This window comes from Burkholderia sp. SJZ089 (genome assembly GCF_007828315.1).
Taxonomy (GTDB): domain Bacteria; phylum Pseudomonadota; class Gammaproteobacteria; order Burkholderiales; family Burkholderiaceae; genus Burkholderia; species Burkholderia gladioli.
In genome coordinates, this window is sequence record NZ_VIUM01000010.1 from 1 (window position 1) to 113948 (window position 113948).

Annotated in this window: 101 protein-coding genes (1 of these 101 running past the window's edge); 61 read left to right on the forward strand and 40 right to left on the reverse strand. The window is 67.6% G+C overall.

Annotation, left to right across the window (positions count from 1 at the left end; translation table 11 throughout):
• Nucleotides 1–150: 150 nt before the first annotated feature.
• From FB600_RS19120 to FB600_RS19135, 4 genes are all read left to right on the forward strand, one after another.
• Nucleotides 151–636: a DUF3304 domain-containing protein gene (locus tag FB600_RS19120; RefSeq protein ID WP_145757284.1), complete on the forward strand. Its 486-nt coding sequence runs from the start codon at nt 151–153 to the stop codon at nt 634–636.
• 386 nt (nt 637–1022) lie between these two features.
• Nucleotides 1023–1499 (forward strand): DUF3304 domain-containing protein, encoded by a 477-nt coding sequence (locus tag FB600_RS19125; protein WP_145757283.1) that lies wholly within the window; start codon nt 1023–1025, stop codon nt 1497–1499.
• Between the two features lie 174 nt (nt 1500–1673).
• The gene (locus FB600_RS19130; protein ID WP_145757282.1) at nt 1674–2159 is read left to right on the forward strand and encodes a DUF3304 domain-containing protein; all 486 of its coding nucleotides are present in this window, start codon (nt 1674–1676) and stop codon (nt 2157–2159) included.
• 21 nt (nt 2160–2180) lie between these two features.
• Nucleotides 2181–3773 carry a T6SS phospholipase effector Tle1-like catalytic domain-containing protein gene (locus FB600_RS19135; protein WP_145757281.1) on the forward strand — a complete coding sequence of 531 codons (1593 nt, stop codon included), beginning with the start codon at nt 2181–2183 and terminating at the stop codon, nt 3771–3773.
• Nucleotides 3774–3830: 57 nt separating this feature from the next.
• On the opposite strand, the gene FB600_RS19140 is transcribed toward FB600_RS19135, so the two are convergent.
• Both FB600_RS19140 and FB600_RS19145 read right to left on the reverse strand, forming a co-directional pair.
• A complete protein-coding gene (locus FB600_RS19140; protein WP_227742903.1) occupies nt 3831–4493 on the reverse strand; it encodes a response regulator transcription factor in 663 nt (220 codons plus the stop codon).
• A 172-nt stretch (nt 4494–4665) separates the two neighbouring features.
• A complete protein-coding gene (locus FB600_RS19145; RefSeq protein WP_145757280.1) occupies nt 4666–5322 on the reverse strand; it encodes a response regulator transcription factor in 657 nt (218 codons plus the stop codon).
• 151 nt (nt 5323–5473) lie between these two features.
• Here FB600_RS19145 and FB600_RS19150 point away from each other — a divergent pair, with 151 nt between their 5' ends.
• Together FB600_RS19150 and FB600_RS19155 are read left to right on the forward strand one after the other, a co-directional pair.
• A complete protein-coding gene (locus tag FB600_RS19150; RefSeq protein WP_145757279.1) occupies nt 5474–8863 on the forward strand; it encodes an ATP-binding protein in 3390 nt (1129 codons plus the stop codon).
• A gap of 150 nt (nt 8864–9013) precedes the next feature.
• Entirely contained in the window at nt 9014–9289 is a 276-nt protein-coding gene (locus tag FB600_RS19155) for a hypothetical protein (RefSeq protein WP_145757278.1), read from the forward strand.
• A gap of 52 nt (nt 9290–9341) precedes the next feature.
• Here the strand turns inward: FB600_RS19155 and FB600_RS19160 are convergent, their stop codons facing one another.
• A complete protein-coding gene (locus tag FB600_RS19160) occupies nt 9342–9872 on the reverse strand; it encodes a cytochrome b (protein WP_013696103.1) in 531 nt (176 codons plus the stop codon).
• Nucleotides 9869–10957, reverse strand: a complete 1089-nt coding sequence (locus FB600_RS19165) for a catalase family peroxidase (protein WP_060004397.1) — start codon at nt 10955–10957, stop codon at nt 9869–9871. The genes FB600_RS19160 and FB600_RS19165 overlap by 4 nt, the downstream gene beginning before the upstream one ends.
• Before the next feature lie 192 nt (nt 10958–11149).
• Between FB600_RS19165 and FB600_RS19170 the strand changes: the two genes are divergently transcribed.
• Both FB600_RS19170 and FB600_RS19175 read left to right on the forward strand, forming a co-directional pair.
• Nucleotides 11150–11665, forward strand: a complete 516-nt coding sequence (locus tag FB600_RS19170) for a sigma-70 family RNA polymerase sigma factor (protein ID WP_036052922.1) — start codon at nt 11150–11152, stop codon at nt 11663–11665.
• Complete coding sequence (locus tag FB600_RS19175) at nt 11662–12453, forward strand: anti-sigma factor (RefSeq protein WP_096749984.1); 792 nt, start codon at nt 11662–11664, stop codon at nt 12451–12453. Before FB600_RS19170 ends, FB600_RS19175 begins: the two co-directional genes overlap by 4 nt.
• Before the next feature lie 398 nt (nt 12454–12851).
• Here the strand turns inward: FB600_RS19175 and FB600_RS19180 are convergent, their stop codons facing one another.
• The 12 genes from FB600_RS19180 to FB600_RS19235 form a co-directional block, all read right to left on the reverse strand.
• Complete coding sequence (locus FB600_RS19180; RefSeq protein WP_186467873.1) at nt 12852–13955, reverse strand: hypothetical protein; 1104 nt, start codon at nt 13953–13955, stop codon at nt 12852–12854.
• 202 nt (nt 13956–14157) lie between these two features.
• Nucleotides 14158–17202, reverse strand: coding sequence for a type III restriction-modification system endonuclease (locus FB600_RS19185; RefSeq protein WP_145757290.1), 3045 nt, complete (start codon nt 17200–17202; stop codon nt 14158–14160).
• A 44-nt stretch (nt 17203–17246) separates the two neighbouring features.
• Entirely contained in the window at nt 17247–19259 is a 2013-nt protein-coding gene (locus FB600_RS19190; protein WP_096750690.1) for a site-specific DNA-methyltransferase, read from the reverse strand.
• A 391-nt stretch (nt 19260–19650) separates the two neighbouring features.
• Nucleotides 19651–20430 carry a flagellar biosynthetic protein FliR gene (gene fliR / locus FB600_RS19195; RefSeq protein WP_013696109.1) on the reverse strand — a complete coding sequence of 260 codons (780 nt, stop codon included), beginning with the start codon at nt 20428–20430 and terminating at the stop codon, nt 19651–19653.
• Between the two features lie 55 nt (nt 20431–20485).
• Nucleotides 20486–20758 (reverse strand): flagellar biosynthesis protein FliQ, encoded by a 273-nt coding sequence (gene fliQ, locus FB600_RS19200; protein WP_013696110.1) that lies wholly within the window; start codon nt 20756–20758, stop codon nt 20486–20488.
• 10 nt (nt 20759–20768) lie between these two features.
• Nucleotides 20769–21608 carry a flagellar type III secretion system pore protein FliP gene (fliP, locus tag FB600_RS19205; RefSeq protein ID WP_096749982.1) on the reverse strand — a complete coding sequence of 280 codons (840 nt, stop codon included), beginning with the start codon at nt 21606–21608 and terminating at the stop codon, nt 20769–20771.
• 2 nt (nt 21609–21610) lie between these two features.
• The gene (gene fliO, locus FB600_RS19210) at nt 21611–22213 is read right to left on the reverse strand and encodes a flagellar biosynthetic protein FliO (protein WP_145757276.1); all 603 of its coding nucleotides are present in this window, start codon (nt 22211–22213) and stop codon (nt 21611–21613) included.
• Entirely contained in the window at nt 22210–22647 is a 438-nt protein-coding gene (gene fliN / locus FB600_RS19215; RefSeq protein ID WP_025097291.1) for a flagellar motor switch protein FliN, read from the reverse strand. The genes fliO and fliN overlap by 4 nt, the downstream gene beginning before the upstream one ends.
• A complete protein-coding gene (gene fliM / locus FB600_RS19220; protein WP_096749980.1) occupies nt 22640–23638 on the reverse strand; it encodes a flagellar motor switch protein FliM in 999 nt (332 codons plus the stop codon). The genes fliN and fliM overlap by 8 nt, the downstream gene beginning before the upstream one ends.
• A 17-nt stretch (nt 23639–23655) precedes the next feature.
• A complete protein-coding gene (gene fliL, locus FB600_RS19225) occupies nt 23656–24150 on the reverse strand; it encodes a flagellar basal body-associated protein FliL (RefSeq protein ID WP_017921530.1) in 495 nt (164 codons plus the stop codon).
• Between the two features lie 324 nt (nt 24151–24474).
• Nucleotides 24475–25194: an LrgB family protein gene (locus FB600_RS19230; protein WP_036048732.1), complete on the reverse strand. Its 720-nt coding sequence runs from the start codon at nt 25192–25194 to the stop codon at nt 24475–24477.
• A gap of 10 nt (nt 25195–25204) precedes the next feature.
• Nucleotides 25205–25720: a CidA/LrgA family protein gene (locus tag FB600_RS19235; protein ID WP_096750689.1), complete on the reverse strand. Its 516-nt coding sequence runs from the start codon at nt 25718–25720 to the stop codon at nt 25205–25207.
• Between the two features lie 140 nt (nt 25721–25860).
• Here FB600_RS19235 and FB600_RS19240 point away from each other — a divergent pair, with 140 nt between their 5' ends.
• Nucleotides 25861–26805, forward strand: a complete 945-nt coding sequence (locus FB600_RS19240) for a LysR family transcriptional regulator (RefSeq protein WP_036035194.1) — start codon at nt 25861–25863, stop codon at nt 26803–26805.
• Nucleotides 26806–26972: 167 nt separating this feature from the next.
• Here the strand turns inward: FB600_RS19240 and FB600_RS19245 are convergent, their stop codons facing one another.
• Complete coding sequence (locus FB600_RS19245) at nt 26973–27434, reverse strand: MarR family winged helix-turn-helix transcriptional regulator (protein ID WP_013696119.1); 462 nt, start codon at nt 27432–27434, stop codon at nt 26973–26975.
• Between the two features lie 160 nt (nt 27435–27594).
• Between FB600_RS19245 and FB600_RS19250 the strand changes: the two genes are divergently transcribed.
• From FB600_RS19250 to FB600_RS19260, 3 genes are all read left to right on the forward strand, one after another.
• Nucleotides 27595–27846, forward strand: coding sequence for a hypothetical protein (locus tag FB600_RS19250; protein ID WP_013696120.1), 252 nt, complete (start codon nt 27595–27597; stop codon nt 27844–27846).
• Between the two features lie 211 nt (nt 27847–28057).
• Nucleotides 28058–28315 (forward strand): hypothetical protein, encoded by a 258-nt coding sequence (locus FB600_RS19255; RefSeq protein ID WP_098153483.1) that lies wholly within the window; start codon nt 28058–28060, stop codon nt 28313–28315.
• Nucleotides 28316–28491: 176 nt separating this feature from the next.
• Nucleotides 28492–30027, forward strand: coding sequence for an efflux transporter outer membrane subunit (locus FB600_RS19260; protein WP_047836154.1), 1536 nt, complete (start codon nt 28492–28494; stop codon nt 30025–30027).
• An 89-nt stretch (nt 30028–30116) separates the two neighbouring features.
• On the opposite strand, the gene gspN is transcribed toward FB600_RS19260, so the two are convergent.
• From gspN to gspG, 8 genes are read right to left on the reverse strand one after another with little or no spacing between them, the layout of a single operon-like run.
• Nucleotides 30117–30887: a type II secretion system protein N gene (gene gspN / locus FB600_RS19265; RefSeq protein WP_013696123.1), complete on the reverse strand. Its 771-nt coding sequence runs from the start codon at nt 30885–30887 to the stop codon at nt 30117–30119.
• Between the two features lie 46 nt (nt 30888–30933).
• The gene (gene gspM, locus FB600_RS19270; RefSeq protein WP_013696124.1) at nt 30934–31443 is read right to left on the reverse strand and encodes a type II secretion system protein GspM; all 510 of its coding nucleotides are present in this window, start codon (nt 31441–31443) and stop codon (nt 30934–30936) included.
• Nucleotides 31440–32831, reverse strand: a complete 1392-nt coding sequence (gene gspL / locus FB600_RS19275; protein WP_105821067.1) for a type II secretion system protein GspL — start codon at nt 32829–32831, stop codon at nt 31440–31442. Before gspL ends, gspM begins: the two co-directional genes overlap by 4 nt.
• 24 nt (nt 32832–32855) lie before the next feature.
• Complete coding sequence (gene gspK, locus FB600_RS19280; RefSeq protein ID WP_036048722.1) at nt 32856–34013, reverse strand: type II secretion system minor pseudopilin GspK; 1158 nt, start codon at nt 34011–34013, stop codon at nt 32856–32858.
• A complete protein-coding gene (locus FB600_RS19285) occupies nt 34010–34705 on the reverse strand; it encodes a type II secretion system protein J (RefSeq protein WP_036035215.1) in 696 nt (231 codons plus the stop codon). Before FB600_RS19285 ends, gspK begins: the two co-directional genes overlap by 4 nt.
• Nucleotides 34683–35105, reverse strand: a complete 423-nt coding sequence (gspI, locus tag FB600_RS19290; RefSeq protein ID WP_013696128.1) for a type II secretion system minor pseudopilin GspI — start codon at nt 35103–35105, stop codon at nt 34683–34685. Before gspI ends, FB600_RS19285 begins: the two co-directional genes overlap by 23 nt.
• Before the next feature lie 2 nt (nt 35106–35107).
• Entirely contained in the window at nt 35108–35599 is a 492-nt protein-coding gene (locus tag FB600_RS19295; protein WP_013696129.1) for a GspH/FimT family pseudopilin, read from the reverse strand.
• Between the two features lie 57 nt (nt 35600–35656).
• Complete coding sequence (gene gspG / locus FB600_RS19300; RefSeq protein WP_013696130.1) at nt 35657–36109, reverse strand: type II secretion system major pseudopilin GspG; 453 nt, start codon at nt 36107–36109, stop codon at nt 35657–35659.
• A 149-nt stretch (nt 36110–36258) separates the two neighbouring features.
• Between gspG and FB600_RS19305 the strand changes: the two genes are divergently transcribed.
• Complete coding sequence (locus tag FB600_RS19305; protein WP_013696131.1) at nt 36259–36669, forward strand: general secretion pathway protein GspC; 411 nt, start codon at nt 36259–36261, stop codon at nt 36667–36669.
• An 81-nt stretch (nt 36670–36750) separates the two neighbouring features.
• Here FB600_RS19305 and gspF read toward each other — a convergent pair whose 3' ends face one another.
• The 3 genes from gspF to gspD are packed head-to-tail and all read right to left on the reverse strand — an operon-like array spanning nt 36751 to nt 41835.
• Complete coding sequence (gene gspF, locus FB600_RS19310) at nt 36751–37968, reverse strand: type II secretion system inner membrane protein GspF (protein WP_013696132.1); 1218 nt, start codon at nt 37966–37968, stop codon at nt 36751–36753.
• A gap of 4 nt (nt 37969–37972) precedes the next feature.
• Entirely contained in the window at nt 37973–39454 is a 1482-nt protein-coding gene (gene gspE / locus FB600_RS19315; protein WP_013696133.1) for a type II secretion system ATPase GspE, read from the reverse strand.
• A complete protein-coding gene (gene gspD / locus FB600_RS19320) occupies nt 39451–41835 on the reverse strand; it encodes a type II secretion system secretin GspD (RefSeq protein WP_233630336.1) in 2385 nt (794 codons plus the stop codon). The genes gspE and gspD overlap by 4 nt, the downstream gene beginning before the upstream one ends.
• 369 nt (nt 41836–42204) lie before the next feature.
• Between gspD and FB600_RS19325 the strand changes: the two genes are divergently transcribed.
• Together FB600_RS19325 and FB600_RS19330 are read left to right on the forward strand one after the other, a co-directional pair.
• Nucleotides 42205–42660: a lytic transglycosylase domain-containing protein gene (locus tag FB600_RS19325; protein WP_013696135.1), complete on the forward strand. Its 456-nt coding sequence runs from the start codon at nt 42205–42207 to the stop codon at nt 42658–42660.
• Nucleotides 42661–42956: 296 nt separating this feature from the next.
• The gene (locus FB600_RS19330; protein ID WP_145757275.1) at nt 42957–44255 is read left to right on the forward strand and encodes a GTP-binding protein; all 1299 of its coding nucleotides are present in this window, start codon (nt 42957–42959) and stop codon (nt 44253–44255) included.
• A gap of 156 nt (nt 44256–44411) precedes the next feature.
• Here the strand turns inward: FB600_RS19330 and FB600_RS19335 are convergent, their stop codons facing one another.
• On the reverse strand, nt 44412–44690 hold the full coding sequence (locus FB600_RS19335) for an HU family DNA-binding protein (RefSeq protein WP_006401505.1): 279 nt from the start codon (nt 44688–44690) through the stop codon (nt 44412–44414).
• A gap of 415 nt (nt 44691–45105) precedes the next feature.
• Between FB600_RS19335 and mnmC the strand changes: the two genes are divergently transcribed.
• The 7 genes from mnmC (at nt 45106) to FB600_RS19380 (ending at nt 54373) form a co-directional block, all read left to right on the forward strand.
• Nucleotides 45106–47082 carry a bifunctional tRNA (5-methylaminomethyl-2-thiouridine)(34)-methyltransferase MnmD/FAD-dependent 5-carboxymethylaminomethyl-2-thiouridine(34) oxidoreductase MnmC gene (gene mnmC, locus FB600_RS19340; RefSeq protein WP_145757274.1) on the forward strand — a complete coding sequence of 659 codons (1977 nt, stop codon included), beginning with the start codon at nt 45106–45108 and terminating at the stop codon, nt 47080–47082.
• A 773-nt stretch (nt 47083–47855) separates the two neighbouring features.
• The gene (locus FB600_RS19350) at nt 47856–49070 is read left to right on the forward strand and encodes a cation:proton antiporter (protein WP_096749974.1); all 1215 of its coding nucleotides are present in this window, start codon (nt 47856–47858) and stop codon (nt 49068–49070) included.
• A 67-nt stretch (nt 49071–49137) separates the two neighbouring features.
• The gene (locus FB600_RS19355) at nt 49138–50253 is read left to right on the forward strand and encodes a YbdK family carboxylate-amine ligase (RefSeq protein ID WP_017917940.1); all 1116 of its coding nucleotides are present in this window, start codon (nt 49138–49140) and stop codon (nt 50251–50253) included.
• 511 nt (nt 50254–50764) lie between these two features.
• On the forward strand, nt 50765–51406 hold the full coding sequence (locus FB600_RS19365) for a MarR family winged helix-turn-helix transcriptional regulator (protein ID WP_013696141.1): 642 nt from the start codon (nt 50765–50767) through the stop codon (nt 51404–51406).
• 40 nt (nt 51407–51446) lie between these two features.
• Nucleotides 51447–52157 (forward strand): glutamine amidotransferase, encoded by a 711-nt coding sequence (locus FB600_RS19370; RefSeq protein ID WP_013696142.1) that lies wholly within the window; start codon nt 51447–51449, stop codon nt 52155–52157.
• A 221-nt stretch (nt 52158–52378) separates the two neighbouring features.
• A complete protein-coding gene (locus FB600_RS19375; RefSeq protein ID WP_096749972.1) occupies nt 52379–53491 on the forward strand; it encodes an NADH:flavin oxidoreductase/NADH oxidase in 1113 nt (370 codons plus the stop codon).
• Between the two features lie 306 nt (nt 53492–53797).
• Nucleotides 53798–54373, forward strand: coding sequence for an SET domain-containing protein (locus FB600_RS19380; protein ID WP_013696144.1), 576 nt, complete (start codon nt 53798–53800; stop codon nt 54371–54373).
• A gap of 64 nt (nt 54374–54437) precedes the next feature.
• Here the strand turns inward: FB600_RS19380 and FB600_RS19385 are convergent, their stop codons facing one another.
• Both FB600_RS19385 and FB600_RS19390 read right to left on the reverse strand, forming a co-directional pair.
• Entirely contained in the window at nt 54438–55997 is a 1560-nt protein-coding gene (locus tag FB600_RS19385) for a sensor histidine kinase (RefSeq protein WP_025097700.1), read from the reverse strand.
• A gap of 158 nt (nt 55998–56155) precedes the next feature.
• A complete protein-coding gene (locus FB600_RS19390; RefSeq protein ID WP_012734156.1) occupies nt 56156–56848 on the reverse strand; it encodes a response regulator transcription factor in 693 nt (230 codons plus the stop codon).
• Nucleotides 56849–56958: 110 nt separating this feature from the next.
• Here FB600_RS19390 and FB600_RS19395 point away from each other — a divergent pair, with 110 nt between their 5' ends.
• Complete coding sequence (locus FB600_RS19395) at nt 56959–57189, forward strand: DUF3717 domain-containing protein (RefSeq protein ID WP_013696146.1); 231 nt, start codon at nt 56959–56961, stop codon at nt 57187–57189.
• Nucleotides 57190–57557: 368 nt separating this feature from the next.
• On the opposite strand, the gene FB600_RS19400 is transcribed toward FB600_RS19395, so the two are convergent.
• A complete protein-coding gene (locus FB600_RS19400) occupies nt 57558–57863 on the reverse strand; it encodes a 4a-hydroxytetrahydrobiopterin dehydratase (RefSeq protein ID WP_013696147.1) in 306 nt (101 codons plus the stop codon).
• 110 nt (nt 57864–57973) lie between these two features.
• Nucleotides 57974–58873: a phenylalanine 4-monooxygenase gene (gene phhA / locus FB600_RS19405; protein ID WP_145757272.1), complete on the reverse strand. Its 900-nt coding sequence runs from the start codon at nt 58871–58873 to the stop codon at nt 57974–57976.
• 138 nt (nt 58874–59011) lie between these two features.
• Here phhA and FB600_RS19410 point away from each other — a divergent pair, with 138 nt between their 5' ends.
• Nucleotides 59012–59503 carry an Lrp/AsnC family transcriptional regulator gene (locus FB600_RS19410; RefSeq protein ID WP_013696149.1) on the forward strand — a complete coding sequence of 164 codons (492 nt, stop codon included), beginning with the start codon at nt 59012–59014 and terminating at the stop codon, nt 59501–59503.
• A gap of 77 nt (nt 59504–59580) precedes the next feature.
• On the opposite strand, the gene FB600_RS19415 is transcribed toward FB600_RS19410, so the two are convergent.
• Entirely contained in the window at nt 59581–60111 is a 531-nt protein-coding gene (locus FB600_RS19415) for a class IV adenylate cyclase (RefSeq protein WP_013696150.1), read from the reverse strand.
• A 223-nt stretch (nt 60112–60334) separates the two neighbouring features.
• The gene (locus tag FB600_RS19420; RefSeq protein ID WP_098153477.1) at nt 60335–61231 is read right to left on the reverse strand and encodes a LysR family transcriptional regulator; all 897 of its coding nucleotides are present in this window, start codon (nt 61229–61231) and stop codon (nt 60335–60337) included.
• Between the two features lie 135 nt (nt 61232–61366).
• On the opposite strand from FB600_RS19420, the gene FB600_RS19425 reads away from it, so the two are divergent.
• From FB600_RS19425 to FB600_RS19550, 26 genes are all read left to right on the forward strand, one after another.
• A complete protein-coding gene (locus FB600_RS19425; RefSeq protein ID WP_145757271.1) occupies nt 61367–63064 on the forward strand; it encodes a GMC family oxidoreductase in 1698 nt (565 codons plus the stop codon).
• Nucleotides 63065–63548: 484 nt separating this feature from the next.
• Nucleotides 63549–64328, forward strand: a complete 780-nt coding sequence (locus FB600_RS19430; protein ID WP_013696153.1) for an ABC transporter ATP-binding protein — start codon at nt 63549–63551, stop codon at nt 64326–64328.
• Nucleotides 64325–65119 (forward strand): ABC transporter ATP-binding protein, encoded by a 795-nt coding sequence (locus FB600_RS19435; RefSeq protein WP_244117746.1) that lies wholly within the window; start codon nt 64325–64327, stop codon nt 65117–65119. The genes FB600_RS19430 and FB600_RS19435 overlap by 4 nt, the downstream gene beginning before the upstream one ends.
• Before the next feature lie 125 nt (nt 65120–65244).
• Entirely contained in the window at nt 65245–66450 is a 1206-nt protein-coding gene (locus FB600_RS19440; RefSeq protein WP_013696155.1) for an ABC transporter substrate-binding protein, read from the forward strand.
• Between the two features lie 90 nt (nt 66451–66540).
• Nucleotides 66541–67425: a branched-chain amino acid ABC transporter permease gene (locus FB600_RS19445; protein WP_013696156.1), complete on the forward strand. Its 885-nt coding sequence runs from the start codon at nt 66541–66543 to the stop codon at nt 67423–67425.
• Complete coding sequence (locus tag FB600_RS19450; RefSeq protein ID WP_164467568.1) at nt 67425–68399, forward strand: branched-chain amino acid ABC transporter permease; 975 nt, start codon at nt 67425–67427, stop codon at nt 68397–68399. The genes FB600_RS19445 and FB600_RS19450 overlap by 1 nt, the downstream gene beginning before the upstream one ends.
• A 546-nt stretch (nt 68400–68945) precedes the next feature.
• Entirely contained in the window at nt 68946–70118 is a 1173-nt protein-coding gene (locus tag FB600_RS19455; protein WP_096749968.1) for an ABC transporter substrate-binding protein, read from the forward strand.
• A gap of 186 nt (nt 70119–70304) precedes the next feature.
• Complete coding sequence (locus tag FB600_RS19460) at nt 70305–71462, forward strand: ABC transporter substrate-binding protein (RefSeq protein WP_036035247.1); 1158 nt, start codon at nt 70305–70307, stop codon at nt 71460–71462.
• Nucleotides 71463–71653: 191 nt separating this feature from the next.
• The gene (locus FB600_RS19465; protein ID WP_096749966.1) at nt 71654–72709 is read left to right on the forward strand and encodes a branched-chain amino acid ABC transporter permease; all 1056 of its coding nucleotides are present in this window, start codon (nt 71654–71656) and stop codon (nt 72707–72709) included.
• Nucleotides 72710–72713: 4 nt separating this feature from the next.
• Nucleotides 72714–74498 (forward strand): ABC transporter permease subunit, encoded by a 1785-nt coding sequence (locus FB600_RS19470; RefSeq protein ID WP_098153474.1) that lies wholly within the window; start codon nt 72714–72716, stop codon nt 74496–74498.
• The gene (locus tag FB600_RS19475) at nt 74498–75274 is read left to right on the forward strand and encodes an ABC transporter ATP-binding protein (protein ID WP_096749964.1); all 777 of its coding nucleotides are present in this window, start codon (nt 74498–74500) and stop codon (nt 75272–75274) included. Before FB600_RS19470 ends, FB600_RS19475 begins: the two co-directional genes overlap by 1 nt.
• Nucleotides 75275–75456: 182 nt before the next feature.
• Nucleotides 75457–77427, forward strand: a complete 1971-nt coding sequence (mnmG, locus tag FB600_RS19480) for a tRNA uridine-5-carboxymethylaminomethyl(34) synthesis enzyme MnmG (RefSeq protein ID WP_145757287.1) — start codon at nt 75457–75459, stop codon at nt 77425–77427.
• A complete protein-coding gene (rsmG, locus tag FB600_RS19485; protein ID WP_096749962.1) occupies nt 77424–78113 on the forward strand; it encodes a 16S rRNA (guanine(527)-N(7))-methyltransferase RsmG in 690 nt (229 codons plus the stop codon). Before mnmG ends, rsmG begins: the two co-directional genes overlap by 4 nt.
• A 56-nt stretch (nt 78114–78169) precedes the next feature.
• Nucleotides 78170–78940, forward strand: coding sequence for a ParA family protein (locus tag FB600_RS19490; RefSeq protein ID WP_013696165.1), 771 nt, complete (start codon nt 78170–78172; stop codon nt 78938–78940).
• 38 nt (nt 78941–78978) lie between these two features.
• On the forward strand, nt 78979–79866 hold the full coding sequence (locus FB600_RS19495; RefSeq protein ID WP_013696166.1) for a ParB/RepB/Spo0J family partition protein: 888 nt from the start codon (nt 78979–78981) through the stop codon (nt 79864–79866).
• A gap of 7 nt (nt 79867–79873) precedes the next feature.
• Entirely contained in the window at nt 79874–81007 is a 1134-nt protein-coding gene (locus tag FB600_RS19500; RefSeq protein WP_046580203.1) for an SLC13 family permease, read from the forward strand.
• Between the two features lie 264 nt (nt 81008–81271).
• Nucleotides 81272–81802 (forward strand): ATP synthase subunit I, encoded by a 531-nt coding sequence (locus tag FB600_RS19505; RefSeq protein ID WP_096749961.1) that lies wholly within the window; start codon nt 81272–81274, stop codon nt 81800–81802.
• A gap of 161 nt (nt 81803–81963) precedes the next feature.
• Entirely contained in the window at nt 81964–82815 is an 852-nt protein-coding gene (gene atpB, locus FB600_RS19510) for a F0F1 ATP synthase subunit A (RefSeq protein WP_096749960.1), read from the forward strand.
• Between the two features lie 76 nt (nt 82816–82891).
• Entirely contained in the window at nt 82892–83161 is a 270-nt protein-coding gene (gene atpE / locus FB600_RS19515; RefSeq protein ID WP_013696170.1) for a F0F1 ATP synthase subunit C, read from the forward strand.
• Between the two features lie 126 nt (nt 83162–83287).
• Complete coding sequence (locus FB600_RS19520) at nt 83288–83758, forward strand: F0F1 ATP synthase subunit B (protein WP_013696171.1); 471 nt, start codon at nt 83288–83290, stop codon at nt 83756–83758.
• 2 nt (nt 83759–83760) lie between these two features.
• Nucleotides 83761–84300 carry a F0F1 ATP synthase subunit delta gene (locus FB600_RS19525; RefSeq protein WP_046580205.1) on the forward strand — a complete coding sequence of 180 codons (540 nt, stop codon included), beginning with the start codon at nt 83761–83763 and terminating at the stop codon, nt 84298–84300.
• Nucleotides 84301–84344: 44 nt separating this feature from the next.
• The gene (atpA, locus tag FB600_RS19530; RefSeq protein WP_036048690.1) at nt 84345–85886 is read left to right on the forward strand and encodes a F0F1 ATP synthase subunit alpha; all 1542 of its coding nucleotides are present in this window, start codon (nt 84345–84347) and stop codon (nt 85884–85886) included.
• Between the two features lie 72 nt (nt 85887–85958).
• Nucleotides 85959–86837, forward strand: a complete 879-nt coding sequence (gene atpG / locus FB600_RS19535; protein WP_013696174.1) for a F0F1 ATP synthase subunit gamma — start codon at nt 85959–85961, stop codon at nt 86835–86837.
• Nucleotides 86838–86909: 72 nt separating this feature from the next.
• Entirely contained in the window at nt 86910–88304 is a 1395-nt protein-coding gene (gene atpD, locus FB600_RS19540) for a F0F1 ATP synthase subunit beta (RefSeq protein WP_017917924.1), read from the forward strand.
• Nucleotides 88305–88463: 159 nt separating this feature from the next.
• Nucleotides 88464–88889, forward strand: a complete 426-nt coding sequence (locus FB600_RS19545; protein WP_013696176.1) for a F0F1 ATP synthase subunit epsilon — start codon at nt 88464–88466, stop codon at nt 88887–88889.
• A 178-nt stretch (nt 88890–89067) separates the two neighbouring features.
• The gene (locus FB600_RS19550; protein WP_164467505.1) at nt 89068–90834 is read left to right on the forward strand and encodes an AMP-binding protein; all 1767 of its coding nucleotides are present in this window, start codon (nt 89068–89070) and stop codon (nt 90832–90834) included.
• 673 nt (nt 90835–91507) lie between these two features.
• On the opposite strand, the gene FB600_RS19560 is transcribed toward FB600_RS19550, so the two are convergent.
• Nucleotides 91508–92368, reverse strand: a complete 861-nt coding sequence (locus FB600_RS19560; RefSeq protein ID WP_098181437.1) for a transporter substrate-binding domain-containing protein — start codon at nt 92366–92368, stop codon at nt 91508–91510.
• 183 nt (nt 92369–92551) lie between these two features.
• On the opposite strand from FB600_RS19560, the gene hemE reads away from it, so the two are divergent.
• From hemE to FB600_RS19595, 6 genes are all read left to right on the forward strand, one after another.
• Nucleotides 92552–93646 carry a uroporphyrinogen decarboxylase gene (hemE, locus tag FB600_RS19565; RefSeq protein WP_025097722.1) on the forward strand — a complete coding sequence of 365 codons (1095 nt, stop codon included), beginning with the start codon at nt 92552–92554 and terminating at the stop codon, nt 93644–93646.
• Nucleotides 93647–94174: 528 nt separating this feature from the next.
• Complete coding sequence (locus FB600_RS19575; RefSeq protein WP_145757270.1) at nt 94175–96427, forward strand: primosomal protein N'; 2253 nt, start codon at nt 94175–94177, stop codon at nt 96425–96427.
• Nucleotides 96428–96919: 492 nt separating this feature from the next.
• Nucleotides 96920–100843 carry a trifunctional transcriptional regulator/proline dehydrogenase/L-glutamate gamma-semialdehyde dehydrogenase gene (gene putA / locus FB600_RS19580; RefSeq protein ID WP_145757269.1) on the forward strand — a complete coding sequence of 1308 codons (3924 nt, stop codon included), beginning with the start codon at nt 96920–96922 and terminating at the stop codon, nt 100841–100843.
• 86 nt (nt 100844–100929) lie between these two features.
• Nucleotides 100930–102069, forward strand: coding sequence for a branched-chain amino acid ABC transporter substrate-binding protein (locus FB600_RS19585; protein ID WP_013696183.1), 1140 nt, complete (start codon nt 100930–100932; stop codon nt 102067–102069).
• Nucleotides 102070–102347: 278 nt separating this feature from the next.
• A complete protein-coding gene (locus FB600_RS19590) occupies nt 102348–103502 on the forward strand; it encodes a pyridoxal phosphate-dependent aminotransferase (protein WP_098153469.1) in 1155 nt (384 codons plus the stop codon).
• A 31-nt stretch (nt 103503–103533) separates the two neighbouring features.
• On the forward strand, nt 103534–104343 hold the full coding sequence (locus tag FB600_RS19595; RefSeq protein ID WP_373421869.1) for an ABC transporter substrate-binding protein: 810 nt from the start codon (nt 103534–103536) through the stop codon (nt 104341–104343).
• A 58-nt stretch (nt 104344–104401) separates the two neighbouring features.
• Here the strand turns inward: FB600_RS19595 and FB600_RS19600 are convergent, their stop codons facing one another.
• Both FB600_RS19600 and cadR read right to left on the reverse strand, forming a co-directional pair.
• Nucleotides 104402–105013 carry a PadR family transcriptional regulator gene (locus tag FB600_RS19600; protein WP_013696186.1) on the reverse strand — a complete coding sequence of 204 codons (612 nt, stop codon included), beginning with the start codon at nt 105011–105013 and terminating at the stop codon, nt 104402–104404.
• 96 nt (nt 105014–105109) lie between these two features.
• Nucleotides 105110–105541: a Cd(II)/Pb(II)-responsive transcriptional regulator gene (cadR, locus tag FB600_RS19605; RefSeq protein WP_017919796.1), complete on the reverse strand. Its 432-nt coding sequence runs from the start codon at nt 105539–105541 to the stop codon at nt 105110–105112.
• Nucleotides 105542–105629: 88 nt separating this feature from the next.
• Here cadR and FB600_RS19610 point away from each other — a divergent pair, with 88 nt between their 5' ends.
• A complete protein-coding gene (locus FB600_RS19610; protein WP_145757268.1) occupies nt 105630–108287 on the forward strand; it encodes a heavy metal translocating P-type ATPase in 2658 nt (885 codons plus the stop codon).
• 35 nt (nt 108288–108322) lie between these two features.
• Nucleotides 108323–108511, forward strand: coding sequence for a hypothetical protein (locus FB600_RS19615; protein ID WP_046580218.1), 189 nt, complete (start codon nt 108323–108325; stop codon nt 108509–108511).
• A 90-nt stretch (nt 108512–108601) separates the two neighbouring features.
• On the opposite strand, the gene FB600_RS19620 is transcribed toward FB600_RS19615, so the two are convergent.
• Nucleotides 108602–109081, reverse strand: coding sequence for a GyrI-like domain-containing protein (locus FB600_RS19620; protein ID WP_103690853.1), 480 nt, complete (start codon nt 109079–109081; stop codon nt 108602–108604).
• Nucleotides 109082–109311: 230 nt separating this feature from the next.
• Between FB600_RS19620 and eat the strand changes: the two genes are divergently transcribed.
• From eat to eutC, 3 genes are read left to right on the forward strand one after another with little or no spacing between them, the layout of a single operon-like run.
• Nucleotides 109312–110721: an ethanolamine permease gene (eat, locus tag FB600_RS19625; RefSeq protein WP_013696190.1), complete on the forward strand. Its 1410-nt coding sequence runs from the start codon at nt 109312–109314 to the stop codon at nt 110719–110721.
• A 37-nt stretch (nt 110722–110758) separates the two neighbouring features.
• On the forward strand, nt 110759–112156 hold the full coding sequence (locus tag FB600_RS19630; protein WP_036048674.1) for an ethanolamine ammonia-lyase subunit EutB: 1398 nt from the start codon (nt 110759–110761) through the stop codon (nt 112154–112156).
• A complete protein-coding gene (gene eutC, locus FB600_RS19635) occupies nt 112153–112947 on the forward strand; it encodes an ethanolamine ammonia-lyase subunit EutC (protein WP_145757267.1) in 795 nt (264 codons plus the stop codon). Before FB600_RS19630 ends, eutC begins: the two co-directional genes overlap by 4 nt.
• A gap of 89 nt (nt 112948–113036) precedes the next feature.
• Here the strand turns inward: eutC and adh are convergent, their stop codons facing one another.
• Nucleotides 113037–113948 carry the 3' portion of an aldehyde dehydrogenase gene (adh, locus tag FB600_RS19640; protein ID WP_036035280.1) on the reverse strand. The gene runs 609 nt beyond the window's last position, so 912 of the gene's 1521 nt are visible here — the last part of the coding sequence; its start codon lies off the right edge, out of view — the gene reads right to left on this strand; it ends in the stop codon at nt 113037–113039.

Below are 113948 nucleotides of genomic sequence, written 5' to 3' on the forward strand. Positions count from 1 at the left end.
ATCTGCCGCTGAGCAAACTCGCCGCTCACGGCAAGTCGATCTTAACCGAGTGTGACGCAGATGGAGGAGAGAGGCGTCCTTTACCGACCGCTTACACTTAAACCATCATCATCAAACGCATCAAGCGCACTTATCGCCAGGAACGCAAAGATGAGCTTCTCGCCCCCTCGGGGTCTAGCGCTTACAGCAGTATTTTCCATCTTCGCCTTAGCTGCCTGTACCAAGCTTGACGTCGCGTCCGAGGGCCCGTTCGTTGATGGCGGCCCCGCGCTTGCCATGGTTCCCGTCAATCACACCGATCGTTATACGGTAGGCATCTACGTCGACAAATATTGGGCAGGAGGAGCGCACCGCCACGGAGGCGGCACTGGAGCGGCATGCTGCTTTCCGAGCGTGAAAGACTGGAGCAAGCCGGTTGTCGTGACGTGGGAGTGGGGCTATGAAGAAGACCCGGCAACCAAGGCGGTTACGGCACCGGACGAAAAGCACAGCGTCCAAGTGAACTTTCCCACAGGCGGCCCGCATCAAGGCCCGGACTGGCACAAATCGGATGCCTATCTATGTGTGATTTTGCGAGACCGCGACACGGCTGCATTGGCATTTTCTCAAACGCGCTCAGGTTGTATGAGCAAGTAGCCATCCAGATAAAGAACGTCTATACGATAAGCGGGTACGCTGGCGACAGATGACGAATTCAAGCAAGCCACTATTGACGGGTCCGATAGTCGGATCGGCTCAATATGCCCGCATACCTCTCGCATAGCGGCTTGGTCAACGATTTCGATACTCTGGCCACGCCAGCCTTTGCAGTTCGACAGCCCTGTCCACTGCCCAACGACTACGCGGCAAAAAGCATCAGCGGTGTTCGTTAGGAAACGAAATGCAGTAAGCTCCGTGCAGCATCCTGTGCATCGCCTGCCTTGAACGCTTGTCTCGAGAGCTCTGCATCACCACCATCGCTGTCGAGGACAAGCAAACAGCACTCAACCTAATCACGGCATCTTCCGCATAGAACGCACACGATGACCCTCGCGAAATTTCGGATCCCGATATTTGTCGCAGTGTTTTCAAGCTTCACTCTAACCGTATGCACCAGCGTCATGGCCGATCCACTTGCCGGAGGTGAACAAGCACTAGCGATGGTCCCGGCGAACCACACAGATCGCTATGCAGTGGATATTTTCGTCGACAAATATTGGGCTGGCGATGTATCCGCTCAAGCGGGAGGTACGAAAGCGGCGTGCTGTTTCCCCGGCAGGAAAGACTGGAGCAAGCCTATTTCCGTGACGTGGGAATGGGGACGAGAGGAAGACGCCGAAACCAAGGCCATCACAATGCCAGCCGAAAAGCACAGTGCCTTGGTGAACTTTCCTGCACACGGCCCACATCAAGACCCCAACTGGCGGAAGTCAGATGCTTACCTGTGTGTCATCTTTCGAGATCTAAACACCGTTGCTCTGGCATTCTCACCGAGCGGAACGGAATGCCTGAACAAGTGACGATCTCTGATCCTAGACGCCGAAGCATAGGCTCAATCCAGCAAGCTTACGCTCCCCGATGTATCGGAGCATCCGATGTTTTTCTCGCGAGGGAAAACCATCAACTCCCGTACCATCGGCAACAGGCAACAGGCAACCGAACGTAACCAAAGCATTGGCAGGTAAGAGCACACGATGACCTTCACTCAATTTCGACGTTTGGTGCTGACGACAGGATTTTCAGTCTTCGCGCTGGCCGCGTGTGCCAGCCCCGATTCTGCGTCCGACGATCCGTCGGTTGGAGGCAATCCCGCACTTTCTATGGTGCCAGCCAATCATACTGACCGCTACACGGTCGGTATCTACGTCGACAAATACTGGGCCGGTGGCGTGAACCCTCAAGCCGGCGGCACAAAATCGACATGCTGTTTCCCCGGCATGAAGGACTGGAGCAAGCCCGTTACCGTCACATGGGTATGGGGAACGGAGGAAGACCCAGCGACCAAGGCGATCACCATGCCTCGTGAAAGGCATAGCGTTCAAGTCAACTTCCCCGCTGGCGGCCCACACCGCGATCCCGACTGGCGCAAATCGGACGCTTATCTGTGCGTCATCCTACGAGATCTCAACACGGCCGAGTTGGCATTTTCTCCGACCGGATCGGGTTGTATGAGCAAGTAATAATCTCTGAGAGGAAAGATCATGTCGGTTCGACAAGCCGGGCCCCCCGCTACCGACGGCGAACTCAAGCGCGCCGCAATTGATGGCGCAACAAAGCGGATTCTGTGTCGTCAACCTGTTGATCAGGCAGATGCAATCGCGTGCCGACTTTACCCATCCTTATCGTTTTTCTTCGACGGCACGAATAACAACCTGGATCGTGATCAGCCTCTGAACAGACATTCAAACGTAGCCAAGCTGTTTCTGGTCGCCAAGGACTCGATGCGAGATGAGGCCAGGTCAATTTATCTTTCAGGTGTCGGAACGCCATTTAAATTCGACAAGGTCGTGGGCTACACCGATCACCTCGAAGACGACGAAGGTGGCGTGCTTGGGCTAGGACTCGGTGCGGGCGGTGAGCTACGGATAAAAGTCGCGCTCTCGCAATTTTCCCGACTCTTGGAGGTTGAATGGGGGCCAAGCTCGTGGCAGCACATGCGGGAAATTACAGTCGCAATTTTTGGATTTTCGCGCGGAGCCACCGAGGCACGTGCCTTTGCACGGCGATTTGTGGCTCAGAAATGCGTCAGAGACGGCGGCAAATTATTCTGGCCAGCCCCAAGCGGAACACACGTGCCACTGCGCATCAATTTCATGGGGATTTTCGATACGGTCGCCTCGGTCGGAGGTCCTGCATTACATCTCGATTGGGCATCTGAGCTGGCAATTCCAGCTGAGGTTGAGAGCTGCATGCATTTCGTTTCAGCACATGAGGTCCGAAGAGCATTTCCACTCGATTCGGTTCGCGTCGGTAAGACGTATCCTGATAACTGCAATGAAGTTGTATTTCCCGGCGTACATTCCGACGTCGGCGGCGGATACGGCCCAGACGAGCAAGGACGTAATCAAGATCTTGCACTCATTCCCCTACGGCACATGTTTGCCGAGGCGTTACGTGCTGGGGTGTCTCTAACACCTCTCGATCAGATGCACGTCGACTTCCGAGCGGATTTCGACCTACCCGAAGACGCACAAGTCGCGAAGCTCTACACCGACTACCTCTCCGCCCTCCCCTCTCCCTCCAGCGACGATCTCGAATCCCTGATCCACCCACACCGCCACCTGAATTTCCGCTGGCACAGCATCCTCTCTCGCCACAATGCAGACGAACGCGTCCTCGGCCATCTCTACGAAAAAGTCGGCGCAGCATTCTGCGCATCCGTCCCGGCAGGAACCAACGAAGACCACCCAACCTGCCAGCCCAACGAATGGGTCTACGACGTCCCCAAGGATCCCGAACAACAAGCCCGCCAGTTATTACGCGAGCAACGCCGCCTCGAGCGCCGCATTGAATTCCTCCGCAACCCGATCGAGCCGCACGCCGGCAATCGCTCGTATCCACCGCAGCCGCGCGAGCTAAGTCCTTACGAAAAAAAGATCCTCGCCGCATGGGATGAAGCAGGCACGATACCGCTTGCAGTCGATCAATTATTGGCGGAATACATTCACGAGTCGGTCGCGGCCTTCACCTCGTGGCCGTGTGCCTTGTGGGAGCAACGTGGGATTTACTGCGATGGCACGCGCTATCTTGCGCAAAACGATCCAGTCGGCCCGAGCGACGCTGCTGTCGCATAAACCGAATCTGGTTTCCTACCGCCCCGCCGATAACGGCATCGATTGTCTATCAACCCCTCAAATCCCAAACAACTCCGAATCCCCCCGCTTCGACTGATAGATGTAGAGATAAAGATCCGCATCCCTCTCCACTCCCAGCTTATGCATGGCCTTGATCTTCTGCGCGCTGATGGTCTGCTTCGTCCTCCTGAGCTTATCGGCGATCTGCGTGATCGACAGCCCCGACACATACAGCCTAAGCACCTCCAGCTCACTCCGCGTCAACCCACCCCGCCTGGCCGTCCCCCGGAGCCTGGGATTCGCCCGACTCACACTAGGCGACAGATACTCACTCCCCGCATGCACCGCATAGATCGCCGAGATCAGATGTCCCACGTCATCCGCCTTGTTGACGATCGCCTTCACCCCCAGCCGCGTCAGCTCCCCCGTCAACGCAATCCCATCCACCGCCGTAAACACAATCACCGGCAGATCCGGAAAATGCGAGCGGATATAAGTCAGCATCGTGAGCCCATCGTTATACCTCCCATCCGGCATCACGAAATCCGTGATCAGCAGATCACAAGCCTCCCGCCCCAGCCGCTCGACGATCTGCGTGGAATTCCCCGCCGTCCCGACGATCCTCATCGAACGCAAATCGCGCAGCGCCGATTCCACACCGGTCACCACGAGCGGATGATCATCCGCGATCAGTACATTGAAGGTGGTATTGGCAAACATGACGAGGTCCCTCCGCGCAGGCGTGTCGATAGGCAATCGACTGTAGCGGCGGCCCATCGGCGCAGGCATCTGACTCGTCAGATTTTCTCTTGCGAGGTATGAGAAAAGTCCTATTTTGGCGAGCAATAACGGGGAAACATCGAATCCATCCGTCTGACGCGCAACGAACTCGTCAGCCTGCGTCCTTCGGTCCCGTAGCCACCAGGCCTGTCTCGTAGGCGTACTGGAACAGGTCCGCGTCGCGCTCGATACCGAGCTTGCGCATCGCGCTGCCCTTCTGCGCGCTCACCGTCTGTTTCGCGCGATTGAGCTGCGCGGCAATCTCGCTGATCGACAGGCCCGACACGTAAAGCCGAATCACCTCGGCCTCCTTGGTCGTCATCGCCTCCACCGTCCTCGCCGAGGACGCCTGCACCGCCAGCTTCTCGCGCACGCTCGGCGACTGGTAATTCGCGCCGGCATACACCGCATGCGTGGCGGCGATCAGATGGTCCACCTCGTCGATCTTGCTGAGCAGCCCCTGCACGCCCGTCTTGGCGATTTCCTTGAGCAGCGCCGGATTATCGATGGTGGTCAGCACCACCACCTTCATCGCCGGCCAGCCACGGCGCAGTTGCCGCAGCAGCGGCAAGCCGTCGACCGCCGCGCCGCCCGGCATCGCGTAGTCGGTGATCAGCACGTCGCAATGGCTGCGCTCGAGCAGCGCAAGCAGCTCGTCGGCGCCCAGCGCCGAACCCACGATCTCGACGGTCGGCACGCGCGCCAGCTCATGCCGCACGCCGGACAGCACGGTCGGGTGATCGTCCGACAGGATCACGCGGATCTTCATCTTGGATGACGGCCTTCAAGCCGGCGGCTCGTAATTTGTTTGGAGTGCGATAGTGTAACCGGCCCACCATGTCGCCAAGCTGGTGTACCGTCGCGACTGTCGGCACCTCACCCGGCCCCGAATCCGTACCGCAACGCACCACGAACCCGCCATGCCCATCCTCCGCAAGACCCTCGACGATCTGCGCCGCTACCACCGCCTGCTGGTAGTCGGCGGGCGCTGCGCTGCGGCCGTGGTGATGGTATTCGCGCTGGTCTCGGAGCTCGTCTACCTGGTCGACGCGCACCTGGCGGACCAGCGCCAGGCCTTCACCGGCGCCTATCGCCTGGTGCTCGGCCGCTTCGGCGCGGTCGAGCAGGCCTTCCTGGGCGGCCTCGCGCGCGCCGAGATGGCCGCCAACGACGCCCCCGAGGTGCCACCCGAGCAGGTCGCCCGGTTCCGCGCCAACGGCAACCTGCTGCGCTGGCGGCCCTTCCCGTCCGAGCCCACCGAGATGCTGATCGCCGGCGCGCCGCAGGCCACGCTCAGCGACGCCACGCTGCAGCGCGCCTTCTCGTTCTCCACGCAGATCGGCCGCGCCAGCGCCGCCACCGCCAGGGTGCTGGCGCGCCCGCCCACGCAGATCATCTTCAACGTGAGCCGCACCGTGGTGGCGATCGTGCCGGCCACCAGCGTCGAGCATCCCGAACAGCTCGCCACCGACGCCGGCCGCGCGACCTTCGTGCGCGAGCTGACCGAGGGCGCCGGCAGCCTCGCCTTCGACGCGCCCAGCCACCTGCTGGCGCTCGCGCCCAAGGCCTGGTGGGTGCCGCGCCTCTATCCGCTGCCGAACGGCCGCAAGGTGCTGCAGCTGGCCTCGCCGGTGCTGTTCCACGGGCAGGTCAAGGCCGTGCTGGTCAACGAGGTCGATCCGGGCGACCTGCTCTGGCCGATCGCCGACGGCGCCCACGACGGCAGCTTCGCGATCGTCGGCAGCGACGGCCGTATCGTCGCGCTCTCGGCGGGCAAGCATGCCGAACCGCAAACAGCCGACGCCATCTCTCGATGGAGCCACACCCGGCACACGAGCGGCGAACGTCTCGCCGAATATCGCGGCGACGGCCGCTTCGTGCTCGGCACGCCGCTCGGCGACACCGGCTTCTCGCTCGTCTACACCTATTCCTGGCGCGACGTCGTCAGGGCGATCGCGAGCAAGGCGCTCACGGCCACGGCGATCGCCCTGGCCAGCTTTGCGTTCGTCTGGCTGCTGCTGTCCCAGCTCAACCGCCGCGTGTTCCAGCCGATGTACGCGCGCTCGGAACAGGTGTTCGACAGCGAGCGCCTGAGCCGCACCATGATCGAGACGGTGCCGGTCGGCATCGGCCTGGTCTCCACCGGCAGCGGCGAGCTGCTCTATGGCGGCTCCTCGCTGGTCGCGCTGGCCGAACTGGTGGAAGGCGGCATGCCGCGCCTGATCGACGAGCTGAAGCGGCTTCATGCGCGCTTCGCTTCCGCACGGCACGATTCGCATGACGAAGTATTCCAGGAAGACGTCTTGCTGCGCACGCGCGACGGCAAGGACCTCGCCCTGCAGGCGCGTTTCGCGCTGGGCCGCTACCTGGGCAAGGACGTACTGGTCATGGCCTTCGTCGACATGACGGCCAGCCAGGCGCTGCAACACCAGCTTCGTCACGCCAAGCTCGCCGCCGACCAGGCGAATGCCGCGAAGTCCGCCTTCCTGGCCGCGATGAGCCACGAGATCCGCACGCCGCTCAATGCCATCCTCGGCAACCTGGAGCTGCTCGGCCATTCCGCGCTGAATCCCCTGCAGCGCGACCGGCTCGACACCATCCGCGCCTCCTCGAACGGCCTGCTCGCGATCATCCAGGACGTGCTCGACTTCTCCAAGATCGAGGCCGGCGAGATGCGGCTCGAGCACATGCATTTCCGCCTCGTCGACACCATCACGCGCTCGCTCGCGATGTTCGCGCCGGCCGCGCATCTCAAGCGCATCGCCCTGGTCGGCCAGTTCCGCGCCGCGATCGACCAGCCCATGCGCGGCGATCCGGGCCGGCTCGCGCAGGTGGTCAACAACCTGCTGTCGAACGCGATCAAGTTCACCGAGGAGGGCAGGGTCACGCTCTCGCTGGATGTCGAGCGGCTGCCGTGCGCGCGCGGCGGCATGCTGGTGATCGAGGTGGCCGATACCGGCATCGGCATCGAGGCGGCCCATCTCTCGACGTTGTTCAATGCCTTCATGCAGGCTGATTCCTCGATCTCGCGACGCTTCGGCGGCACCGGCCTGGGCCTCGCGCTCTGCCAGCGGCTGGTCACGCAGATGGGCGGCACGATCGACGTGCAAAGCGAACCGGGGCAGGGCAGCCGCTTCACCGTGCGCATGCCGCTCGATCGCGAGGATCCGGCCGGCATGCCGCTGGTTGAGGACGCCGCCACGCTGGATGGCGCGCCCGTGATCCTGCTCGCGGCCGAGGACGACTGGCACGAGGGCACCGCGAACCTGATCACCTCCTGGGGCGCCGCGCTCCAGACAGCTCGCCATCCCGACCGGATCGACGACGCGAGCGGCCGCGTGCTGGTGATCTGCGGCGAGCGCGACAACTGGTCGGCGGCCAGCGAGAACCGCCTGGTCGAGGATTGCGAGGCGGTGATCAACTGCAGCGCGGACGGCCCCCTGCAGCCGATGCGGATCGGCCGCGTGCTGACGGTGTCCTGCCATTCGCCGCTCGGCCTGCGCGCGGCGCTCGAACATGTCGTGAAGGGCACGCCGCTGATCACGCCGGATCTCATGCAGGCAACCGGCGCCGCGCCCGCGGCGGCGGCCGCGGCGGCAAGCACGCCCGCCCGGCAACTCGGCCTGCAGGTGCTGGTCGCCGAGGACAACGAGGTCAACCAGAAGCTGTTCGCCGAGCAGCTCGCCTTGCTGGGCTGCCAGGCGCGCCTCGTGGCCGACGGCATCGAGGCGCTGGCAGCGCTCTCGGACACGCGCTTCGACGCGATAGTGACCGACCTGAACATGCCGCGCATGGACGGTTACGTGCTGGCCAGCATCGTGCGCGAGCGCTGGCCCGGCACGCCGATCGTGGCGGTGACGGCCGACGCGACGCTCGACGAGCGCCGCCGCTGCGCCGCGCTGGGTATTCGCGAGGTGGCCATCAAGCCGCTGTCGCTGAGCGGGCTGGCGCGCGTCCTGGGCGAAATCAGCGGGCAGGGCGCGTCGAATCCGAAGGACGGCCCGCACGACGATGCGCCGCTCGGCGCGCAGCCGATGTCGCCCGAGCTCGTCGAGGCGTTCGGCCATGCCTGCGCGAGGTCGATCGAGGTGCTGCGCGATGCCGCCTCGCGCAACGACGCGCCGGCGCTGCTCGCCGAGCTGCATTCGCTCAAGGGCGCGCTGGGCGTGTTCCGCCGGCGCGAACTGGCCAGGCAATGCACCGACCTCGAACATCGGATCCAGGACGAAGGTGTGGAAGGCGCGCATCAGGCGCTCACCGAGCTGCTTGACGCCTTGCTCGCATTGCCAAATAACGGCGATCAATCGTGAATGAATCGCGTGGTTTTTTCTCTCCAGGAATCAACCACGCATCCACGAACCAATCCGGCACAAATCGAGCCGATTCGAACGGAACGCGGCGCGGAACCTCCCTGTCAGACCGACTAGCCATTCCGCCCATGTCCAATCGCAGGCTCGCCCATGAAGCGCTTGCTGACCTCTCTCGCGCAGGTTCTCTCGACGCTCGCGCTGTCGCTCGCGGCCAGCCGCTGGCTCTACAACTCGCCGCGGCTCGCGCCGGTTTACGACGACGCCTCGGTGCGTCGCTTCTTCGACTGGCTGTTTCGCCTGACCGGCGCCACCCGTTGCGAATCGCAGGACAACGTATTGATCCTGTTCCTGCTCACGATTTCATTGATCGTTTCAGCGATGATCGTCATCGTGATTTCGCGGCTGGTCGCGACGCCGACCAAATAACTACGCCCGCAAAAGCGGGCGTGATTTCACTTGCACCATCGAGCGGTTGAACTCAACGCCCGCGCGCCATGCTCCCGAACACGCCGTCGCGGCGAATCAAGCCATGGAACAGCGCAGCCGCCAGGTGCAGCACCACCGTCGCGAACAGCACGAAGGCCAGCAGCTCATGCGCGTTGCGCAGCCAGGCGAAGGCGATCGGATCGGCGCCCATCAGCGCCGGTAATTGCACGCCGCCGCCGAGCATCACGGGATAACCGCCCGCCGACAGCATCGCCCAGCCGATCAGCGGCATCGCGATCATCAGCGCATACAGCACCCAATGCGACAGATGCGCGGCCGCGCGCTGCCAGCCCGGCAGGTCCTCCGGCAACGCCGGCGGACGCTTGCTGAAGCGCACCACCAGCCGCACGATCACCAGCACCAGGATGGCGATGCCGAGCGGCTTGTGGATCGCGATCAGCACCGCGTGACGCGCCGAAACCGAGCTGACCATTCCCACCCCGATGAACAGCATGGCGAGGATCATCGCGGCCATCAGCCAATGCAGCAGCCTCGCAAGCGGATTGAATCCGGTCTTCATCATCGGGCCTCCGGGGCAGGTTGATTGGGCGCGCCGCCCCGGGCATAACCGGGCACCTCGGCTTCCTCGCTGGTGCGCCGGCGATAGGAATCGGCATAGGCGGCCGAGCGCGCCGCCAGCAGCGGATCGGCGGAGGCCTCGATGCCGGTCGGCAGCACCGTCGGATCATAGTTGATGTCGCGGCACGGGCCGCTGTCCTGCTGCTCGGCGCGGTCCAGCACCAGGGTGCCGATGTCGATCGTCTTGCGATCGGCCGGCCATTGCCGGGTGGCGTCGTCGACGGGATCGTCGGGGTTGGCGAAGGTCACCAGCCAGTGCCAGCGCTGCGGGCCCTTGCCGAGCCGTTCCTCGAGATCCGGGTCCAGCACGTTCGGGCCGCTCGCCACGCCGCCGTCGGTCTGCTCGGGCACCACCCGCCAGCGCACCGCGTGCTTCATGCCCTGCGGATCGACGAAGTAGAAGGCGTTGATGCTGTAGTAGCTCTCGGTGGCGAAGCTGGCGCTGGGCTTGGCCGTCTTCACCCAGGCACGGAACGCGGCCGTCTCAGGATGCGCCGCGAAGAAGGCCGCGACCTTCTTCGGATCGGGCTTGCCGGTGGCGGGATCGGGGCGGGTGGCCACGGTCTGCGCGTAGAAGGCGGCGGGCGTGGCCACCGGGAACACCGGCATCGCGTTCATGCCGGTGCGCCATTGCGCGCCGTCGGGCGCGGTCAGGCGCAGCGCGAGGCTGCGGATCGGCACGCTGGTATCGGGCGCGTAGGGGTTGCCGCCCGGCACCGCGAAGCGGCCCACCACCGGCGTGCGCGTCGCAGCGCCGAAGAAGGGCGCGCTGGACCAGGCCGCGCCGTCGCCGTTGCTCTCGAAGTAGCCGGTCACGCAGATACCCTTCGCGTGATTGCGGCGGAAGCCCGCGTGCAGGCCGCCGTTGGCCTGCAGGGCGTCGACGATGCGCGCCGACGTAAGCCGGTGCGGCGCGAGCCAGCCACCGGTGTAGCCGAACGCGGCGACGGCCACCACCACGGTGCCGCCGATCAACGCCCAGCGCCAGGCGCCGCCGCCGCGCGGGGAATTGGGGGGAGGATGCGTCATGGACTGCTCCTGACCTTGAAATCGTTTGGGGACGGGTATGAGACGAACGGCGCCCGATTTTATTCCATCGCCCTCGCGGATTTCCTCCTGCCGGATCCCGCTGACGCCAGCCACCTTCGAGCTGGAAATGGAATAAAGTCGAGCGGCCGGCGTCTCACGTCGGTATCCATGCGCGCCACCCGGCGGCCCACCATGCCATCTGCCGATCTCGACGACTCCTTGCGTGAACTGCTGCCGCGATTGCGGCGCTTCGCGCTATGGCTGACCCGCGACGTCCACGCGGCCGACGACCTGGTGCAGACCACGCTGGAGCGCGCGCTGATCCACTGGGCGGACCGCCGCGACGAACACGCGCTGCGCAGCTGGCTGTTCACGATCCTGTACCGCCAGTTCCTCGACTCGCGCCGCAGCGCCAAGCGCTATGCCTGGCTGCTAGGGCGCCTGGGCGAGGACGACGAGCCGCAATGGCCGTCGGCCGAGGACCAGGTGGAGGCGCGCTCGATGCTCGACGCCTTCGCCAAGCTGACGGCCGAGCAGCGCAGCCTGCTGCTGCTGGTGGCCGTGGAGGGCTTCAGCTACCGCGAGGTGGCCGAGCTGCTCGACGTGCCGATCGGCACCGTGATGTCGCGCCTGTCGCGCGCCCGCGCCGCCCTGCGCGCGCTCGGCGACGGCGAAACCTCCGCCCCCAAGCTGCGATTGATGAAATGAACATTCCGCCCGACGACCACGATCTCCATGCCTATGTCGACGGCCGGCTCGACGCGAACGAGCGCGCGGCGGTCGAACGCTGGCTGGCGAGCCACCCCGAGCGCGCCGAACAGGTGCGTCAGTGGCGCCGCGACGCGCAGGCGCTGCGCGCCGCCATCGACGGCCTGGCACTGCCGCCGGCCAGCCGCGAGCTCGATCCCGCGCTGCTTCGCGATCGACGCCAGGCGCGGCTGCGTGGGCGCCTGGCGGTCGCCGCCGGGCTGGTGCTGAGCGTGGCGCTCGGCGGCGGCGGCGGCTGGATGGCGCGCGGCTGGCAGCTCGAGGGCGGCCCGGACGCGACGCTGGCCGCGGTCGCCGCGCCGATCCGGCCGATGGGCGATGCGCTGGCCGCCTACCGGATGGTGGTGGCGAACCGTGGCGCCACCTTCGATCTGGCCACGCACCGGCCGGAGGAACTGCAGGCCTGGCTGGAGCGCTCGGTCGGCTCGACGATCCGGCTGCCCGACCTGGCCCGCGCCGGCTTCACGCCGGTGGGCGGGCGCCTGTTCGCGACGGAGGACGGGCCTTCGGCGATGGTGCTCTACCAGGACGGCCAGGGTCACGCGGTCAGCTTCTACGTGCGCCCGCCCGGCGGCCAGCGCCAGTTGCTGAAGAACGGCACGCGCCGCGACGGCGCGCTGCTCGCGCAATACGGCTCGCAGCAGGGCTACAACTACGCGCTGGTGGCGCCCACCGACGGCGTGAATGGCGCGGCGCTCACCACGGCGCTCGAAACGGTGCGCGGCTGATTCTTCCCAGCCTCACCTCAAACCGACTTTCCTCACCTTTGAAACCGGCCGTCAGCCTTGGCTGACGCGGCTTCGCTCGTCTTCGCGGCACAGCGGACCACAGCGGATAGCCTGTGGACAGATTGGGCAAAACACGGATACGCACAGGCCGTGCGGAAAGTTGTTCTGTGTTGCCGGGAGCTGTGCACATCGCACCGGCACGGTTATGCGGACGGCACAGCGCTGATCGAAAAGGCGTAAACGCGGTTATCCACAGCGATGGACGCCTTTTGTTAACTACTACTATTTACGTATACGACCCGGACAAAAGCTGTGGGGATACGCGGGGGCGTGGATAACTGCGTGGACAACGGGTCCGGAATACTGTGCAGGCCCGCAAACCCCGGATCAGCCCCGGCTCACAGCTCGTCATGCTTCACCGAAGCCTTGCCAGCCGCCAGCCTCGAAAAATCGATCTCCCCATGCGCGTCCTTGAGCCCCGGCGCGGCCTGCCTGGCCTCATCCAGCGATAGGCTACCGGCCTGATGCAAGGCGATGGTCTGTGCCACGTCATACGCGTCATGCGCGGACGCCTCGCTCCACATCGCCTTGTAGTCGCCCGCGGCCCCCCCTTCCAGCGCCGCTTTCGGCGGAATCACGTAACGGTTCATGGTGCCGTCCTTCGGCGGGAAGCTCCACACGGTCCCATCGCCGTTGTGCTTTTGCGCCAATTCGCCAATCCTGTCCTCGAAGCTCTCGTCCACGGCCAGCATCATCCAGCCCTTTTTCGAGGTCACACGCGACATCTCGTTGACGTGATAGCCGAATACGGGCGCGCCCTCGGTCATCGTCACGCTGGAAAAACCATCCGCGAAGGGCAACAAGCCTTCGGCCTTCTCGCCGGGCCCGGGCCAGGATTTCGCCGGCCGCACCAGGTTCGGAATCTCGAAATGACTGGTCTTTTGCGGCTGTCCGCCCGGCTCGGCCTGCAGGTAGAACTCGCCGGGCGAACCTACCGTCTGCGCGTTGACGTTGATCGCATGCGCATTGCCGCTGCGCATCAGTTCCTCGCCATCCTCGGTCTTCTGGCCCTCGCCACCGATATCGATCATCGTCAGCCGGTGCTCGGACAGCCCCAGGTCGTGACGGCTGGCGCGCACGCTGCCCGGCGCATCGAGTGCCGCCTGCTGGAATTTCTGCTGAAACTGCCTGGCGGCGGTGCGCGAGGGCGGCTCGGCCACGGGCGCGGCGAAGTTCAGCATCACGTGCGAATCGCTGGGATGCGCAGCGTAAGGGTTCACCGAAGGATCGAGGACGTGCTGGAGGATGGGCGAGAGCTTGGCCTCGTCGGCTTGCGCCCGTGCATGCCGGCGTGATTGCAGGCCCGAGAGCGCGGCGTTGCCGCCCTGGCTGCTGGCCTGCCCGGGATGCGGCGCCGGCGGCGTATGGGCCGTGTGCGTAGCCGGCGTGGTCGGGGCCGACCAGGGGGAGACGGAGGTGGTGGGCAGGTCGAATCGGCTCATGGCGGTGCGGCTCGCATCGAAAACAAAATGACGATGTTTTCGAGTGTGAACCGAATGGTGAACGCCTGAGCCCGATGAATCGGAAGCGGAAAACGGGCATGCGAATCTGCCCGAATCCTTGAATATAGGGGCTGTATCCCTGAGATGACGGACGATAGAGGGAAGGCGCGGCGCCGGCCATCCCGCCAGCCGCCGCGCCCCCCTAAAACGCGAACGACCGCTGCCCCGTCACACCCAGCAGATCATCCACCGTGCGCGCCCGCACGAAGTGCACCGGCCCCTCGGCCCCCGCGATCGCCTTGAAATGCGCATCCCCGCAGCGGACCTTGCGCCGTTCGCGGCCGCGCGGCTCGGTGTCGTCGGCCTGGCTGTCCATCTCCACCACATAACACTGGTCCGGCGCCCCAGCCCGCTCCACCAGCACCAGCCAATCGGGCCGGTAGTCGCCCAGCGGCGTGGGAATCCGGAACCAGGCCGGCAGCTTCGCGTACAAGGTCACCGCCGGGCTGGCCTCCAGCGCATCCACGAAGGCACGCTCGGCCGCCGACTCGACCACGATCGCGGTGGTAATCGACTTGCCCGCGTCCTCGCGCAGATCCTTGCGATACCCCGTCACCGGCTCGTCGACGAAGCGCGCCAGCGGCCATACCACGCCGTCGCCGATCCGCTTGTAGGCGATGCCGTCCACCAGCGCCTCGCGCTTGCAGCGGTTCACCGCATCGGCCACCAGCGCGATGAAGGCTTGCGGGTTGATGCGGAATTCGTCGAGCCGCCCGCTGCCGGTCAGTACCGCGGCCAGCGTGCGCCGCGTCAGCTGGGTGCGGTCCTGCAGCTCGGTGAGCAGGTCGGGCAGGGCGATCTCACCCTCGTCGAGCACCACCGTGCCGGCCGAGGCCGTCTCGGTGGCTTCCACGCCGGCCTTGCCGATCGAGATGTCGGCCTTGCGCCATTGCAGGCGCGCGCGCGGCACCTCGGGCGCGGCCCGCAGCGCGGCCACGCAGGCCTCCACCAGCGCGGCGTCGTCGAAGCTGACGCGATAGGTGGTGCGCGCCTGCACGCGGGCCCAGAGCGCGCGGAACGCCTCGCCGAACACGACGGGCTGGCCCTTCGCGTCCAGGCGCGGCACCAGCAGCCGGCGGTCGTCGGCATTGCGCACGTCCAGGCGCCCGGACAGCTTGCGCAGCAACTCGACGATCCGGTGCCGCAGCGGCTCGAAGGCTTCGGGCAAGGGCAGCACGCCGCCCTTGAGCACGATCTTCAGCGCATCGAGCACCTTGCCCTGCGCGTCGATGAAGCCGCCCTCGTGCAGATGCGTCCACAAGGCCGCCGAACGCTCGACGCCCAGCGGCGCGCTCGCGCCTTGCGCGTCGATCACCGGCAGCACCGCGAACTGGTGCGTGTCGACGATGCCGAAGCGGATCCCCGTATCGGCCTCGATCTCCTTCTGCAGGTTCGAGGCGAACTGCTCGTAGCTCTCGGTGGCCACCACGGTCAGCGTGTTGACGTCGAAGCCGCGCACGCGCTCGCCGCGCTGGTCGACCGCCAGGCGCAGCCCGCGCCCGATGGTCTGGCGCCGCTCGCGCTCGCTGCGGATATCGCGCAGCGTGCAGATCTGGAACACGTTCGGGTTGTCCCAGCCTTCCTTGAGCGCCGAGTGCGAGAAGATGAAGCGCAGCGGCGTGGCGAAGGACAGCAGCCGCTCCTTCTCGCGCATGATCAGGCTGTAGGCGCGCTCGGCGTTCTCGCGGCCGCTGGCGTTGCTGTCGCTGGTCTCGGTCCAGCCGCCCTTGCGGTCGATCGAGAAGTAGCCGTCGTGCGCGGCGGCCACGTCGAGCTCGGGATCGAAGCCGGCGAACAGCGAGCGGTAGATCGGCAGCTTCGCGGCGCGCCGGTACTCGTCCTCGAAGATCTCCGCGTAGGGGCCCTTCAGGGCGACCCCGCCGGGCTCGTAGCGGCGATAGCGATCGACGCTGTCGACGAAGAACAGCGACAGCACCTTCACGCCGAGCGGCTTGAGGCGCAGCTCCTTGTCCAGGTGCTCGCGGATCGTGCGGCGGATCATCTCGCGCTGGATCGCCAGCGGATCGACGTCGCCATGCGCGTCGCCGAGCGCGAGGAAGGCCTCGCCGCCGGGATAGCGCAGCTCGACGAACTCGCTGCCGCGCGTGGTGTCGATCTCGCCGATCCGGTAGTCGGCATACACGCCGCGGCGCGTCACGCGCTCGAGCAGGTCGCCGTCGCCGACCGTCACGGTCTGGCGCTCGACGCCGGCGGGCGTGGCCACGTCGAGTTCGACGCGCGCGGCGATGGTGCCGCGCCGGTTGCTCACCGAGACCAGCCGCACATAGGGCTTGTTGTGCGCGTCCTCGACGGTGGCCGAGGCCACCTCGATCTGCTTGACCAGGCGCCGCTCGTAGGCGTCCACCGCGTCGAGCCGGTACACCATCTGGTACAGGTCCGCGTGGGTCGCCGAATAGCGCAGCGTGCAGAGCGGCGCCATCGCGTCGAGCGCCTCCTTGCCGCGGCCTTCCAGCCCGCCGTCCACGCTCTGCGGCTCGTCGACGATCAGGATCGGCCGGGTGGCGCGGATCAGGTCGATCGGCTTCTCGCCGCCGGTCTTCTCGCTGGGCTTGTAGAGGTTGTTGACGTCCTTGCGGTTGATCGCGGCCACCGTCGCGACCATGATCTGCACCGTCGCGCTGGAGGCGAAGCGGCGCACCTGGCCGAGCTTGGCGGAGTCGTACAGGAAGTAGTCGAAGGGCACGCCGTCGTAGAGCCGGCGGAAATGCGAGCGCGTGATGTCGAGCGTCTTGTGCACGCCCTCCTTGATCGCCACCGAGGGCACCACGATCACGAACTTGGTGAAGCCGTAACGCCGGTGCAGCTCGAAGATGGTGCGCAGGTAGACATAGGTCTTGCCGGTGCCGGTCTCCATCTCGACGGTGAAGTCGGTCGAGACCAGCGACCCCGAGGGCGCCAGGCCGCCGCGCACCTGCACCTCGGCGAGGTTGCGCGCCAGCGCTGCGGTATCGAGCGCGAGCCGGTTGCCGACCGCCAGCGCGCTCTCGGCCACGCCGATCGGCATCTGCCGCGCGATGCTGGTGTCGCCGTCGCCGATCTGTCCAGCGGCGTCGGCCGCCTCGACGCTGAACGCCGCGCGATGCGCATCCTGCCCGCGAAACAGGTCGCAGACGGCATCCACCGCCTCGAGCTGGTAGTCGAGATCGGCCTCGAAATGCAGTTCCATCATCGGCGCGCCGGCCGACTGCGCGTCGAACACGTTGCGCGTCATCAGAGGCTCCGCACCGAGCGGATCCCGTGCTGCTCGAGGATCGCGGACAGGTTGACCTTGGCGACGTCGTCGACGAAGGCGCCGTCGCGGAACACGCAGGTCACGTCGTGCTGGGGCGGCGCATCCACCGCATCAAGCACGCCGACGATGCCCTGCGCCAGCACCTCGGCCTCAGCGCGGTCGATGCGCGCGGCGAAGCAGGCCACGATCGCGCCGTCGATCACGTGCACCTGCTTGCCGGCCACCGGCAGGGTGTCGACCGGCGCGCACAGATCGAGGCCGAGCTTGATGGTCAGCTCGGCGAGCAGGTCCGCGTCGGTGCGGCCGGCCTTGATGTGCTCGACCGCGTCGAGCAGCGACTGCTGCACGTTGGCGCCGCGCGGATCCCATTCCACCACGTTGGTGGAATCGAGCCGGAACACGCGAAAGCCCAGGTCGAGCGCCGCCTCGGGATGCTCGCCGAGGATCCGCTCGGCCGCGCGCCGCAGCCGCTCCTTGGTGATCTCGGCCAGGTTGGCGGGGCGCTTGAGCTTCGCGCAGAACTCGGCCGCGGCCTTCTGGTCCTTGTTGCCGGCGTCGAGCGGCTCGGGCAGCTGCACCAGCGCGAAGCGCCGGCGCGCGCCGTCGGCCGCGTTGGCCTCCATCACCGCGTGCGCGGTGGTGCCGGAGCCGGCGAAGCAGTCGACGATCAGGTCGTCGTCGCCGGTCAGCCAGCTCACCAGCGAGGCCGCGAAATCGGTCGGCTTGGGCAGGTCGAAGGGAATCGCCAGCGCCTTCAGGCGCGCGTCGTCCGAGCCGCCGAAGGGCAGGATCGAGGGCACGTTCTCGTGCAGGTTCTCGTCGAGGAAATAGATCCGCTGCGGCTGGGTGCTTTCATCCGCGCCGAACTCGATCAGCCCCTTGTCGAGCAGCTCGCGCATGGTGGCGGGCGGGTTGCGCCAGCCGCGCTCGGGCACCGGGCAGGGCTTGCCCGTCACCGGGTGCGTGAGCGGGATGAAGTAGTCGTCGGGGGCGCGCTTCTTGTTCGGCCAGGCCATCGATACCAGGCGGTAGACGCGCCCTTCGGGCGAGAGCCGGTCGTACATCGCCTCGCCGCCCGACAGCGTGGTCTGCGCGCGCAGCCAGGCGCGGTAGGCCTGGGTCGCCTCGGCGATGGTGGTGGTGTCGGCGATCGCGTCGTGGGCCGCGTCCAGCATGCGCTGCGCGTTGCGCTTGGGGCGCTTGAGCGGCGCGTGCTCGAACAGCCATTCGGCATCGCGCGCGAACAGCACGATCGATTCGTGCTGGTAGGCGATGCCGCGCGCGTCGCCCTTCGGGTTGCGCTTGTCCCACACCGCCACGCCCAGCTCGTTCTCCTCGCCGAAGATCTCGCGCATCACCAGCACCAGCGCGTGCAGTTCGTGCTCGTCGATATGGATGGCGATCAGGCCGTCGCGGGCGAGCAGGTCGAAGGCCAGCTTCAGGCGCGGATACATCATGTTGAGCCAGTCGGTATGGAACCGGCCGCTCGCCTCGGTATGGCTGCTGAGCTTCACGCCGCCCGCGGCCTGGCCCGTCAGCGCGAGGTAGTGGCGCAGGCTGTCGGTGAAGTTGTCGGGATAGACGAACTCCTTGCCGGTGTTGTACGGCGGATCGATATAGACCAGCTTGACCGAGCCCGCGTAGCTCTTGTGCAGCAGCTTGAGCACCTCGAGGTTGTCGCCCTCGATCATCAGGTTACGGGTGCCGTCCCAGTTCAGGCTCTCGTCGCGGCAGGGGCGCAGCGTGCCGGTGGAGGGCGTGAGCGCGAGCTGGCGCGCGCGGCGCTTGCCGTGCCAGGCCAGGCCGTATTTCTCGTCGGCCTCGGCGACGGTGCGCTCGCCCACCAGCGCCTTGAGCACCTCGAGGTTCAGCGCGAGGCCCTGCGGGCCTTCGGTCACCGCTTCCGGGAACAGGGCCCGGAGCCGTTCGAGGTTGTCCGCCGCGAGATCCGCGGAGCGGGCCTCGGGACTGGCGGATTCGATCTTTCGCATCGTGTTTTCCATGTAAAGCATGAGTGGCGCGCCGCTGCCGAGGTTCCCCGGCGCCGCCACGGCGGGCCGTCGAGGCCGTCCGCCATGCCCGGCCGCGCATCGATGCATCGGCATGTCGACGCATCGGCGCGGGCAGGGACGTGGCGGGTCGCGAGGGGAACGGAGGACCACGGGACGCGCCCGGCTCCCGGGCCGCCGCCGCGCGAGGGCGCGGCGAGCCGGGCAGGGCCGGACGACTGTTCGGGGGCGCGAGGCCGGGACGGCGGCCGCCTCGCCTCACCGGCGCCGCGCCGGGCCCGGCGCGCCGAGGGCGAACCGGGGCGCGGGAACTGGCGAGACGGGGAACGGGACGGCCGGCAGGGATGCCGGTTCGCGCAACGCGAGCCGAATTTTAACGGAAGCCCGCCGCGACGCGGCCCATCATCTCGTAACCGTCGTCGAACAGGTGCGAGAAGAACGGCATCAGGTTGGGGATCATCAGCTGCACCAGCAGCAGCCCGACCAGCATCAGCACCGGGAAGCCGACCTGGAAGATGCCGATCTGCGGCGCGGCGCGGTTCAGGATGCCGAGCGCGAGGTTCGAGATCAGCAGCGCGGCCACCACCGGCAGCGCCAGCAAGAGGCCCATCGAGAACACGTTGATGCCGGCGCCGGCCACGATGCGCCAGCCGGCTGCGCGCAGCAGGTTCGAGGAGATCGGCACGATATCGAAGGACTGCACCAGGGCGGCGATCAGCTGCAGGTGGCCGTCGAAGGCGATGAAGGCCAGCATCGCGAAGGCGTTGAGCACGCGGCCCAGCATCGGCGTGTTGCCGCTGTGCGGATCGAAGAAGCTGGCGAAGCCGAGCCCCATCTGCAGGCCGATGTAGTCGCCGGCGGCCTCCACCACGGCGAACACGATCTGCATGGTGAAGCCGAGCGCGGCGCCGATCAGGAACTGGTTGACCAGGATCCAGATGCCCTCGGCCGAGAACACCGTGGCCTGCGGCAGCGGCCCGAGCGCGGGCGCCACCGCGATCGACACCAGGGCCGACACGCCGATCTTCACGCGCGCCGGCACCGAGGCATGGCCGATCAGCGGCGCGGTGGCCACCAGCGCGAGGATCCGCACGAAGGGCCAGAGGAACGCGGTCAGCCAGACGTTCAGTTGCGCGTAGGTGACGGTGAACATCGGCGCGTGGAAGGAGCGGGAATGGCCAAGGGAGCGGGCGGGGCGGCGGACGCGCTCAGCTGGTGCCGAGCGTGGCCACGTGCATCAGGATGTCGCGCATGTAGTCGAGCATGGTCGACAGCATCCAGGGGCCGGCGATCACCATCGTCACCACGATCGCGAGCAGCTTGGGGATGAACGACAGGGTCGACTCGTTGATCTGCGTGGCGGCCTGGAACAGGCTCACCACCAGGCCCACCACCAGCGCCACCAGCAGCAGCGGCGCGGCCAGCAGCAGGCCGATCATCATCGCCTGGTGGCCCAGCGTCATGACGGATTCGGGCGTCATCGCATCGTCCTCAGGTAAAGCTCTGCGCCAGCGAGCCGATCAGCAGCTGCCAGCCGTCCACCAGCACGAACAGCATCAGCTTGAAGGGCAGCGAGATGGTGGTCGGCGAGACCATCATCATCCCCATCGACATCAGCACGCTCGCCACCACCAGGTCGATGATCAGGAACGGGATGAAGATCGTGAAGCCGATCTGGAAGCCGGTCTTCAGCTCGCTGGTCAGGAAGGCCGGCACCAGCAGCGGCAGCGGCACGTCCTCGGGGCCCTGCATCGGCGGCGCCTTGGCGATGCGCGCGAACAGCGCGAGGTCGCTCTCGCGCGTCTGCTTGAGCATGAAGGTCTTGAAGGGCGCCAGGCCCCGCTGCACCGCCTGGTCCATCGGCAGGGTGCCGGCCGAGAACGGCTGGTAGCCGTCGGTGTAGGCGCGGTCCAGCACCGGCGACATCACGAACAGGGTGAGGAACAGCGCCAGGCCCACCAGCACCTGGTTGGGCGGGGTGGTGGTGGTGCCCAGCGCCTGGCGCAGCAGCGACAGCACGATGATGATGCGCGTGAAGCTGGTCATCATCAGCACGATGGCCGGCAGGAACGACAGCATCGTGAGCAGCAGCATGGTCTGCACGCTCAGCGAGTAGGTCGTGCCGCCGTTCGGGCCGGGGCTGGTATTGAAGGCGGGCAGGCCCTGCGCCTGCGCGTGCGCCAGCGAGGGCAGCGCGAGAGCGGCCAGCGGCAGCAGCGCGGCCAGCCAGGGCAGCACGCGGCGCAGGCCCGCCAGGGACGGGCGCGCGGCCGAGAAAGGGCGAAAGAAGGGGCGAAGCGCGGCGCGCGCGCTCGATCGATACGACATCATCTTCAGGAATCCTTGCGGGCGCGCCCACCCAGCCGCCTGGCGACTTCGCCGCCCAGCGCGCTGCGAAAACGCTCGCCGAACGTGCCGGACAAGGCGGCGTCCTGCTCGGGCGCGGTCGTCGCCGTCGTCGCCGGGCCGCCGGCCACCACGCCGGGCGTGCCGGCCGGCAGCGTATGCAGCAGCCGTACATTGCCGGGCGCGACGCCCAGCACCAGCCAGGTGTCGCCGACCTCGACCACCGTCGCGCTCTCCTTGCCGCCCACCGCGACGCTGGCCACCACCTTCAGGGTCCCGCCGCGCCGGGCGGGCTGGAAGCCGAGCCGCCGCGCGAGCCAGGCGCAGGCGAACACCAGGCCGATCACCACCGCGAGGCCGAGGATGGTCTGCAGCACCGCGCCGGCGCCCAGCGAGGGCACGGCCGAGCCGACCACGCTGCCCGAGGCATAGGAGGCGGGATGGTTGACGGCGTTCATGTCGGCCGCGCGCGCCAGGGCCGGCGCCAGCAGCGCCGCACCGGCGAGCGTGGCGGCTGTTCCCGCCAGGCGCGCGGCGACGGGCGAGCCGGCCCGCCGCGCGGGCAGGGCGCGAACGGCGGAACGCTTCATCGATTCAGCTTCCGGATCCGTTCGGAGGGCGTGATGATGTCGGTCAGGCGGATCCCGAACTTGTCGTTCACCACCACCACTTCGCCCTGCGCGATCAGGCAGCCGTTGACCAGCACGTCCATCGGCTCGCCGGCCAGGCCGTCGAGCTCGACCACCGAGCCCTGCGCGAGCTGCAGCAGGTTGCGGATCGCGATCTTGGTGCGGCCCAGTTCGACGGTCATCTTGACGGGGATGTCGAGAATCATGTCGATGTCGTTGTGCGTCGAGTTCGAGGCCGCCTTCGACAGCGGCTGGAACACGCCGGCACCGGTCGCGCCGGAGGCGATCGGCTGCTCGTTCTGCTCGGCGAGCGCGGCAGCCCAGTCGTCCATGGCTTCGTCCGCCGCGTCGGCGCCCGCTTGCTTGCCGTCGGGCGTCGGGTTCAGCTCAGTCATATCCACCTTCCTTCGTCGTATCGCTCGCGCCGATCATGCGGTTCACGCGCAGCGCGTATTGCCCATTGAAAATCCCGTAGCCGCATTCCATCACCGGCACGCCGTCCACCTTGGCGGTCACCGCGTCGCCGATGTCGAGCGGCAGCACGTCGCCCACCCGCAGGTTGAGGATCCGCTCGAAGGTGGTCGGCACCTCGGCCAGGTCGGCCGTCAGCTCGACCTCGGCGGCCTGCACCTGCTGCGACAGCACGCGCACCCAGCGGCGGTCGACCTCGAGCGCCTCGCCCTGGATCGGCGAGCTCAGCACGTCGCGGATCGGCTCGATCATCGAGTAGGGCATGCAGATGTGCAGGGTGCCGCCGGTCGGGCCGAACTCGATCGAGAACTGCGTGACGATCACGATCTCGTTGGGCGTGGCGACGTTGGCGAACTGGGTGTGCATCTCCGAGCGCACGTGTTCGAACTGCAGCGGCCGCACGCTCTTCCAGGCCACCGTGTAATGCTCGAACACCATGTGCAGCAGCTTGCTGATGATGCGCATCTCGGTCTGCGTGAAATCGCGGCCCTCGACGCGGGTATGGAAGCGCCCGTCGCCGCCGAACAGGTTGTCGACCACGAAGAACACCAGGTTCGGGTCGAACACGAACAGCGAGGTGCCGCGCAGCGGCTTGACGTGCACCAGGTTCAGGTTGGTCGGGATCGGCAGGTTGCGGGTGAACTCGCTGTACTTCTGCACCTTCACCTGGCTGACCGAGATCTCGGCGGTGCGGCGCATGAAGTTGAAGATGCCGACGCGCAGCAGGCGCGCGAAGCGATCGTTGATGATCTCCATGCCGGGCATCCGGCCGCGGACGATCCGTTCCTGCGTCGCGAGGTTGTAGGGGCGGACACTCGAGGTATCGACCGGTTCGTCGGTCGAATCGATCTCGCCGGTGACGCCCTTGAGGAGGGCATCGACCTCCTCCTGCGACATGAATTCTTCGTGGCCCATGGCGCTCCCTTGGCGGCTTACTGGACGACGAAATCGGTGAACAGCACCGCGTCGACGCGGGCGCTGCGATTGCCCGGCTGCGTCGGCTGCTCGATCAGGGTGCGCAGCTCGTCGGCGAGCTGGCGCTTGCCGTCGAGCGTGGCGAGATCCTCCGGATGCTTGTTCGACAGCGCCAGCAGGATGCGGCTGCGGATCTCCGGCATGTGCTGGGTCAGGTAGTCCTGGGCGGTCGGATCGGTGAGCTTCAGGGTCAGGCCGATGCGCAGGTAGTGCAGGCCGTCGTCGGACTGCAGGTTCACCGTCATCGACTCGAGCGGGAAGAACACCGGGGTGGCCAGCGACTGCGGTGCGGCATGCGCGGCGGCCGGGCCTTCGTGCCTGAGCAGGAAGTACCAGGCGGCGGCGCCGCCCGCGGCGGCGATGACCAGGCCGATCAGCGCGAACAGCACGATGCGCTTGAATTTGCCGGTGGGCGGGCGTTCGGGTGAAGCGGAGGCGGTCGTGGTGGCCATGAGCTTGCTTACGTGATGACTCGTAGCCTGATTGTCAGCGGACCGACTATTGCGCGATGGGGAGAACAGAGGGGGGATTTGCGTCCATCTCGCTGGTTTGTCGAATCGGGGAACGCCCGCGGCGCGCGGCAAGGGCGGCGGCGACCGGGAGGCCGGGAGCGAGCCCCAGGCAGGCCCGGCGGGGCTCGCGGCGGTGGCGAGGGCCGCCGCCGGGCGCACGCGATTACGCAGTCGCGGCGCCGAAGTGATGATTGTCTCCCGCCGATGTGGAATGGGCGTGACAGGTGCCAGCCCGTCGACCGGCGCCGACGAGGCGATCGCTCCCTAGACGGGCAGGTGCGCCAGCAGGGGCGCGAGCAGCACCATCGCCACGCCGGCGATCATCATCGTCAGGCTCGACACCACGCCTTCCTCGCCGCCGATCTCGCGCGCCTTGGCGGTGCCGACCGCATGCGCGGCCGCGCCGAACAGCGCGCCGCGCGCCAGCCGCGAGCGCAGCGGCAGCACCGCCAGCATCAGCTCGCCGAGCAGCATGCCGCACAGGCCGGTGGCGATCACGAACAGCGCGGTGAGGTCGCGCGGCGCATGCAGGCGGTCCGAGACGGCCAGCGCGAAGGGCGTCGAGATCGAGCGCACCGCGAGGCTGCGCTGCAGCTCGGGCGACAGGTGCAGCAGCCTGGCCAGCAGCAGCGAGCCGCCCACGGCGGCCACGATGCCGACCGTCACGCCCACCGACAGCGACAGCCAGTGGCGGCGGATCAGGTGCCGGTATTCGTGGATCGGCACCGCGAAGGCGATGGTGGCCGGGCCCAGCAGCCACATCAGCCAGCGCGTGTCATGGAAGTAGACGGCATAGGGGATGCCGCTCAGCGCGATGGCCGCCACCAGCAGCGCCGGCACCATCACCAGCGGCGAGAACAGCAGGCTGGGGCGCTTCGCGTAGAGGCGTTTCGCCGCCAGGTAAAGGGCAATGGTGGCGGCCAGGCAGAGCGCGGACAGCGCGCCGCTGGCCGCGGGCGAAAGCTGGGCGAGGTCGAGGTTCATGGCGCTGTCCTCAGGCCCGGCCGCGGATCGGGATGATCGGCTTGCGCTCTCGCGAGCCGCCGCGCATGGCACGCGAAAGCGCCAGGCGCCGCTCGAAGCGGGCCGCCCGCTCGACCGCCAGCGCCACCGCGCCCATCACCAGCATCGTGCCGAGCACCACCACCAGGGCCAGCCGCCAGCCCTCGGCGCGAAACAGTCCGCCGTACTGGACCGCGGCGACCGTGGCCGGGATGAAGAACAGCAGCATGTCGGTGAGCAGCCAGTTCGCGCCGTCCCTCACCGCGGCCGGGCGGACCCGGCCCGTCATCAGCAGGACCAGCAGCACGGCGAGCCCGACGATGCCGGCCGGCACCGGCAGCCGGCAGATGCGCACCAGTTGATCGGCGAGCGCCCACAAGGCCGCCAGCGCGGCCGCCTGCAACACCACGCGCGCGGCACGCGCCAGCGCCGGCGGCAGGCCCGCCGCCACGGGCTGCGCGGTGTCGGGGGAGGGGGTGGAAGGCGGGGCCAACGGGAGCTCGGACATGATGCGCGGCACGACTTGATCGACAGGACGAGCCGAGTATAGGATCGGCCTTGTCATAAATAAAATGACTTGTTTCCATCGAAACCATTCCCGATCGGAATTCATCATCCCGGGAATCCCTGGCTCATATCGGAGGCCGCATGGAGCTGCGCGCGCTGCGTTATTTCGTCGAGGTGGTCCGCCAGCAGAGCTTCACGGCGGCCGCCGAGCAGATGTTCGTGACCCAGCCGACCATCAGCAAGATGGTCAAGGCGCTCGAGGACGAGATCGGCACGCCGCTGCTGCTGCGCGACAGCCGCCAGATGGTGCTGACCGACGCGGGCCGGATCGTGTTCCAGCGCGGCCAGGACGTGCTGGCCGCGCAGGCCCAGCTGCAGGCCGAGCTCGACGACCTGGCCGAGCTCGGGCGCGGCGAGCTCACGATCGGCATCCCGCCGCTGGGCGGCGCCGCCTTCACGCCGGCCATCGCCGCGTTCCGGCAGCGCTACCCGAACATCGAGCTGAAGCTGTTCGAGCAGGGCGCGCGGATGATCGAGGCCGCGCTCGCCTCGGGCGAGCTGGAGCTGGGCGGGGTGCTGGAGCCGGTCGATCCGGCCGTGTTCGAGGTGCTGCGGATGGTGCGCGCGCCGCTCTGGCTGGTGGCGCGGCGCGGCTCGCGCTGGGACCAGGAGGACACGGTGCCGCTCGCCGACCTGGCCGAGGAACCCTTCGTGTTCTACGCCGAGGCGCTGGCGCTGCACCAGGCCGTGCTCGACGCCTGCGCGCAGGCCGGCTTCACGCCCTCGATCGTGAGCCGCAGCGGCCACTGGGACTTCATGGCCGCGCTGGTCCATGCCGGAGTGGGCATCGCGCTGCTGCCGGCGCCGTATTGCCGCCGGCTCGATCCGGCGCGCTTCAGTTGCCGGCCGATCGTCGAGCCCGAGATCGACTGGTCGATCGCGGCGGCCTGGAAGCGGCGCGGCTACCTCTCGCATGCGGCACGGGCCTGGCTGGAGGTGGCGCGTGAGGTAGGCCCGGTCGATACCGACGACGACCTGGCCTTCGACAGCCTGCGCGCCTGGCCGAGCGAGAGCGGGTCGCGCTGAGGGGAGATACCGATCGGTATCGCGTCGATGCCGGGTCGATTGCTGCCGCGACAGGCATATCGAGGGTTTGCGCGAATCCGATCCGCCGGGTGCCGAAACGGAAATGCCCCCTTTCAGGGGGCGCGGGAAGGCGTGAAGTACCGGGCGATGCGCGCGACGTTCGCGTCTCAGGTGCCGGCGGGCAGCGGCGCGTTGGCGATGAAGCGCTGCAGCAGCGCCGTCATGGTCTGCAGCTCGTCGGCCGAGAAACCGGCCAACTGCGCATTGAGTTCGCCCGCCATCAACCCCGGCAGCGCGTCGGCCGCCGCGCGGCCCGGCCCGGTCAGCCCGAGCTCGATCACGCGCCGATCCGAGGCGCTGCGGCGCCGCTCCAGCAGGCCTTTCTTCTCCAGCCGGTCGAGCATGCGCGTCATCGATCCGCTGTCGTAGGACAGCCGCCTCGACAGCTCCAGCGGCGTGCCGGCCTCGCCGCGCGCCAGCAGCAGCATCACGCCGATCTGCTGCGCGGTCAGCCCGAGCGGGGCCAGCGCCTGGTCCATGCGCTCGACGAAGGCCTGCCGCGCCCGCGACAGGTAGTGGCCGACGCTGGTCTCGAGCTCGATGTTGGCGGGGTCGTAGAGGGGAGCCATCGCGCGGAAGGGAAATCTGTTGTTTCCAGGGGAAAACCGCGCCCAGTATCTTGAAAATTGCTTGCTTGGTCAATATTATTTCAGGCAACCAATCCCGATTCAGACATCCGCGAGCACCATGCCCACCCTTGCCTGATCCGCTACCCCGAGGAAGTTCGTCATGCCGTACCTGATCCAGATCGCCGGCGCCCTGCGCCGCTACGCCCGTCCCCTCTTGGCCCGCTCCCCGCGCGGCTGGAAGCTTGCGTTGATGGTGGCGATGCTGGTTCTGCCGGGCGGCTCGCTGGCGGCACTCGGTTTCGCCTGGATCGACCAGCGGCGCCAGCGCGCCAAGGATGCCGCCGCCACCTCCGACGAGCCGTCCTCGTGGCGGCTCGCGCTACGTCTGCACCCGCCGCATTGCACGCATTGAGGCTGCCGGCCCGCGACGGCGCCGAGCTTCCCTCATCATCCTCATCCGCTTCAGGCGTCCATTCGTGATGCCGAATCTTCCCGCCTGCTTCCAGGCCGGTTCCCCGTCGTTCCTGATCCAGATCGTTTTTCGGGATGTGAGAGACGCATAGAGTTGTCTGTCCTCGAATCCCGGCAACCGCAATGAAGTATCACGGCCGGATCATCACCCAGTGAAAGCCCTCCACCAACTGCTCCTGGCGCTCGTCTTGACGATCCCGATCTACCTCGGCCTGGCGAATTCGCCGCTGGACGACCGGTTCCAGAGCGGCGCCGGCTGGCGCGCCTTCGAACCGCTGTTCGATGCCATGGCAAGGCTCGGTATCCACGGGGAAGGCGGCATCCTGATCGGCGCCATGCTGATCGCCGGCCTTGCGATTGCGGCGATGCTGGTTCGGCTCGCCAGCTTTCGGCGCCGTAATCGCCGGTAACCAGCCACCCCGCGCCGGTAACACATCGGCTCGCCGCCAGGTCTTAACCTTACGGCTGATCCGATCGTGTTTCCCGCGTTCGTCAGTTACCATTTCGGCCAGGCCGCGCGCAGCCGCGCCGTCGGCCGCATCGTTCGTCGCCCCGCATGCGGGCGTGCCCAGACAGGAATCCAGTCATGCAGCCAGTTCTTCCCTTGCGTGCGCATCATGCGCTGCGCGTCGCGGTGGCAGCGGCCGTCGCGGTGCTCGTCGCCGGATGCGCGGTCGGTCCCGACTACCATCGTCCCGAGGTATCGGTGCCGGCCTCCTACAAGGAAGCGCCGGAAGGCTGGAAGGTCGCGCAGCCCGACGATCGCAGCGATCGCGGCCCCTGGTGGGGCATCTACCAGGATCCGCAGCTCGACGACCTGATGAGCAAGCTGAACACGGCGAACCAGACGGTCGCGCAGTTCGCGGCGGCCTATCGCCAGGCCCGCGCGCTGGTGGCCGAGGCGCGCGCCGCGTACTTCCCGACCGTCGGCGTGAGCGCCGGCGGCACGCGCTCGGGCAGCCCGGGCGGCACCGTCCAGGGCTTCAAGACCGGCCGCACCAACAGCACTTCCTACAACGCCGGGCTCGACGCCTCCTGGGAACTCGACCTGTGGGGCAAGGTGAGCCGCAGCGTCAGCTCGCAGAAGGCCGGCGAGCAGGCCGCCGCGGCCGATCTCGCCAATGCGCGCCTGTCCGCCCAGGGCACCCTGGCGCAAACCTACTTCCAGCTGCGCGAGACCGACGCCGCGCAGAAGCTGCTCGACGACACGGTGGCCTCGTTCCAGCGCTCGCTGACGCTGACCCAGAACCAGTACGCGCAGGGCGTGGCCGCGCGCTCGGACGTGATCCAGGCGCAGACGCAGCTGCAATCGGCGCAGGCCTCGGCGATCAACAACGGCATCGCGCGCGCGCAGTACGAGCACGCGATCGCCACCCTGATCGGCGTGCCGGCCTCGAGCTTCTCGCTGGCGCCGATGCCGCTCACCGCCGAGCCGCCGCGCACGCCGGCCGTGGTGCCCTCGGCGATCCTCGAGCGGCGCCCCGACGTGGCCGCCGCCGAGCGCCGCGCGGCCGCCGCCAACGAGCAGATCGGCGTGGCGATCGCCGCCTTCTTCCCGACCCTCACGCTGTCGGCCAGCGGCGGCGTGCAGAGCTCGGCCTGGTCGCAACTGTTCTCGCTGCCCTCGCGGGTCTGGACCGTCGGCCCGCAACTGGCGGCCACGCTGTTCGATGCCGGGCTGCGCTCGGCGCAGACCGAAGCCGCGCGCGCGACCTACGACCAGAACGTGGCCGAGTACCGCGCGGCCGTGCTCAGCGCGTTCCAGGACGTGGAGGACAACCTCGCCTCGCTGCGCATCCTCGAGCAGGAAATCGTGGTGCAGCGGCAGGCTGTCGATTCGGCCCAGCGCGCGCTCGACATCGTCACCAACCAGTACAAGGCCGGCACCGTCGACTACGTGAGCGTGCTGACCGCGCAGACCACCGCCTTCAACGCCGAGCAGCAACTGGTGGTGCTGAACGGCAATCGCATGGTGTCGTCGGTGAACCTGGTGAAGGCGCTGGGCGGCGGCTGGGACGTCTCGCAGATGGACCGCGAGACAGGCTCGGTGGAAGCGCCCGTCGCGGCCTCCTCGCCGTCGGCCGCCTCGGCGGCCGCGGGCACGCCGCTCGCGCAGCGCTGAGGCAAGGACCGGCGGCAACACGAAAAAAAGCGCCGACGGCATCACACCGTCGGCGCTTTTGCATTCGGGGCGATCCCGTCGATCGACGGTCAGAAGGTCAGCGACACCGTGCCCGGGCCGATCGGATGGCCGAGCAGGTTCAGGAGGCCCGCCAGGTTCTCGCGTTGCGCGTCGTCGGCGCGCGCGGTGCCGGTGAACGACGAAGCATGGCCGGCGAAGGTGCCGTGCCCCTCCAGGAACAGCGGCCCCTTCAGCGTCGACAGGTCGAGCGTCGAGTTCGCGCCCTGCGCCTGCCAGACCGCGCGATAGGAGCCGAGCGGCTTGACGATCGAGATCCGCGAGCTGACGTCGTTGATGGTCACGGTGAGCTGGCCGAACACGTCCTGGCCGAACAGCCGCCAGTCGCTCCAGCCGATCCGCACGTCGCCTTGCAGGTCGAGCGTGTTGAACGGCGTGCCGAGCCCCACCAGCAGCGAGGCCGGCACGGCCATCGCGCCCGCCGAGACGGTGGCGCCGCGCAGGCTGGCGTTGATGGTGATCGCGTCCGGCATGGCCTGGGTCTGGCGCATCCGCATCTGCACGCGGCCGGTGAACAGCGGCCAGAACGCGGTACGCCATTCGATGCGGCCCGGCAGCAGGGTGGAGGCGCTGCGGTCGCTGCCCGGCGCCAGCAGCAGGGTGGCCGAGCCGTGCCAGAGCGAGCCGTCGGGATCGACCAGGTTGACGTGGCCGCCGGTGGCGCGCGAGAACTGCGGCGTGACCCAGGCGGCCGGCAGCAGCGCGACGATCACCACCAGGCTCGCCAGCGCGCCGACCACCAGCCACGGCAGCGCCGCGCGAATTCTCATCCAGACCGTCATCGGCGTGCGGCCTCCGCCGTGACGGCAGCCATCTTCATGCTGAAGCTCATTTGTTGTTCGCGCTCGAGGGTTGCATGACCACGGTCAGGTCGACCTGACCGTCTTCCTTCAGCGCGGTGGCGTGCGCCTCGGCCACCTGCACCTTGAACTGCTTGCGCACGTCGTCCACCCATTGCGTCCAGGCCGGGAAGGCGGCGTTCTTGAGTTGGATCTGCACGCCGTTGCCGACCACCTGCACCTGCGCGGCCGCGAAGCCGTGATCGGACAGCGAGCTGGTCAGCGCGTCGCGCAGCGCGATGCCGGTGGGCGCCACGCCCTGCGCGGCGGCGGCCAGCGAGCGCGCCTCGTTGGCCTGCTCGGTCATCTGCGCGAGCTGCAGGCGCATGCCCGGCAGCGCGGTGGCGATCTTCTCGCTGTTCTCGGCGGCCGGCGACCACAGCACCGAATACAGCACCACCGCCACCAGCAGGGCGCCGCCCCAGCCCAGCAGCAGCTTCTCGCGCGAATTGCGCTCGTCCCAGAACTGGGTGAGGGTTTCGGTCAGTTCCGCCTTCATGATCCGCTCCGGATGGTCCATTTGCCCGTGCTGCTGTCGATCTCGCCCGACAGGCCGTTACGCGCCAGGCGCGCGCCGAAGTCGGGATCGACCTTGATGGCGGGCTTGAAGCCGACGTCGAGCCGGCGGTCGTGATAGTCGAGCGAGGCGATGCCGTTGGCCGGCAGCGGCCCGAGCGAGCGTGCCACGCCGCTGGCCAGCGCGAGGAAGTCGTTGGGCGAGAGCTCGCCGGCGGCCACCCGCAGCTGGTCGATCTGGCGCGTCATCTGGGCGGGCGGATCGAGCACCGTGGTGGTCTTGGGGAAGGCCGTCAGCAGCGTCTCGGTGATCTGCGCCGAAATCGCGTCGCGCTCGCGCGCCAGGCGCCACCAGTGGATGTTGATGCCGACCACCGCCACCAGCAGGGTGATCACCGCCAGCGCGGCCGGCAGCTTCAGGCGCGTGAGCGTGGCACGGTCGAAGCGCCAGGGCACGATCTCGAAATCGAACTGGCAGAGGTTGAAGCGCGTCTCGAGCGCGCGGCGGGCGAAGGTGTCGAAGGGCAGCGGCGTGGTACCGGGAATCGCGTCGGGATCGGCGGGCGGCGTGATCGAGGCGAGTTGCGGCTCGGCACCGGGCGCGCCGAGCTGGTACAGCTCGAACGGGCCGCCCGCGGTCAGCGCGGCCAGCGTCGAGCCGGCCGAGGCGGCCGGCGCGGTGAGGCCCTCGCCGAGCGCGCCGCGGGCGATCGCCAGTTCCACGCGCGGCGCGGTCGCGATCGACAGCGCCTCGTCCACCGGCATCGACTCGATGCGCGCCATGATGGCGGCGACGATCGGCGCGCGCGGCGCCTCGCCATCGCTCACTTCCGGCGTGTCCTCGGGCGAGATCACGGCGGCCTCGCTGAGGCCCGCGCCGTCCTCGCCGGCCAGCGCCGCCTCGGCGGCGGGCGCGAGCGTGGCGCCGGCCGGCTGCGGCAGGCAGCGCATCGCCGGCACCGCGCGGATCGCGCGATGGCCGGCGGTGGTGAAGGCCTCGATGGCGAAGCGGAACCACTCGCGATCGATCACCGCCAGCACGCGCCGGCCGTCGGGCAGCGCGACCGGGTCGACGGCGATATGGCAGGCCTGCGCGTCCTGGATCACGTAATCCTCGACGATGTTCGGCAGCGCCTGGCGCAGCTTCGGCCCCTTCACGGCGGGCACCGCGGCGGCCAGCAGCAGCAGGTCGCGCGCGGCCACCACCAGCACCGTGGAGGCGGCTTGCGGCAGGGTGGCCAGCGAGCTGCGTCCGGCGCGCTGGGTGTGGCCGCTCTTGTCGACGAGCGCGAACGACAGCTCGGGCCATTGCCACTCGGCCAGCGGCACGGCCGGTTCGCGCGGCGGCAAAACAACAATCAACGTGCTCAAGAGCTCCTCTCCCGGATGGCGTTGTTATAGCTGATCGGAAACCCGGACCACGCGCGTGGTGTGCGTGGTGGGGTCACGATACACGAGCGAGGTGCGGTCGATTTCCGCGCGCCCGTGCTCAATATGACCGTGAACGATGAAATAACTGGACGTCACGTCGATCTGGGTCGGGTCCAGCAGCGTGTTCGGCACGCCGGTGGCCTGCAGCGCGAGCTGCGCATCGCCGACGTTGCGGAAGAACACGTTCTCGCGGCGCGCCACCAGCGTCTGCGCGGAGGACACCGAGAGCCCCGGCAGCAGCGCGGCGATCACCTCGGCGCGCGCGGTATTGAGGTTGACCGGCGTGGTGGACGGCAGCACCGTCACGAAGGGCCGCAGCTTCTCGACGATCTCGGGCGTCACGCCGTTGACGTCGAGCAGCGAGTCGACGCTGGTCGGGATCAGCGGCGAGGCGCCCGCGCCGGCGTCGGTGCTGTCGCCGTTGTCGAAGCCCGGGTCGGGATTGCCGGAGTTCAGCGTGCTGTCGCCCTGCGGCGCGACCACCGGCGCGTTGCCGGTGCCGGGCGGGTTGGCGTTCTGGAAGCGCGTCGCCGAATAGCGCAGGCCGGCGCGGATCTGTTTGGCGACGCGCACCGCCAGGGTCGAGTCGATCGACAGCGACACCAGCAGGCGCTTGAAGACGGCGACCGAGGAGGCATTGATCTGCAGCACGCCCGGCGCCGGCGAGGACACCAGGTTGCGCAGGTTGAAGCGCGATTGGGCATCCTCGATATCGCCGGACAGGTAGGTGTCGTCGTCGCCCGAGACATCGGTCACGCCGATCTTGCCGAGGAAGTCGGACAGCCTGGTCTTGGCGATCGGCACCGCCCAGATGCCGCCGAGATAAGTCACGCCGGGGGCCGTGTCGCCCTCGGAGCGCAGGATCATGCGGGTCCAGTCGAGCGCGCCGCGCGCCACCCATTGCGCCTGCATCAGGAGGCGCTGGTTCTCGATGCGGCGGATCTGCACCTCCTGGCGCCACAGCATGCCCGACACCAGGATCGCGGTGAGTGCCACCACCAGCAGCGCGCTGATGATCGCCACGCCGCGCGAATGCGCGCGCGAGGCCGGCGCCCGCGCGACGCGGCGCCGGCGGACGCGAGACAGGCAAGGGGAGACGGAAAAGGGCGCGCGCATCGTCATTCTCCGACCAGGAACACGCGCTTGATCGGCACGCGCAGCGAGGTCGCGCCGATGCCGACCTCGAGCCCCGTGACCGAGCGCTCGGGCGGCCCGTTGCCGACGATCGGCTGCTTGAGCGCGTCGTTGTTCTTGGCGAGCGCGTCGTCGGCAGTCGGCATGTTGATGGTCCAGCCGACTTTGGGCACGTAGACGCGCGCGGTAATCGCGCCCACGCCGCGCATCAGCGGCACCGAGCTCCAGCCGTCCACGCCGCCGTCGGCCAGCATGCTGCGCAGCACGCGCGCGTCGGAGATCGGCGGCGAGGCGTAACGCACCACGCGCCCGGAGCTGATCAGGTAACGCACGATCTGGATGCGCGGCGCGCCGCCCGGCGTATCGAAGCGACGCACGATCTGCAGCGTGTTGCCGACCACGCGCACCGGCGGCTGGCCGGCCTCGTCGTCGCTGACGGCGCGGCGCGCGTCGATGCGCATCTGGTCGAACATCTGCGCGAAGGTGCGCTCGTCCTCCATCACCGCCTCGACGTGATTGCGCCCGCGGATCACCTGGTCGAGCCCGCGCCAGGACAGCAGCGCGAGCACGGCCAGGATGGTGATCGCGATCAGCATCTCGATCAGCGTGAAGCCGCGCGAATCGCGTGACGCGCGCGGGCCGCCCGGGCGGCGGCGCTCAGAGCGAGCGATTGGTTTCATTGGCGACCACCGTGACCATCTGCGCGAGCACGCTGGCCTCGCCTGTCTTGCGTACCGAGATCTCGACGCGACGGAACACCGGGTTCGGCGTGGTTTTCACCTTCTGCGTGCAGGTCAGCGCGAGGTTGCCCTGCGAGCAGTCGAACTCCTCCTCGCCGACCTCGGGCCAGGCGTGCGCGAGGCGCAGCTGGCCGAGCGCGTTGTCGGCGCTCCAGCTCGCCAGCAGGCGATCGTTGAGCGCGCCGGAATTGCTGGCCAGCGTGCCGACCGCGCGGATCGAGGCGGCCAGCGCGACCGCGATGATCGCCAGCGCGACCAGCACCTCGATCATGGTGAAGCCGCGCGCGCGGCGCCGCGGCGAAGGCGGGGCCCCGCGCGAAGGACGGAACGGGGTGGACATGGTCAGCGCACCTCGTAGCGGCCGTTGCCGGTGCCGACGATCGTCGCGCTGCCGACCGCGGAATAGAGCGTGATGCGCACCGGGGTGTCGACCGGCTCGGTGCCGAACACGATGCGATGCACTTCGGTGTCGGAGCCGGGATAGTCGATGGTCGCGCCGGTCACGCCGCCGTCCCAGTTGCGCGGCCGGAACAGGTCGTCGCGCAGCGGGCGCCAGCCGTCCTCGCCGCGCACGTCGAAGCGGAAGCCGTTGTCGGTGGGCTGCCAGGCGATCGGCCGCGCGCGCACCTGCGCCTCGTCGCCGGCGCTCTCGAGCAGCAGCGCGACGCGCTGGGCTTCCTCGCGCAGGTCGGTGCGCGGATTGCGATGCATGGTCAGCGTGGCCGCCGACACGAGGATCCCCGCGATCACGAGCACGACGAGCATCTCGAGCAACGTGAAGCCGCGCATCCGCCGGGGCGGGAAACGCAGCGAGGTCGTGCCGGTGGTTCGCATGTCAAACGAAACTGACCAAGAGGGAAGGGACGGGCGGTGCGATCCGATGCGCCGGGCTTACTGCCAGGAACCGATGTCGGCGTCGTTGTTCTCGCCGCCTTCCTTGGCGTCGGCGCCGTAGCTGAACACGTCGATCTCGCCGTGCACGCCCGGGTTCAGGTACTTGTACGGGTTGCCCCAGGGATCGTTGGGCAGGCGCTCGAGGTAGCCGCCGTCCTTCCAGTTGTTCGGCACCGGATCGGTGGTGGGCTTGGCGATCAGCGATTGCAGGCCCTGCTCCTGGGTCGGATAGCGGCCGTTGTCGAGGCGGTAGAGCTTGAGCGCCTGCATGATGGTGCCGATATCCTGCTTGGCGGCCACGCGCCGTGCCTCGTCCGGGCGGCTCATGATCTTCGGCACGATCAGCGCGGCCAGGATGCCGAGGATCGCGATCACGACCATGATTTCGATCAGCGTGAAGCCGCGTTGGCGACGGCCTGCCGGCGAGCGGCGATTGATCCACGTTTGCATGAGTGAAACCTCTCTTTCAAAAACAGTAGTCAACATTGAATGGCGCCCGCGGGGCACGTCGCCCGCGCAGCGAAGCCGCATTGTAAGGCGGCCTCCGCTGCGGGCTTTCACTCAACGCAAATTTCATATTCATCCGTACAATAGCCCGCATGAACGCGCTCTCGATCCGGATCCTATCCCTCGCCCTCTTCGCGGCCTTGTGCGCGACGGCCACCTACTGGGCCATCACGCTCTCGGCGCATCAGGCCCCGCTACCCGCCGCCGCCGCGCGCGCTCCCTTGCGCACGGAGGACGCTGCCGCGCTGTTCGGCGGGCAGCTCACGCACAACCCCGTGGAGGACATCCACCTGTTCGGCATCCTCGCGCTGCGCCAGGGCGCCGCCGCGATCGTCGGCATCGGCGGCGATCCGGCCCGCACCATCACGCTGGGCGGCGACATCTCCCAGGGCACCAAGCTCGCCGAGGTCCGCGCCCGCTCGATCGTGATCGACCGCAACGGCGCGCATGCCGAGATCTTCCTGCCGGCCAACACGCCCGGCCCCGCCATCTACGTGCGCTGAGCCGTTCCTTCCCATAACGCCTGTCACTGACGTTCATTCCGGCAACGGGTCGCGATCGCGGCCCGTTTCGCCTTGCATCCCTTACTGCACCATGTTGTTCAGCTCGATGATCGGCAGCATCACGGCCAGCACGATCACCAGCACGATGCCGCCCATCGCCAGGATCAGGAGCGGCTCGAGCAGGCTGGTCATGAACATGGTGCGGCGCTCGAGTTCGCGCGCCTCACCCTCGGCGGCGCGGTCGAGCATGGTGGTAACGTCGCCGGTGGCCTCGCCCGAGCGGATCAGGTGCACCAGCACCGGCGGGAACGTCTTCACGTGGTTGAGCGCGCGCGACAGCGAGGTGCCCTCGCGCACGCGCACGATCGCATCGTCGATATTGCCGCTCATGGCGCGGTTCGAGAGCGTCTCGCCGGCCGCCTGCAGCGCGCGCAGGATCGGCACGCCGGCTGCGGTCAGGATCGCCAGCGTGCTGGCGAAGCGCACCGTGTTGTAGCCGCGCACCAGCTTGCCGGCCAGCGGCGCGCCCAGCAGCCAGCGGTCGAAGGCCAGCCGCGGGCCGGCGCGCGAGAGCGTGGTCTTGACGATCCAGGCCAGCACCACCACGCCGATCAGCATCGCCCACCACCAGTGCCGCACGAAGTCCGACAGCGCCATCATCACGATGGTCAGGAAGGGTAACTGCTGCTTGGTGCTGGCGAACACGTTCACCACCTGCGGCACCACATAGCTGAGCAGGAAGGTGACGATGCCGAACGCGATCAGGGTGACGATGCCCGGATAGGTGAAGGCGAGCACGATCTTCTGCTTGAGCGCGTTGCGCTGCTCGATGTAGTCGGCCAGGCGCGACAGCACGATGCCGAGCTTGCCGGTGTGCTCGCCGGCCGATACCAGGGCGCGGTAGATCTCGGGGAAGTCGCGCGGATGCTCGGCCAGCGCGCTGGCCAGCGAATGGCCGCCCAGCACCTCGGCGCGGATCGCCGCCATCAGCTCGCGAATGTAGTCGCGCTCGGCCTGCTCGGTGAGCACCGCCAGCGATTCGCCGAGCGGCAGCCCGGCGGTCAAGAGGCTGGCGAGCTGGCGCGTGAGGATGGCCTGCTCGCGCTGCGAGAGCTTGCGGCCGATCGACAGGCGCTGCTTGCGCTGGCCGCGCGAGCGGCTCGCGGCCGGCTCGACCACCAGCGGCGTGAGACCCTGGCCGCGCAACTGGCCGCGCGCGGCACGCGCGCTGTCGGCCTCGATCACGCCCTTCTGGGGGCGGCCGCCGGAATCGATCGCTTCGAAACGGAATGCCGGCATCGCGCTACGCGCCTCCCGTCACGCGCAGCACTTCCTCTAGCGAGGTGTTGCCCTGCGCGAGCCAGCGCTCGGCGTCGTCGCGCAGCGTGCGCATGCCGTTCGAGCGGCCCGAGGCGAGGATTTCCGAATCGGGCGCGTTGCGGTGGACCAGCGAGCGGATCGCGTCGTCGATCACCAGCAGTTCATAGACGCCGCGCCGGCCCGTGTAGCCCGAATGGCCGCACTTCTCGCAGCCCACCGGGTGATAGATCACGCGGCCTTCCTCCTCGCGCGGTTCCTTGCAATGCGGGCAGAGCTGGCGCACCAGCCGCTGCGCCAGCACGCCGAGCAGCGAGGAGGCCAGCAGGTAGGGCTCCACGCCCATGTCGGTCAGGCGCGTGACGGCCGAGGCGGCGTCGTTGGTGTGCAGCGTGGCCAGCACCAGGTGGCCCGTCAGCGAGGCCTGCACGGCGATCTGCGCGGTTTCCAGATCGCGGATTTCGCCGATCATGATCACGTCCGGATCCTGGCGCAGGATCGAGCGCAGCGCGCGCGCGAAGCTCATGCCGATCCGCTCGTTCACCTGCGTCTGGCCGATGCCGGACAGGTCGTATTCGATCGGATCCTCGACCGTCATGATGTTGGTGGTGGCCGTCTCCAGCCGCGACATCGCCGCGTACAGCGTGGTGGTCTTGCCCGAGCCGGTCGGGCCGGTGACCAGCACGATGCCGTGCGGGCGGCCGATCAGCTTGTCGAACTGCACCAGGGTGTCGCGGCCCATGCCGAGCGCCTCGAGGTTCAGGCGCTGCGCGTCCTTTTCCAGCAGACGCAGCACGGCGCGCTCGCCGTGGCCGGTGGGCAGCGTCGAGACCCGCACGTCCACCGGGCGGCCGCCCACGCGCAGCGTGATGCGGCCATCCTGCGGCAGGCGTTTCTCGGCGATGTCGAGCTGCGCCATGATCTTGATCCGCGAGATCAGCGCGCCGTGCAGGGCCTTCTTGGGCCGCACCACGTCGCGCAGCGTGCCGTCGACGCGAAAGCGCACCACCGAGGCGTTCTCGAAGGGCTCGATGTGGATGTCGGAAGCCTGCTCGCGTGCGGCCTGGGTGAGCAGGGCGTTGATCATGCGGATGATCGGCGCGTCGTCCTCCGATTCCAGCAGGTCCTCGACTTCCGGGATGTCCTGCATCAGCCGCGACAGGTCGACCTCGCCTTCCACCTCGCCGACCACCTGCGCCGCGCTGCCGTCCTGGCGCGCATAGGCGGTGTTGATGGCCTGCGCGAGCTCGTCGGCCGGCAGCCGGCGCGCGCTCAGCGCGCCGAAATTGCGGGCCACCTCGGCCAGCGCGGCATCGGTGGTGCGATCGCTGATCCAGACCTCGATCGCCTCGCCGTCCTGCTGCGCGACCAGGATCTGGCCGGCCTTGGCGAAACCGTAGGGCAGCAGGCGAGCGGCGATCGCCGACGGCCCCTCGCTGGTCGCTGCATCGCGCACGGGCTCGTTCACGGCTGCGCTCCGGGCTGGCTGGTCAGGCCAGGCGTCGGCACCGGCGTGGTGACGGCGGGCGCGGGCATCGGCGCGGGGTTGATCGTCGGCGCCGCCGCCGCGGGAGGCGGTACGTTGGCCGGTGCGCGGCCGGGCGCGGCCGGATAACCGGGGGTGCGCGTCATGCGATCCAGGTCGAACAGGTTCGCCGCCGGTGCCCCGCCCTGGCTCGGGCCGAGCGGCATCGGCGGCGTGACCGGGTCGTCCTTGTCGCGGATCAGGTTGTTGTCGGACTTGTACGCGCCCTGCACGCCCTGGATGTAGTCGTAGCGATTCGCGGTGACGGCCTGGGTGGTGGCCTCGTCGCTGAGGATCACCGGGCGCAGGAACACCATCAGGTTGGTCTTCGAGCGTTGCTTGGCTTCCGAGCGGAACAGCTGGCCGATCCAGGGGATGTCGCCGAGCAGCGGCACCTTGTTGTTGCCGACCTGGTAATTGTCCTGCATCAGGCCGCCGAGCACGATGATCTCGCCGTTGTCGCACAGCACGGTCGACTGGATCGAGCGCTTGTTGAAGGTCGGCACGCCGACCTGGCTCGAACTGCTGCCGCTGCTCGTCGCGCTCGGCACCACCGAGGAATCCTCGGTGTAGATCTGCAGCTTCAGGATGCCGCCTTCGGTGATCTGCGGCTTGACGTGCAGGGTCAGGCCGACGTCCTGGCGATCGAAGGTGTTGAAGGCGTTGCTGTTGCTGCCGCTGGTGAGGTTCGCGTAGGAACCGGTGGCGATCGGCACGTTCTGGCCGACCACGATCCGCGCTTCCTCGTTGTCGAGCGTGACCAGGTTCGGCGTGGACAGGATGTTGGCGTCGTTCGAGCCCGAGAATGCCTGCAGCAGGGCGCCCAGGCCCGTGATGCCGAACATGTTCTTGAGCCAGCCGATGTTCAGGCCCGGCGACAGCGTAGCGGCCGCGGCCGCCGCGGAATTGACGCCATTCGGCAGCGAGGTGGTGGCCGCTGTCGCGGTCAGGTTCGTGATGGTGTTGCCGACGCCGTTGATGCCGCTGCCCAGCGAACTGCCCGCGTACAGCGCGTTGTTCGCCACCTGCCACTGAATGCCCAGGTTGGCCGAGGTGCTCGAGTTCAGCTCGACGATCAGCGCCTCGATATAGACCTGCGCGCGACGCTCGTCGAGCTGGTCGATCACGGCGCGCAGGTTGCGGTAGACCGGGTCCGAGGCGGTGATGATCAGCGAGTTGGTGGCCGAATCGGCCTGGATCATGCCGCCGGGCTGGTTGTCGTCGTTGCCGTTCTTGTTGCTGGAGAAATCGTCGCTCTTGCCGCCGCTGCCGCTGCCGTAACCGGTGCTCGAGCCCGAGCCCGACGAGGAGGACAGCGAGGAGGAGCCGGAAGGCAGGGGCGCGGTGCCGGCCGTGCCGGTCGAGAAGTTGCTGCCGCCGCCGGAGCCGCCGCCCTGATTGAACGAGTTCGCGTCGTTCGAGGAAGCCGAGCCGCCGCTGTCGCCCTTGCCGAGCATGCCGCGCAGCGTCTTGGCCAGCTTCACCGCGTCGGCGTTGCGCAGCCGCACCACGTGCATGTTGCCGGGCACCGCGCTGGGCGCGTCGAGCTGCGCCAGCAGGCGCCGCGCCGAGGCCAGGCGCGAGGCGTTCGAGGCGCGCAGCAGGATCGAGTTGGTGCGCGGGTCGGCCGATACGTTGACCTTCAGCGTCGCGTCGGTATTGCCGATCGAGCCCGGGTCGAGCAGCTTGCCGAGCTGGCTGGCGATGTCGATCGCGTTGGCGTTCTTGAGTGGCACCACCACCACCTGGGTGCCGGCCGCGTTGTCGACGCCGGCGATGATCTGCGCGATGCGACGCACGTTGTCGGCGTAGTCGGTGACCACCAGCGTGTTGTTGGCCGGGTAGGCGGTGACGGTGTTGTTCGGCGAGATCAGCGGACGCAGCACCGGCAGCAGGTTGTTGGCCGATTCGTTGTGCAGCTCGAACACCTGGGTGACGATCTGGTCACCGGTGGCGCGCGGGGTGTTGCCCACGTAGGTGGGCACGCCCTGCAGCTTGGCGTCGGCCTCGGGCACCACCTTCAGGACGCCGTGGTCCTGCAGCAGCGAGAAACCCTGCATGCGCAGCGCCGATTGCAGGGTCTTGAGCGCCTGGTCCTCGGGCACCGACTTCTCGGATACCAGGTTGAGCTGGCCCTTCACGCGCGGATCGACAATGATGGTCTTGCCCGTCGCCGCACCGATGGCCTTGGCGACCTGGTCGATGTCGGCATTGACGAAATTGAGCGTCACCTGGGCCTGCGCGAGGCCGATCTGCGAGGCGACGATTCCGGCGACGACGAGCGCTTTTGCAGCGCGCCGCATAGCAAAACGAGTGGTTGTCATGAGGGTGGGTAATCGATGCCGGGTAAGGCCGTATCCGACGATATAGCGTGATTGCACTTAGCAAAAAACGGACATTAGCAGCTTTTCGTGTCCGAAATATCACATCGGACCGAGAGCGTTCTCACTTTTTTCAACAAAGCCGCCAGGCCCGATCGCGGCGCCATTTCGTTCGCAAGATTTCGCAAGATTTCGGAATGAAAACCAAGGAAAACCGGGCGACCGAAGCGGGGAACCATGCGCATCGGACGGTGGCACAAGGCGGCGAGGCCCCGGTATGATACGGGCGGCGCGCTAGCGGCGCGCAATTTCCGTGTTGGGGGTTTTCCCACCCCGAACTCCCGTATTTGCTGCTATTCGGAAGGCTTCCTAATGCAAATTAGGTGTTTTCTTATTGTCGTGTCGCTTGCCGCCGCGGGTTTCAGTGCCCCCGCGCGGGCCGACTGCTATGACGAGGCGGCCAAGTACCAGAAGGTCAATCCCCTGATCCTGCGTGCCATCGCGTGGCAGGAATCCCACAACACACCCGATGCGATCAACCGTAATGCGAACGGTTCGACCGATTACGGGATCATGCAGATCAACTCGATCCATCTGTCGCGGCTGGCCCAGTACGGCATCACCAAGGACACCCTGATGCAGCCGTGCAAGAACGTCTATATCGCCGCCTGGCACCTGCGCCAGAAGATGAACAAGTACGGCAATACCTGGGCGGCGATCGGCGCTTACCACTCCGAAACACCGCCGCTGCGGGACAAGTACGCGCACCAGATCGCGGCGATCCTGTCCAAGTGGCGCCTGCTGCCGGCCGAGAACGAGCCGCGCTGAAACACGCCGAGGCGCGTGCGCCCGGCTCGCCGATCGGCGGTTTGCGCATCCCTGCCTGTTTAGCGGGGCCAGCCGCGATTTTACCGAACCCCATCTGCTTCCCGGCCAGGCTCCCGCCGCCTGCTATTTAGATATGGCGAACCGGCCGTTTGGGGCCTCGCGCCCGACGCCCCAGCCCGGCGCGGGCGGGCCCAGCCGCGTTTGATGCACAATGCGGCTTTCACGCCGCCGTGCGCGCGAGCCTCGTTTCGCCGCGCCGGCCGCCGCTTCCGCCACTTTCCAGGGTACGCACCGCCATGAACCAGCCCCTGCCCGTCACCGTGCTGTCCGGCTTTCTCGGCGCCGGCAAGACCACGCTGTTGAACCACGTCCTCGCCAATCGCGAGGGCCTGCGCGTGGCGGTGATCGTCAACGACCTGGCCGAGGTCAATATCGACGCCGCGCTGGTCGAGGATCGCGCCACCCTCTCGCACGTCGAGGAGCGGCTGGTCGAGATGTCCAACGGCTGCATCTGCTGCACGCTGCGCGACGACCTGCTGGTCGAGATCCGCCGGCTCGCGGCCGAGCAGCGCTTCGACGCGATCCTGGTCGAATCGACCGGCGTGGCCGAGCCGATGCCGATCGCCGAAACCTTCGGCTTCGTCGATGACGAGGGCGAGCCGCTCGGCGATATCGCGCGGCTCGACACCATGGTCACCGTGGTCGACGCCTTCAATTTCCTGCGCGATTACGGCTCCGACGAGGGCCTGGCCGACCGCGGCCTGGCCGAGGGCGATGACGATCGCCAACTGGTCGAGTTGCTGATCGAGCAGATCGAGTTCTGCGACGTGCTGGTGATCAACAAGGCCGACCTCGTCGCGGCGGACGAACTCGCGCGCCTGCAGACGATCCTGGCCAGCCTCAACCCGCGCGCGCGACAACTGGTGAGCCGCTTCGGCGCGGTGCCGCTGCGCGAGGTGATCGACACCGGCCTGTTCGATTTCGAGGCCGCCGCCAACGCGCCGGGCTGGCTCGCCTCGCTCGAGCATCGCCACCAGCACGATCACGAACACGGAGAAGATTGCGGCGAGGATTGCGGGCACGCGCACGCGGCTGGCGAGTTCGGCATCGGCAACTTCGTCTATCGCGCGCGCCGACCGTTTCATCCGCAACGTTTCTGGACCCTGCTGCACGACGAATGGCGGGGCGTGCTGCGCAGCAAGGGCTTCTTCTGGCTGGCCACGCGCAACGATATCGGCGGCTCGCTCTCGCAGGCGGGCGGCGTCTGCCGGCACGGGCCGGCCGGGCTCTGGTGGGCCGCGCAGGACCGCGCCGAATGGCCCGACGACGATCCGGCGCTGCTCGAGGAGATCGCCGCCGATTGGCATGGCGCGCCCGACGACGACAGCATCGGCGACCGCCGCCAGGAACTGGTGCTGATCGGCATCGGCCTGGACGCCGCGCAATGGCGCGCGAAATTCGACGCCTGCCTGCTCGACGATGCCGAATACGCGGCCGGCGTGGAAGCCTGGCGCGCGCTGCCCGATCCGTTTCCGTCCTGGGACCTCGACGAGCACGACGATCACGACGACGAGGAAATCGTCCATCGCCACTGAAACGGGCGCTTTCGAGGCCCGCCTCGGTCGATGGTCAAGCTTGGTCAAATCGGGGAAAAGCGTCGCGCAAACACGTCATTCCAGCGCCCGCGAGGCTTCCTCGGGACGAAAAAAAACCCGCCGCGAGGCGGGTTTTTCCGTTCACAAACGCTGGACTCAGCGCTTGTTCACTGCATCCTTGAATGCCTTGCCAGCCGTGAACTTGACGGTCTTGGCTGCCGGAATCTTGATGGTTTCGCCCGTCTTCGGGTTGCGGCCGGTACGTGCTGCACGCTTACCCGAGCCGAAGCTGCCGAAGCCGATCAACTGAACCGCGTCGCCTTTCGACACGGCCTTCTTGATCACCTCGAGGAGCGTGTCCAGCGTTTCGCCGGTTTGAGCCTTGCTGGCGCCCGTCTGTGCGGCGACGGCGTCGATCAGTTCCTGTTTGTTCATTAAGGTTCCTTTCTCAGGTTAAGTTGACACGAACAGCGCGGACGCGCCGATTATACGTGCGCAGGCCGTAGCATCGCAGTTCGCGGCGACGACCAGGCGCATCCGGACCGCGCCGCGCCTGGTACCCGCGGGTGAGCCCTGAGGCGCTTCCGCAGTACGGCGCTTGCTATGATAGCGCAGCGCAAACCCAATAACGACAAGGGTTTCAAAGATTTTCATCCGGATTTTGCCGGATCTTCAGGCCGTTGCCCGCATTTTTGCCGCGTGGCGACCAGCGTTGTCAAGCGCCGCAAGCGAGCCTTCGGAGCCGACGTTGGTTTTTGCCAACGCCAGGCTGGGCGCGGCTTTGGCGGCTCCGGCCAGGTGTTGCAGCGCATTTGCCCGGGCCCTTCGCCGGCCCTTTCGATTGTTTCGCATGACCGACCGACTCGCTCCCGCCACGCTCGTCTTTCGCGAAGACGGCACGCTCGTTTCCCCCGCCTACGGCGATATCTACCATAGCGCGGCCGGCGCGCTCGCCCAGGCCGAGCACGTGTTCCTGCGCGGCAACCGCCTGCCCGAACGCTGGCGCGGGCGTCGCCACTTCACCATCGTCGAGACCGGCTTCGGCACCGGCTGCAACTTCCTAGCGACCTGGGCCGCCTGGCGCGCGGATCCTTCGCGCAGCGAGCGGCTGCATTTCGTCTCGGTCGAGAAACATCCATTCTCGCGCGATGACTTGCGCAAGGCCGCTCGCCATATCGTTGCGGGCACAACCATCGATGCGAGCCTCGTCGACGAACTCGCCGATGCCTGGCCGATGCTCACGCCGGGGCTGCATCGCGTCGAACTCGATGCGGGGCGCGTGGTGCTGACGCTCGCCTTCGGCGATGCGCGCGAGATGCTGCCCTCGCTGGTGCTGCGTGCCGATGCGTTTTATCTCGATGGTTTCGCGCCCTCGCGCAACGCCGAACTCTGGTCCGTCGAGGTGTTCCGCGCGCTGGCGAAACTGGCCGACGAACACGCCAGCTTCGCCACCTACACGAGCGCCGGCGATGTGAAACGAGCACTGGAAAACGCGGGCTTTTCGTATCGCAAGGTGGCGGGATTCGCGGGCAAGCGCGCGATGCTGGTCGGCGAATTCGCGCCGCGCTGGAAGCTGCGTCGACACGAGCCGCCACGCGCCTTCGACGCCGATACGCGCGACGCGATCGTGATCGGCGCGGGCCTGGCAGGTTGCGCGCTGGTCGAGCGTCTCGCCGCGCGCGGCTGGCGAGTCACGCTGATCGATCGACATGCCGAACTCGCGAGCGAAGCCTCGGGCAATCGCGCCGGCGTGTTCCATCCGCTGGTCGCGATCGACGACAACTTCGGCGCGCGGCTCTCGCGTGCCGGTTATCAATACGCGCTGTCGCGATGGCGCGCGTTCGAAGCGGCCGGACATGCGTTCTCGCGTAGTCGCGAAGGCCTGCTGCAACTCGCCTGCGACGAGCCGGAATTCATGCGCATGCAGGCCGCCGCCGATGCGCTGGGCATGCCCGATGAACTGGCCTCGCTGCTCTCGCGCGAGCAGGCCAGCGAGCAACTGGGTAGCGAAACCGCGCAAGGTGGATGGTTCTTCCCGCAAGGCGGCTCGCTCGATCCGACGAAACTGGTCGCGGCCGCCTGCGCGATGGCGGGCGAGCGGCTCACGCGGCTGGCGAACGTGGAGGTCGCGCGCCTCGTGCCGCGCGAGGGCGGCGGCTGGCTCGCGCTCGACGCGAACGGCGCGACACTGGCCTCGGCCGCGGTGGCGATCGTCGCGAACGCGGCCGATGCGCCGCGCCTGGCCGGCTTGCGACATGCGCCGGTACAGCAGGTGCGCGGCCAACTGAGCATGCTGCCGGCAGGCAGCGCACCCAAGGTCGCGCTGCCCGTGATCGGCGACGGCTACCTGATCCCGTTCGCCGACGGCAGCGCGCTGACCGGCGCGACCTACGAGCCCGACGACCTCGATCCCATCCCGCGCGAAGCCGGCCATCGAGAGAACCTCGTCCGGCTCGCCGCGCTGCTGCCTCACGCCCAGGTCGATTCCAACATGCTCGCCGATCCTGCCTCGCTGAAAGGCCGAGTCGCGTTCCGCTGCGTGGCCGGCGATCGCCTGCCGCTGGCGGGCGCGCTGGGCGACGAAGCCGCCGCGGCCGCCCATGCTCGCGCCTTGTCGGGCGCGCAGCCACGTGACCTGCCGCGCGCGGCAGGTCTCTACGGCGCCTTCGGATTTGGTTCGCGCGGCTTCGTCTGGGCCTGGCTGGCCGCCGAGCTGATCGCCTCGCAACTGGAGGGCGAACCCTGGCCGATCGAGCGCGAGTTGGCCGAGGCGATCGATCCCGCGCGCTTCCTGCTGCGCGCGCTACGCCAGGGCCGCGTCGGCTGAGCCAACCGGGCGGCGTTCGTCCGCCCGTCATTTCCATTGCATCCAATGCTTTTCCGAGCGGCGCCGGCCGAGGCAGGCCCGCGCCCGCCCGCCGCGAGCCACAGTATTTTTTGCACGTCAACACAGCGGCCACGGCAGGTTATCCACCCGAATCTGTGGATAAGCGCGCGAATTGCCTGCGGGTTGTCTGTGCAAGCACAGTGAACGTAAACGGGGTAACTTGGCCTCGCCGCACAGCACAGCAAAAGTTGCTCTGTGAATCCCTGTGCGCACGCACAGCCTGTGCGAGTGCTTATGATTTTCCCAAGCCCATGAATCTGTGAGGTTTACCGGAGTTATCCACAGAAAAGGCATGCCTTTGTTAACTTCTACTATGTATACATACAGGTAAACCTTTGGATATAACCCCGAGCCATCAGCCGGGCGGCCAGGCACCGGACAAATCCGATCCGGATCGAAATAGATGTGGCACAATCGGACACCTTCGCGCCGCACCGGCATGCCACCGGCGCGGCACCCACGGAACAGTTATTGCGGATCGGAATCTGAGGATGAGAGATCGCGCTGTTTCCTTCACACCCCAGGCCGACGATCAGATCGGCCATGTCCCGAGCGGCAAGTCCACCCGCCGCGAATCGGGCAGCCCCGTGTCCTGACGCCCAGACCAGCGAACACACCGATCACGGGGCAATCAGCCGCCAGCGCGCCCACTCGTTCGACATGCTCGACCCCGCGTCGCTGCCGGTTGCCTTCGAATAGGAGAAGTCACCACGATGAAGTCGGCGTTCTCGTTTCTACCGAATTGGCCGCTCGTTCCCGACGCCGTGTTCTGGGCCGGGATTGCGCTGTTTGCCGCCGGCCTGTGCGGCGAGCTCTGCTACCGGGCCTGGCGCCTGCCGCGCGTGACCGGTTATGCGGTGATCGGCCTGATCGCCGGCTCGGCCGGCTTCGGCGCGATCGACGCGAGCAGCAGCGACAGCGCGCGACTGTTGATCAACGTCGCGCTCGGCCTGCTGCTGTTCGAGCTCGGCAACCGGCTCGACCTGCGCTGGATCCGCCGCAACCCCTGGCTGATCGCCACCAGCGTGGCCGAGGCGACGCTGACCTTCGCCCTGGTGCTGACCGTGCTGCTGGTGCTCGGCGTGCCGGCGATGGTGTCGATCGTGCTGGCCGCCATCGCGGTGGCCACCTCGCCCGCGATGGCGATCCAGCTCAAGACCGAGCTGCGCGCGGAAGGGCAGGTCTCGCAACGGCTGCTCACGCTGACGGCGCTCAACAGCGTCTATTCGGTGGTGCTCACCAAGCTGCTGACCAGCTGGCTGCACCAGGAGGAATACGGCAACGTGTTCGCCACCATCCTCCAGCCGATCTACCTGATCGCCGGTTCGCTGATCCTGGCCTACCTGCTGGCGCGCGCCTGCCGCTACCTGTTCCGCCACATCGCGCCGGCGATGCGCGACGAGCATTCCTTCGTCGCCCTGTTCGGCCTGGTGGTGCTGGCCATCGCGGTCGCCCAGGCGCTCAAGCTCTCGACCGTGCTGACCCTGCTGCTGGCCGGCATCATCGTGAAGAACCTCGAGGTGCGCCCGCAGCTCTGGCCCGAGCACTTCGGCACCGCCGGCTGGCTGCTGACCGTGATCCTGTTCGTGCTGACGCTGACCTCGTTCACCTGGCACGACCTCGCCACCGGCGGGCTGGTGGCGGTGGTGCTGATCCTCACGCGGCTGGTCGCCAAGCTGGTGGGGGTGGTCGCCTTCGCGAAGAAGAGCGGCATCAACGTCAAGCAGGGCGTCGCGCTCGGCTTGTCGCTGGCGCCGATGTCGGCGCTCGCCTACCTCCTGGTCGACGACACCTACCAGGCCTATCCGAATTTCGACCCGCACCTGCGCGCGGTCGTGATGTGCTCGATCGTTCTGCTGCAGCTGGTCGGTCCGCTGTTCGTCTACCGCAGCCTGTCGGCTGTCGGCGAACGACGCGACGAAAGCTGACCGGCGCGGCCGCCGCCCTGCGTCGAGACGGCGGCGGCCGTGCCCAACCCGTTATCCGGAATTCGCCATGGCACTCGAAACCTTCAACAATTCCGAGCCGTTCACCTTCGGCGTCGAACTCGAAATCCAGATCGTCAACACTCACAACTACGATCTGACCAAAGCGGCTTCCGACCTGATGCGCCTGGTCGAGAACGAGCCGCACCCGGGCAACATCACGCCCGAAATCACCGAGAGCATGATCGAGCTGTCGACCGGCATCTGCCATTCGCACGAGCAGGCCCTGAGCGAACTGCATGCGATCCGCGACGTGCTGGTCAAGGCGGCCGACCATCTCAACGTCGGGCTGTGCGGCGGCGGCACCCACACCTTCCAGCAATGGAGCGAGCGGCAGATCTACGACGCGCCGCGCTTCCAGTACCTGTCCGAGCTGTACGGCTACCTGGCCAAGCAGTTCACGGTGTTCGGCCAGCACGTGCACATCGGCTGCCCCGACGCGGACAGCGCGTTGTTCCTGTTGCACTCGATGTCGCGCTACATCCCGCACTTCATCGCGCTGTCGGCCTCCTCGCCCTATGTCCAGAATGTGGACACCGGCTTTCATTCGGCCCGCCTCAATTCGGTGTTCGCCTTCCCGATGTCGGGCCGCGCGCCCTATACGCTGACCTGGGACGGCTTCGAGGAGTACTTCTCGAAGATGGTCAACACGGGCGTGGTCAACAGCATGAAGGACTTCTACTGGGACATCCGTCCCAAGCCCGGCTTCGGCACGATCGAGGTGCGCGTGATGGATACGCCGCTGTCGGTCGACCGCGCGGCGGCGATCGCCTGCTACATCCAGACGCTGGCGCGCTACCTGCTGCTCGACAAGCCGCTCACGCTGTCCGAGGACGATTACCTGGTCTATACCTTCAACCGCTTCGAGGCCTGCCGCTTCGGCCTGGACGGCACCTGCGTGAACCCGCAGACGGGCGAGCGGCGCACCATCGCCGAGGACATCCTCGACACGCTCGACAAGCTCGCCCCGCACGCGGCCGCGCTCGGCTCGCGCGCCGCGCTCGACGAGGTGGGCGCGCTGGCCAAGGCGCGCGTGAACGACGCTTCCTGGCTGCGCACCGTTTTCAAGCAGGAAAAATCGCTCAACGAGACGGTGCGACAACAGTGCTTGCGCTGGCGCGAATGAAAAAGACTATTTCCGCCATCGGCTGTACTGGCGCAAAGCGATACCGACTGTCCGTCCTGACCGAACAAAGGTAGTAGTCGCAAACAATTCGCCTGGCGCGCTTGTGGATAACCGGGACTTTCCCAGCAAAGTCAAGGCTCTGCGAGCGCCGCCGGGCGCCCCGCGCAAGGCCCGCGGCGGCGCGTTGTTTGTCGAATGAAAGCGTCGCGGTGATTTCATATGAGATTGATTCACGAAACCACAGCGCGCTGATTCACTTACCCTCGCTTTATCCACAGACTTATTTGGATAACTTAGCTGTGCGATTTTCCGCTCTCGCTTAGAATGTCGGCTTTGCGATCGACGGCACCGGATAGTGCCGCGTTCGCGCGCCGGTTCGTGGCGAATCCAGCCACGGTGAACGGGCATCGGTTGCGCCGTTCCGGGCACTGCAGCTCGATCGCAGGACCGGACACGGATCTCCCCACAAAGGCCGTCGGATGGAACCGAGGCCGGCAACAGCGAAAAGACTATGAGCGAAGGCGTATACGGGAACGAGGCAGCGGGTCGTGTGACCCACAGCCTGTTGCGATTGAGCACGGCCATGCGGAGCGAGGCATGGGATTGGGCGGAAGGCGCTGGCCTCACGCCGACGCAGGGCGAAATCCTGGTGTTGCTGCTGCAACGCAAGGGCCCGATGCGGCTCGGTGAGATCGCCCGTGAAACCCAGCTCACCGCGGCGACCACCAGCGACGCGGTCAGCACGCTCGAAAGCAAGGGTCTCGTCGAAAAGCGCCGCGCGCTCGACGACGGTCGCGCGCTGGCGGTGCGCCTGAGCGCTCGCGGCCGCACCGCGGCCAAGAAGGCGCTGCAGTGGCCGGAGTTCCTGTCGAAGGCGGTAGGCGTGCTGGCCAGCGACGAGCAGGGCGCCCTGTACCGCTCGCTGCTGAAGGTGCTGCGCGAACTGCAGGTGGCGGGCCAGGCGCCCCAGCACCGCATGTGCGTCACCTGCAAGCACTTCCAGCCCGGCAAGGCCGCCAAGAAGCCGTCGTATCGCTGCTCGCTGCTCGACCTGACGATGGCCGACAGCGACCTGCGCCTCGACTGCTCGGTGCACGAGGAAGCCGATGCGCTGACGCAGAAGAAGACCTGGAAGGTGTTCGCGCAGTTGTGATGACGCGCCGCGCGTGGCGTGCCAGACGGAGTTCGGTTGAATGAATGCAGAAGTCGTAGCAATCCGCCACGTGCACTTCGAGGACCTCGGCAGCTTCGAGCGCGTGCTCGGCCAGCGGGGCAGGCGGGTGCGGTATGTCGACGTCGGCACCTCGCGCGTCGAGGTGCTCGATGCCTGCGGCCCATCCCTGCTGGTGGTGCTGGGCGGTCCGATCAGCGCCTATGACGATGATCTCTATCCGACCACGGCGCCGCTGGTCGAGCTGATCCGCAAGCGCATCGAAGCGGGCCTGCCGACGCTCGGGATCTGCCTGGGCGCCCAGCTTATCGCCCGCGCGCTCGGTGCGCGCGTCTATCCGGGCAAGGTCAAGGAAATCGGCTGGACGCCGCTGACGCTGACCGACGCGGGCCTCGCGTCGCCGCTGCGGCACCTGGCCGGCAGCGAGACCTCGATGCTGCACTGGCATGGCGATACCTTCGACCTGCCGCCCGGCGCGATCCATCTCGCCTCCACGCCCGATTGCGCGCACCAGGCGTTCTCGTGGGGCCAGCATGTGCTGGGCCTGCAATGCCATCCGGAAGTCGCCACCGAGAGCTTCGAGGCCTGGCTGATCGGCCATGCCAGCGAGATCGGCTCGGCACCCGGGGTGGATGCCCGGCAATTGCGCGCGGCCACGGCCCAGCACGGGCCGGCGCTGGAACCGGCCGCGGCGCGCATGTTCGGCGAATGGCTCGCCTCGGTGGGGCTCTGAGCGGCACGGGCAACCGGAACCGGCAGTGGATCTCGAAACGGCACGCATGGCGTGCCGTTTTGCTTGGCGGCTCCGATACTTGCATCCACATCTTCATCCGGCACCTTCGCCCGCCTTGGCGGTGCCGCCGGAAGCGGCCCGGGCCCGGGCCCGCGCCAGCAGCCGCGCGGCACGCGTGCTAACCTCGTCCGCTCCCGTCCCCCTGTAGCGAGTCATACCCGATGAGCGCCCTGTTTTCTCCCCTCCAACTGCGTGATGTCACGCTGCCGAACCGTATCGTCGTGTCGCCGATGTGCCAGTACTCGGCCGAGCGCGGCGAGCCGACCGCCTGGCACACCATCCATCTCGGCCAGCTCGCCCTGTCGGGCGCCGCGATGCTCTGCACCGAGGCCGTCGCGGTCGAGCCCGACGGCCGCATCACGCCGGGCGATCTCGGCTTGTGGGACGACGCCACCGAGGCCGCCTACGTGCCGCTGCTGGCGGCGATCCGCAAGCATTCGCCGATCCGCGTGGCGATGCAGATCGGTCACGCCGGGCGCAAGGCCTCGAGCCGCGCGCCCTGGGAAGGCGGCTCGCTGATCGAAGTAGCCGACGGCGGCTGGCTGCCGCATGCGCCCTCGGCGGTGCCGCACAAGGAAGGCGAGACGGCGCCGCTGGCGCTCGACACGGCCGGCCTGAATCGCCTGCGCCGCGCCTTCGAGGCCACCGCCAGGCGCGCCGCGCGGCTCGGCATCGATGCGCTGGAAGTGCATGCCGCGCACGGCTACCTGCTGCACCAGTTCCTCTCGCCGCTGGCCAACCAGCGCGGCGACGAATACGGTGGCTCGCTCGAGAACCGCATGCGCTTCCCGCTCGAGATCTTCGAGATCGTGCGCGCCGCGTTCCCCGCGGATCGGCCGGTGGGCGTGCGCGTCTCGGCCACCGACTGGGTCGAGGGCGGCTGGACGCTGGACGAGACGATCGCCTTCGCGAAGGCGCTCAAGGCGCGCGGCTGCGACTGGATCGACGTGTCCTCGGGCGGCGTCTCGCCGCTGCAGAAGATCCCGCTGTCGGCCGGCTACCAGGTGCCGTTCGCGCGCGCGGTGCGGCACGCGGTGGAGTTGACCACCTTCGCGGTCGGCCTGATCACCGAGCCGGCGCAGGCCGAGAAGATCGTCGCCGAGGGCGATGCCGACGCGGTCGCGCTGGCTCGCGCGATGCTCTACGATCCGCGCTGGCCGTGGCATGCGGCCGCCGAGCTCGGCGCGACGGTGACGGCGCCGCCGCAATACTGGCGCTCGCAGCCGCGCGACCAGAAGAACCTGTTCGGCGACATCTCGTTCGGCCAGCGCTGAGCGCGGCCGCGGCGGCGCAGGCGGTGCCGGCATGCGAGGGAAGCGATCCCGCGCGTCTGCGCCGCCATGTTTTTGATGCTGCATCATGATCGGCACGACGCGCCCGCGTCGTCGCCAACCCACGTCGCTTCGCCCGATTGGTTGAACGAAGCAAGGCCGAGCGTGTAGCATTCGGTTGGCTCGTTCACGGCGGCTGGTCGCCGGGTCATGCTCCCCGCGCGCTGGCGCTTTCGCGCGCGGCGGGCGGACGGCGCCACGCCGGCGGCCGGTATCGCGCCATTCCATCGTCTTCACAAGGATTCATCGATGAGTTCACGCAGGATCGTGGTGCGCCGTTCCGGCGTTCACGGCAAGGGCGTATTCGCGGTCGCGCCGATCAGCGCGGGCGAGCGCGTGGTCGAGTACAAGGGCGAGCGGATCTCCTGGAAGGAGGCGCTGCGCCGCCACCCGCACGATCCGAACGAGCCCAACCACACCTTCTATTTCGCGCTCGAAGAGGGCGGCGTGATCGACGGCAAGGTCGACGGCAACAGCGCGCGCTGGATCAACCATTCCTGCGAGCCGAACTGCGAGGCCGAGGAAACCGCCGGGCGGGTGCATATCCAGGCGCTGCGCGACATCGCGGCCGGCGAGGAGCTGTTCTACGACTACGGCCTGGTGATCGACGCCAAGCTGACCAAGGAGCTCAAGCGCGAATACGCCTGCCATTGCGGCACCGCGAGCTGCCGCGGCACGCTGCTGGCCGTCAACGACGAGGACAAGAAGAAAAAGAAGAAGGCGAAGAAGGACGCCAGGTCGGAGAAGGGCGAGAAGGCGGGCAAGGCCGACAAGGCCTCGCGCAAGGAAAAGGGCGCCGAAAAAGGCACCAAAAAGAAGAAGTGAGGCCGGCGCATGACGGCCGCCCGGGTGGCGCCGTCATGCAGCCCCGGCCCGGGCGCCGACGCGCTCAGGCGTGCTGCGTCGCCGATTCGGCGGCCTTCGGCGCCGCCTCGGCCGGCTTCGCGGCCAGCGGGATCCGCACGATGAAGCGCGAACCGCCCTCGGGCGCATCGGCATAGGACACCGCGCCGTCGTGCATCGCGATGATGTCGTGCACGATCGCCAAACCCAGCCCCGCGCCGGTCTCCACCCCATTGCCGCTCTGCGCGTCGCCGCGGAAGAAGCGCTTGAACAGGTCGGCCTGCTGCCCGGCCGGCACCCCCGATCCATTGTCCTCGACCACGATCTCGGCGGCGGCGCGGCCGTTGCCGAGCGTCACCTGCGAGACGTTCAGCGTGATGCGCGCGCCTTCGGGACGCGCCAGCGGCACGTATTTCAGCGCGTTGTCGAGCAGGTTCGCGATCACCTCGCGCAGCAGCACCGGGTTGCCGCGCACCACCAGCGGCGGCACGCTGGCCAGGTCGAACTCGTCGGGCGGCAGTTCCTCGCTGTCGTCGTCGCCGACCGAGGCGGCGCGGCCGCTGCCGGCGGCGTGTTCGTCGTCGGTCTGGAAGCCCAGGTCGACATGGCAGGCCAGCGCGCGCGGCACCCATTCGGCGCCGGTCTCGAAGGCCAGCGCCGCCAGGTCGACCTCCACGAAGCGGGCCGCCTGCTCGCCCGGCTCGGCGCGCGCCAGCGACAGCAACTGATTCGAGAGCCGCACCGCGCGATCGGCGGCGGCGCGCAGCTCGTGCACGGCGGTCAGGGTCTGCTGGGGGTCGCGCGCCACGGCGGCCTGCTCGGCATGCAGCTTCACCGCGGTCAGCGGCGTGCGCAGCTGGTGCGCGGCATCGGCGATGAACTTGCGCTGCGCGTCGAGCGCGGTCTTCAGGCGCCCGAGCAGCGCGTTCATGGCGCTGGTGAGCGGCCGGATCTCGAGCGGCACCTCGGTCTCGTCGACCGGCTCCAGCGAGGTATGAGTCTGCCGGTTCAGCGAATCGGCCAGATGCGTGAGCGGCCCGAGCTGCTGGTTCACCACGCGCCAGACGATGCCCCAGCCGGCCAGCAGCAACAGCAGCAGCGGCATCATGATCGCCACCAGGAATTCGGCCGCGATCTGGTAGCGGTGGCGCACCGGCTGGGCCACCTCGACGATCATCGGATTGCCGCTGTCGGCCTGCTCCACGCGCACCTGCGCGACGCGCACGGCCTGGCCCTCGTAGTCGGACTCGAACACATAGGCGTAATGCATGCGGCGCACGCTGGTGCCCTGCAGCGGCAGTCGCGGGTCGCCGGCCAGCTCGTGCTCGCCGTCGCTGATGCGGTAGATCAGCTGCTCGGCGGGATCGGAGAACATCGCCTGTGCCAGCGGCGGCACCGTGAACGGCGCGTCGGGCCCGGCGATCTGGATCTGCTTGGAGATCGCGGTGGCGAGATCGGCCAGCGAACGGTCGATCACGTGCTGCGTGTACTGCCAGGCCAGCCAGTAGGCGATCAGGCCGCTCATCAGCGCGAGCATCGACAGCGGGGCGGCGAGGCGGCGCAGCAGCGAGCGGCGCAGGCTGGAAGCGGCCGGTTCAGTGGACATCGCGTCAACCATCCAAAAAGCAGCGCCCGGCATGAACCGGGCGCGGCGGGGATACGAAAACGCGGCATGGCGCGAGGCCTGCCGCGTTGGCGTCGGGGTGGCGCTGCCGCGTCATCACCGGCCCGCGAAGGGCCGGCGGACACGCGGCGCGCGCGGCTTCAGACGCTGGCCGGCTGGCGGATTTCCTGCAGCAGGTAGCCGAAGCCGCGCACCGTGACGATCTCGACACGGCATTGCTCGAGCTTCTTGCGCACGCGGTGCACATAGACTTCGATCGCGGTATCGCCGAGATCGCCGCCGAAGTGGGTCAGGTGATCCTGCAGCTGGGCCTTGCTGACCACGCGGCCGTGGCGCAGCAGCAGCATTTCGAGCACCGCGAATTCGCGCGGCGACAGCTCGAGCGGCTTGTCGTCGTTGAAGATGCGGCGATCGACGCCCGACAGGCGCACGCCGCCGAGCGAGACTTCCGGACGCGGCATGTCGCTGTGCGGGCCGCTGCGGCGCATCACGGCGCGGATTCGCGCTTCCAGCTCGGCCGGTTCGAAGGGCTTGAGCATGTAGTCGTCGGCGCCGGAATTGAGGCCCTGCACGCGGTCGTTCAGCTCGTCGCGCGCGGTCAGCACGATTACCGGCGTATGGCGATTGGTCTGACGGAAGCGCGACAGCAGGGTCATGCCGTCGATGCCGGGCAGGCCCAGGTCGAGGATCACCAGTTCATGGCGATTCTGCGCGAGCGCCTGCTCGGCGAAAATGCCGTCATGAACCATGTCGACGGTGAAGCCGGCTTGTTCGAGGCTGCTCTGGATGCCGCGTGCGATGGGGCGGTCGTCTTCGATGAGGAGGAGTCGCATGAGATTCGCTCAAGTACAATGGGTTGGCTGGGACAGCACGACGCCGTTTCCAACAGCATGTCGCGTGGCCGACGACAGGCAAGGCGGCTAGCGAACGAAATTCCAACTATATGTCCGACATCTCGATCCACGAACTCGAAGCCGCGATCAATTTCTGGCGCGCCCGTTCGCCGTCCAGCGGCGACGAACTCAGACTGTGCGAAGAAGCGAGCGCGCTTTCCAAGCCGTATGCGTTGCTGATTGTACAGCGGCAAAGCGCACTGAAACTGGAAGGTTTGGACCCCATTGCGCGTCGCGCCTGGGAGTCTTACGTGCGCCTTATGAACGGCTTGGAAAGCTGAAGGCTCGCACCTTTTCACAGCTTTCCGTTATCAAAGGAACGCGCGTTGACGGTGAACCGTTGACGCGCGTTTTGTTTTGCGCGGTGCTTTTGTGGTGAAGCCATGAAGAATCGGCGGCAGCGGCGTGGTGCGCGCTGACAGACGTGATTCGCGCGGCCTGCGGGGATGGTGGTTTCGTCAGGCGAGCGTTGGTCGGGTGTCGGCGCTTCGTCGGCGGTTTGTCGGTTTCGCCGTATCGACCCCATCCGCGCTTCGGTAATGGTTAGAAATAGGGAAGGGCGCGAGACGTGCTGCGATCGCAGCGGCGATTCGAGAAGGGGTGGGAAAGGACACCGCGCGGGAAGGTGATGCGCGGCGCCCAGGGAGGATCAGCCGAGCTGGGCCTCGCGGCCCGCTTCGTCGATGAAGCGCGCCAGCGCGATGTCGCGTTCGGTCAGGCCGTTCGCGTCATGCGTCGAGAGGGTGATGTCGACACGGTTGTAGACATTGAACCACTCGGGATGATGGTTCATTTCCTGCGCCTTGATGGCGACGCGCGTCATGAAGCCGAACGCGGCGTTGAAGTCGGCGAAACGCAGGCTGCGCTCGATCGCATCGCGGCCGGGCACGGCCGACCAGTGCGGCAGCGTCTCGAGCTGCGTCTTGCGTTCTTCCGATGTGAGCTTGTGGATCATCTTGATGGCCTCGTCTCCGAATGAGGCGCGCCGGTCTCGTGGAGGCGCGCCGATTCGGACATTCTTTCATACTTGCACGTACCGCCGCTTGATCGGGGCACGATCGCTGCTCAGTGCGTGGCGTCCTGGTTCTGCGTCCAGCCCTCGCCGGTGCCGCGATGGATCACCCGATCCCCGTCGAGCACCGCGCCTGCCGGATACTCGCTCATGCCGGCCAGGCGCCTGGCCAGCGCCCTCGCATCGACCTTCAGCAGGGCGAACAATTGCTCGAAGTCGTCGATCACGAAATAGGTCTTCTGGAAGGTGTCGATGCGATAGGCGGTGCGCATCACCCGGTCGAGCTCGAAGCCGATCCGGTTGGGCGCCTCGCTCTCCAGGCTGTAGACCGACTCGCCGCAGCTCGACACGATGCCCGCGCCGTAGATCTGCAGCGTGTCGCGATCATGCCGGCTGCGGATCAGCCCGAACTCGACCGTGTACCAGTAGAGCCGGCCCAGCAGCGAGAGCGCGAAGGGATCGTCGGCAACCGCCAGCGCGGCCCGGCCGTAGGCGTGCATGTAGTCGGCGAACACCGGGTCGATCAGCAGCGGCACATGGCCGAACAGGTCGTGGAAGCAGTCGGGTTCCTGCAGGTAGTCGAGCTGGTCCGGGCGGCGCATCCACCAGGTCACCGGGAAGCGCCGCTCGGCCAGGTGGGCGAAGAACACGTCGCCGGGCACCAGGCCCGGCACCGCGACGATCTTCCAGCCGGTGGCGGGCTCGAGCTGCCGATTCACCTCCTCGAACGAGGGCACGCGATCGGCCGGCAGCGTGAGCCGCTTCATGCCGGCCACGAAGGCGTCGGCGGCGCGCCCTTCCAGCAGCGCCGTCTGCCGCGCGTAGAGCTGCGCCCACACCGCGTGATCAACCCGGCCGTAACGCTCGAGCGGCTGGTCGATGGTGAAATCGGCGCGGGTTTCGAGGCCCGCGTCGAACTGCTCCTGCAGTTTCGCGGTGACGACGGTGGACATGACTGGCTCGCTGGCGAGTGGTGGAACGAGATGCCAGTGTAGAGCGGCCGGCGCGCGGGAAGGGCGCAATCTCGACGTGAAACCGATCGATGATGCGATAATCGCGCATCAAAAAGATATTCGACGCGGAGAATCTTCATGCTGGAACTCGATCACTTCGACCTGGCCCTGCTCGACGTGCTGCAGCGTTTCGGACGCGCCACGCATCAGCAGCTCGGCGAGCAGGTGCCGCTCTCGCCCTCGCAGATCGGCCGGCGCCTGCAGCGGCTCGAATCGGCCGGCGTGATCGACGGCTATCGCGTGGTGCTGCGGCCCGAGCGGCTCGGGCTGGGCGTGACCGCCTTCACGAGCCTGAAGCTCAAGCACCATGGCGATTCGATCATCGAGCAGTTCCAGCAGCAGATCGACGTGCTGGCCGAGGTGCTCGAATGCCATGCGGTGGTGGGCGATGCCGATTACCTGCTGCGCATCGTGGCGCCGGACCTCAACGCGCTGTCCACCTTCGTGATGAAGAAGCTGATGCGGGTGCCCGGCGTGGATAGCGTGCGCTCGAATATCGTGCTGACCACCTTCAAGCGCAACGGGCCGCTGCCGCTGTCGCACCTGGAGCCGGGCGCGGCGCCGGCCTGAGGCGTCGTCGCCGCTTCACTATGCGGCGGCGACGCTTCGTTCCGCGCGGGACGGCCAGGCACCGCGCGCGGCGCCGTTCAGGCGGCGCTCGGTTCCTGCGCGGCGAGCAGGTCGACATAGGCGACCGCCACCAGGTCGTCGCTCGACACGCCGAGCTTGGCGAACACTTCATGCGCCTCGGTTTCGCCGCCGCTCTCGTCGTCGTCCTCGGCCAGCACCACTTCCAGCTCGACGAAGTCGCCCAGGCCGTCGACGCGGTCCAGGTGGATGCGCGTGCGGCCCGCCAGGTAGACGTGGCGTTCCTTGGTGACGATGCCGCGCGTGGTCAGCGCGGTGGCCAGCAGCGAGTGCATCGCCTCGGGATTGGTGACGGGGCTGCGCGTGTAGTACGAGGCCTTCGGGCCGTCGCGATCGTCGCGCTGGTAGAAGATCAGCTCGGCCGGCGTGTTGTCGTCGAAGCGGCGCAGCTTGAGCCGGCCGCGCGGCACGTCGTAGAAGAAGTCCTGCTGACGGTAGAACAGCGGTTCGTCGGTCGCGAGCGATGCTGCCTTTTCGCGCAGGCTGTCAAAGTCGCGGGCGCGAGCCTTGATCTCGATGTTGCGTGCCATGCAGTTCTCCTCGGTCTGGGCGATCGAATCGCCTTGGGTGGGGGATCAATCTAGCAAAAAGTCCGCGACCGTGGCGTGACGTAATGAGGCGCGTGCCGCTCGCTGTCGATTTCGGCGCAAGGTGAGCGGTAACGAAACGCCCGACTCACCCTGGCGCGAACGCAAAACCGTGGATAAGTGCGGCCAACGTGGATAGGCGATGCGAGGTGAAGAGGGCTGCGCCTCAGCTCGCCCATTGCTGCTCGACCAGCCGCAAGGCCGCCGCGATGGCGGGCTCTTCGCGGCGCTCGGCCAGCGTGAGGAAGGTCAGCTCGGTGGGCACCGTCACCGCCTCGACGATCACCAGCGCGTGCGCATGTGCCTCGCGCAGGGCGATCGAGTCGCGCACCAGGGTGAGGCCGACGCCGGACTTCACCAGATCCAGCATCGAAGGCTCCTGGTCGACCTCGGCCACCTTCACCGGCTGCACGCCGGCCTCGCCGAACAGGCGCGAGAGCAGCCGATGATGGGCCGAGGAGGGCGGCGTCCAGATCCACGGCAGGGCGGCCAGCGCGCGCCAGTCGCGAGCGCGCTGCACGCGTTCCTTCCAGCCGGCCGGCGCCAGCACGCGGTAGTGGTAGCGCGTCAGCGTGAGGGTGTGGAACAGGGCGGCGTCGCCGGCATCGTCGTCGGGCCGGCCGATCGAATAGCCGACGTCGAGCTCGCGCGCCTGGACCGCGTCGCGGACCCAGCCCGACATGCCGTGACGCAGCTCGGTCTCGATCTGCGGATGGGTTTCGACCAGTTGGCGCAGGAAGCCGCCGAGCCGCAGGAATTCGGGATCGAGCACGGTGCCGATGCGCAGGCGCCCGCGCACTTCCTGGCGCAAGGCGCTGGCCGCGCGCTGCACCTCGGCGGCGGCCGCCAAGGCGCGCTCGGCATGCGGCAGCAGGGCCTGACCGTCGCGCGTGAGCACCAGCCCGCGCGAGGTGCGCGAGAACAGCACCACGCCGAGCGTCTGCTGCAGATGCTTGATCTGCAGGCTGACGGCCGGCTGCGTCAGGCACAGGCGGGCAGCGGCGCGCGTCAGGTTGCCTTCGCGGGCCACCGTCGCGAACGCACGGAGCAGGATCAGGTCCATCGAGCGATATTAGCGCGGCTTATGAAGCTGTTCAGCATAACTCATTGGATGCCGGGGGCGCCGCGCGAGTACGCTTCGATCCATCGCGGCGCGCCCGAGGCCAGCCGCTGCCAGAACAAACCAAGGAGACGCATCGTGACTTCCCAGCGCACGCTCGAGGGTGAATTCGACTATGTGATCGTCGGCGCCGGCACGGCCGGCTGCGTGCTCGCCAATCGCCTCAGCGAGGATCCGGATGTCTCGGTCCTGCTGCTCGAGGCCGGCGGCAAGGACGACTACCACTGGATCCACATTCCCGTCGGTTATCTCTACTGCATCGGCAACCCGCGCACCGACTGGCTCTACAAGACCGAGCCCGAGGCGGCGCTGAACGGCCGCGCGCTGTCCTATCCGCGCGGGCGCGTGCTGGGCGGCTGCTCGTCGATCAACGGCATGATCTACATGCGCGGTCAGCGCGAGGATTACGACGGCTGGGCGCAGCTGACCGGCGACTCGGGCTGGGCCTGGGACGCGGTGCTGCCGGTGTTCAGGCGCAGCGAGGATCATCATGGCGGCGCCGACGAGGCGCATGGCGCGGGCGGCCCGTGGCGGGTCGAGAAGCAGAGGCTGCATTGGGAAATTCTCGAGGCCTTCTCGCAGGCCGCGCAGCAGACCGGCATTCCCGCCACCGACGATTTCAATCGCGGCGACAACGACGGGGTCGGCTATTTCGACGTGAACCAGAAGCGCGGCGTGCGCTGGAACGCCTCGAAGGCCTTCCTGCGCCCGGCCATGTCGCGCCCGAACCTGAGCATCATCACCGGCGCGCAGGCCGAGCGGCTGGTGTTCGAGGGCGCGCGCTGCAGCGGCGTCGAGTATCGCGGCGGCGGCCAGGACTTCGTGGCCCGCGCGCGCGGCGAGGTGATCCTGGCCTCGGGCGCCGTCAATTCACCGGCCCTGCTCGAACGCTCGGGCATCGGCGACGGCCGGCGGCTGGGCGCGCTCGGCATCGCGGTGCGGCGCGACCTGCCCGGCGTGGGCGAGAACCTGCAGGACCACCTGCAATTGCGCATGGCCTATCGCGTGGCCGGCGTGCGCACGCTCAACACCTTGTCGGCGCATTGGTGGGGCAAGCTGGCGATCGGCGCCGAATACCTGCTGCGGCAGAGCGGGCCGATGGCGATGGCGCCCTCGCAGCTCGGCGTGTTCACCCGCTCCGATCCCGCCGATGCCGCGATCACGCGGCCCGATCTCGAGTATCACGTGCAGCCGCTCTCGCTCGATCGCTTCGGCGAGCCGCTGCATCGCCACGACGCCTTCACCGCCTCGGTCTGCAACCTGCGTCCGAGCTCGCGCGGCAGCATCCATGTCGACTCGCCCGATCCGTTCGCGGCGCCGCGCATCGCGCCGAACTACCTGTCGACCGAAGCGGATCGGCGCGTGGCCGTGAACGCGCTGCGCCTGACGCGCCGCATCGCGGCGGCGCCGGCGCTGGCGCGCTATCGTCCCGAGGAGGTGCTGCCGGGCACGCGCTACCAGAGCGAGGCCGAGCTGGTGGAGGCGGCCGGCGCGGTGGGCACCACCATCTTCCATCCGGTCGGCACCTGCCGCATGGGACGCGCCGACGATCCGGCCGCGGTGGTCGACAGCCGCCTGCGCGTGCGCGGCATCGAGGGGCTGCGCGTGGTGGATGCCTCGGTGATGCCGACCATCACCTCGGGCAATACCAACTCGCCGACGCTGATGATCGCCGAGCGCGCCAGCGAGATGATCCGCGCCGATCGTCGTGGCGCGCGCGAAGGCGGCGTGGTGGCGAATGCGGTGAAGTCGAGGGCCGATACCGCGGCGGCTTGAATCGAGGTGCCGAAGCCGGGCGGCCCGGGCCTGGCGAAGTAAGCCGAGCCGATAGCCGGCTGGCAAGCCGTTGCGGCCTGTGGTGGCTTACGCGACGTGTCATGCATGACCTCGCGCCGCGCGGCTGGTAGCCCGCCACAATCCGCGCGGCAATCGAGGTTTCCCTGCAGTCACGCGATTGCCACACGCGCTTCATTGCGCGTTTTCGCCGGCGCGTCGCCGCGCGCGTTGCCGCGACGCGCCATCGCGCGGGACCGGCGCTTGCGCGAGGCGGCGCCTCAGTGCAAATCCCGATGAATGCACCGCACCAACAAGGCGACAATGGCGCGCAGCAGGCATGCAGCACCGGCACGCGTTCGACCTCGGTCCTCGGCGTGGCGGCATGCCCGCATCGAGCCCGGGGGCTGGCCTCGCAACACGAGGACGCAGCGGCCGCTCGCGCGAGATGTTTCGGTGTTTCGCGTCATATCGGACGGAAGCGGACATGATTCTCGGCGACACCATACTCGAGACGCGCGGGCTCACGAAGGAATTCCGCGGCTTCACCGCCGTCGGCGGCGTGAACCTGCGCGTGCGGCGCGGCTCGATCCACGCCTTGATCGGCCCGAACGGCGCCGGCAAGACCACCTGCTTCAACCTGCTCACCAAGTTCCTCAAGCCCAGCGCCGGTCAGATCGTCTACAACGGCATCGACATCACGCGCGAGCGCCCCTCGCAGGTGGCGCGGCGCGGCATCATCCGCTCGTTCCAGATCTCGGCGGTGTTCCCGCATCTCACCGCGCTGCAGAACGTGCGCGTGGGCCTGCAGCGGCAGCTCGGCACCGAGTTCCATTTCTGGCGCAGTGAACGCAGCCTGCGCCGCCTCGACGATCGCGCCATGGACCTGCTCACCGAGGTCGGCCTGACCGACTTCGCCCACGTGCCGACCGTCGAGCTCGCCTATGGCCGCAAGCGCGCGCTGGAGATCGCCACCACCCTGGCGATGGAGCCCGAGCTGATGCTGCTCGACGAGCCGACCCAGGGCATGGGCCACGAGGACGTCGACCGCGTCACGGCGCTGATCAAGAAGGTCTCCAGCGGCCGCACCATCCTGATGGTCGAGCACAACATGAACGTGATCGCCGGCATCTCCGACACCATCACCGTCCTGCAGCGCGGCGAGGTGCTGGCCGAAGGTACGTATGCCGAAGTATCGAAGAACCCGCTGGTGATCGAGGCCTACATGGGCAGCGCGGACACGAGCCTGACGGGAGCGCACGGATGAGCCAGGGCCCGCGCATGGAACCGGAACTGGGCGGCGTGCTGCAGGGCGCGACGGCGGCCGCGCTCGATGCGGCGGCGCATGCCGAGGTGCCCGCGCTGGAGATCCGCGATCTCGAGGCCTGGTACGGCGAATCGCACATCCTGCACGGCGTGGACCTGAGCGTGGCGCGCGGCGAGGTGGTCACCCTGCTCGGGCGCAACGGCGCGGGCCGCACCACCACGCTGCGCGCGATCATGGGCCTGACCGGGCGGCGGCGCGGCTCGATCCGCATCGCCGGCGCCGAGGCCATCGAGCTGGCCACGCATCGCATCGCGCATCGCGGCGTGGGCTACTGCCCCGAGGAACGCGGCATCTTCGCCAGCCTGTCCTGCGAGGAGAACCTGCTGTTGCCGCCCGCGGTGGGCCCGCGCGAGCACGCCATGCCGCTGGACGAGATCTACGCGCTGTTTCCGAACCTCGCCACGCGCCGGCACAGCCAGGGCACGCGCCTGTCGGGCGGCGAGCAGCAGATGCTGGCGGTGGCGCGGATCCTGCGCACCGGCGCCAACCTGCTGCTGCTCGACGAGATTTCCGAGGGCCTCGCGCCGGTGATCGTGCAGACGCTGGCGCGCATGATCCTGGCGCTGAAGGCGCGCGGCTACACGATCGTGATGGTCGAGCAGAACTTCCGTTTCGCCGCGCCGCTGGCCGACCGTTTCTACGTGATGGAGCATGGGCGCATCGTCGAGCACTTCGACGCGGCGCAGCTGCAGGGCAAGATGAGCGTGCTGCACGAGCTGCTCGGCGTCTGAGGCCGAGCAGCTCGCGCCGTCTGCCTGTCGTATGCGCCGCACGGGCCGGCGCCCGGCCTCGAGCCGCGCTCGCGGTGGCCGCGATTGCCCGACCTACAACCACAACGCATCACCAGGAGACGTCAATGAAACTGAAGACCCTCGCGCGCGCGTGCCTGTCTGCCACGCTGGCGGTGGCTGCCACCGCCGGCACCGCCCATGCCGCGGCCGATTCGGTGAAGATCGGCTTCATCACCGACCTGTCGGGCCTGTATGCCGACATCGACGGGCAGGGCGGGCTGGAGGCGATCCGCATGGCGATCGCCGACTTCGGCGGCAAGGTGAACGGCAAGCCGATCGAGCTCGTCTACGCGGACCACCAGAACAAGGCTGACATCGCCGCCTCGAAGGCGCGCGAGTGGATGGACCGCGAGGGGCTCGACCTGCTGGTGGGCGGCACCAACTCGGCCACCGCGCTGGCGATGAACCAGGTGGCGGGCGAGAAGAAGCGCGTCTACATCAACATCGGCGCCGGCGCCGACACGCTCACCAACGAGCAGTGCACGCCCTACACGGTCCACTACGCCTACGACACCATGGCGCTGGCCAAGGGCACCGGCTCGGCGGTCACCAAGCAGGGCGGCAAGACCTGGTTCTTCCTGACCGCCGACTACGCCTTCGGCAAGGCGCTCGAGAAGAACACCTCGGACGTGGTGAAGGCCAACGGCGGGCAGGTGCTGGGCGCGGTGCGCCATCCGCTGTCGGCCTCGGACTTCTCCTCCTTCCTGCTGCAGGCGCAGGCTTCCAAGGCGCAGATCCTGGGCCTGGCGAACGCCGGCGGCGACACCGTCAACTCGATCAAGGCGGCCAAGGAATTCGGCATCACCAAGAGCATGAAGCTGGCCGCGTTGCTGGTGTTCATCGATGACATCCACAGCCTGGGCCTGGAAACCACCCAGGGGCTGGTGCTGACCGACAGCTGGTACTGGAACCGCGACGCGGCCTCGCGCCAGTGGGCGCAGCGCTACTTCGCCAAGACCAAGAAGATGCCTTCCAGCCTGCAGGCGGCCGATTATTCCTCGGTGACCACCTACCTGAAGGCGGTGCAGGCGGTCGGCTCGACCGATGCCGACAAGGTGATGGCGCAGTTGAAGAAGCAGAAGATCGACGACTTCTACGCCAAGGGCTACGTGCGCGCGGACGGCAGCATGATCCACGACATGTACCTGATGGAAGTGAAGAAGCCGTCGGAATCGAAGGAACCTTGGGATTACTACAAGATCCTCGCGACCATTCCCGGCGAGCAGGCCTTCGGGACCAAGCAGGAGTCGCGCTGCGCGCTCTGGAAGTAAGGACTTCGTGTCAGGGCAGGGCGCGGCGCCGGGTTGGCGAACGAGCCGGGCGCCGCGCCCTGCCTGCCTCTCTTACGGACGGCAGTTTCGATGAATATCTTTGGCATTCCGTTGTCGGCGATGCTGAGCCAGTTGCTGCTCGGCCTCGTCAACGGCTCGTTCTACGCGATCCTGAGCCTCGGGCTGGCGGTGATCTTCGGGCTGCTCAACGTGATCAACTTCGCGCACGGCGCGCTGTTCATGCTCGGCGCGATGCTGGCGTGGATGGGCCTGAACTACTTCTCGCTGCCGTATTGGGCGATGCTGGTGCTCGCGCCGCTCGTCACCGGTCTGTTCGGGATCCTGATCGAGCGCAGCATGCTGCGCTGGCTCTACCGGCTCGACCATCTCTACGGGCTGCTGCTGACCTTCGGCATCACGCTGGTGATCGAGGGCGTGTTCCGCTCGATCTACGGCGCCTCGGGCCAGCCCTACGACGTGCCCGCGCTGCTGTCCGGCGCCACCGACCTCGGCTTCATGTACCTGCCGAACTATCGCGCCTGGGTGGTGGTGGCCTCGCTGACGGTGTGCCTGGCCACCTGGTTCGTGATCGAGAAGACGCGGCTGGGCGCCTACCTGCGCGCCGGCACCGAGAACCCGAAGCTGGTCGAGGCCTTCGGCGTGAACGTGCCGCTCATGATCACGCTCACCTACGGCTTCGGCGTGGCGCTGGCGGCCTTCGCCGGCGTGCTGGCCGCGCCGGTGATCCAGGTCTCGCCGCTGATGGGGCAGCCGATGATCATCACCGTGTTCGCGGTGGTGGTGATCGGCGGGATGGGCTCGATCCTCGGCTCGATCCTCACCGGCCTGCTGCTCGGCGTGATCGAGGGCTTCACGCGCGTGTTCTATCCCGAGGCCTCGGCCACCGTGGTGTTCGTGATCATGGCCCTGGTGCTGCTGGTGCGCCCGGCCGGCCTGTTCGGCAAGGAAAGATGATGCCCAGAAAAGTGCTCTACGGCCTGCTGCTGGCCGGCCTCGCGCTGGCGCCGCTGACCGGCGCCTATCCGCTGTTCGTGATGAAGGTGATGTGTTTCGCGCTGTTCGCGGCGGCCTTCAACCTGCTGATCGGCTACACGGGCCTGCTGTCCTTCGGCCATGCGATGTTCCTCGCCACCGCCGGCTACCTGAGCGGCTACACGATCCAGACGCTCGGCGCCACGCCCGAGCTGGGCGTGCTGGCCGGCACCGCGGCGGCCACCGTGGTGGGGCTGGTGGTGGGCTTGTTCGCGATCCGCCGGCAGGGCATCTACTTCGCGATGATCACGCTGGCCTTCGCGCAGATGCTGTACTTCGTCTACCTGCAGGCGCCCTTCACGCACGGCGAGGACGGCTTGCAGGGCGTGCCGCGCGGCCGGCTGTTCGGCCTGCTCGACCTGTCCTCGGACCTCGCGCTCTATTACGTGATCCTGGTGGTGGTGGCGCTGGCCGCGATGCTGATCGTGCGCATCGTCCATTCGCCCTTCGGGCAGGTGCTGGTCGCGATCAAGGAGAACGAGCCGCGCGCGATCTCGCTGGGCTACGACACCGACCGCTTCAAGCTGCTGGCCTTCGTGCTGTCGGCGGCGCTGGCGGGCCTGGCCGGCTCGCTGAAGGTGGTGGTGCTCGGCTTCGAGACGCTGGGCGACGCCTACTGGACCATGTCGGGCCTGGTGATCCTGATGACCCTGGTGGGCGGCATGGGCACGCTGTTCGGCCCGTTGCTCGGCGCGGCGCTGATCGTGGCGCTGGAGGAGCGGCTCGGCGATATCGGCAGCGCGCTGGCCTCGCTGACCGGCGTCGAGTGGTTCCGCTCGCTCGGCGAGTCGACCTCGATCGTCACCGGCATCATCTTCATCGCCTGCGTGCTGGCGTTCCGGCGCGGCATCGTCGGCGAGATCGTGGCGCGCGTGAAACCCTTGCGAGCCTCGTGATGCGCAGCGGCAAAACGCGACATGGCGCGGGCGGCAAGCTGCGCGAAAAGCGCGCCAACGCCGCTCAAATCACTGCCTCCTCACCGGGAATCGTGCCCAATTTCCGTGCGGCGATGCACCATAGGGGTAAATGCTAGGTTGCTCCATATTCTGGGCTTGTTTAATCTTCGTTCCAGTTCTGATGCACCGCGAAACGAATTTGCAGGTGGAGAACGAGGAGACAATCGAGGCACAAAGTGCCCGGCCCCAAAGCGCTGTTGGACGGAATCCAACAGCGCTTTTTCATTGCACCTTCGTGCGGCGGGTTCGCCCGATCATCCCTTCCGTTTGCGCTTCGCCCCGGCTTGCCGTCTGTCGTCTCGAGCGGATCCACCCGCGCCGCGAGCCATGCCTCTCATCCTGTCCCAGCTTGCACTTGGCCTACGGGCTAACCCGGTTTGTGGCGTGCGTGCGCCCTCGCTACACTCGGCTTTCCCCGACCGATCGGTCGGGGAAAGCGGCCCGAGCGAAGCCGGCCCCGATCTTGTTCTCTTGGAGAATCACGGCATGAATGGAGTCAGGCGGCGGGTCGCGATCGGCACGGCCCTTGCCCTTATCCTTGTCGGGACGCTGGCACGGCAGGATGCGCGGGCCGACGTGCGGATCGGCGTGACGGTATCGGCCACGGGCCCGGCGGCCTCGCTCGGCATTCCCGAGAAGAACAGCATCGCGCTGCTGCCCAGGGAAGCCGGCGGCCAGAAGATCGACTACATCGTGCTCGACGACGCCACCGATCCGACCCAGGCCGTGAAGAACTTTCGCAAGCTGGCGAGCGAGGACAAGGTCGATGCCGTGATCGGCTCGAGCGTGGTGCCGAACTCGCTGGCGATGATCGACATCGCCGCGCAGACCGGCACGCCGATGATCTCGCTGGCCGCGGCGGCCTCGATCGTCGAGCCGATGGATGCCAAGCGTGCCTGGGTGTTCAAGACGCCGCAGAACGATCAACTGATGGCCGATGCGATCGCCGAGCACATGGCGCGGCGCGGGCTCAGGACGGTAGGCTTGATCGGTTTCGCCGACGCCTATGGCGAGAGCTGGTTCAAGTCCTTCGGCCAGGCCGCCGCCGCGCGCAAGCTGCAGGTGGTGGCCAGCGAGCGCTACGCGCGCAGCGATACCTCGGTGACGGGGCAGGTGCTCAAGGTGATGGCCGCCCGGCCCGACGCGGTGCTGATCGCCGGCGCCGGCACGCCGGCCGCACTGCCGCAGAGCACGCTGAAGTCGCGCGGTTATCGCGGCGCGATCTACCAGACGCACGGCGTCGCCAACAACGATTTCCTGCGCGTGTGCGGGGCCGATTGCGAGGGGACCTACCTGCCTGCCGGGCCGATCCTGGTGGCCGCGCAGCTGCCCGATACGAACCCCGTGAAGGCCTCCGCGCTGGCCTATCAGAGCGCCTACGAGCGCGCCTATGGCGCCGGCTCGGTGTCGACCTTCGGCGGCCATGCCTGGGATGCGGGCCTGCTGCTGCGCGAGGCGATTCCGCTCGCGCTGAAGGCCGGCCAGCCCGGCACGCCGGCTTTCCGCACAGCCTTGCGCGGCGCGCTCGAACAGGTACAAAAGCTGCCCGGCGCGCATGGCGTGTTCAACCTGACGGCGACCGACCACAACGGGCTCGATGCGCGGGCACGCGTGATGGTCGAGATCGTCGGCGGGCGCTGGAAGCTCGTGCAGAACTAGCCGGAGCGAGGCAAGGGCAAATCATCGAAACAGGGCGCGTGCTTCGGGACGCGCCCTTTTTTGTTGTCCGCGCAACCAGTTGGCGAGCGCGGATGGAGGGGCGCCGGCGGGGCAGGGTGGAGACAGGCCCGGCACGCCGTCGGCGACGACGACAACAAGGCGAAGCGGGTAGCGTGGAGGCAGGACATGAAGATCGGGACATGGACGCGGGCGGCGCTCGCGCTGGGGCTGGTTTGCGGCGTGACGGCCGCGTTCGCGCAGGTGAGGATCGGGGTGACGGTGTCGGCGACCGGGCCGGGCGCCTCGCTCGGGATTCCGGAGAAGAACACGGTGGCGCTGCTGCCGAAGACGATCGGCGGGCAAGCGGTCAGCTACCTGGTGCTCGACGACGCCTCGGACAGCAGCCGCGCGGTGCAGAACGCGCGCAAGCTGATCGACGAGGAGCATGTCGATGCGATCGTCGGCTCGACCATCACGCCGAACTCGCTGGCGATGATCGACGTGGCCGCGCAAGGCCGCACGCCGATGATCTCGCTGGCGGCCAGCGCGCAGATCATCGCGCCGATGGACGCGAAGCGCGCCTGGGTGTTCAAGACGCCGCAGAACGATCGGCTGATGGCCGACGCGATCGCCGGCTACATGGCCGCGCACGGCGTGAAGACGGTGGGCTTCATCGGCTTCGCCGATGCCTACGGCGACGGCTGGTCGAACGTGTTCACGGCGGCGGCGGCCGCGAACGGCCTGAAGCTGGTGGCCAGCGAGCGCTACGCGCGCAACGACACCTCGGTGACGGGGCAGGTGCTCAAGCTGCTGGCCGCCCGGCCCGACGCGGTGTTGATCGCCGGCGCCGGCACGCCGGCCGCGTTGCCGGCGAAGACGCTCAAGGAGCGCGGTTACGCGGGCAAGGTCTACCAGACGCACGGCGTCGCCAACAACGACTTCCTGCGCGTCTGCGGCAAGGACTGCGACGGCGAACTGCTGCCGGCCGGCCCGATGCTGGTGGCCGAGCAGTTGCCCGATTCGAACCCGGTCAAGATCCCGGCACTGGCCTACAAGGCGGCCTACGAGGGCGCTTACGGCGCCGGCTCGCTGTCGACCTTCGGCGGCCATATGTGGGACGCCGGGCAGATGCTGCAGCGGGCGATTCCCGAGGCGCTGAAGACGGCCAAGCCGGGCACGCCGGCCTTCCGCGAAGCCCTGCGCACGGCGCTCGAGAACCTGCGCAACGTGCCGGCCTCGCATGGCGTGTTCAACACCACGCCCGCCGATCACAACGGCTTCGATGCGCGCGCCCGCGTGATGGTGCAGATCGTCGACGGCAAGTGGAAGCTGCAGGCCGATTGAGGCCGCATCCGTGTGCCGCGCCGATGGAATAAGCGAGGGGGCCGCGCCGTTGAGTTTCACGTGGAAACACGTGAGGGGCGGGGCGGCCCTTGGCCCCGTCCTTGCTCCTGTTCCCGACTCGATAACGGCGGTGGGCTTGGCCATGCCGCCCATCTCGTTCCCGATTCCCGATCCAACCTGAAACCGACCGTATGGACCTTTCGATTGCGCTGATCCTCGCGCAGGACGGCATCACGACCGGCGCGATCTACGCGCTGCTCGCGCTGGCCCTGGTGCTGGTGTTCTCCGTCACGCGCGTGATCTTCATCCCGCAAGGCGAGTTCGTCGCCTATGGCGCGCTCACGCTCGCGGCCCTGCAGACGCGGAAGTTTCCGGCCACCTGCTGGCTGCTGGTGGTGCTCGGCATCGCCTGCTTCGTGCTCGAGGTCGCCGTGCTGATCCGGCATCGCGAGCGGCGCCACCAGCTCGGCCGCACGCTCTCCACGCTGGCGGGGCGCTGCGTGCTGCTGCCGCTGGCGCTGTTCGCGCTGGCGCATGCCGTCGCCGCGCTGGCCCTGCCGATGCTCGCGCAGATTGCCCTGACGCTGGCGATCGTGGTGCCGATGGGGCGCTTCATCTACCGCCTGGCCTACCAGCCGATCGCCGAGGCCAGCACCCTGGTGCTGCTGATCGTCTCGGTGGCCGTGCACTTCGCGATGGTCGGGCTCGGCCTGGTGATGTTCGGTGCGGAGGGTTCGCGCACCACGCCGTTTTCCGACGCGCAGCTCGCGATCGGCGCGCAGTCGGTGTCGGTGCAGAGCGTGGTGGTGGTGATCACGGCGCTGGTGATGATCGCGGCGCTCGCGCTGTATTTCGGCCGCACGATCGCCGGCAAGGCGCTGCGCGCGACCTCGGTGAACCGGCTCGGCGCGCAGTTGGTGGGCATCGGCACCAGCCAGGCGGGGCGCCTGGCCTTCACCTTGTCGGCCGCGCTCGGCGTGCTGTCGGGCGTGCTGGTGGGGCCGCTGACGACGATCTACTACGACTCGGGCTTCCTGATCGGCCTGAAGGGTTTCGTCGGCGCGATCCTGGGCGGGCTGGTGAGCTATCCGCTGGCGGCGGCCGGCGCCCTGCTGGTCGGCCTGCTCGAATCGTATTCCTCGTTCTGGGCCAGCGCCTACAAGGAGGTGATCGTCTTCACGCTGATCATCCCGGTGCTGCTCTGGCGCAGCCTGGCCAGCCCACGGCACGACGAAGAGGAGGCCTGAGGCGATGAGAGCCCTGTTCCACAACCGCCTGTTCTGGGCCTTCGCGATCGTGCTGTTCGCGCTGCCGGTGCTGCCCGGCGTGCTGCGCATCCCCGAGTACTGGGTGACGCTGCTGAACTACATCGGCCTGTATTCGATCGTCGCGATCGGGCTGGTGCTGCTCACCGGCGTGGGCGGCATGACGAGCTTCGGCCAGGCCGCCTTCGTCGGCATCGGCGCCTACGCCACCGCGCTGCTGAGCACCGGCTACGGACTGTCGCCCTGGCTCGGCCTGATCGCCGGCGTGATCGTCACGGCCGTGGTGGCGCTGGTGCTCGGCGCCGTGACCATGCGCCTGTCGGGCCACTTCCTGCCGCTCGGCACGATCGCCTGGGGGCTCGCGCTGTTCTACCTGTTCGGCAATCTCGATCTGCTCGGCAAGTACGACGGCATCAACGGCATCCCGGCGCTGCACGTGTTCGGCATCACGCTCGATACCGGCCGCAGCCTCTATTACCTGATCTGGCTGGTGGTGATCGCGGCCATCGTCTCGGTGCGCAACCTGCTGAACAGCCGGCCCGGCCGCGCGATCCGCGCACTGCGCGGCGGCGGCGTGATGGCCGAGGCGATGGGCGTCAATACGGCCTGGATGCGCGTGCTGATCTTCGTCTACGCGGCCGTGCTGGCTTCCGTTTCGGGCTTCCTCTACGCGCACCTGCAGCGCGCCGTGAATCCCACGCCGTTCGGGCTCAATCACGGCATCGAGTTCCTGTTCATGGCCGTGGTAGGCGGCGTGGCGCATGTCTGGGGGGCCGTGCTCGGCGCCGCGATTCTCACCGTGCTGCAGGACTGGCTGCAATCGCTGCTGCCGCGTCTGCTCGGGCAGGACGGCAACTTCGAAATCATCGTGTTTGGCGTGGTGATGGTGGTGCTGCTGCAGACCGCGCGCGACGGCGTCTGGCCGTTCCTCGCCAGGCGTTTTCCGCGTGGCCCGCGGCTGGCGGTGCCGGATCACGCCGACCCGCTGCCGCGGCGCGAGCGGCCCGCGGCCGGCGAAGCGCTGCTGGTGGTGGAGCAGGTCCGCAAGACTTTCGGTGGGCTGGTGGCCGTCAACGACGTCAGCTTCGAGGTCAAAGCGGGCCAGATCGTGGGCCTGATCGGCCCGAACGGCGCCGGCAAGTCGACCACCTTCAACCTGGTGACAGGCGTGCTGCGCGCGAATGGCGGCTCGATTCGCTTCCGCGGCGAGCGCATCGACGGGCTTGTTTCACGTGAAATCGTGCGGCGCGGGATCGGCCGGACTTTCCAGCATGTGAAGCTGCTGCCGGGCATGACGGTGCTCGAGAACGTCGCGCTGGGCGCGCATCTGCGTGGCTCGACCGGCATCTGGCGCAGCATCGCGCGGCTCAATGCGCGAGAGGAGGGGCGACTGCTGGCCGAGGCGGCGGCACAGATTCGCCGGGTCGGGCTGGAGGCACAGATGCATGAGGAAGCGGGCAGTCTGGCGCTGGGCCAGCAACGGATCGTCGAGATCGCGCGGGCCTTGTGCTGCGATCCGACGCTGCTGTTGCTGGACGAGCCGGCGGCAGGGCTGCGCTACCTGGAGAAGCAGCAACTGGCCGGGTTGCTGCGCAAGCTGCGCGACGAGGGGATCAGCGTGCTGCTGGTCGAACACGACATGGACTTCGTGATGAACCTGACCGATCGGCTGGTGGTGATGGAGTTCGGCACGCGCATCGCCGAGGGCTTGCCCGAGGAGGTGAGGCAGGATCCGGCGGTGCTCGAAGCCTATCTCGGCGGGGTGGAGTGATGATGGACGCGATGCAAGCGAAAGTGTCGGCCGTGGCGCCAATTCTCGAAGTCGATGGCTTGTCGGTGCGTTACGGCAAGGTCGAGGCGCTGCACGGCGCGGCGATCCGCGTTGCGCCGGGGCAGATCGTCAGCGTGATCGGGCCGAATGGCGCCGGCAAGTCCACGCTGCTGAACGCGATCATGGGTGCGCTGCCGGTAGCGGGGCGGGCGAGCGGGATGGTGCGTTATCGGGGTGAGGCGGTTGGCGCCTTGCCGGTCGAGTTGCGCGTGGCGCGCGGCATGTGCCTGGTGCCGGAGAAGCGTGAGCTGTTCGGGACGATGTCGGTCGAGGACAACCTGGTGCTGGGCGCCTATCGTCGCAAGCAGGCTGGCGAGGCGCGCTATCTCGACCAGCTCGACCCGGTGTTCACGCTGTTTCCGCGTTTGAAGGAGCGCCGCAAGCAGGCGGCCGGTACGCTGTCTGGCGGGGAGCGCCAGATGCTCGCGGTCGGTCGCGCGCTGATGGGAAAACCCGACCTGCTGATGCTCGATGAGCCCAGCCTTGGGCTCGCGCCCCTGATCGTCAAGGAAATTTTCCATATCATCAGCGCGCTGCGGGGAACCGGCGTGGCCACGCTATTGATCGAGCAGAATGCACGCGCGGCCTTGCAGATCTCCGATTACGCCTATGTCCTCGAAACTGGTGAATTCGTGCTCGATGGACCGGCAGCGGAGCTGGCGCAGAACCCTCGCGTGATCGACAGCTATCTTGGGCTGGCTCGGAAGTCAGGCTGAAATCGAGCGAGCAGGGCGCTTGGAAGCGCCGGAGGTGTTGGGAAAATGCGGCGTGTTTCACGTGAAACACGCCGTTTTTGTTGATCGGCTGTTCGATCGATATTCGGGCCAAAAGCGAACCCGCTATAATTCGCCCCATACTTCTCTCTCAGGTTCGCGTACGTTCTGACGCGAAATCCGCAATGCTTTATCCCACTGAATTTGACGTGATCGTCGTCGGCGGCGGTCACGCCGGTACGGAAGCCGCTTTGGCTGCCGCACGCATGGGCGTGAAAACGCTGCTGCTGACCCACAATATCGAAACGCTTGGCCAGATGAGCTGCAACCCGTCGATTGGCGGGATCGGCAAGGGCCACTTGGTCAAGGAAGTCGATGCGCTCGGCGGCGCCATGGCAATTGCCACCGACGAAGCCGGCATCCAGTTTCGGATCCTGAATTCGTCCAAGGGCCCGGCCGTGCGCGCCACGCGAGCCCAGGCCGACCGTCTGCTCTACAAGCAGGCGATCCGCAGCCGTCTCGAGAATCAGCCGAATCTCTGGTTGTTCCAGCAAGCCGTCGACGACCTGATCGTCGAAGGTGAACGCGTGGTTGGCGCGGTGACGCAGATCGGCATTCGCTTCCGGGCGCGCGCCGTGGTACTGACCGCCGGCACCTTCCTCGACGGCAAGATCCACGTCGGCCTCAATAATCACACGGGTGGCCGGGCAGGGGATCCTGCCGCCGTCTCGCTTTCCTCGCGCCTCAAGGAACTGAAGCTACCGCAAGGCCGGCTCAAGACCGGTACGCCGCCGCGTATCGATGGCCGATCGATCGACTTCTCGAAGCTCGAGGAGCAGCCGGGCGACCTCGATCCGGTGCCGGTGTTCTCGTTCCTGGGCCGCGTCGAGATGCACCCGCGCCAGATGCCGTGCTGGGTCACGCATACCAACGAGCGCACGCACGACATCATCCGCAGCGGCCTCGATCGCTCGCCGATGTACACCGGCGTGATCGAGGGTGTTGGCCCGCGTTATTGCCCGTCGATCGAGGACAAGATTCACCGCTTTGCCTCGAAGGACTCGCACCAGATCTTCCTCGAACCGGAAGGGCTGACCACCAACGAGTTCTACCCGAATGGGATCTCGACCAGCCTGTCGTTCGACGTGCAGCTCGACCTGGTGCATTCGATGCGCGGCCTCGAGCATGCGCACATCCTGCGTCCCGGTTATGCAATCGAGTATGACTACTTCGATCCGCGCGGGCTGAAGGCTTCGCTGGAAACCAAGGCAATCGAAGGCCTGTTCTTCGCGGGCCAGATCAATGGCACGACGGGTTATGAAGAGGCGGCCGCGCAAGGGCTGCTGGCGGGTATCAACGCCGGCCGTTATGCCCAGGAGAAGGATGCCTGGTGCCCGCGTCGCGACGAGGCCTATCTGGGCGTGCTGGTCGACGATCTGGTTACACGCGGTGTGTCCGAGCCTTATCGGATGTTCACCAGCCGCGCCGAGTATCGCCTGAGCCTGCGTGAAGACAATGCCGACATGCGCCTGACCGAAATCGGTCGTGAACTGGGTGTGGTCGACGACGCACGCTGGGATGCGTTCTCGCGCAAGCGCGATGCTGTTTCACGTGAAACCGAACGTCTGCGTTCAACCTGGGTGACGCCGAAGACCTTGCCCGTGGAAGAGGCGACGGCGCTGCTCGGCAAGGCGATCGATCACGAGTACAGCCTGGCGGAATTGCTGCGTCGCCCCGGCGTGAGTTATGCCGGCGTCTGCGGTCTGCGCGGGGGAGAGTGCGGGCCGGCAGAGCCGCTCGCCGAGGATCCGGTGCTGTTGGCGCAGATCGAGGAACAGATCGAGATCGGCATCAAGTACCAGGGTTACATCGAGCGCCAGGCTGGCGAGATCGAGCGCAACGGCGCGCATGAAAATACCCGTCTGCCGGAAGGCATCGACTACGCCGAAGTGCGTGGCCTGTCCTTCGAGGCACGTCAAAAACTGAACCAGCATCGTCCCGAAACGATCGGCCAGGCGTCACGGATCTCGGGCATCACGCCGGCGGCGATCTCGCTACTGATGGTGCACCTGAAGCGCGGCCTGGGCCGTCGCGGCGCGTCGAGCGCGAACGGCGCGGGCGAAGCAGGGGGCAGCAACGTCCCGACCCAGCAATGACAGCGCGGCAACCGGTGGCGGGCTCGTCCCGCGAGGCGCTGCATGATCTGCTGAGCCAGGGACTCGATTCGCTCGGCATCGAACTCGAACAGGCGCAGGTCGACAAGCTGCTCGACTACGTGGCGCTGCTCGGCAAGTGGAATGCGGTCTACAACCTGACCGCGATTCGCGACCCGCGGCAGATGCTGATCCAGCACATCCTCGATTCGCTGTCGATCGTCCCGCATCTGCGCAAGCTCGATGTGAAGACGGCGCTCGATGTCGGTTCGGGCGGCGGCCTGCCCGGCATCGTGCTGGCGATCGTGTTCCCGCATTGGCAGGTCACGCTCAACGATATCGTCCACAAGAAGTCCGCATTCCAGACCCAGGCGAAGGCCGAGCTGAAGCTGGCCAATCTGTCGGTCGTCACTGGCCGCGTGGAATCGCTGCGTCCGGGCCACGAAGTACCGGGCCAGTTCGACGTGATCGTCTCTCGCGCCTTCGCGGATCTGTCGGATTTCGTGGTGCTCGCGCGGCATCTGGTGGCGCCGGGCGGAGCGATCTGGGCGATGAAGGGCGTGTTGCCCGAAGACGAGATCTCGCGCCTGCCGGCAGGCTCGCAAGTGCGCCAGACGATTCGGCTCGCGGTGCCCGCGCTCGACGCGGAACGGCACCTGATCGAAGTCGGCGTTGACGAAGCACAATGAAATTGGGGCGCGGTGAATCCGCGCCCGATGTCTTAAAAAAGAGGGACGAACCAACGATGGCAAAAATCTTCTGCGTGGCCAACCAGAAGGGGGGCGTCGGCAAGACGACGACGACAGTCAATCTCGCCGCGAGTCTCGCTGCCCAGCAGCAGCGCGTATTGCTGATCGATCTGGACCCGCAGGGCAATGCCACCATGGGCAGCGGCATCGACAAGGCGGCCTGCGAGTCGACCGTCTACGAGGTGCTGGTCGATGGCGTGAGCATCGAGCAGGCGCGCGTGCGTCCCGAGTCGCTCGACTACGACGTGCTGCCGGCGAATCGCGAACTGGCGGGCGCGGAGATCGAGCTGGTCGGCGTCGAGAATCGCGAGCGCCAGCTGAAGGCCGCGCTCGAGAAGGTCGCCGATCAATACGACTTCGTGCTGATCGACTGCCCGCCTGCGCTGTCGCTGCTGACGCTGAACGGGCTGTGCTCGGCGCACGGCGTGGTGATCCCGATGCAGTGCGAGTACTTCGCGCTGGAAGGGCTGTCCGACCTGGTCAACACCATCAAGCAGATCCACGCGAACCTGAATCGCGACCTGAAGGTGATCGGCCTGCTGCGCGTGATGTTCGATCCGCGCATCACGCTGCAGCAGCAGGTGTCCGACCAGTTGAAGGCGCACTTCGGCGACAAGGTGTTCGATGTCGTGATTCCGCGCAATGTGCGGCTTGCCGAGGCGCCCAGCTACGGGCTGCCGGGCGTGGTGTTCGACCGCGCTTCGCGCGGCGCGCAGGCGTACCTGCAGTTCGGCGCGGAAATGATCGAGCGGGTGAGGGCGCTTTGACGCGTCGTGCCAACGGACCAGCAAACGAGGGAAATGCGATGAATGCGGTAGCGAAGAAGAAAGGTCTGGGACGCGGGCTCGAAGCCCTGCTCGGCGGCAGCGCCGACATCACCGAATCGGTGAAGATCGAGGGCGCGCTGAACACGCTGTCGCTCGACAAGCTGCAGGCCGGCAAGTACCAGCCGCGCACGCGCATGGACGAGGGCGCGCTGCAGGAGCTCGCGGCCAGCATTCGTGCGCAGGGTGTGATGCAGCCGATCCTGGTGCGCCCGATCGGTGCCGAACGCTTCGAGATCATCGCCGGCGAACGCCGCTTCCGGGCCGCCCGCCTGGCCGGGCTCGCCGAGGTGCCGGTGCTGATCAAGGAGGTGACCGACCAGGCCGCCGCCGCGATGGCGCTGATCGAGAACATCCAGCGCGAGGATCTCAACCCGCTCGAGGAGGCGCATGGCATCCAGCGCCTGCTCGACGAATTCAGCTTCACGCACGAGCAGGCCGCCGAGGCGGTGGGGCGCTCGCGCAGCGCCGTGTCGAACCTGCTGCGCCTGCTGAACCTGGCCGCGCCGGTGCAGACCATGCTGCTGGCCGGCGATCTCGACATGGGCCACGCGCGCGCGCTGCTGGCCGTCGATGCGGCGACCCAGATCACGCTGGCTCACCAGGTGGTGAACCGCCGCCTGTCGGTGCGCGAGACCGAGAAGCTGGTCGCGCAGACCACCAAGGAAGCGCCGGCCCTGAAGGCCAAGGCCAAGGACGACGGCGGGCGCGACACGCGGCGCCTCGAGGAGGAGCTGTCCGACATGCTGGCCTCGAACGTGAAGATCAAGCTGGGCCGCCGCGGCCGCGGGCAATTGACGATCGACTTCGGCGATCTCGATGCGCTCGAGGGCATCCTCCTGCGCCTGCGCGGCAATATCGCAGCCTGAGGTGCCGATGAGCGAAGTTCGCGGGTGGCTTGCCCCGCGCCGCTGGTTCGCCTTCGTCGCGAACGAGCCGGTGCTGTCGATCCTCGTCCTTGCCCTGGTGGTGCTGCAGGTCGCGCGGCCGCAACCGGCGCTCGCGCTCGCGCGGCTGGTCGACTGGCAGACCGTCGCCACGCTGGCCGGCCTGCTGATGGTGACCAAGGCGCTTGAGTTGTCGGGCTTCCTGATGTGGCTCGCGCATCGCATCGTGCATCACGTGCGCAGCGAGCGCTCGCTGGCGATGCTGCTGATCGTGTTCGCGGCCGTGCTCGCCACCTGGCTCACCAACGACGTTGCCCTGTTCGTGGCGGTGCCGCTGGTGGTGTCCCTGCAACGGCTCACGCCCCTGCCATTCAAGCGGCTGGTGATCTGCCTGGCGATCGCCGTCAACGCCGGCTCGATCGCCACGCCGCTCGGCAATCCCCAGAACCTGTTTCTCTGGCAGCGCAGTGGTGCGTCATTTGGTCGCTTCGTGCTCGAACTGGGACCGCTCGCGCTGATCACGATGCTGATGCTGCTCTTGCTGGCAGCTTGCATGTTCCGTTCAAAACCGCTCGATTTCTCTGGCGACACCGAGGCGCACGCGGTGCGCCGGCCGCTCGCGATCACCGCGGCGGTGCTGTTCGCGGGCTTCGTGCTGGCCGCCGACGCGCACTACGCGGTGCCGGGCGTGATCGCGGTGGCGGTGCTGCTGCTGGCGATTCGGCGCGACGCGGTGCTGCGCATCGACTGGCTGCTGCTGCTGATCTTCGTGCTGATGTTCATCGTGCTGCGCAGCGCGGCGGCCTTGCCGGTGGTGCACGACACGGTGGCCGGGCTCGGCCTGGACGCGCCGCTTCGCCTTTATACGGCGGGCGCGGTGCTGTCGCAGGGCATCAGCAACGTGCCGGCGGCGATCCTGCTTTCCGAGTTCGGCGGCGATTGGCGCGCGCTCGCCTTCGGCGTCAGCGTGGGCGGTTTCGGTTTCGCGGTCGGCTCGCTGGCGAACCTGATCGCGGTGCGCCTGGCGAAGACGCCGGGCCTCTGGGGACCGTTCCATCTGGTGTGCATACCCTTCGGCCTGATCGCCTTCGCGATAGGCGGGCTCTGGTTGCATTTCGTCTAGCTGTCGCGTTCGGTGTTTCGACTGCCGAAGCGGAACGAAAACAAGCTGTAAGGTGCGCGTTCCGAGCACCTTACAACTGTTGTCTGACGTCGGAAATTGACGCGATTTTCCACGCAACTCGCCGCGATTTCGTGGTGTTTTTGTCGCCTGCAAAACCTTGAATCGCTTGCGGGTATCGCTTACAATCGCTCGGATTTGTTAGCACGGCCAGCCCGAAGGCTTTTTGAAAGCTGGAAGCTTACGGCGATTTAGCGGAAGACGAAGATGGCGGGTCAAGCGCCGGAAGGCAGGCACGACGATCATCGCCACGCGCAGCAGGTCGCTGGCGTGCAGCGGCACGGTGTTCCACACGCGGAAGACGATTGGGAAGCCGGGCAGCAGGATAACAATATCGTTCCGCTCACGCGGGCCGAGGCTGAAGCGCTGTTCGGTCCGGACGTGAGCCGGCCATCTCGCGTCACCCCGTTTCGGGTGGTGATCGCGCAGGTGGTCTTGTCCCTGGTTGCAACGCTGGCGTGGTGGCTGTTTTCAAAGTCGCCGGGTGCCGCTGCGCAATCGGCAATGCTGGGCGGAGCGATCGGCTGGGTACCGAGTGCGGTGTTTGCAGCGAGACTGAGGTTCGGCGGTGCGAACACCGTGATGGGCTGGATGTTCGGCGAGGCGCTGAAGCTGGGCGTGACGATTGCGATGTTCACCGCGGTGGCGCTCCGGTTCCCGGACGTGCACTGGGTGCCGCTGCTCGTCACCTATCTCGTCGCACTGAAGACCTACTGGCTCGCACTCGCCTGGCGGTAAAGCATCTTGCGGCAAATCGATGTCGGATTTCGACGCATACGCGACGCATCGTGTGCAAGTATCGCAGTTCGACTCGAGGTTGCGCTCTCGTGTTCCCGCAATAATTTCTTGCGGTAATACGTAAAACAACGATTTTCGACAATTGGGTGGCATTAACGACTATGGCAGCTAGCGAAGGCACGCACGCTCTGGATCCGTCCGAGTACATTGCGCACCACTTGCAGAACTTCACCTCCTCGCATCAGACGTCGATCGTCGACTTCCATGTGTGGAATCTCGATACGCTGTTCTGGTCGATCGTCTGTGGTCTCGTGACCATCCTGGTGCTGCGCCTTGCTGCTCGCAAGGCCACGCCGGGCGTGCCGGGCCGCTTCCAGTGCCTGATCGAGATGATCGTCGAGATGGTCGAGGATCAATCGAAGGCGGTGGTGCACGGCAACCGCACCTTCATCGCGCCGCTGGCCCTGACGGTGTTCGTCTGGGTGCTGCTGATGAACTCCCTCGACTTCCTCCCCGTCGACCTCCCGGGCCGCGTGATCGGCGTGCTGGGCCTGGCCGGCGTGATCCCCAATCACCGCATCGTCCCCACCGCCGACCTGAACGGCACGCTCGGCATCGCGCTCGGCGTGTTCATCCTGATGCTCTACTACAGCATCAAGATCAAGGGCGTCGGCGGCTTCGCGCACGAGCTGGTCTCGGCACCGTTCGGCGCGCACCCGCTGCTGTGGATCCCGAACCTTGCGTTGAACATCGTCGAATACGTCGCCAAGACCGTTTCGCTCGGCATGCGGCTGTTCGGCAACATGTACGCGGGTGAGCTGGTGTTCCTGCTGATCGCTCTGCTGGGCAGCATGTGGAGCTTCGGCGGCGACGCGACGGTTCTCGGTTTCGTCGGTCACGTGATCGCGGGCAGCGTCTGGGCAATCTTCCACATCCTGATTGTTCTGTTGCAGGCATTCATCTTCATGATGCTGACGCTGGTGTATCTCGGCCAGGCGCACGAATCGCACTGAGCGGGCGTCCGGTAGAAGAGTCTTCGTTTTTCGTTTTTAAATCTCTAGTTCCAAGTCTTTTCACATAGGAGTGATCATGCAAGCTTTCATCGCCAACATCCAGGGTCTGACCGCTATCGGTATCGGCATCATCATCGGCCTGGGTGCCGTCGGCGCCTGTATCGGTATCGGCCTGATGGGTGGCAAGTACATCGAAGCCTGCGCACGTCAGCCCGAGCTGATCAACCCGCTGCAAACCAAGATGTTCCTGCTGGCTGGCCTGATCGACGCGGCATTCCTGATCGGTGTTGGCGTGGCGATGCTGTTCGCGTTCGCGAACCCGCTCCTGTCGAAGCTCGCAGGCTAAGGTTCCCCGGAAATATTGCGCCCGCATGGCGGGCGCAGGGCGGAACGGAGACCGGGCGCTGATCGGATGCAACTCGATGAGCGCCTTACCGTTTCTTTTTCCCGGATAGCAGACTAAGGAAACACCGTGAATCTCAACGCAACCCTGTTTGCGCAAATGGTCGTGTTCCTGATCCTCGCGTGGTTCACGATGAAGTTCGTGTGGCCGCCGCTGATCAACGCACTCGACGAACGCGCGAAGAAGATTGCCGACGGTCTCGCCGCAGCGGAAAAGGGCAAGGCGGAACTCGCAGCGGCGCACAAGGCCGCTGACCAGGAGCTCGCGCAAGCCCGCACCGACGGACAGCAACGCATCGCCGACGCCGAAAAGCGCGCGATCGCCGTCGCGGACGAAATCAAGGCGAACGCGCAGGCCGAAGCGGCCCGCATCGTCGCCCAGGCGAAGGCCGACGCCGAACAGCAAATCGTGAAGGCCCGTGAACTGCTGCGCGCGGATGTCGCGACGCTGGCCGTCAAGGGCGCCGAACAGATCCTGAAGCGCGAAGTCGACCAGGCGGCCCACGCCGAACTGCTGAATCAACTGAAAGCCGAGCTCTGATCATGGCCGAATTTGCAACCATCGCCCGCCCTTACGCAGAAGCGCTGTTTCGCGTGGCCGAGGCTGGTGACGTCGCCGCCTGGTCCACCCTCGTCAAGGAGCTGGCCCAGGTTGCGCAACTGCCCGAAGTCCAGTCCGTCGCGTCCAGCCCGAAGGTCGGGCGCGAACAGGTCGTCGAACTGCTGATTGCCGCGGTGAAGTCGCCGCTGGCGAGCGGCACGGAAGCGAAGAACTTCGTGCGGATGCTGGTCGACAATCACCGCACCGTGTTGCTGCCGGAGATCGCCGTGCAATTCGAGGCGCTGAAGAATGCGCGCGAAGGCGCCGCCGACGTGCAGATCGTCAGCGCGTTTCCGCTCGAAGGCGCGCCGCTCGCCGAGCTGCTCGCGAGCCTCGAACGGAAATTCGCACGCAAGCTGAAGCCGACGGTCGAGGTCGACCCGTCGTTGATCGGCGGCGTGCGCGTGACGGTCGGCGACGAAGTGCTCGACACCTCGGTGCGCGCGCGGCTGGTCAGCATGCAAAGCGCACTGACCGCCTGAGCGCCGCAGCCGGCACGCAACAGAATTGAACATCAGGAGCGAATATGCAACTCAATCCCTCTGAGATCAGCGAGCTGATCAAGAGCCGGATCCAGGGCCTTGAAGCGAGCGCGGACGTTCGCAACCAGGGCACCGTGATCTCCGTGACGGACGGCATCGTGCGCATCCACGGCCTGTCGGACGTGATGCAGGGCGAAATGCTCGAATTCCCGGGCAACACCTTCGGCCTCGCGCTGAACCTCGAGCGCGACTCGGTCGGCGCGGTGATCCTGGGCGACTACGGCCACATCTCCGAAGGCAACATCGTCAAGACGACGGGTCGCATTCTGGAAGTGCCGGTCGGTCCCGAACTGATCGGCCGCGTGGTCGATGCGCTCGGCAACCCGATCGACGGCAAGGGCCCCGTCAACGCCAAGGCCACCGACGCGATCGAGAAGATCGCTCCGGGCGTGATCTGGCGTCATGGCGTGTCGCAGCCGGTGCAGACCGGCGTGAAGTCGATCGACGCGATGGTGCCGATCGGCCGCGGCCAGCGCGAGCTGATCATCGGCGACCGCCAGACCGGCAAGACCGCCGTGGCGCTCGACACGATCATCAACCAGAAGGGCAAGGACCTCGTCTGTATCTACGTCGCGATCGGCCAGAAGGCTTCGTCGATCATGAACGTGGTGCGCAAGCTCGAGGAAACCGGCGCGATGGAATACACCATCGTGGTGTCGGCCTCGGCTTCGGATTCGGCCGCGATGCAGTACCTCGCGCCGTATGCCGGCTGCACGATGGGCGAATACTTCCGCGATCGCGGTCAAGACGCCCTGATCATCTATGACGATCTGACCAAGCAAGCCTGGGCTTATCGCCAGATCTCGCTGCTGCTGCGCCGCCCGCCGGGCCGCGAAGCCTATCCCGGGGACGTGTTCTATCTCCACTCGCGTCTGCTCGAGCGCGCCGCGCGCGTCTCGGAAGAGTACGTCGAGAAGTTCACGAACGGCGAAGTGAAGGGCAAGACCGGTTCGCTGACGGCCCTGCCGATCATCGAAACGCAGGCAGGCGACGTCACGGCCTTCGTGCCGACCAACGTGATCTCGATCACGGACGGCCAGATCTTCCTGGAAACCGACCTGTTCAACGCGGGCATTCGTCCGGCAATCAACGCCGGCGTGTCGGTGTCGCGAGTCGGTGGCGCCGCGCAGACCAACGTCGTGAAGAAGCTCTCGGGCGGTATCCGTACCGACCTGGCGCAGTACCGCGAGCTGGCTGCCTTCGCGCAGTTCGCCTCGGACCTGGATGCCGCCACGCGCAAGCAGCTCGAGCGCGGCCGCCGCGTCACGGAACTGCTCAAGCAGCCGCAGTACCAGCCGCTGCAGGTCTGGGAACTGGCCGTCGCGCTGTTCTCGGCGAACAACGGCTATCTCGACGACGTCGAGGTGAAGGACGTGCTCGCCTTCGAGAAGGGCCTGCGCGAGTACCTGAAGACCAGCCACGCCGACCTGATCAAGCGTATCGAAGACACCAAGGCTTTGTCGAAGGAAGACGACGGCGCGCTGCACGAAGCGCTGAAGTCCTTCAAGAAGTCGGGCGCCTATTGATCCGCGAGGGATACCTCGAGGCGATGCCAGGCGCGTGAGCGCTGAGGCATCGCTTCGGTCAAGGAGCAAGCAATGGCTGGAATGAAGGAAATCCGCGGCAAGATCAAGAGCGTGCAGAACACGCGCAAGATCACCAAGGCGATGGAAATGGTCGCGGCATCGAAGATGCGCCGCGCGCAGGAACGCATGCGCGCGGCCCGTCCCTATGCCGACAAGGTCCGCGCGATCGCCGCGCACATGAGCCGCGCGAACCCGGAATACCGCCACCCGTTCATGGTGGCGAACGAGGAATCGAAGACGGCTGGCCTGATTCTCGTCACGACCGACAAGGGTCTGTGCGGCGGCCTGAACACCAACGTGCTGCGCACGACGGTGAGCAAGCTGAAGGAGCTCGAGAAGCAGGGCCAGAAGTTCGAGGCCACCGCGATCGGCAACAAGGGCCTCGGCTTCCTGAACCGCGTCGGCGGCAAGGTGGTCTCGCAGGTCGTCCAGCTCGGCGATACGCCGCACCTGGACAAGTTGATCGGCGCCGTGAAGGTGCAGCTCGACGCGTACTCGGAAGGCAAGCTGTCGGCCGTCTACATCGCCTACACGCGCTTCATCAACACGATGAAGCAGGAAGCGGTGATCGAGCAGCTGCTGCCGCTGTCGGCCGAGCACTTCGAGAACGGCGCGGACGGTACGCCCAAGACCTCGTGGGACTACATCTACGAACCGGATGCGCAGGCGGTGGTCGACGAGCTGCTGGTGCGCTACGTCGAGGCGCTGGTTTACCAGGCAGTGGCGGAAAACATGGCGTCCGAGCAATCGGCGCGAATGGTCGCGATGAAGGCTGCGTCCGACAATGCGAAGACCGTGATCAGCGAGCTTCAGCTGTCGTACAACAAGAGCCGGCAGGCCGCGATCACGAAGGAGCTGTCGGAGATCGTCGGCGGTGCCGCCGCGGTGTAAGCGGCTCAGCGACCGTTGCCTCGAAACTGCGCCCTTGCGCGAGTAAAGAATCAGGTATTGAAAGGAAAAGCGATGAGTACTACTGCTTTGGTAGAAGGCAAGATCGTACAGTGCATCGGCGCCGTTATCGACGTGGAATTCCCGCGCGACAGCATGCCGAAGATCTACGACGCGCTCACTCTGGATGGCTCGGAACTGACGCTCGAAGTCCAGCAGCAGCTGGGTGACGGCATCGTCCGCACCATCTGTCTAGGTGCCTCCGACGGCCTGCGCCGCGGCGTGGCGGTGAAGAACACCGGCAAGCCGATCTCGGTGCCGGTCGGCAAGCCGACCCTCGGCCGCATCATGGACGTGCTGGGTCGTCCGATCGACGAGGCCGGCCCGATCGAGAGCGAGCATCAGCGCTCGATCCACCAGAAGGCACCGGCGTTCGACGAACTGTCGCCGTCGACCGAACTGCTCGAAACCGGCATCAAGGTGATCGACCTGGTCTGCCCGTTCGCCAAGGGCGGCAAGGTCGGCCTGTTCGGCGGCGCCGGCGTGGGCAAGACCGTCAACATGATGGAGCTCATCAACAACATCGCGAAGGAACACGGCGGTTACTCCGTGTTCGCGGGCGTGGGCGAGCGTACCCGTGAAGGGAACGACTTCTACCACGAGATGAAGGACTCCAACGTGCTGGACAAGGTCGCGCTGGTCTACGGCCAGATGAACGAGCCGCCGGGCAACCGTCTGCGCGTGGCGCTGACCGGCCTGACGATGGCCGAGCACTTCCGTGACGAAGGCCTCGACGTGCTGTTCTTCGTCGACAACATCTACCGTTTCACGCTGGCCGGTACCGAAGTGTCGGCACTGCTGGGCCGGATGCCGTCGGCGGTGGGTTACCAGCCGACGCTGGCCGAGGAAATGGGCAAGCTGCAGGAACGCATCACGTCGACCAAGACCGGCTCGATCACGTCCGTGCAGGCCGTGTACGTTCCGGCGGATGACTTGACCGATCCGTCGCCGGCCACCACCTTCGGCCACCTGGACGCCACCGTCGTGCTGTCGCGTGACATCGCCTCGCTGGGTATCTACCCGGCCGTCGATCCGCTCGACTCGACCTCGCGCCAGATCGACCCGAACGTGATCGGCGAAGAGCACTACACGATCACGCGCGGCGTGCAGCAGACGCTGCAGCGCTACAAGGAACTGCGCGACATCATCGCAATCCTGGGCATGGACGAACTGTCGCCGGAAGACAAGCAGACGGTCGCCCGCGCACGGAAGATCCAGCGCTTCCTGTCGCAGCCGTTCCACGTCGCGGAAGTGTTCACGGGCGCGCCGGGCAAGTACGTGCCGCTGAAGGAAACGATCCGTGGCTTCAAGATGATCGTCGAAGGCGAGTGCGACCACCTGCCGGAACAGGCGTTCTACATGGTCGGCACGATCGACGAAGCCTTCGAGAAGGCCAAGAAGATCCAGTAAGGTCAGGGTGAGTGGCAGGCGCGTGCCGCCTGCGCCGGTGCTTCGGTCGATTTCGGCTGGAGCGCTTGCGCGAGGCGCGCTGCCTGCAACACGCTCGACCTGCCGTGCATGGGACGGGCAGCGGCGCGCCAGCGCCGGGGTCCGTCGACAGGAGTCCATATGGCAACCATCAAAGTAGACGTCGTCAGCGCGGAAGAGGAAATCTTCTCGGGCCAGGCGAAGTTCGTCGCGCTGCCGGGCGAATCGGGTGAGCTGGGCATTCTGCCCGGCCACACGCCGCTCATCACCCGGATTCGTCCGGGCGCGGTGCGCATCGAATCGGAAGGCGGTCAGGACGAATTCGTGTTCGTCGCCGGCGGCATTCTCGAAGTGCAACCGGGCGCCGTGACCGTGCTCGCCGACACCGCGATTCGCGGCCGGGATCTCGACGCCGCGAAGGCCGAGGAAGCGAAGCGTCGTGCCGAGGAAACGCTGCAGAACGCGAAGTCGGATATCGACCTCGCGAAGGCGCAGTCGGAACTCGCCACGGCGATGGCGCAGCTCGAGGCTATCCAGCGTCTTGCCAAGATCCGCAGCAAGAACTGAAGCGTCGGTGCCTCGTGCACCGGCAGGAAGAAGCAGCCTCCGGGCTGCTTTTTTTTCGTCCGGGTTTTCGCCCCGCCGTTGCTGCTGCCGCGAGACGCGGGCCGCGCTAACCCCGATGTCAGCCGATTGTCAGCCGGTGCAGAATGAGCCGGCTCACCGCACCTACTCGGAGATGGCAATGACGACGACGGCAAACCAGGCTTCGAATCCGGGCGACCAGGCTGGCCGGGGCGGCCGCCCCGCGGGAATCGTGCCGCACGACGGCCTTTCCTACGTGCGAGGCGCGACCGACGTGCCGCTCAGCCACGACACCATCGGCCATTTCCTGGCCGCCGCCATCGCGCGTTTCCCCGATCGGCCGGCCGTGGTATTCCGCGAGCAGGACGTGCGCTGGAGCTGGCGCGAGTTCGGCGACGAGGTCGATGCGCTGGCCGCGGCGTTGATCGAGCTCGGCATCGCGCCGGGCGAGCGCGTCGGCATCTGGGCGCCGAATCGCGTCGAGTGGCTGCTCACGCAGTTCGCGACCGCGCGCATCGGCGCGATCCTGGTCAACATCAACCCCGCCTACCGGCTCGCCGAGCTCGAATACGCGCTGAACCTGGTCGGCTGCAAGATGCTGGTGGCGGCCGATTCGTTCAAGAGCTCGCAGTACACCCAGATGCTGCGCACGCTCGCGCCCGAGCTCGACGATTGCGCGCCGGGCGCCCTGCATGCGGCGCGCCTGCCCGCGCTGCGCGCGGTGGTGTCGATGAGCGAGGCGCCGCCGGCCGGCATGCTGCGCTTCGACGACGTGCTCGCGCACGGGCGCACGCTGCGCGGGCACGCGGGCCTCGACGTGCTCGGCGCGGGCCTGGCCGACACCGATCCCATCAATATCCAGTTCACCAGCGGCACCACCGGCAGCCCGAAGGGCGCGACTCTCACGCATCGCAACGTGGTCAACAACGCGCGCGCGATCGCGCGGGTGATGCGGCTCACCGAACAGGACGCGCTGTGCATTCCGGTGCCGCTCTATCACTGCTTCGGCATGGTGCTGTCGGTGCTGGCCAGCGTGTCGGTCGGCGCGAAGATGGTGTTTCCCGGCGCCGCCTTCGATCCGCTCGCCACCCTGGCCGCCGTCGAGGCCGAACGCTGCACGGCGCTGCAGGGCGTGCCGACCATGTTCATCGCCGAGCTCGACCACCCCGAATTCAAGCGCTTCGACCTCGGCACGCTGCGCACCGGCATCATGGCCGGCTCGCCCTGCCCGATCGAGACCATGAAGCGCGTGGTGGCCGAGATGCACATGGCCGAGGTCACCATCGCCTACGGCATGACCGAAACCAGCCCCGTCTCGTTCCAGAGCACCACCGACGACACGCTGGAGAAGCGCACCACCACGGTCGGCCGGATCCAGCCGCACCTGGAGGCGAAGATCGTCGACGCCGAGGGCGCGATCGTGCCGGTCGGCGCCACCGGCGAACTCTGCACGCGCGGTTACGCGGTGATGGCGGGCTACTGGGGCGACGAGGCGCTCACGCGGCGCGCGATCGTCGACGGCTGGATGCACACGGGCGACCTGGCCACCTTCGACGAGGAAGGCTTCTGCAACATCGTCGGGCGCCTCAAGGACATGCTGATCCGCGGCGGCGAGAACATCTATCCGCGCGAGATCGAGGAATTCCTGTTTCGTCACCCGAAGATTCAGAGCGCGCAGGTGTTCGGCGTGCCCGATCCGAAGTACGGCGAGGAAGTGTGCGCGTGGATCGTGCTGCGTGCCGGCGAGGCGATGGACGAGGAGGAACTGCGCGACTTCTGCCGCGGGCAGATTGCCCACTACAAGGTGCCGCGCTACGTGCGATTCGTGGAGGCGTTGCCGATGACGGTGACCGGCAAGGTGCAGAAGTTCGTGATGCGCGACGCGATGATCGACGAACTGCGGCTGACGGAGCAGAAAACGGCCTGACGCGGAAGCGTTTGCGTTTTCTATGGACGAAAAAAAGCGGGCTTATTAGCCCGCTAAAAACCACACGCTACGGGGTTAGCGCGAGGAGACCAAAGGTGGAAGCAATCGGCGTGGGCCGATCACGATTCCAACAAGGATGCCCCTGGGAAGGGATTCGGTACGAGACCGACGGACTATTCAGCGTGCTTCGTATCCGCTCACACAAGGCACAAGAAAGACCGCATCCGTGTTGAAACCGTGAGAGCCATTGTGGGCGAATTGATCGGGACTGGCGGTAACAAAGTGTATCAGGTTGTAACGCCCGTCAGATAAGGCTCTCCGGGATTTTTTACTTTCTGTCGGAGTTTAAAGCGGGGTCTTTTTACCGTATTTTCCGGTCATCATTTTGTGTGTTTTTTTGTGTTTTCGCCAAACGCCAGAATAAGGCCGACAAGCCGGCAAAACTGGTATTTCCTGCATTCGGATAATCCCCGATTTCCCGGACGAATATCCTCGCGATGGTGCATCAATCCGGCTACAGCCGACTTCCTGCCGTCTTGCGGGCCGGTTCGCTGCCCCGCCGGGCCCGGCAGCGGCACCGATGGCCGGGCGGACTACCCGGCCCGGTAAGCCTTGCCGCTCCGGGTGTAACCGGCGCGCCGCGTCGTAAGACACCGAAACGCCGGCCGCGCCCCTATTTGAGCCATTTGTCCGTCACGGCCTGGAATTCGCCGGTCTCGCGGGCCAGATGCAGCCACTGGTCGACGTATTGCTGGAACACCACGTCGCCGCGCGGAACCATGTAGGCCTTCTCGCCGAACTGGAACGGCTGCTCGGGGTGGACCGAGCAGAGCCCGGGATTGAGCTTCTGCTGCCAGAGCGTTTCCGAGGCATCGGTGACCATCACGTCGGCGCGGCCGTCGAGGATCTCCCGGAAGATCGTCACATTGTCGGGATGCACGCTCAGTTGCGCGTGGCCCAGGTACTGCCTGGCGAAACGCTCGTTGGTGCCGCCCGGGTTGACGATCACGCGCGTGGCCGGCTGGTCGATCTGGGCGACGCTCTGGTAGCGCCCCACGTCGGCGCAGCGCACGATCGGCGTCTTGCCGTCCTGCATGGTCGGGCGCGTGAAGAAGGCGCGTTGCTGGCGATCGAGCGTGGTGGAGATGCCGCCGACGGCGATATCGCAGCGCGCCACGAAATCGTCGGTGAGCGCGCGCCAACTGGTCTTCACGTACTCGGTGCGCACCTTCAGCGAACGCGCCAGCGATTCGGCCAGGTCGATGTCGATGCCCTCGAAGCGACCGTCGGGCCGGTAATACGAATAAGGGCGGTAGTCGCCGGTGGTGCACACGCGCAGCACGCCGCGCGCGAGCACTTCGTCGAGCCGCGAGGCGGCGGCGGGCGCCGCGCTGGCCGCGTTGGCGATCGGCTCGGCGCCGGGCGCGGCGGGGCTGGCCGCGAAGGCCGTGGCGCCCACGCAGGCGATGCCAAAGCCAAGGCAGGACGCGACTGCGCGTGCACGGAAGCGCGCCGGAATGAGGGCCGGGATCATCGATGTCTCCAAACGGGGTTTTCTGGTGGCGAGTGCTGGAATGCGGCGCCGGCTCCGGGGCACGGGCGGCGCGCATCGGTCCCCGATGATAGCGGCGCGCGCCGGTCCCGCGAAGCCGTCGCGCCGCCGGCGGCGGGCGGCTCCGGTAGAATGCGCGTTTGCACCTGCTTCGTCGCTCATACCGTGGCTCATAACCTGCTCAACGACACCTTCCTGCGCGCGCTGCGTCGCGAGCCGACCGACTACACGCCGATCTGGCTGATGCGCCAGGCAGGCCGTTACCTGCCCGAGTACAACGCCACGCGCGCGCGCGCCGGCAGTTTCCTGGGCCTGGCGAAGAATCCCGACTACGCGACCGAGGTGACGCTGCAGCCGCTCGAACGCTACCCGCTCGACGCCGCGATCCTGTTCTCCGACATCCTGACGATCCCCGACGCGATGGGCCTGGGCCTCGAGTTCCAGGCCGGCGAGGGGCCGAAGTTCGCCAGCCCGGTGCGCACCGAGGCCGACGTGGCGCGGCTGGCCGTGCCCGACATCGGCGCGACGCTGGGCTACGTGACCGACGCGGTGCGCGAGATCCGCCGCGCGCTGACCGACGCGCAGGGGCGCCAGCGGGTGCCGTTGATCGGCTTCTCGGGCAGCCCCTGGACGCTCGCCTGCTACATGGTCGAGGGCGGCGGCTCGGACGATTTCCGTACCGTGAAGTCGATGGCCTATGCGCGGCCGGACCTGATGCAGCGGATCCTCGACGTCAACGTGGATGCGGTGGCCGCCTACCTGAACGCGCAGATCGAAGCCGGCGCGCAGGCCGTGATGATCTTCGACACCTGGGGCGGCACGCTGGCCGACGGCGCCTACCAGCGCCTCTCGCTGGACCCGATCCGTCGCGTGGTGGCCAAGCTCAAGCGCCAGCACGACGGTGAGCAGGTGCCGGTGATCACCTTCACCAAGGGCGGCGGGCTGTGGCTCGAGGAGATCGCCGCCAGCGGCGTCGACGCGGTGGGCCTGGACTGGACCGTCAACCTCGGCCGCGCGCGCGAGCGCGTGAACGGCGCGGTGGCCCTGCAAGGCAACCTCGACCCGAACATCCTGTTCGCGCCGCCGGCGACGATCCGCATGGAAGCGCGCGCGGTGCTCGACAGCTACGGCAACCATCCCGGCCATGTGTTCAACCTCGGCCACGGCATCTCGCAGTTCACGCCGCCGGAAAGCGTCGCCGAGCTGGTCGACGAGGTGCATCGCCATAGCCGCACGCTGCGCGCGGGTTCGCTGGGCTGAGGAAGTCGCGCGGGCGGCGCGTTGGCGCGGCTTTCCATCGGCTCGCGCGGGCTATCTGGCGCGGGCAGGACAAGGCCTGATCGGCGCGTCGAATCGAAGCCGGGATGCTGCGTCGCAGCGATTCCGGTTTGCGCCGGCCGGGCGAATCGGGGCGCAAGCGCCCGTCGATCGGCACTTCCCGGCTTGTCAAGACTTGACTTATACACATTTTGCACGTTGCGGCGCGGTAGAGCGCCGCGTCGACAAAACGTCCACGCTATTGCGCCGGAAATCGGATAGCAGCCTTGCTGGATAAGGCTCGGCGACAAGGACTCCGATGTATCAAAAAGCAGTGATCGGCACGCGGGGAAGCCATTCCGGGACAGTCAAGCACGAGTTCTCAACAAAGTTATCCACAGGAAGGATCGGCTTCCACTGATTCTTAATGAGAATCCGAAACTTAGCGCCGAAAGTGATGTTTTACTTTAACTTCGCGTCGCCGGCCATGCGCCGGCCGTCGATCGCGCCTGCCGGCGCGCCGGGCGGCCGATGAGCGAAGCCCTCTACGTGCGCGTCGCGCTCGATCATCCTTTAGCGACGCTATTCGATTACCGCTATCGCGGCGCGCTGCCGCCGCGCGTCGGCATGCTGGCGCTGGTGCCGTTCGGCAAGCGGCTGGTGGTGGGGCTTATCTGCGAAGTCGCCACTCACACCGAGGTGCCCGAGAATCGCCTGCGCGAGGTCGCCGCGATCTGCGCCGAACTGCCGCCGCTGGCCGGCGACTGGCTCGACCTGGTCGATTTCGCGGCCGATTACTACCAGCGCGGCCGCGGCGAGGTTGCCCTGCCGGCACTGCCGCAGGCGCTGCGCGACGCCGAGCGCTGGGGCCGCCTGCTGGCGCCCGAGATCCGCTACCAGCTCTCGCCCGCAGGCCGCGAGGCCCTGCCCGATGTGCTGCCCGCGCGCGCCGCGGCACTGCGCCGGCTCGCGCAGGCGCTGCTCGACAACCCCTCCCTCCCCCTGCCCGAACTGCGCGCGCTGCATCCCAAGGCGCAGGCGACGCTCGACGCCTGGTGCGAGGCGGGCTGGGCCGCCTGCATCGAGATCGCCGCGGCCGACGTCGGTGGACAAGCGGTGGATAACTCGATCGTCGCGCCTGTGCCGCCGGCTCTCACCGCCGAGCAGGCCGACGCGCTGGAGGCGATCGAGGCCGCGCGCGGCTTCGCGCCCTTCCTGCTGCACGGCGTGACGGGCAGCGGCAAGACCGAGGTCTACCTGCGCGCGCTGGCGGCGCTGCTGTCCACGCGACCCGAGGCGCAGGCGCTGGTGCTGGTGCCCGAGATCAACCTGACGCCGCAGTTCGAGGCCGCGTTCCGCGCGCGCTTCGCCGCGGTGCTGCCGCCCGGCGCGATCGTCACGCTGCACAGCGGGCTGGCCGAGGGCGAGCGCGCGCGACACTGGCTCGCCGCGCATACCGGCCGCGCGCGCATCGTGCTTGGCACGCGCCTGGCGGTGCTGGCCTCGCTGCCGTCGCTGGCGATGATCGTGGTCGACGAGGAGCACGAGCCCGCCTACAAGCAGCAGGAAGGCCTGCGCTACTCGGCGCGCGACCTCGCGGTATGGCGCGCCAAGCGGCTCGAGATTCCGGTGGTGCTGGGCTCGGCCACGCCCTCGCTGGAAAGCTGGTGGCAGGCCGAGCAGGGCCGCTACACGCGGCTCACGCTGTCGCGTCGCGCGGTGGCCGACGCGGTGCTGCCCACCGTCAGGCTGGTTGACCTGGAGGAGGAGCGGCGGCGCGGCCGGGCCTCGATCGGCGGCTTGTCGGGGCCGCTGGTGGCCGCGCTCAAGGGCCGGCTCGAACGCGGCGAGCAGAGCCTGATCTTCCTGAATCGGCGCGGCTACGCGCCGGCGCTGGCCTGCGACGCCTGCGGCTGGGTGGCCGGCTGCCCGCGCTGCAGCGCCTACGTGGTGCTGCACAAGCCCGAGCGCGCGCTGCGCTGCCACCATTGCGGCTGGGAATCGCGGATCCCGCACAACTGCCCCGAGTGCGGCAATGTCGATATCGCGCCGCTCGGGCGCGGCACGCAGCGCGTCGAGGAGACGCTCGCCGAGGCGGTGCCGGGCGCGCGGATCCTGCGCATCGACGCCGACAGCACGCGCCGCAAGGGCAGCGCCGAGGCGCTGTTCTCCGACGTCCATGCCGGCGAGGTCGATATCCTGGTGGGCACCCAGATGATCGCCAAGGGGCACGACTTCCGGCGCGTCTCGCTGGTCGGCGTGCTCAATGCCGATACCGCCCTGTTCTCGCACGACTTCCGCGCCACCGAGCGCCTGTTCGCGCAGCTGATGCAGGTCAGCGGCCGCGCGGGCCGCGCCGGGCTGCCCGGCGACGTGCTGATCCAGACGCGTTATCCGCGCCACGCGCTCTATCACGCGCTGGCGCGGCACGATTACGTCGGCTTCGCCGGCTCGACGCTGGCCGAGCGCCGCGACGCGCATCTGCCGCCCTTCGTCTACCAGGCCCTGCTGCGCGCCGAGGGGCGCACCCTGGAAGCCGCGCTGGCCTTCCTGCAGGCGGGCGCGGCCGAGTTGGCGGCGCTGCCCGGCGCCGAGCGCGTGACCGTCTACGACGCCGTGCCGATGACGATCGTGAAGGTGCTCCATGTGCACCGCGCGCAACTGCTGGTGGAAAGCGCCTCGCGCGCAGTGTTGCAACACGTGCTGGCGGCGTGGCAACCGCGGCTGCGCGAACTGAAGGGCGTGTTGCGCTGGAGCGTCGAGGTGGACCCGCTCGACATCTGAGCGGCGCGCCGCCAAGGCCTTCCCGAGCCGGTTTGCGCGACGGGAGCGCATGCATCGAAGTGGTGCAACCAGCGGGCTTTTCGGACGTTTCCGGGTCGCGCCGGGTGCCTTCGATGCTGCCATGGGCCCACATTTCGCCTGCTTCGCGATACACCGGAATCAAACAGGAACCCACGACAGGCAAGGCGCGAGACCGATCACCGCGTAGCGAGCACTCGCCTCGCCGCCGTGCGCGGTACTCCCCGAAACGCCAATTCCCCATTCCGGTGCGCCGAAAAAACCGCGCCAGGCGCTCACCCGTCCTAAGGGAAAATACCGATCACCCTGGTGCTTGGCGTGGACCGGTTGCGATGCTCTAATGCATTGATTCCAAAGTATTTTGCAAAGGTGCAACCGAACTCGCGATTCGGTTGCACCTTTTTATTGTGTGGCATAGGATTCCGCGAGTCTTATCCACGCGACCGCCGGCCAAGTACCGGCACACAAGGAATCATGGCAAGCACCACCCTAGGCGTCAAAGTCGACGATCTGCTCCGTTCGCGTCTGAAGGACGCCGCCGCGCGCCTGGAGCGCACCCCCCACTGGCTGATCAAGCAAGCGATCTTCGCGTACCTCGAGAAGATCGAGCACGGCCAGCTTCCGGCCGAGCTGTCGGGTCGCAGCGGTTTCGCCGAACTCGCCGACAGCCATGCCGACAACGACGACGGCGCGCCCCACCCGTTCCTCGAATTCGCGCAGAGCGTGCAGCCGCAATCGGTGCTGCGCGCCGCGATCACGGCCGCCTATCGTCGCCCCGAGCCCGAGTGCGTGCCCTTCCTGATCGGCCAGGCCCGCCTGAGCGCGAACCTGTCGACCGACGCGCAGAACCTGGCCGCCAAGCTGGTCGAGACGCTGCGCAGCAAGAGCTCCGGCGGCGGCGTCGAAGGGTTGATCCACGAATTCTCGCTGTCGAGCCAGGAAGGCGTGGCGCTGATGTGCCTGGCCGAGGCGCTGCTGCGCATCCCCGATCGCGCCACGCGCGACGCGCTGATCCGCGACAAGATCAGCAAGGGCGACTGGCGCTCGCACGTCGGCCACGCGCCCTCGCTGTTCGTCAACGCGGCCACCTGGGGGCTGATGATCACCGGCAAGCTGGTCACCACCAACAGCGAGGCCGGGCTGTCCTCCGCGCTCACGCGCCTGATCGGCCGCGGCGGCGAACCGCTGATCCGCAAGGGCGTCGACATGGCGATGCGCCTGATGGGCGAGCAGTTCGTGACCGGCGAGACGATCTCGGAGGCGCTGGCCAACAGCCGCAAGTACGAGGCGCGCGGCTTCCGCTATTCCTACGACATGCTCGGCGAGGCCGCCACCACCGAGGAGGATGCGCAGCGCTACTACGCCTCCTACGAGCAGGCGATCCACGCGATCGGCAAGGCCGCCGGCAGCCGCGGCATCTACGAAGGCCCGGGCATCTCGATCAAGCTGTCCGCGCTGCATCCGCGCTATTCGCGCGCGCAGCAGGACCGCACCATCAGCGAACTGCTGCCGCGCGTGCGCGCGCTGGCCCTGCTGGCGCGCCGCTACGACATCGGCCTCAATATCGACGCCGAGGAAGCGGACCGCCTGGAGCTCTCGCTCGACCTGCTCGAGGCGCTCTGCTTCGATCCGGACCTGGCCGGCTGGAACGGCATCGGCTTCGTGGTGCAGGCTTACCAGAAGCGCTGCCCGTTCGTGATCGACTACCTGATCGACCTGGCGCGCCGCAGCCGTCACCGCCTGATGATCCGCCTGGTGAAGGGCGCTTATTGGGACTCCGAAATCAAGCGCGCCCAGGTCGACGGCCTGGAGGGCTACCCGGTCTACACGCGCAAGATCTACACCGACGTGTCCTACCTGGCCTGCGCCAAGAAGCTGCTCGGCGCGCCCGACGCGGTCTATCCGCAGTTCGCCACGCACAACGCGCACACGCTCTCGGCGATCTACCACCTGGCCGGCCAGAACTACTACCCGGGCCAGTACGAGTTCCAGTGCCTGCACGGCATGGGCGAGCCGCTGTACGAGGAAGTGACCGGCCGCGACAAGCTGAACCGCCCGTGCCGCGTCTACGCGCCGGTCGGCACCCACGAAACCCTGCTCGCCTACCTGGTGCGCCGCCTGCTCGAGAACGGCGCCAACACCTCCTTCGTGAACCGCATCGCCGACAAGGCGGTGGCCGTGAAGGACCTGGTGGCCGACCCGGTCGAGGAAGCCGCCAGGATCGTCCCGCTCGGCGCGCCGCACGCGAAGATCCCGCTGCCGCGCCAGCTTTACGGCGATTCGCGCGCCAACTCGATGGGCCTCGACCTGTCGAACGAGCATCGTCTCGCCTCGCTGTCCTCGGCACTGCTGACGAGCGCGCATCATCCGTGGCGCGCCGCGCCGCTGCTGGCCGACGAGGCCTTGTCCGACGCGCCGGCGCGCGAGGTCCGCAACCCGGCCGACCTGCGCGACGTGGTCGGCACCGTCAGCGAGGCGACGCCCGAGCAGGTCAGTGCCGCGCTCGCGCATGCGGTGTCGGCCGCGCCGATCTGGCAGGCCACGCCGGTCGAGGATCGCGCCGACTGCCTGGCGCGCGCCGCCGACCTGCTCGAGGCGCAGATGCACACGCTGATGGGCCTGGTGATCCGCGAGGCCGGCAAGTCGCTGCCGAACGCGGTGGCCGAGATCCGCGAGGCGATCGACTTCCTGCGCTACTACTCGGCGCAGATCCGCGACGAGTTCTCCAACGACACGCATCGCCCGCTCGGCCCGGTGGTCTGCATCAGCCCCTGGAACTTCCCGCTGGCGATCTTCATGGGCCAGGTGGCGGCCGCGCTGGCCGCCGGCAACACGGTGCTGGCCAAGCCCGCCGAGCAGACTCCGCTGATCGCCGCGCAGGCCGTGCGCATCCTGCGCGAGGCCGGCGTGCCGGCCGGCGCGGTGCAACTGCTGCCGGGCGACGGCGAGACGGTCGGCGCCGCGCTGGTGGGCGATCCGCGCACGCGCGCGGTGATGTTCACCGGCTCGACCGAGGTGGCGCGCCTGATCAACAAGGTGCTGGCCGCACGCCTGGACCCGGACGGCAAGCCGATCCCGCTGATCGCCGAAACCGGCGGCCAGAACGCGATGATCGTGGATTCGTCCGCGCTGGCCGAGCAGGTGGTGGCCGACGTGCTGAACTCGGCCTTCGACTCGGCCGGCCAGCGCTGCTCGGCGCTGCGCGTGCTCTGCCTGCAGGACGACGTGGCCGACCGCACGCTGACCATGCTCAAGGGCGCCATGCACGAGCTCGCGCTCGGCAATCCCGACCGCCTCTCGACCGACGTCGGCCCGGTGATCGACGCCGACGCCAAGCGCGGCATCGATGCCCACGTGGCCGCGATGAAGGAAAAGGGCCACCAGGTCACCCAGCTGCCGATGCCGGATGGCTGCGCGCAGGGCACCTTCGTGCCGCCCACGCTGATCGAGATCGCCAGCATCGACGAGCTCAAGCGCGAGGTGTTCGGCCCCGTGCTGCACGTGGTGCGCTACCGCCGCAGCGCGCTCGACAAGCTGCTCGAGCAGGTGCGCGCGACCGGCTACGGCCTCACGCTCGGCATCCATACGCGCATCGACGAAACCATCGCCCATGTGATCGGCCGCGCCCATGTCGGCAACATCTACGTGAACCGCAACGTGGTGGGCGCCGTGGTGGGCGTGCAGCCGTTCGGCGGCGAGGGACTGTCCGGTACCGGTCCCAAGGCCGGCGGCGCGCTCTACCTGCAGCGCCTGCTTGCCACGCGCCCGGCGGGCCTGCCGAAGTCGCTGGAGGCCTCGCTGGTGGTGGATGCGCCGGTGGAGGGCGAGTCGGGTGATAATCCGGCGTCGGCCCTGGCCGCGTTGCGCGACTGGCTGATCGAACAGCGCGAGGCCGCGCTGGCCGCGCGCTGCGAAGGCTACCTGTCGCGCGTGCTGGCTGGCGCGACCGCGGTGCTGCCCGGCCCGACCGGCGAGCGCAACACCTACACGCTCGGCCCGCGCGGCACGGTGCTCTGCATCGCGGCCACCGCGCGCGGCGCGCGTGCGCAGTTCGCCTCGGTGCTGGCCACCGGCAACCGCGCGCTGTTCGCGGGCGCCGCCGGCGAGGCGCTGGCCGCCGCGCTGCCGGCCTCGCTGAAGGGCCACGCGACGGTGCGCAAGCAGGCCGACGCGAGCTTCGACGCGGTGCTGTTCGAGGGCGACAGCGATGAATTGCTGGCGCTGGTGAAGGAGGTCTCGCAACGTCCCGGCCCGATCGTCTCGGTGCAGGGCGTGGCGGCCGGCGCCTTCGAGAACGGCGACGAGGATTACGCGCTGGAACGCCTGCTGACCGAGCGCTCGGTCAGCGTGAACACCGCGGCGGCGGGCGGTAACGCGAACCTGATGACGATCGGCTGAGCGATCCCGGCTGGTTGGCATGACGAAACGGAAGCGGCACGGCAAACCCGAAGCCGCTCCATTTACCCTGGTATTAGGAGAAGCTAATGCAACACACGATGAAAAAAGTGGCAGGCGCGACGTTCGTTGCGGTCATGTCGCTGGCGGGGACCGCGTACGCGGATGACGTGAAGATCGGCTTCGCGGCACCGATGACGGGAGCGCAGGCGCATTACGGCAAGGACATGCAGAACGGCATCGTGCTGGCGATCGAGGACTTCAACGCGACGAAGCCCGTGATCGGCGGCAAGCCGGTGACCTTCGTGCTCGATACGCAGGACGACCAGGCCGACCCGCGCACGGGTACCACGGTCGCGCAGAAGCTCGTCGACGACGGCATCAAGGGCATGCTCGGCCACTTCAACTCGGGCACCACGATCCCGGCCTCGCGCATCTACGCGAACGCCGGCATCCCGGAAATCGCCATGGCGACGGCGCCGGAGTACACCACGCAGGGCTACAAGACGACCTTCCGGATGATGACCTCCGACACGCAGCAGGGCTCGGTCGCGGGCGCCTTCGCGGTGAAGGATCTCGGCATGAAGAAGATCGCCATCGTCGACGATCGCACCGCCTACGGCCAGGGCCTGGCCGACCAGTTCGAGAAGGCCGCCAAGGCAGCCGGCGCGACCATCGTCGATCGCGAGTTCACCAACGACAAGGCCGTCGACTTCAAGGCGATCCTGACCAAGCTGAAGGCCGCCAAGCCGGACCTGGTCTACTACGGCGGCGCCGATTCGCAAGCCGCGCCGATGGTCAAGCAGATGAAGTCGCTGGGCCTCACGGCGCCGCTGATGGGCGGTGAAATGGTCCACACGCCGACCTTCCTGAAGATCGCCGGCGACGCCTCGGAAGGCACCATCGCCTCGCTGGCCGGCCTGCCGCTGAACGACATGCCGGGCGGCAAGACCTACGCCGACAAGTACAAGAAGCGCTTCGGCGAGGACGTGCAGACCTACTCGCCGTACGCCTACGACGGCGCGATGGCGATGTTCAACGCGATGAAGAAGGCGAACTCGACCGATCCGGCCAAGTACCTGCCGGTGCTGGCGCAGACCGACATGGCCGGCGTGACCTCGACGCATATCGCCTACGATTCGCGCGGCGACCTGAAGAACGGCGGCATCACGATGTACAAGGTCGAGAAGGGCGAGTGGAAGCCGCTCAAGAGCATCGGCGGCAAGTAAGCCTCGCGGCCCTGGCGGCTTGACCGCCCGGGCGGCTCGCGGGACCGGACCGGCCGGTCGGCACGTTGTCACGACGTGCCGGCCGGCCGGTTTTTTCATGCCGGCCCCGCTGCGGAGCCTGGCGACGCGGGATGGCGTCGCGCAGGTCAGCCATGCAATTTCCTCATGGCGGCCATGCAGAGGATTCGATTGCGGGGGGAATTTGTCTCCGGCTAAATCGCCTGGTATGGCCGCCGCCGCGTCGGCGCGGCCCGGTTCCGCCGCAGGAGATGTCCCCCATGCAGAGCGCTCTCGCGCCCCGCTCCAAGCTGCCCGACGTGGGCACCACGATCTTCAGCGTGATCGGCAAGCTGGCCGCCGAACACGATGCCCTCAATCTCTCGCAGGGCGCGCCCAACTTCGCGCCCGATCCGGCGCTGGTCGAGGGCGTGGCGCGCGCGATGCGCGACGGCCACAACCAGTACGCGCCGATGCCGGGCGTGCTGGCGCTGCGCGAGGCGCTGGCGCTGAAGACCGAGAGCCTGGGCGGCGCGCGCTACGACCCCGGCAGCGAGATCACCGTGCTGGCCAGCGCCAGCGAGGGCCTGTACGCCGCGATCAGCGCGCTGGTGCATCCCGGCGACGAGGTGATCTATTTCGAGCCCTCGTTCGACAGCTACGCGCCGATCGTGCGCATGCAGGGCGCCGTGCCCGTGGCCATCAAGCTCTCGCCGGAAACCTTCCGGATCGACTGGGAGGAGGTGGCGGCCGCGCTCACGCCGCGCACGCGGATGATCATCGTCAACACCCCGCACAACCCCACCGCCACCATTTTCGGCGCCGACGATCTCGCGCGGCTCGAGCGGCTCACGCGCGACACCGGCATCGTGATCCTGTCCGACGAGGTCTACGAGCACGTGGTGTTCGACGGCGCGCGCCACCTCGGCATGGCGAGCCGCCCGGCGCTGGCCGAGCGCAGTGTGATCGTCTCCTCGTTCGGCAAGTCCTTCCACGTGACGGGCTGGCGCGTCGGCTATTGCCTGGCGCCGGCCGCGCTGATGGACGAGATCCGCAAGGTTCACCAGTTCATGGTGTTCTCGGCCGATACGCCCATGCAGATCGCCTTCGCCGAGGCGCTGGCCGATCCGGCCAGCTACCTGGGGCTGTCGGCCTTCTACCAGGCCAAGCGCGACTTGCTGGCGCGCGAGCTGGCCGATTCGCGCTTCGAGCTGCTGCCCAGCGAGGGCAGCTTCTTCATGCTGGCGCGCTTTCGCCGTGTCTGCGACGAGCGCGACAGCGATTTCGTGCTGCGCCTGATTCGCGAGGCGCGCGTCGCCACCATCCCGCTGTCCGCGTTCTACGCGGACGGCACCGAGACCGGCGTGATACGCCTGAGCTTCGCCAAGGACGACGCGACGCTCGTCGAGGGCGCGCGTCGGCTGCGCGCGCTCTGATCCGAATCCCGCAGACTGCAAGGAGATCAGCATGACTGGATGGAACCGGCGGCGCGTCAGCGCGTTCGCCTGCGCGCTCGGCGCGACGGCTGCCATGAGCCTCACGGGTGGCGCCCGGGCGGCCGATGCGCAGAACCTGCGCTTCGGCGTCGAGGCGCAATACGCGCCGTTCGAATCGAAGGCGGCCGACGGCTCGCTGCAGGGCTTCGACATCGACGTCGGCAATGCCGTGTGCCGCATCGCGAAGCTCGACTGCAAGTGGGTGGAGACCTCGTTCGACGGGTTGATCCCGGCCCTGCAGGGGCGCAAGTTCGACGCCATCAACTCGGCCATGAACGCGACGCCGCAGCGTCGCCAGGCGATCGCCTTCACCACCATCATCTATCGCGTGCCGACCCAGCTGATCGCGCGCGCGAGCAGCGGTTTGCTGCCGACGCCGGAATCGCTGAAGGGCAAGCGCATCGGCGTGCTGCAGGGCTCCATCCAGGAAACCTACGCGAACGCGCACTGGGCCAACGCGGATGTGTCGATCGTCTCCTACCAGGACCAGAACCAGGTCTATGCCGACCTGGTTTCGGGGCGCCTGGACGGCACCCTGGTGCTCGCGCCGGCCGGCCAGCGCGGATTCCTGTCGCGGCCCGACGGCAAGGGTTTCGCCTTCGTCGGCGCGCCGGTGCGCGACGACCGGATCCTCGGCGACGGCATCGGCTTCGGCTTGCGCAAGGGAGATGCGGCGCTGAAGGCGCGCCTCGATGCGGCCATCGAGCAGCTCAAGGCCGACGGCACCGTGCAGGCGCTGGGCCGCAAGTATTTCGGCGATATCGACATCTCGACGAAGTAGGCGGCGTGAGATAGGGCGCGCATGGATCTCGTGCCGCCCCGCTCCGTTCCATCCCGCCTCAATCGGGATCGGCCTCGGCCAGGCGTGCCGCCACGTCGCGCAGCCAGGCCTCGCTCCAGGTCAGCGCGCCCACCTTCAGGTGCCCGACCACGCTGCGCACCCAGTCGAGTTCGGTCTCGACGGTGGCCTGCAGCAACTCGCTCTCCAGCAGGAACAGCCGCGGGATCTGCATCGCGAGTGCCGCGTTGCGCGCCGCCTCGAGCCGTTCGAGTTCTTCCTCGAGCGCGAGGATGCGCGCCTCGAGCTGGCGCCGCGCATCCTCGACCGACAGCAGGGGCAGAATCGACAACGCGACCGGAAACGCCGGGAACTCGCGGGCCGGTTGCGCGAGCTGCTCGCGCAACCACTGGCGCGCGGTGTTGCGGCCCGATTCGGTGACGGCATAAACAGTGCGCTCGGGGAACATGCCGTCGCGCTCGGTATCGTGGACCACCACCAGGTGGTCGCGCAGCAGACGCTCGAGCGTCTGGTAGAGGCTGTTGCGCTGGCGGACGTTGATCACTTCGTCCTTGCCGCGCAGTTTGATCAGCTGCTGGATCCGATAGGCGTGCATCGGCGCTTCGGTCAGCATCGCCAGCACGGCCAGTGCGAGAGGGGAAAATTTCGGCATGAGCCAGTCGAATCCATCATCAATTTGTGACTAGTGATTTTATGACTGGTCATGAATTGACGCAATGGAGAACGCGAGTGCCGGCTGCGAGCGCGCCTAGCCGACGTGCGTGCGCTTGGCCGGCGCCTCCAGCGTTTCCATGGTCGCGAGGCCGTGCACGATGCCGCAATCCTCGACCGTGTGATCGCCCTGGCACTGCTCGCGCAATTCGCTGAGCTGGGCCTTCAGGTGCTGCAGTTCGACGAGTCGCGCATTGACGTGGCCGATGTGTTCGTCGAGCAGCGTGTTGATCGAATCGCAGCGATCGGCCGGGTCGTCGGTCAGGCGCAGCAGCGCGCGGATCTCGTCGTGCGTCATGTCCAGCGCGCGGCAGTTGCGGATGAACCGCAGGCGCTCGACGTGGACCTCGGTGTAGCGCCGGTAATTGGCGTCGGTGCGCTCGGCATCCGGCATCAGACCCTCCTTCTCGTAGAAGCGGATCGTTTCCGGCGTGCAGCGGGCGGCTTTCGCGAGTTCGCCGATCTTCATCAGATTCTCCTGGCGGTAGCGGTTGACCCTGAAGTGGCTTCAGGGTGTTAACTCTACACCGTCAAGCAATCAGGCATCGGAGAAGGTGATGAGCGAAAGCAATCGGAGCAAGGACGCGATCGGCGTCGAGGCGCGCGAGGCGCAGGCGGTGGCGGCCGGCGACCATGCTGGCCACGAGGCGCATGCGCATGGCGCCGGCGCGGCTTGCTGCGGGCACGACCACGACCATGCCCTTGCGCCGGCCGATGCCCGCGCCGCCGCCGCGCCGGGCCAGGCGATCCAATGGACGCGCCGCGATCCGGCCGGGCAGGCCGAGCTCGCGCTCGCCGCCGCGCCGGAACGTGCCGATGCATGTTGTTCGGGCAAGGCGCACTCGCGTGAGCATGATCACGCGCATGCCGGCCACGACGATGCGGGGCACGACCACGCCGCGCACGGCAGCCATGGGCATGCCGTCGACGATCATGCGGGTCATGACCATTCGAACCACGATCATGCGGGCCACAATCACGCCGACCACGACCACGACCACGCCGCCCATAGCCACGACCACGGCGCCGACTGCTGCGCCCCCGCCGCGCTGACGCTCGCGCCGCTGCCCGGCACCGAACGCCTGGCCGACGGCCAGGAACGCTCCGCCTTCCGCATCATGCAGATGGATTGCCCGACCGAGGAAACGCTGATCCGCAAGAAGCTGGGCGGCATGGCCTCGGTGGCGACGCTCGAATTCAACCTGATGCAGCGCATGCTGACCGTGGTCCACACGCCGGGCGCGGCCGATTCGGTCGCCGCGGCGATCCGCACGCTCGGCATGACGCCCGAGCTGGCCGGCGCCGCCGACGCCAAGGCGGGCGGCGCCATCGCCGAGCCCGCCAAGCCGGTCTGGCCGCTGGTCGCGGCCGGCGTCGCCGCGCTGGCTTCCGAGGCCGTCACCTGGGCCGGCCTGCCGACCTGGGCCGCCGCGCTGCTGGCGCTGGCCTCGGTGGCGGTCTGCGGGCTCACCACCTATCGCAAGGGCTGGATCGCGATCCGCAACGGCAACCTCAACATCAACGCGCTGATGAGCATCGCCGTGACCGGCGCGATGCTGATCGGCCAGTGGCCCGAGGCGGCGATGGTGATGGTGCTGTTCACCATCGCCGAGCTGATCGAGGCGAAGTCGCTCGATCGCGCCCGCAACGCGATCCAGGGCCTGATGCGGCTCGCGCCCGATACCGCCACGGTGCGCCAGCCCGACGGCAGTTGGGCGTCGGTGGCGGCGGCCGAGGTCGCGCTCGGCGCGATCGTGCGCGTGCGCCCCGGCGAGCGCATCGGCCTGGACGGCGAGCTGGTCGAGGGCCGCTCCAGCGTGAACCAGGCGCCGATCACCGGCGAGAGCCTGCCGATCGAGAAGGCGCCTGGCGACGCCGTGTTCGCCGGCACCATCAACGAATCGGGCTCGTTCGACTATCGCGTCACCGCGGTGGCCTCGAACACCACGCTGGCGCGCATCATCCACGCCGTCGAGGAGGCGCAGGGCGCCAAGGCGCCGACCCAGCGCTTCGTCGACCGCTTCGCGCGCGTCTACACGCCGATCGTGTTCGCGATCGCGCTGCTGGTCGCGGTGGTGCCGCCGCTGCTGCTGGGCGAGTCCTGGCACGACTGGGTCTATCGCGCGCTGGTGCTGCTGGTGATCGCCTGCCCTTGCGCGCTGGTGATCTCGACGCCGGTCACCATCGTCTCGGGGCTGGCGGCCGCGGCGCGGCGCGGGATCCTGGTGAAGGGCGGCGTCTATCTCGAGGAAGGCCGCAAGCTCGGTTGGCTCGCGCTCGACAAGACCGGCACGCTCACCCACGGCAAGCCGGTGCGCACCGACGTCGAGGTCTTGGCCGACGATCTCGAGCCGCAGCGGATCGCCTTCATGGCCGCGAGCCTCGCGAGCCGCTCCGATCACCCGGTCTCGCAGGCGATCGCGACCGCGGCGCTGGCCGAGCGCGGCAGCGCCGGCGCGCCGTTCGCCGAGGTCGAGGGCTTCGAGGCGCTGCCGGGCCGCGGCGTGCGCGGCAGCATCGACGGTGCCGCCTACTGGCTCGGCAACCGGCGCCTGGCAGTCGAGCTCGGCCGCGCCTCGGCGGCGCTCGACGAACGCGTGGCCGCGCTGGAATCGAAAGGCCGCACGGTGGTGATGCTGATCGACGCGACGCGCGTGCTCGGCCTGTTCGCGGTCGCCGACACGGTCAAGCAGACCAGCCGCGAGGCGATCGAGCAACTGCACGCGCTCGGCATCCGCACCGCGATGCTGACCGGCGACAATGCGCACACGGCCGCGGCGATCGCGCGCGAGGTCGGCATCGACGATGCGCGCGGCAACCAGTTGCCGGAAGACAAGCTCGCCGCCGTGGTGGAATTGTCGGGCCAGGGCCGCGCGGTCGGGATGGTGGGCGACGGCATCAACGACGCGCCGGCGCTGGCGCGCGCCGACATCGGCTTCGCGATGGGCGCGATGGGCACCGACACGGCGATCGAGACGGCCGACGTCGCGCTGATGGACGACGACCTGCGCAAGATCCCCGCCTTCGTGCGCCTGTCGCGCGCCACGCACCGCGTGCTGGTGCAGAACATCGGCTTCGCGCTGGTGGTGAAGGCAGTGTTCCTCGGCCTCACCGTGGCCGGGCTGGGCACCATGTGGATGGCCGTGTTCGCCGACGCGGGCGCGAGCCTGATCGTGGTCGGCAATGGCTTGCGGCTGCTGCGCGCCTCGCGCTGAGGCGGCGTCGCGGCATCGGGAAGGCGGGGCTCGCGATGAACCGTTTCGCCCGCTGGTTCGACACGCTGCGCGGTGCGCTGGCCGGCCATGCCGCGCGGCCGGGGCGGCGCTTCACCCAACTGCGTTCCGGCGATGCAGGCCGGCCGGCGGTCTGCCGCCGCTGTAGCGCGCCGCTGGAAGCGGCCTCGCGCATGTGCACGCGATGCGGCACGCGCGTGCATTGAGCCGGTCAGCGCAATGCGCGATGCGCCGCTGAATGCCGGCTTATCCACAGCGAGCCGTGGATAAAGGGTCCAGCTCGCTGTGCGTGCCGCTCAGCGCAGCGGCAGGCAGATCTCGGTCAGCAACTGCTCGGCCGGCGTGTCGCGCGGATCGTTGAGATAGCGCTCGAACGAAGGCGCCTCGGCCAGCGCGCGTCCCGATGCGGGCAGCCATTCCTGGAACAGCCATCGATACGATTCGCCGAGCCGCGCATAGGGCCCGCGATGGATCAGTACCGCATACGGGCCGCCCGAGATGGTCAGGTGTTCGAACTGCCCGGGCAAGGCCAGCGCCGCGGTCCCCTCGCCGAGCGCGAAGCAGGCATGCGAGCGCAACTGCGTGGCCGGTACCGTCTCGGGATCGTCGTGGAAGATGCCCAGGCATTGCGTATCGGGTCCGAACTGGCCCTGTTCGTCGAGCCAGGCGGCCAGGCGTGAGAATGCGGCATGCATCTCGGCATAAGGGCCGATATGGGCGGCCGCGACTACCTCGAGCGGCGCGAGCTGGCGGATGTCGAGCTGCGGATTCGTCATGCTGGAGGGTTCCGGAATCAGTCGTGATGGATCGGCCGGCACGCGCGACCACCGGCGCCATGCCGCCGCTCATCCTACGGAAGCCTTACGACCCGCGCAATCGGCAGCATCCGCCGCCCCGCCCACCTTTGCCGATTTTCGATAACGCCTCGATTAATGACTCTCTAGCATCGGTGATCGGTCACCCGATCCGGCGCGCCGCGCCGGCAGCCGCACATGAGGAGAGAGCGATGCAAGCAGAGTCGAACGGCCGCCCCGCAGCGGGCGGCGCCGCGCCGGGGCCGGCACTGAAACAGACCCTCGGCACCTGGCAGCTGTGGGGCATCGCGGTGGGCCTGGTGATCTCGGGCGAGTATTTCGGCTGGAGCTACGGCTGGGCCAGCGCCGGCACGCTCGGCTTCGTGGTCACCGCGCTGTTCATCGCGGCGATGTACACCACCTTCATCTTCAGCTTCACCGAGCTGACCACCTCGATCCCGCACGCCGGCGGCCCGTTCGCCTATGCGCGGCGCGCCTTCGGCCCGGCCGGCGGCTACCTGGCCGGCATCGCCACCCTGGTCGAGTTCGTGTTCGCGCCGCCGGCCATCGCGCTGGCGATCGGCGCCTACCTGCACGTGCAGTTCCCCTCGCTGGAGCCCAAGCACGCGGCGATGGGCGCCTACCTGGTGTTCATGGCGCTCAATATCGTCGGCGTGCAGATCGCCGCCACCTTCGAGCTGATCGTCACCCTGCTGGCGATCTTCGAGCTGCTGGTGTTCATGGGCGTGGTCTCGCCGGGCTTCTCCTGGGACAACTTCACCCGCGGCGGCTGGAGCGGCGCCGACCACTTCTCGCCAAGCGCCTTCCACGGCATGTTCGCGGCGATCCCGTTCGCGATCTGGTTCTTCCTCGCGATCGAGGGCGTGGCGATGGCCGCCGAGGAGGCGAAGAACCCGAAGCGCTCGATTCCGATCGCGTATGTCGCCGGGATCCTGACCCTGGTGGTGCTGGCGATCGGCGTGATGGTGTTCGCGGGCGGCGCCGGCGACTGGACCAAGCTGTCCAACATCAACGATCCGCTGCCGCAGGCCATGAAGTACATCGTCGGCGAGCACAGCGGCTGGATGCACATGCTGGTCTGGCTGGGCCTGTTCGGGCTGGTGGCCTCGTTCCACGGGATCATCCTCGGCTATTCGCGCCAGATCTTCGCGCTGGCGCGCGAGGGCTACCTGCCGGAATGGCTGGCCAAGGTGCACCCGCGCTTTCGCACGCCGTATCGCGCGATCCTGGCGGGCGGCGTGGTCGGCATCGCGGCGATCTACAGCGACGAGCTGATCCAGTTCGGCGGCCAGACGCTCACCGCGAACATCGTGACGATGTCGGTATTCGGCGCTATCGTGATGTACATCGTCAGCATGGCGGCGCTGTTCAAGCTGCGCCGCAGCCAGCCGGCGATGGCGCGCCCGTTCCGCGCGCCGCTCTATCCGCTGTTCCCCGCCTTCGCGCTGGTGGCGGCGCTGGTCTGCCTCGGCACGATGGTGTATTTCAATGCGCTGGTCGCGCTGATCTTCGTGGTGATCGTCGCGCTCGGCTACGGCTACTTCCTGGCCACGCGAGCGCAGCGGGCGGCCACGCCGGCCGAGGCGCTGCTCGAGGAATGACAGCACGCGCGCCGGGCGGCGCGCAGGAGATTCGCAGATGTCGTACACGGAGACGATCGGCTCGCGCACCTATCGGTTCGCGGACCTGAAGACCTTGATGGCGAAGGCCAGTCCCTTGCGCTCGGGCGACCAGCTCGCCGGCGTGGCGGCGGCCAGCGAGGAGGAGCGCGTGGCGGCGAAGATCGCCCTGGCCGCCGTGCCGCTCAAGGCCTTCCTCAACGAGGCGCTGATTCCCTACGAGCGCGACGAGGTCACGCGGCTGGTGATCGACGAGCACGACGCGGCCGCCTTCGCCGAGATCTCGCACCTGACGGTGGGCGATTTCCGCAACTGGCTGCTCTCGCCCGCCGCCGACGGTGCCGCGCTCGAACGCGTGGCGCCGGGCCTCACGCCCGAGATGGTGGCGGCGGTCTCGAAGCTGATGCGCAACCAGGACCTGATCGCGGCGGCCAGGAAGCGCCGCGTGGTCACGCGCTTTCGCAACACGGTCGGCCTGCCGGGGCGCATGTCGGTGCGCCTGCAACCGAATCACCCGACCGACGACGCCAGGGGCATCGCCGCCTCGATGCTCGACGGCCTGATGTACGGCTCCGGCGACGCGATGATCGGCATCAATCCCGCCACCGACAGCCTGGCCGCCATCACGCGCCTGCTGAACATGATCGACGCGTTCCGCGAGCGCTACCGCGTGCCGACGCAGTCCTGCGTGCTGACCCACGTCACCAACACCATCGCCGCGATCGAGAAGGGCGCGCCGGTCGACCTGGTGTTCCAGTCGATCGCCGGCACCGAGCAGGCCAATGCCAGCTTCGGCATCTCGCTGGCCCTGCTCGGCGAGGCGCACGAGGCGGCGCTCTCGCTCAAGCGCGGCACGGTCGGCGACAACCTCATGTACTTCGAGACCGGCCAGGGCAGCGCGCTGTCGGCCAACGCGCATCACGGCGTCGACCAGCAGACCTGCGAGGTGCGCGCCTACGCGGTGGCGCGCCGGTTCCGGCCCTTCCTGGTCAATACCGTGGTCGGCTTCATCGGCCCCGAGTACCTGTACGACGGCAAGCAGATCATCCGCGCCGGGCTCGAGGATCACTTCTGCGGCAAGCTGCTGGGCGTGCCGATGGGTTGCGATATCTGCTACACCAACCACGCCGAGGCCGACCAGGACGACATGGACACGCTGCTGACCCTGCTCGGCGCGGCCGGCATCAACTTCATCATGGGCATCCCCGGCGCCGACGACGTGATGCTGAACTACCAGAGCACCTCCTTCCACGACGCGCTCTACGTGCGCGAGGTGCTGGGGCTGCGGCGCGCGCCCGAGTTCGAGGAATGGCTGGAGACGATGGAGATCGCCGACGCGAAGGGCGCGCTGATACCGGTGCATGCGCGCGCGCCGCTGCTGGCCGGGGCGAAGGAATGGATGGGGATCGACGCATGAGCGATGCGGTCGAGAAGAACCCCTGGGGCGGCCTGAAGACCTTCACCAACGCGCGGATCGCATTGGGCCGCGCCGGCAGCAGCCTGCCCACCGAGCCCCTGCTGGCCTTCAATCTCTCGCACGCGCAGGCACGCGACGCGGTGCACCAGCCGCTCGATGCCGACAAGCTGCGCGGCGAGCTGGAGGCGGCTGGCTTCGCCACGCTCGGCGCGGACAGCGCGGCGCTCGATCGCCAGCACTACCTGCGCCGCCCCGACCTCGGGCGCAAACTGTCCGAGGCGAGCCGCGAGGCGCTGGCCGCCGAGGGCGCCAAGCCGGCCAAGGCGCCGGACCTGGTGTTCGTGATCGGCGACGGCCTGTCGGCCTTCGCGGCCGCGAAGCAGGCGCTGCCGCTGCTGAACGCGATACGCGGGCGGCTCGATGCCGATGGCTGGTCGCTCGGGCCGGTGGTGGTGGCGCGGCAGGCGCGCGTCGCGCTCGGCGACGAGATCGGCGAGCTGTTGCGCGCGCAACTGGTGGCGATCCTGATCGGCGAGCGGCCGGGCCTCAGCTCGCCCGACAGCCTCGGCGTCTACCTGACCTACGCACCCAAGGTGGGCTGCCACGACGCCCAGCGCAACTGCATCTCGAACGTGCGCCCCGAGGGCCTGCCTTACGAGGCGGCCGCGCACAAGCTGCACTACCTGCTCACCCACGCGCGCCGCCTGCAACTGACCGGCGTCGGCCTCAAGGACGACAGCGACGCGCTGCTGGCCGATCGATCGGATAACGAACGAATCGGCGAAGGGTAGCCGAGCCTGCCGTTGCCCGCACGAAAAAGCGCCGGTGGAATATCCACCGGCGCTTTTTCGTTGCGGCGAGTTCGGCGAGGCCGCCGCGCTCAGAAGAAGCCGAGCGGCTTGTCGTCGTAGCTGACCAGAAGGTTCTTGGTCTGCTGGTAATGGTCGAGCATCATCTTGTGCGTCTCGCGGCCGATCCCCGACTGCTTGTAGCCGCCGAACGCGGCATGCGCCGGATAGGCGTGATAGCAGTTGGTCCACACGCGGCCGGCCTGGATCGCGCGGCCGAAGCGATAGGCGCGGCCGCCGTCGCGGGTCCACACGCCGGCGCCAAGCCCGTAGAGCGTGTCGTTGGCGATTTCAAGCGCCTCCTCCTCGTTCTTGAAGGTGGTCACCGACAGCACCGGCCCGAAGATCTCCTCCTGGAAGATGCGCATCTTGTTGTGGCCGCGGAACACGGTCGGCTTCACGTAGTAGCCGCTGGCGAGCTCGCCCGTCAGCGTGTTGCGCTCACCGCCCGTCAGGCACTCGGCGCCTTCCTGGCGGCCGATGTCGATGTAGGACAGGATCTTCTCGAGCTGCTCGGCCGAGGCCTGCGCGCCGATCATGGTCTGCGCGTCGAGCGGGTGGCCCTGGCGGATCTTCTCGACGCGCTTCACGGCGCGCTCGATGAAGCGGTCGTAGATGCTTTCCTCGACCAGCGCGCGCGACGGGCAGGTGCACACCTCCCCCTGGTTCAGCGCGAACATCGCGAAGCCTTCCAGGGCCTTGTCGAAGTAGCTGTCGTCGCGGTCCATCACGTCGGCGAAGAAGATGTTCGGGCTCTTGCCGCCCAGCTCGAGCGTGACCGGGATCAGGTTCGCGCTGGCGTACTGCATGATCAGGCGGCCGGTGGTGGTCTCGCCGGTGAAGGCGATCTTCGAGATCCGCTTGCTGGAGGCCAGCGGCTTGCCGGCTTCCAGCCCGAAGCCGTTGACGATGTTGAGCACGCCCGGCGGCAGCAGGTCCTGGAC

Bases quoted from the DNA above. Each gene is read 5' to 3' on its own strand.
- FB600_RS19120 (WP_145757284.1), top strand. From the start codon at position 151: ATGAGCTTCTCGCCCCCTCGGGGTCTAGCGCTTACAGCAGTATTTTCC.
- FB600_RS19125 (WP_145757283.1), top strand. From the start codon at position 1,023: ATGACCCTCGCGAAATTTCGGATCCCGATATTTGTCGCAGTGTTTTCA.
- FB600_RS19130 (WP_145757282.1), top strand. From the start codon at position 1,674: ATGACCTTCACTCAATTTCGACGTTTGGTGCTGACGACAGGATTTTCA.
- FB600_RS19135 (WP_145757281.1), top strand. From the start codon at position 2,181: ATGTCGGTTCGACAAGCCGGGCCCCCCGCTACCGACGGCGAACTCAAG.
- FB600_RS19140 (WP_227742903.1), bottom strand. From the start codon at position 4,493: ATGTTTGCCAATACCACCTTCAATGTACTGATCGCGGATGATCATCCG.
- FB600_RS19145 (WP_145757280.1), bottom strand. From the start codon at position 5,322: ATGAAGATCCGCGTGATCCTGTCGGACGATCACCCGACCGTGCTGTCC.
- FB600_RS19150 (WP_145757279.1), top strand. From the start codon at position 5,474: ATGCCCATCCTCCGCAAGACCCTCGACGATCTGCGCCGCTACCACCGC.
- FB600_RS19155 (WP_145757278.1), top strand. From the start codon at position 9,014: ATGAAGCGCTTGCTGACCTCTCTCGCGCAGGTTCTCTCGACGCTCGCG.
- FB600_RS19160 (WP_013696103.1), bottom strand. From the start codon at position 9,872: ATGATGAAGACCGGATTCAATCCGCTTGCGAGGCTGCTGCATTGGCTG.
- FB600_RS19165 (WP_060004397.1), bottom strand. From the start codon at position 10,957: ATGACGCATCCTCCCCCCAATTCCCCGCGCGGCGGCGGCGCCTGGCGC.
- FB600_RS19170 (WP_036052922.1), top strand. From the start codon at position 11,150: ATGCCATCTGCCGATCTCGACGACTCCTTGCGTGAACTGCTGCCGCGA.
- FB600_RS19175 (WP_096749984.1), top strand. From the start codon at position 11,662: ATGAACATTCCGCCCGACGACCACGATCTCCATGCCTATGTCGACGGC.
- FB600_RS19180 (WP_186467873.1), bottom strand. From the start codon at position 13,955: ATGAGCCGATTCGACCTGCCCACCACCTCCGTCTCCCCCTGGTCGGCC.
- FB600_RS19185 (WP_145757290.1), bottom strand. From the start codon at position 17,202: ATGGAACTGCATTTCGAGGCCGATCTCGACTACCAGCTCGAGGCGGTG.
- FB600_RS19190 (WP_096750690.1), bottom strand. From the start codon at position 19,259: ATGCGAAAGATCGAATCCGCCAGTCCCGAGGCCCGCTCCGCGGATCTC.
- fliR (WP_013696109.1), bottom strand. From the start codon at position 20,430: ATGTTCACCGTCACCTACGCGCAACTGAACGTCTGGCTGACCGCGTTC.
- fliQ (WP_013696110.1), bottom strand. From the start codon at position 20,758: ATGACGCCCGAATCCGTCATGACGCTGGGCCACCAGGCGATGATGATC.
- fliP (WP_096749982.1), bottom strand. From the start codon at position 21,608: ATGATGTCGTATCGATCGAGCGCGCGCGCCGCGCTTCGCCCCTTCTTT.
- fliO (WP_145757276.1), bottom strand. From the start codon at position 22,213: ATGAAGCGTTCCGCCGTTCGCGCCCTGCCCGCGCGGCGGGCCGGCTCG.
- fliN (WP_025097291.1), bottom strand. From the start codon at position 22,647: ATGACTGAGCTGAACCCGACGCCCGACGGCAAGCAAGCGGGCGCCGAC.
- fliM (WP_096749980.1), bottom strand. From the start codon at position 23,638: ATGGGCCACGAAGAATTCATGTCGCAGGAGGAGGTCGATGCCCTCCTC.
- fliL (WP_017921530.1), bottom strand. From the start codon at position 24,150: ATGGCCACCACGACCGCCTCCGCTTCACCCGAACGCCCGCCCACCGGC.
- FB600_RS19230 (WP_036048732.1), bottom strand. From the start codon at position 25,194: ATGAACCTCGACCTCGCCCAGCTTTCGCCCGCGGCCAGCGGCGCGCTG.
- FB600_RS19235 (WP_096750689.1), bottom strand. From the start codon at position 25,720: ATGTCCGAGCTCCCGTTGGCCCCGCCTTCCACCCCCTCCCCCGACACC.
- FB600_RS19240 (WP_036035194.1), top strand. From the start codon at position 25,861: ATGGAGCTGCGCGCGCTGCGTTATTTCGTCGAGGTGGTCCGCCAGCAG.
- FB600_RS19245 (WP_013696119.1), bottom strand. From the start codon at position 27,434: ATGGCTCCCCTCTACGACCCCGCCAACATCGAGCTCGAGACCAGCGTC.
- FB600_RS19250 (WP_013696120.1), top strand. From the start codon at position 27,595: ATGCCGTACCTGATCCAGATCGCCGGCGCCCTGCGCCGCTACGCCCGT.
- FB600_RS19260 (WP_047836154.1), top strand. From the start codon at position 28,492: ATGCAGCCAGTTCTTCCCTTGCGTGCGCATCATGCGCTGCGCGTCGCG.
- gspN (WP_013696123.1), bottom strand. From the start codon at position 30,887: ATGACGGTCTGGATGAGAATTCGCGCGGCGCTGCCGTGGCTGGTGGTC.
- gspM (WP_013696124.1), bottom strand. From the start codon at position 31,443: ATGAAGGCGGAACTGACCGAAACCCTCACCCAGTTCTGGGACGAGCGC.
- gspK (WP_036048722.1), bottom strand. From the start codon at position 34,013: ATGACGATGCGCGCGCCCTTTTCCGTCTCCCCTTGCCTGTCTCGCGTC.
- FB600_RS19285 (WP_036035215.1), bottom strand. From the start codon at position 34,705: ATGAAACCAATCGCTCGCTCTGAGCGCCGCCGCCCGGGCGGCCCGCGC.
- gspI (WP_013696128.1), bottom strand. From the start codon at position 35,105: ATGTCCACCCCGTTCCGTCCTTCGCGCGGGGCCCCGCCTTCGCCGCGG.
- FB600_RS19295 (WP_013696129.1), bottom strand. From the start codon at position 35,599: ATGCGAACCACCGGCACGACCTCGCTGCGTTTCCCGCCCCGGCGGATG.
- gspG (WP_013696130.1), bottom strand. From the start codon at position 36,109: ATGCAAACGTGGATCAATCGCCGCTCGCCGGCAGGCCGTCGCCAACGC.
- FB600_RS19305 (WP_013696131.1), top strand. From the start codon at position 36,259: ATGAACGCGCTCTCGATCCGGATCCTATCCCTCGCCCTCTTCGCGGCC.
- gspF (WP_013696132.1), bottom strand. From the start codon at position 37,968: ATGCCGGCATTCCGTTTCGAAGCGATCGATTCCGGCGGCCGCCCCCAG.
- gspD (WP_233630336.1), bottom strand. From the start codon at position 41,835: ATGACAACCACTCGTTTTGCTATGCGGCGCGCTGCAAAAGCGCTCGTC.
- FB600_RS19325 (WP_013696135.1), top strand. From the start codon at position 42,205: ATGCAAATTAGGTGTTTTCTTATTGTCGTGTCGCTTGCCGCCGCGGGT.
- FB600_RS19330 (WP_145757275.1), top strand. From the start codon at position 42,957: ATGAACCAGCCCCTGCCCGTCACCGTGCTGTCCGGCTTTCTCGGCGCC.
- FB600_RS19335 (WP_006401505.1), bottom strand. From the start codon at position 44,690: ATGAACAAACAGGAACTGATCGACGCCGTCGCCGCACAGACGGGCGCC.
- mnmC (WP_145757274.1), top strand. From the start codon at position 45,106: ATGACCGACCGACTCGCTCCCGCCACGCTCGTCTTTCGCGAAGACGGC.
- FB600_RS19350 (WP_096749974.1), top strand. From the start codon at position 47,856: ATGAAGTCGGCGTTCTCGTTTCTACCGAATTGGCCGCTCGTTCCCGAC.
- FB600_RS19355 (WP_017917940.1), top strand. From the start codon at position 49,138: ATGGCACTCGAAACCTTCAACAATTCCGAGCCGTTCACCTTCGGCGTC.
- FB600_RS19365 (WP_013696141.1), top strand. From the start codon at position 50,765: ATGAGCGAAGGCGTATACGGGAACGAGGCAGCGGGTCGTGTGACCCAC.
- FB600_RS19370 (WP_013696142.1), top strand. From the start codon at position 51,447: ATGAATGCAGAAGTCGTAGCAATCCGCCACGTGCACTTCGAGGACCTC.
- FB600_RS19375 (WP_096749972.1), top strand. From the start codon at position 52,379: ATGAGCGCCCTGTTTTCTCCCCTCCAACTGCGTGATGTCACGCTGCCG.
- FB600_RS19380 (WP_013696144.1), top strand. From the start codon at position 53,798: ATGAGTTCACGCAGGATCGTGGTGCGCCGTTCCGGCGTTCACGGCAAG.
- FB600_RS19385 (WP_025097700.1), bottom strand. From the start codon at position 55,997: ATGTCCACTGAACCGGCCGCTTCCAGCCTGCGCCGCTCGCTGCTGCGC.
- FB600_RS19390 (WP_012734156.1), bottom strand. From the start codon at position 56,848: ATGCGACTCCTCCTCATCGAAGACGACCGCCCCATCGCACGCGGCATC.
- FB600_RS19395 (WP_013696146.1), top strand. From the start codon at position 56,959: ATGTCCGACATCTCGATCCACGAACTCGAAGCCGCGATCAATTTCTGG.
- FB600_RS19400 (WP_013696147.1), bottom strand. From the start codon at position 57,863: ATGATCCACAAGCTCACATCGGAAGAACGCAAGACGCAGCTCGAGACG.
- phhA (WP_145757272.1), bottom strand. From the start codon at position 58,873: ATGTCCACCGTCGTCACCGCGAAACTGCAGGAGCAGTTCGACGCGGGC.
- FB600_RS19410 (WP_013696149.1), top strand. From the start codon at position 59,012: ATGCTGGAACTCGATCACTTCGACCTGGCCCTGCTCGACGTGCTGCAG.
- FB600_RS19415 (WP_013696150.1), bottom strand. From the start codon at position 60,111: ATGGCACGCAACATCGAGATCAAGGCTCGCGCCCGCGACTTTGACAGC.
- FB600_RS19420 (WP_098153477.1), bottom strand. From the start codon at position 61,231: ATGGACCTGATCCTGCTCCGTGCGTTCGCGACGGTGGCCCGCGAAGGC.
- FB600_RS19430 (WP_013696153.1), top strand. From the start codon at position 63,549: ATGATTCTCGGCGACACCATACTCGAGACGCGCGGGCTCACGAAGGAA.
- FB600_RS19435 (WP_244117746.1), top strand. From the start codon at position 64,325: ATGAGCCAGGGCCCGCGCATGGAACCGGAACTGGGCGGCGTGCTGCAG.
- FB600_RS19440 (WP_013696155.1), top strand. From the start codon at position 65,245: ATGAAACTGAAGACCCTCGCGCGCGCGTGCCTGTCTGCCACGCTGGCG.
- FB600_RS19445 (WP_013696156.1), top strand. From the start codon at position 66,541: ATGAATATCTTTGGCATTCCGTTGTCGGCGATGCTGAGCCAGTTGCTG.
- FB600_RS19450 (WP_164467568.1), top strand. From the start codon at position 67,425: ATGCCCAGAAAAGTGCTCTACGGCCTGCTGCTGGCCGGCCTCGCGCTG.
- FB600_RS19455 (WP_096749968.1), top strand. From the start codon at position 68,946: ATGAATGGAGTCAGGCGGCGGGTCGCGATCGGCACGGCCCTTGCCCTT.
- FB600_RS19460 (WP_036035247.1), top strand. From the start codon at position 70,305: ATGAAGATCGGGACATGGACGCGGGCGGCGCTCGCGCTGGGGCTGGTT.
- FB600_RS19465 (WP_096749966.1), top strand. From the start codon at position 71,654: ATGGACCTTTCGATTGCGCTGATCCTCGCGCAGGACGGCATCACGACC.
- FB600_RS19470 (WP_098153474.1), top strand. From the start codon at position 72,714: ATGAGAGCCCTGTTCCACAACCGCCTGTTCTGGGCCTTCGCGATCGTG.
- FB600_RS19475 (WP_096749964.1), top strand. From the start codon at position 74,498: ATGATGGACGCGATGCAAGCGAAAGTGTCGGCCGTGGCGCCAATTCTC.
- mnmG (WP_145757287.1), top strand. From the start codon at position 75,457: ATGCTTTATCCCACTGAATTTGACGTGATCGTCGTCGGCGGCGGTCAC.
- rsmG (WP_096749962.1), top strand. From the start codon at position 77,424: ATGACAGCGCGGCAACCGGTGGCGGGCTCGTCCCGCGAGGCGCTGCAT.
- FB600_RS19490 (WP_013696165.1), top strand. From the start codon at position 78,170: ATGGCAAAAATCTTCTGCGTGGCCAACCAGAAGGGGGGCGTCGGCAAG.
- FB600_RS19495 (WP_013696166.1), top strand. From the start codon at position 78,979: ATGAATGCGGTAGCGAAGAAGAAAGGTCTGGGACGCGGGCTCGAAGCC.
- FB600_RS19500 (WP_046580203.1), top strand. From the start codon at position 79,874: ATGAGCGAAGTTCGCGGGTGGCTTGCCCCGCGCCGCTGGTTCGCCTTC.
- FB600_RS19505 (WP_096749961.1), top strand. From the start codon at position 81,272: ATGGCGGGTCAAGCGCCGGAAGGCAGGCACGACGATCATCGCCACGCG.
- atpB (WP_096749960.1), top strand. From the start codon at position 81,964: ATGGCAGCTAGCGAAGGCACGCACGCTCTGGATCCGTCCGAGTACATT.
- atpE (WP_013696170.1), top strand. From the start codon at position 82,892: ATGCAAGCTTTCATCGCCAACATCCAGGGTCTGACCGCTATCGGTATC.
- FB600_RS19525 (WP_046580205.1), top strand. From the start codon at position 83,761: ATGGCCGAATTTGCAACCATCGCCCGCCCTTACGCAGAAGCGCTGTTT.
- atpA (WP_036048690.1), top strand. From the start codon at position 84,345: ATGCAACTCAATCCCTCTGAGATCAGCGAGCTGATCAAGAGCCGGATC.
- atpG (WP_013696174.1), top strand. From the start codon at position 85,959: ATGGCTGGAATGAAGGAAATCCGCGGCAAGATCAAGAGCGTGCAGAAC.
- atpD (WP_017917924.1), top strand. From the start codon at position 86,910: ATGAGTACTACTGCTTTGGTAGAAGGCAAGATCGTACAGTGCATCGGC.
- FB600_RS19545 (WP_013696176.1), top strand. From the start codon at position 88,464: ATGGCAACCATCAAAGTAGACGTCGTCAGCGCGGAAGAGGAAATCTTC.
- FB600_RS19550 (WP_164467505.1), top strand. From the start codon at position 89,068: ATGACGACGACGGCAAACCAGGCTTCGAATCCGGGCGACCAGGCTGGC.
- FB600_RS19560 (WP_098181437.1), bottom strand. From the start codon at position 92,368: ATGATCCCGGCCCTCATTCCGGCGCGCTTCCGTGCACGCGCAGTCGCG.
- FB600_RS19575 (WP_145757270.1), top strand. From the start codon at position 94,175: ATGAGCGAAGCCCTCTACGTGCGCGTCGCGCTCGATCATCCTTTAGCG.
- putA (WP_145757269.1), top strand. From the start codon at position 96,920: ATGGCAAGCACCACCCTAGGCGTCAAAGTCGACGATCTGCTCCGTTCG.
- FB600_RS19585 (WP_013696183.1), top strand. From the start codon at position 100,930: ATGCAACACACGATGAAAAAAGTGGCAGGCGCGACGTTCGTTGCGGTC.
- FB600_RS19590 (WP_098153469.1), top strand. From the start codon at position 102,348: ATGCAGAGCGCTCTCGCGCCCCGCTCCAAGCTGCCCGACGTGGGCACC.
- FB600_RS19595 (WP_373421869.1), top strand. From the start codon at position 103,534: ATGACTGGATGGAACCGGCGGCGCGTCAGCGCGTTCGCCTGCGCGCTC.
- FB600_RS19600 (WP_013696186.1), bottom strand. From the start codon at position 105,013: ATGCCGAAATTTTCCCCTCTCGCACTGGCCGTGCTGGCGATGCTGACC.
- cadR (WP_017919796.1), bottom strand. From the start codon at position 105,541: ATGAAGATCGGCGAACTCGCGAAAGCCGCCCGCTGCACGCCGGAAACG.
- FB600_RS19610 (WP_145757268.1), top strand. From the start codon at position 105,630: ATGAGCGAAAGCAATCGGAGCAAGGACGCGATCGGCGTCGAGGCGCGC.
- FB600_RS19615 (WP_046580218.1), top strand. From the start codon at position 108,323: ATGAACCGTTTCGCCCGCTGGTTCGACACGCTGCGCGGTGCGCTGGCC.
- FB600_RS19620 (WP_103690853.1), bottom strand. From the start codon at position 109,081: ATGACGAATCCGCAGCTCGACATCCGCCAGCTCGCGCCGCTCGAGGTA.
- eat (WP_013696190.1), top strand. From the start codon at position 109,312: ATGCAAGCAGAGTCGAACGGCCGCCCCGCAGCGGGCGGCGCCGCGCCG.
- FB600_RS19630 (WP_036048674.1), top strand. From the start codon at position 110,759: ATGTCGTACACGGAGACGATCGGCTCGCGCACCTATCGGTTCGCGGAC.
- eutC (WP_145757267.1), top strand. From the start codon at position 112,153: ATGAGCGATGCGGTCGAGAAGAACCCCTGGGGCGGCCTGAAGACCTTC.